124 protein-coding genes, 3 tRNA genes, 1 pseudogene and 1 other annotated feature (2 of these 129 running past the window's edge) are annotated in these 115,343 nt (G+C 36.6%); of the genes and pseudogenes, 108 read left to right on the forward strand and 20 right to left on the reverse strand.

Going from position 1 to position 115,343, the window contains the following annotated elements; all coding sequences use genetic code 11:
• The 34 genes from lysA to thmT form a co-directional block, all read left to right on the forward strand.
• Positions 1-572 carry the 3' portion of a diaminopimelate decarboxylase gene (lysA, locus tag K5Q13_RS01060; protein ID WP_220738963.1) on the forward strand. The gene continues 724 nt to the left of window position 1, outside the view, so only the last 572 of its 1,296 coding nucleotides appear in the window; its start codon lies off the left edge, out of view; its stop codon occupies positions 570-572.
• Positions 573-639: 67 nt separating this feature from the next.
• Positions 640-1,347: a 2,3,4,5-tetrahydropyridine-2,6-dicarboxylate N-acetyltransferase gene (dapD, locus tag K5Q13_RS01065; protein ID WP_220738966.1), complete on the forward strand. Its 708-nt coding sequence runs from the start codon at positions 640-642 to the stop codon at positions 1,345-1,347.
• The gene (locus K5Q13_RS01070) at positions 1,347-2,498 is read left to right on the forward strand and encodes an N-acetyldiaminopimelate deacetylase (protein WP_220738969.1); all 1,152 of its coding nucleotides are present in this window, start codon (positions 1,347-1,349) and stop codon (positions 2,496-2,498) included. The genes dapD and K5Q13_RS01070 overlap by 1 nt, the downstream gene beginning before the upstream one ends.
• A gap of 54 nt (positions 2,499-2,552) precedes the next feature.
• Complete coding sequence (gene dapA / locus K5Q13_RS01075; protein ID WP_220738972.1) at positions 2,553-3,431, forward strand: 4-hydroxy-tetrahydrodipicolinate synthase; 879 nt, start codon at positions 2,553-2,555, stop codon at positions 3,429-3,431.
• The gene (dapB, locus tag K5Q13_RS01080; protein ID WP_220738974.1) at positions 3,428-4,153 is read left to right on the forward strand and encodes a 4-hydroxy-tetrahydrodipicolinate reductase; all 726 of its coding nucleotides are present in this window, start codon (positions 3,428-3,430) and stop codon (positions 4,151-4,153) included. Before dapA ends, dapB begins: the two co-directional genes overlap by 4 nt.
• A 119-nt stretch (positions 4,154-4,272) precedes the next feature.
• The gene (gene recX, locus K5Q13_RS01085; RefSeq protein ID WP_220738976.1) at positions 4,273-5,073 is read left to right on the forward strand and encodes a recombination regulator RecX; all 801 of its coding nucleotides are present in this window, start codon (positions 4,273-4,275) and stop codon (positions 5,071-5,073) included.
• Between the two features lie 155 nt (positions 5,074-5,228).
• The gene (gene ntdP, locus K5Q13_RS01090) at positions 5,229-5,798 is read left to right on the forward strand and encodes a nucleoside tri-diphosphate phosphatase (RefSeq protein WP_220738978.1); all 570 of its coding nucleotides are present in this window, start codon (positions 5,229-5,231) and stop codon (positions 5,796-5,798) included.
• A gap of 112 nt (positions 5,799-5,910) precedes the next feature.
• Positions 5,911-9,447, forward strand: a complete 3,537-nt coding sequence (locus K5Q13_RS01095) for a PD-(D/E)XK nuclease family protein (RefSeq protein ID WP_220738980.1) — start codon at positions 5,911-5,913, stop codon at positions 9,445-9,447.
• Complete coding sequence (addA, locus tag K5Q13_RS01100; protein ID WP_220738983.1) at positions 9,425-13,153, forward strand: helicase-exonuclease AddAB subunit AddA; 3,729 nt, start codon at positions 9,425-9,427, stop codon at positions 13,151-13,153. Before K5Q13_RS01095 ends, addA begins: the two co-directional genes overlap by 23 nt.
• Before the next feature lie 61 nt (positions 13,154-13,214).
• Positions 13,215-13,904, forward strand: a complete 690-nt coding sequence (locus tag K5Q13_RS01105; protein ID WP_220738985.1) for a rhomboid family intramembrane serine protease — start codon at positions 13,215-13,217, stop codon at positions 13,902-13,904.
• A complete protein-coding gene (locus K5Q13_RS01110; protein WP_220738987.1) occupies positions 13,901-14,107 on the forward strand; it encodes a YqgQ family protein in 207 nt (68 codons plus the stop codon). Before K5Q13_RS01105 ends, K5Q13_RS01110 begins: the two co-directional genes overlap by 4 nt.
• 165 nt (positions 14,108-14,272) lie before the next feature.
• Entirely contained in the window at positions 14,273-15,247 is a 975-nt protein-coding gene (locus tag K5Q13_RS01115) for an ROK family glucokinase (RefSeq protein ID WP_220738989.1), read from the forward strand.
• A gap of 148 nt (positions 15,248-15,395) precedes the next feature.
• Entirely contained in the window at positions 15,396-16,184 is a 789-nt protein-coding gene (map, locus tag K5Q13_RS01120; RefSeq protein ID WP_220738991.1) for a type I methionyl aminopeptidase, read from the forward strand.
• A gap of 15 nt (positions 16,185-16,199) precedes the next feature.
• Positions 16,200-16,835 carry a sugar transferase gene (locus K5Q13_RS01125; protein WP_220738993.1) on the forward strand — a complete coding sequence of 212 codons (636 nt, stop codon included), beginning with the start codon at positions 16,200-16,202 and terminating at the stop codon, positions 16,833-16,835.
• A 21-nt stretch (positions 16,836-16,856) separates the two neighbouring features.
• The gene (locus K5Q13_RS01130) at positions 16,857-17,633 is read left to right on the forward strand and encodes a DUF4422 domain-containing protein (protein ID WP_220738995.1); all 777 of its coding nucleotides are present in this window, start codon (positions 16,857-16,859) and stop codon (positions 17,631-17,633) included.
• A 23-nt stretch (positions 17,634-17,656) separates the two neighbouring features.
• Positions 17,657-18,622 carry a glycosyltransferase family 2 protein gene (locus K5Q13_RS01135; RefSeq protein ID WP_220738996.1) on the forward strand — a complete coding sequence of 322 codons (966 nt, stop codon included), beginning with the start codon at positions 17,657-17,659 and terminating at the stop codon, positions 18,620-18,622.
• Positions 18,609-20,177, forward strand: a complete 1,569-nt coding sequence (locus K5Q13_RS01140) for a teichoic acid glycosyl transferase (RefSeq protein WP_220738998.1) — start codon at positions 18,609-18,611, stop codon at positions 20,175-20,177. The genes K5Q13_RS01135 and K5Q13_RS01140 overlap by 14 nt, the downstream gene beginning before the upstream one ends.
• A 185-nt stretch (positions 20,178-20,362) precedes the next feature.
• On the forward strand, positions 20,363-21,553 hold the full coding sequence (gene glf, locus K5Q13_RS01145; RefSeq protein WP_220739000.1) for a UDP-galactopyranose mutase: 1,191 nt from the start codon (positions 20,363-20,365) through the stop codon (positions 21,551-21,553).
• A 41-nt stretch (positions 21,554-21,594) separates the two neighbouring features.
• Positions 21,595-22,554 (forward strand): glycosyltransferase family 2 protein, encoded by a 960-nt coding sequence (locus K5Q13_RS01150; protein WP_220739002.1) that lies wholly within the window; start codon positions 21,595-21,597, stop codon positions 22,552-22,554.
• Positions 22,555-22,573: 19 nt separating this feature from the next.
• A complete protein-coding gene (tagD, locus tag K5Q13_RS01155) occupies positions 22,574-23,005 on the forward strand; it encodes a glycerol-3-phosphate cytidylyltransferase (RefSeq protein WP_220739519.1) in 432 nt (143 codons plus the stop codon).
• A 107-nt stretch (positions 23,006-23,112) separates the two neighbouring features.
• A complete protein-coding gene (locus tag K5Q13_RS01160; protein ID WP_220739004.1) occupies positions 23,113-24,021 on the forward strand; it encodes a glycosyltransferase family 2 protein in 909 nt (302 codons plus the stop codon).
• 69 nt (positions 24,022-24,090) lie between these two features.
• A complete protein-coding gene (locus K5Q13_RS01165) occupies positions 24,091-24,315 on the forward strand; it encodes a cold-shock protein (protein WP_220739006.1) in 225 nt (74 codons plus the stop codon).
• On the forward strand, positions 24,315-24,866 hold the full coding sequence (locus K5Q13_RS01170) for an NUDIX hydrolase (protein ID WP_220739008.1): 552 nt from the start codon (positions 24,315-24,317) through the stop codon (positions 24,864-24,866). Before K5Q13_RS01165 ends, K5Q13_RS01170 begins: the two co-directional genes overlap by 1 nt.
• A gap of 1 nt (position 24,867) precedes the next feature.
• A complete protein-coding gene (locus K5Q13_RS01175; protein ID WP_220739010.1) occupies positions 24,868-25,164 on the forward strand; it encodes a hypothetical protein in 297 nt (98 codons plus the stop codon).
• A gap of 147 nt (positions 25,165-25,311) precedes the next feature.
• Complete coding sequence (locus K5Q13_RS01180) at positions 25,312-25,986, forward strand: 5'-methylthioadenosine/adenosylhomocysteine nucleosidase (protein WP_220739012.1); 675 nt, start codon at positions 25,312-25,314, stop codon at positions 25,984-25,986.
• 73 nt (positions 25,987-26,059) lie between these two features.
• On the forward strand, positions 26,060-26,716 hold the full coding sequence (gene ytpR, locus K5Q13_RS01185; RefSeq protein ID WP_220739014.1) for a YtpR family tRNA-binding protein: 657 nt from the start codon (positions 26,060-26,062) through the stop codon (positions 26,714-26,716).
• Position 26,717: 1 nt separating this feature from the next.
• Positions 26,718-26,858, forward strand: a complete 141-nt coding sequence (locus tag K5Q13_RS09515; RefSeq protein ID WP_246574098.1) for a UDP-N-acetylmuramate--alanine ligase — start codon at positions 26,718-26,720, stop codon at positions 26,856-26,858.
• Complete coding sequence (murC, locus tag K5Q13_RS01190; protein ID WP_220739016.1) at positions 26,858-28,192, forward strand: UDP-N-acetylmuramate--L-alanine ligase; 1,335 nt, start codon at positions 26,858-26,860, stop codon at positions 28,190-28,192. The genes K5Q13_RS09515 and murC overlap by 1 nt, the downstream gene beginning before the upstream one ends.
• A gap of 156 nt (positions 28,193-28,348) precedes the next feature.
• Positions 28,349-29,068 carry a Bax inhibitor-1/YccA family protein gene (locus K5Q13_RS01195; RefSeq protein WP_220739018.1) on the forward strand — a complete coding sequence of 240 codons (720 nt, stop codon included), beginning with the start codon at positions 28,349-28,351 and terminating at the stop codon, positions 29,066-29,068.
• A gap of 76 nt (positions 29,069-29,144) precedes the next feature.
• The gene (gene polA / locus K5Q13_RS01200; protein ID WP_220739020.1) at positions 29,145-31,826 is read left to right on the forward strand and encodes a DNA polymerase I; all 2,682 of its coding nucleotides are present in this window, start codon (positions 29,145-29,147) and stop codon (positions 31,824-31,826) included.
• A gap of 115 nt (positions 31,827-31,941) precedes the next feature.
• Complete coding sequence (locus K5Q13_RS01205; RefSeq protein ID WP_220739022.1) at positions 31,942-32,277, forward strand: MerR family transcriptional regulator; 336 nt, start codon at positions 31,942-31,944, stop codon at positions 32,275-32,277.
• A gap of 47 nt (positions 32,278-32,324) precedes the next feature.
• On the forward strand, positions 32,325-33,671 hold the full coding sequence (gene glnA / locus K5Q13_RS01210) for a type I glutamate--ammonia ligase (protein ID WP_220739025.1): 1,347 nt from the start codon (positions 32,325-32,327) through the stop codon (positions 33,669-33,671).
• Positions 33,672-33,789: 118 nt separating this feature from the next.
• Positions 33,790-34,794, forward strand: a complete 1,005-nt coding sequence (locus tag K5Q13_RS01215) for a YitT family protein (protein ID WP_220739026.1) — start codon at positions 33,790-33,792, stop codon at positions 34,792-34,794.
• A gap of 2 nt (positions 34,795-34,796) precedes the next feature.
• Positions 34,797-34,982: a 2-hydroxymuconate tautomerase gene (thmT, locus tag K5Q13_RS01220; protein ID WP_220739028.1), complete on the forward strand. Its 186-nt coding sequence runs from the start codon at positions 34,797-34,799 to the stop codon at positions 34,980-34,982.
• Positions 34,983-35,047: 65 nt separating this feature from the next.
• Here thmT and K5Q13_RS01225 read toward each other — a convergent pair whose 3' ends face one another.
• Positions 35,048-36,016: a LacI family DNA-binding transcriptional regulator gene (locus K5Q13_RS01225; RefSeq protein WP_220739030.1), complete on the reverse strand. Its 969-nt coding sequence runs from the start codon at positions 36,014-36,016 to the stop codon at positions 35,048-35,050.
• Between the two features lie 180 nt (positions 36,017-36,196).
• On the opposite strand from K5Q13_RS01225, the gene K5Q13_RS01230 reads away from it, so the two are divergent.
• Both K5Q13_RS01230 and K5Q13_RS01235 read left to right on the forward strand, forming a co-directional pair.
• A complete protein-coding gene (locus K5Q13_RS01230) occupies positions 36,197-38,173 on the forward strand; it encodes a sucrose-specific PTS transporter subunit IIBC (RefSeq protein WP_220739032.1) in 1,977 nt (658 codons plus the stop codon).
• A 9-nt stretch (positions 38,174-38,182) separates the two neighbouring features.
• A complete protein-coding gene (locus K5Q13_RS01235; RefSeq protein ID WP_220739034.1) occupies positions 38,183-39,448 on the forward strand; it encodes a glycoside hydrolase family 32 protein in 1,266 nt (421 codons plus the stop codon).
• Between the two features lie 87 nt (positions 39,449-39,535).
• On the opposite strand, the gene K5Q13_RS01240 is transcribed toward K5Q13_RS01235, so the two are convergent.
• Entirely contained in the window at positions 39,536-39,937 is a 402-nt protein-coding gene (locus tag K5Q13_RS01240) for a ribonuclease HI family protein (protein ID WP_220739037.1), read from the reverse strand.
• Positions 39,938-40,131: 194 nt separating this feature from the next.
• Here K5Q13_RS01240 and K5Q13_RS01245 point away from each other — a divergent pair, with 194 nt between their 5' ends.
• The 6 genes from K5Q13_RS01245 to K5Q13_RS01270 all read left to right on the forward strand — a co-directional run bounded on the left by K5Q13_RS01245 (position 40,132) and on the right by K5Q13_RS01270 (position 45,940).
• Positions 40,132-40,533, forward strand: a complete 402-nt coding sequence (locus tag K5Q13_RS01245; RefSeq protein WP_220739038.1) for an EbsA family protein — start codon at positions 40,132-40,134, stop codon at positions 40,531-40,533.
• On the forward strand, positions 40,511-41,437 hold the full coding sequence (locus K5Q13_RS01250) for an RluA family pseudouridine synthase (RefSeq protein ID WP_220739040.1): 927 nt from the start codon (positions 40,511-40,513) through the stop codon (positions 41,435-41,437). Before K5Q13_RS01245 ends, K5Q13_RS01250 begins: the two co-directional genes overlap by 23 nt.
• A 49-nt stretch (positions 41,438-41,486) precedes the next feature.
• Positions 41,487-42,014 carry a bifunctional pyr operon transcriptional regulator/uracil phosphoribosyltransferase PyrR gene (gene pyrR / locus K5Q13_RS01255; protein WP_220739042.1) on the forward strand — a complete coding sequence of 176 codons (528 nt, stop codon included), beginning with the start codon at positions 41,487-41,489 and terminating at the stop codon, positions 42,012-42,014.
• 66 nt (positions 42,015-42,080) lie between these two features.
• Positions 42,081-43,163, forward strand: a complete 1,083-nt coding sequence (locus tag K5Q13_RS01260; protein ID WP_220739521.1) for a carbamoyl phosphate synthase small subunit — start codon at positions 42,081-42,083, stop codon at positions 43,161-43,163.
• On the forward strand, positions 43,141-45,657 hold the full coding sequence (locus tag K5Q13_RS01265) for a carbamoyl phosphate synthase preATP-grasp domain-containing protein (RefSeq protein ID WP_220739045.1): 2,517 nt from the start codon (positions 43,141-43,143) through the stop codon (positions 45,655-45,657). The genes K5Q13_RS01260 and K5Q13_RS01265 overlap by 23 nt, the downstream gene beginning before the upstream one ends.
• Positions 45,647-45,940 (forward strand): DUF7671 family protein, encoded by a 294-nt coding sequence (locus K5Q13_RS01270; protein ID WP_220739047.1) that lies wholly within the window; start codon positions 45,647-45,649, stop codon positions 45,938-45,940. Before K5Q13_RS01265 ends, K5Q13_RS01270 begins: the two co-directional genes overlap by 11 nt.
• Positions 45,941-46,014: 74 nt before the next feature.
• On the opposite strand, the gene K5Q13_RS01275 is transcribed toward K5Q13_RS01270, so the two are convergent.
• Entirely contained in the window at positions 46,015-47,250 is a 1,236-nt protein-coding gene (locus K5Q13_RS01275; protein ID WP_246574099.1) for an MFS transporter, read from the reverse strand.
• Between the two features lie 238 nt (positions 47,251-47,488).
• Here K5Q13_RS01275 and K5Q13_RS01280 point away from each other — a divergent pair, with 238 nt between their 5' ends.
• Together K5Q13_RS01280 and dtd are read left to right on the forward strand one after the other, a co-directional pair.
• Positions 47,489-49,726 carry a RelA/SpoT family protein gene (locus tag K5Q13_RS01280; RefSeq protein ID WP_220739052.1) on the forward strand — a complete coding sequence of 746 codons (2,238 nt, stop codon included), beginning with the start codon at positions 47,489-47,491 and terminating at the stop codon, positions 49,724-49,726.
• A gap of 35 nt (positions 49,727-49,761) precedes the next feature.
• Complete coding sequence (dtd, locus tag K5Q13_RS01285) at positions 49,762-50,211, forward strand: D-aminoacyl-tRNA deacylase (protein WP_220739054.1); 450 nt, start codon at positions 49,762-49,764, stop codon at positions 50,209-50,211.
• Between the two features lie 28 nt (positions 50,212-50,239).
• Here the strand turns inward: dtd and plsY are convergent, their stop codons facing one another.
• Positions 50,240-50,857, reverse strand: coding sequence for a glycerol-3-phosphate 1-O-acyltransferase PlsY (gene plsY, locus K5Q13_RS01290; protein ID WP_220739056.1), 618 nt, complete (start codon positions 50,855-50,857; stop codon positions 50,240-50,242).
• 204 nt (positions 50,858-51,061) lie between these two features.
• On the opposite strand from plsY, the gene parE reads away from it, so the two are divergent.
• The 19 genes from parE to K5Q13_RS01385 all read left to right on the forward strand — a co-directional run bounded on the left by parE (position 51,062) and on the right by K5Q13_RS01385 (position 71,129).
• Positions 51,062-53,128 (forward strand): DNA topoisomerase IV subunit B, encoded by a 2,067-nt coding sequence (gene parE, locus K5Q13_RS01295; RefSeq protein ID WP_220739058.1) that lies wholly within the window; start codon positions 51,062-51,064, stop codon positions 53,126-53,128.
• Positions 53,129-53,261: 133 nt separating this feature from the next.
• On the forward strand, positions 53,262-55,700 hold the full coding sequence (gene parC / locus K5Q13_RS01300; protein WP_220739060.1) for a DNA topoisomerase IV subunit A: 2,439 nt from the start codon (positions 53,262-53,264) through the stop codon (positions 55,698-55,700).
• Positions 55,701-55,748: 48 nt separating this feature from the next.
• Positions 55,749-56,654: a manganese-dependent inorganic pyrophosphatase gene (locus K5Q13_RS01305; protein ID WP_220739062.1), complete on the forward strand. Its 906-nt coding sequence runs from the start codon at positions 55,749-55,751 to the stop codon at positions 56,652-56,654.
• Between the two features lie 169 nt (positions 56,655-56,823).
• Positions 56,824-56,973 carry a 50S ribosomal protein L33 gene (rpmG, locus tag K5Q13_RS01310; RefSeq protein ID WP_002815032.1) on the forward strand — a complete coding sequence of 50 codons (150 nt, stop codon included), beginning with the start codon at positions 56,824-56,826 and terminating at the stop codon, positions 56,971-56,973.
• 1 nt (position 56,974) lies between these two features.
• The gene (gene rpsN / locus K5Q13_RS01315; protein ID WP_220739064.1) at positions 56,975-57,244 is read left to right on the forward strand and encodes a 30S ribosomal protein S14; all 270 of its coding nucleotides are present in this window, start codon (positions 56,975-56,977) and stop codon (positions 57,242-57,244) included.
• A gap of 341 nt (positions 57,245-57,585) precedes the next feature.
• A complete protein-coding gene (gene rimP, locus K5Q13_RS01320; RefSeq protein WP_220739067.1) occupies positions 57,586-58,062 on the forward strand; it encodes a ribosome maturation factor RimP in 477 nt (158 codons plus the stop codon).
• Positions 58,063-58,164: 102 nt separating this feature from the next.
• On the forward strand, positions 58,165-59,259 hold the full coding sequence (gene nusA / locus K5Q13_RS01325) for a transcription termination factor NusA (protein ID WP_220739069.1): 1,095 nt from the start codon (positions 58,165-58,167) through the stop codon (positions 59,257-59,259).
• Between the two features lie 56 nt (positions 59,260-59,315).
• Positions 59,316-59,612, forward strand: coding sequence for an RNase P modulator RnpM (gene rnpM, locus K5Q13_RS01330; RefSeq protein ID WP_220739071.1), 297 nt, complete (start codon positions 59,316-59,318; stop codon positions 59,610-59,612).
• Complete coding sequence (locus K5Q13_RS01335) at positions 59,602-59,922, forward strand: L7Ae/L30e/S12e/Gadd45 family ribosomal protein (protein ID WP_220739073.1); 321 nt, start codon at positions 59,602-59,604, stop codon at positions 59,920-59,922. The genes rnpM and K5Q13_RS01335 overlap by 11 nt, the downstream gene beginning before the upstream one ends.
• Complete coding sequence (gene infB / locus K5Q13_RS01340) at positions 59,923-62,394, forward strand: translation initiation factor IF-2 (protein ID WP_220739075.1); 2,472 nt, start codon at positions 59,923-59,925, stop codon at positions 62,392-62,394.
• Positions 62,395-62,443: 49 nt separating this feature from the next.
• Positions 62,444-62,797: a 30S ribosome-binding factor RbfA gene (rbfA, locus tag K5Q13_RS01345; protein ID WP_220739077.1), complete on the forward strand. Its 354-nt coding sequence runs from the start codon at positions 62,444-62,446 to the stop codon at positions 62,795-62,797.
• Between the two features lie 93 nt (positions 62,798-62,890).
• Positions 62,891-64,069: an aminotransferase class I/II-fold pyridoxal phosphate-dependent enzyme gene (locus K5Q13_RS01350; RefSeq protein ID WP_220739079.1), complete on the forward strand. Its 1,179-nt coding sequence runs from the start codon at positions 62,891-62,893 to the stop codon at positions 64,067-64,069.
• A gap of 18 nt (positions 64,070-64,087) precedes the next feature.
• Positions 64,088-64,609, forward strand: coding sequence for a PTS sugar transporter subunit IIA (locus K5Q13_RS01355; RefSeq protein WP_220739081.1), 522 nt, complete (start codon positions 64,088-64,090; stop codon positions 64,607-64,609).
• Complete coding sequence (gene truB / locus K5Q13_RS01360) at positions 64,596-65,504, forward strand: tRNA pseudouridine(55) synthase TruB (protein WP_220739083.1); 909 nt, start codon at positions 64,596-64,598, stop codon at positions 65,502-65,504. Before K5Q13_RS01355 ends, truB begins: the two co-directional genes overlap by 14 nt.
• A gap of 2 nt (positions 65,505-65,506) precedes the next feature.
• The gene (gene ribF, locus K5Q13_RS01365; RefSeq protein WP_220739085.1) at positions 65,507-66,451 is read left to right on the forward strand and encodes a riboflavin biosynthesis protein RibF; all 945 of its coding nucleotides are present in this window, start codon (positions 65,507-65,509) and stop codon (positions 66,449-66,451) included.
• Positions 66,452-66,579: 128 nt separating this feature from the next.
• The gene (hrcA, locus tag K5Q13_RS01370) at positions 66,580-67,608 is read left to right on the forward strand and encodes a heat-inducible transcriptional repressor HrcA (protein WP_220739087.1); all 1,029 of its coding nucleotides are present in this window, start codon (positions 66,580-66,582) and stop codon (positions 67,606-67,608) included.
• Positions 67,609-67,624: 16 nt separating this feature from the next.
• The gene (gene grpE / locus K5Q13_RS01375) at positions 67,625-68,197 is read left to right on the forward strand and encodes a nucleotide exchange factor GrpE (protein ID WP_220739092.1); all 573 of its coding nucleotides are present in this window, start codon (positions 67,625-67,627) and stop codon (positions 68,195-68,197) included.
• A gap of 97 nt (positions 68,198-68,294) precedes the next feature.
• Positions 68,295-70,139 (forward strand): molecular chaperone DnaK, encoded by a 1,845-nt coding sequence (dnaK, locus tag K5Q13_RS01380; RefSeq protein ID WP_220739094.1) that lies wholly within the window; start codon positions 68,295-68,297, stop codon positions 70,137-70,139.
• An 87-nt stretch (positions 70,140-70,226) separates the two neighbouring features.
• Positions 70,227-71,129 carry a DnaJ C-terminal domain-containing protein gene (locus K5Q13_RS01385; protein WP_220739097.1) on the forward strand — a complete coding sequence of 301 codons (903 nt, stop codon included), beginning with the start codon at positions 70,227-70,229 and terminating at the stop codon, positions 71,127-71,129.
• 92 nt (positions 71,130-71,221) lie between these two features.
• On the opposite strand, the gene def is transcribed toward K5Q13_RS01385, so the two are convergent.
• On the reverse strand, positions 71,222-71,800 hold the full coding sequence (def, locus tag K5Q13_RS01390) for a peptide deformylase (protein WP_220739099.1): 579 nt from the start codon (positions 71,798-71,800) through the stop codon (positions 71,222-71,224).
• 56 nt (positions 71,801-71,856) lie between these two features.
• On the opposite strand from def, the gene K5Q13_RS01395 reads away from it, so the two are divergent.
• The 4 genes from K5Q13_RS01395 (at position 71,857) to K5Q13_RS01410 (ending at position 74,942) form a co-directional block, all read left to right on the forward strand.
• Positions 71,857-72,129 (forward strand): UPF0223 family protein, encoded by a 273-nt coding sequence (locus K5Q13_RS01395; protein WP_220739111.1) that lies wholly within the window; start codon positions 71,857-71,859, stop codon positions 72,127-72,129.
• Positions 72,126-72,911: an inositol monophosphatase family protein gene (locus tag K5Q13_RS01400; RefSeq protein WP_220739114.1), complete on the forward strand. Its 786-nt coding sequence runs from the start codon at positions 72,126-72,128 to the stop codon at positions 72,909-72,911. Before K5Q13_RS01395 ends, K5Q13_RS01400 begins: the two co-directional genes overlap by 4 nt.
• A 64-nt stretch (positions 72,912-72,975) precedes the next feature.
• Positions 72,976-74,817: a translational GTPase TypA gene (gene typA / locus K5Q13_RS01405; protein ID WP_220739116.1), complete on the forward strand. Its 1,842-nt coding sequence runs from the start codon at positions 72,976-72,978 to the stop codon at positions 74,815-74,817.
• A 36-nt stretch (positions 74,818-74,853) separates the two neighbouring features.
• Positions 74,854-74,942: transfer RNA gene (locus K5Q13_RS01410), tRNA-Ser, on the forward strand.
• Positions 74,943-75,090: 148 nt separating this feature from the next.
• On the opposite strand, the gene K5Q13_RS01415 is transcribed toward K5Q13_RS01410, so the two are convergent.
• The 5 genes from K5Q13_RS01415 to K5Q13_RS01435 all read right to left on the reverse strand — a co-directional run bounded on the left by K5Q13_RS01415 (position 75,091) and on the right by K5Q13_RS01435 (position 78,459).
• Positions 75,091-76,269, reverse strand: coding sequence for a tyrosine-type recombinase/integrase (locus tag K5Q13_RS01415; protein ID WP_220739118.1), 1,179 nt, complete (start codon positions 76,267-76,269; stop codon positions 75,091-75,093).
• Between the two features lie 540 nt (positions 76,270-76,809).
• On the reverse strand, positions 76,810-77,262 hold the full coding sequence (locus tag K5Q13_RS01420) for a hypothetical protein (RefSeq protein WP_220739121.1): 453 nt from the start codon (positions 77,260-77,262) through the stop codon (positions 76,810-76,812).
• Positions 77,263-77,322: 60 nt separating this feature from the next.
• Complete coding sequence (locus K5Q13_RS01425) at positions 77,323-77,808, reverse strand: hypothetical protein (RefSeq protein WP_220739123.1); 486 nt, start codon at positions 77,806-77,808, stop codon at positions 77,323-77,325.
• A gap of 21 nt (positions 77,809-77,829) precedes the next feature.
• Positions 77,830-78,108, reverse strand: a complete 279-nt coding sequence (locus tag K5Q13_RS01430; RefSeq protein ID WP_220739126.1) for an ImmA/IrrE family metallo-endopeptidase — start codon at positions 78,106-78,108, stop codon at positions 77,830-77,832.
• 12 nt (positions 78,109-78,120) lie between these two features.
• Entirely contained in the window at positions 78,121-78,459 is a 339-nt protein-coding gene (locus K5Q13_RS01435) for a helix-turn-helix domain-containing protein (protein ID WP_220739128.1), read from the reverse strand.
• A 308-nt stretch (positions 78,460-78,767) separates the two neighbouring features.
• Between K5Q13_RS01435 and K5Q13_RS01440 the strand changes: the two genes are divergently transcribed.
• Entirely contained in the window at positions 78,768-78,962 is a 195-nt protein-coding gene (locus K5Q13_RS01440; RefSeq protein WP_220739130.1) for a hypothetical protein, read from the forward strand.
• A gap of 15 nt (positions 78,963-78,977) precedes the next feature.
• The gene (locus K5Q13_RS01445) at positions 78,978-79,172 is read left to right on the forward strand and encodes a hypothetical protein (RefSeq protein WP_220739133.1); all 195 of its coding nucleotides are present in this window, start codon (positions 78,978-78,980) and stop codon (positions 79,170-79,172) included.
• Here K5Q13_RS01445 and K5Q13_RS01450 read toward each other — a convergent pair.
• Positions 79,169-79,558: a DUF2513 domain-containing protein gene (locus K5Q13_RS01450; RefSeq protein ID WP_220739135.1), complete on the reverse strand. Its 390-nt coding sequence runs from the start codon at positions 79,556-79,558 to the stop codon at positions 79,169-79,171. The genes K5Q13_RS01445 and K5Q13_RS01450 overlap by 4 nt on opposite strands.
• A 92-nt stretch (positions 79,559-79,650) precedes the next feature.
• Here K5Q13_RS01450 and K5Q13_RS01455 point away from each other — a divergent pair, with 92 nt between their 5' ends.
• The 19 genes and pseudogenes from K5Q13_RS01455 to K5Q13_RS01540 all read left to right on the forward strand — a co-directional run bounded on the left by K5Q13_RS01455 (position 79,651) and on the right by K5Q13_RS01540 (position 92,344).
• Positions 79,651-79,848 carry a hypothetical protein gene (locus K5Q13_RS01455; protein WP_220739137.1) on the forward strand — a complete coding sequence of 66 codons (198 nt, stop codon included), beginning with the start codon at positions 79,651-79,653 and terminating at the stop codon, positions 79,846-79,848.
• Positions 79,849-79,851: 3 nt separating this feature from the next.
• A complete protein-coding gene (locus K5Q13_RS01460; RefSeq protein ID WP_220739139.1) occupies positions 79,852-80,061 on the forward strand; it encodes a hypothetical protein in 210 nt (69 codons plus the stop codon).
• Between the two features lie 107 nt (positions 80,062-80,168).
• Positions 80,169-81,134 (forward strand): DUF1351 domain-containing protein, encoded by a 966-nt coding sequence (locus K5Q13_RS01465; protein ID WP_220739141.1) that lies wholly within the window; start codon positions 80,169-80,171, stop codon positions 81,132-81,134.
• Entirely contained in the window at positions 81,131-81,793 is a 663-nt protein-coding gene (locus tag K5Q13_RS01470; protein ID WP_220739143.1) for an AAA family ATPase, read from the forward strand. Before K5Q13_RS01465 ends, K5Q13_RS01470 begins: the two co-directional genes overlap by 4 nt.
• On the forward strand, positions 81,794-82,516 hold the full coding sequence (locus K5Q13_RS01475) for a DUF669 domain-containing protein (RefSeq protein ID WP_220739145.1): 723 nt from the start codon (positions 81,794-81,796) through the stop codon (positions 82,514-82,516). It abuts the gene before it with no gap.
• Between the two features lie 62 nt (positions 82,517-82,578).
• Positions 82,579-83,646 (forward strand): helix-turn-helix domain-containing protein, encoded by a 1,068-nt coding sequence (locus tag K5Q13_RS01480; RefSeq protein WP_220739147.1) that lies wholly within the window; start codon positions 82,579-82,581, stop codon positions 83,644-83,646.
• A 5-nt stretch (positions 83,647-83,651) separates the two neighbouring features.
• Positions 83,652-84,980: a replicative DNA helicase gene (gene dnaB, locus K5Q13_RS01485; protein WP_220739149.1), complete on the forward strand. Its 1,329-nt coding sequence runs from the start codon at positions 83,652-83,654 to the stop codon at positions 84,978-84,980.
• A 5-nt stretch (positions 84,981-84,985) separates the two neighbouring features.
• Entirely contained in the window at positions 84,986-85,156 is a 171-nt protein-coding gene (locus K5Q13_RS01490; protein ID WP_220739151.1) for a hypothetical protein, read from the forward strand.
• A gap of 2 nt (positions 85,157-85,158) precedes the next feature.
• Positions 85,159-85,845, forward strand: a complete 687-nt coding sequence (locus tag K5Q13_RS01495; RefSeq protein ID WP_220739153.1) for a putative HNHc nuclease — start codon at positions 85,159-85,161, stop codon at positions 85,843-85,845.
• 244 nt (positions 85,846-86,089) lie between these two features.
• Positions 86,090-86,533, forward strand: coding sequence for an ArpU family phage packaging/lysis transcriptional regulator (locus K5Q13_RS01500; RefSeq protein ID WP_220739155.1), 444 nt, complete (start codon positions 86,090-86,092; stop codon positions 86,531-86,533).
• 366 nt (positions 86,534-86,899) lie between these two features.
• Entirely contained in the window at positions 86,900-87,436 is a 537-nt protein-coding gene (locus K5Q13_RS01505; protein ID WP_220739157.1) for a DUF308 domain-containing protein, read from the forward strand.
• A 59-nt stretch (positions 87,437-87,495) separates the two neighbouring features.
• The gene (locus K5Q13_RS01510; RefSeq protein WP_220739159.1) at positions 87,496-87,693 is read left to right on the forward strand and encodes a hypothetical protein; all 198 of its coding nucleotides are present in this window, start codon (positions 87,496-87,498) and stop codon (positions 87,691-87,693) included.
• A 64-nt stretch (positions 87,694-87,757) separates the two neighbouring features.
• Positions 87,758-87,916, forward strand: coding sequence for a hypothetical protein (locus tag K5Q13_RS01515; protein WP_220739161.1), 159 nt, complete (start codon positions 87,758-87,760; stop codon positions 87,914-87,916).
• 61 nt (positions 87,917-87,977) lie between these two features.
• Positions 87,978-88,232, forward strand: coding sequence for a helix-turn-helix domain-containing protein (locus K5Q13_RS09520; RefSeq protein WP_246574101.1), 255 nt, complete (start codon positions 87,978-87,980; stop codon positions 88,230-88,232).
• Positions 88,233-88,241: 9 nt separating this feature from the next.
• Positions 88,242-88,784 carry a terminase small subunit gene (locus K5Q13_RS09525; RefSeq protein ID WP_281420472.1) on the forward strand — a complete coding sequence of 181 codons (543 nt, stop codon included), beginning with the start codon at positions 88,242-88,244 and terminating at the stop codon, positions 88,782-88,784.
• A pseudogene (locus K5Q13_RS09530) lies at positions 88,768-89,004 on the forward strand (PBSX family phage terminase large subunit); the annotation flags it as partial. The gene K5Q13_RS09525 and the pseudogene K5Q13_RS09530, both read left to right, overlap by 17 nt.
• Positions 89,005-90,599: 1,595 nt before the next feature.
• Positions 90,600-90,878, forward strand: a complete 279-nt coding sequence (locus K5Q13_RS01530; RefSeq protein WP_220739165.1) for a hypothetical protein — start codon at positions 90,600-90,602, stop codon at positions 90,876-90,878.
• Positions 90,879-90,885: 7 nt separating this feature from the next.
• Complete coding sequence (locus tag K5Q13_RS01535) at positions 90,886-91,365, forward strand: hypothetical protein (RefSeq protein ID WP_246574104.1); 480 nt, start codon at positions 90,886-90,888, stop codon at positions 91,363-91,365.
• A 1-nt stretch (position 91,366) separates the two neighbouring features.
• Positions 91,367-92,344, forward strand: a complete 978-nt coding sequence (locus tag K5Q13_RS01540; protein WP_220739167.1) for a peptidoglycan recognition protein family protein — start codon at positions 91,367-91,369, stop codon at positions 92,342-92,344.
• 62 nt (positions 92,345-92,406) lie between these two features.
• On the opposite strand, the gene K5Q13_RS01545 is transcribed toward K5Q13_RS01540, so the two are convergent.
• Positions 92,407-92,796: a DUF805 domain-containing protein gene (locus K5Q13_RS01545; protein WP_220739169.1), complete on the reverse strand. Its 390-nt coding sequence runs from the start codon at positions 92,794-92,796 to the stop codon at positions 92,407-92,409.
• A gap of 137 nt (positions 92,797-92,933) precedes the next feature.
• On the opposite strand from K5Q13_RS01545, the gene K5Q13_RS01550 reads away from it, so the two are divergent.
• From K5Q13_RS01550 to K5Q13_RS01560, 3 genes are all read left to right on the forward strand, one after another.
• Entirely contained in the window at positions 92,934-93,152 is a 219-nt protein-coding gene (locus K5Q13_RS01550; protein WP_220739171.1) for a CsbD family protein, read from the forward strand.
• Positions 93,153-93,620: 468 nt separating this feature from the next.
• Entirely contained in the window at positions 93,621-94,409 is a 789-nt protein-coding gene (locus K5Q13_RS01555) for a HipA family kinase (RefSeq protein WP_220739173.1), read from the forward strand.
• A 13-nt stretch (positions 94,410-94,422) separates the two neighbouring features.
• On the forward strand, positions 94,423-95,244 hold the full coding sequence (locus tag K5Q13_RS01560; protein WP_220739175.1) for a DUF3037 domain-containing protein: 822 nt from the start codon (positions 94,423-94,425) through the stop codon (positions 95,242-95,244).
• 493 nt (positions 95,245-95,737) lie between these two features.
• Here the strand turns inward: K5Q13_RS01560 and K5Q13_RS01565 are convergent, their stop codons facing one another.
• Together K5Q13_RS01565 and K5Q13_RS01570 are read right to left on the reverse strand one after the other, a co-directional pair.
• Positions 95,738-96,130: a hypothetical protein gene (locus tag K5Q13_RS01565; protein ID WP_220739177.1), complete on the reverse strand. Its 393-nt coding sequence runs from the start codon at positions 96,128-96,130 to the stop codon at positions 95,738-95,740.
• Between the two features lie 390 nt (positions 96,131-96,520).
• Positions 96,521-97,552 carry a lactonase family protein gene (locus K5Q13_RS01570; RefSeq protein WP_220739179.1) on the reverse strand — a complete coding sequence of 344 codons (1,032 nt, stop codon included), beginning with the start codon at positions 97,550-97,552 and terminating at the stop codon, positions 96,521-96,523.
• A gap of 121 nt (positions 97,553-97,673) precedes the next feature.
• Between K5Q13_RS01570 and K5Q13_RS01575 the strand changes: the two genes are divergently transcribed.
• The 3 genes from K5Q13_RS01575 to K5Q13_RS01585 are packed head-to-tail and all read left to right on the forward strand — an operon-like array spanning position 97,674 to position 102,169.
• Positions 97,674-98,837, forward strand: coding sequence for a metallophosphoesterase family protein (locus K5Q13_RS01575; RefSeq protein ID WP_220739180.1), 1,164 nt, complete (start codon positions 97,674-97,676; stop codon positions 98,835-98,837).
• Positions 98,838-98,844: 7 nt separating this feature from the next.
• On the forward strand, positions 98,845-101,211 hold the full coding sequence (locus tag K5Q13_RS01580) for an ATP-binding protein (RefSeq protein ID WP_220739182.1): 2,367 nt from the start codon (positions 98,845-98,847) through the stop codon (positions 101,209-101,211).
• Positions 101,212-101,224: 13 nt separating this feature from the next.
• Positions 101,225-102,169 carry a 3'-5' exoribonuclease YhaM family protein gene (locus tag K5Q13_RS01585; protein ID WP_220739184.1) on the forward strand — a complete coding sequence of 315 codons (945 nt, stop codon included), beginning with the start codon at positions 101,225-101,227 and terminating at the stop codon, positions 102,167-102,169.
• A gap of 60 nt (positions 102,170-102,229) precedes the next feature.
• Here K5Q13_RS01585 and K5Q13_RS01590 read toward each other — a convergent pair whose 3' ends face one another.
• The 3 genes from K5Q13_RS01590 to K5Q13_RS01600 are packed head-to-tail and all read right to left on the reverse strand — an operon-like array spanning position 102,230 to position 103,853.
• Positions 102,230-103,126: a peptidyl-prolyl cis-trans isomerase gene (locus tag K5Q13_RS01590; RefSeq protein WP_220739187.1), complete on the reverse strand. Its 897-nt coding sequence runs from the start codon at positions 103,124-103,126 to the stop codon at positions 102,230-102,232.
• Between the two features lie 54 nt (positions 103,127-103,180).
• Positions 103,181-103,420 carry a hypothetical protein gene (locus tag K5Q13_RS01595; protein WP_220739189.1) on the reverse strand — a complete coding sequence of 80 codons (240 nt, stop codon included), beginning with the start codon at positions 103,418-103,420 and terminating at the stop codon, positions 103,181-103,183.
• 1 nt (position 103,421) lies between these two features.
• The gene (locus K5Q13_RS01600) at positions 103,422-103,853 is read right to left on the reverse strand and encodes an HIT family protein (protein ID WP_220739191.1); all 432 of its coding nucleotides are present in this window, start codon (positions 103,851-103,853) and stop codon (positions 103,422-103,424) included.
• A gap of 72 nt (positions 103,854-103,925) precedes the next feature.
• On the opposite strand from K5Q13_RS01600, the gene K5Q13_RS01605 reads away from it, so the two are divergent.
• The 6 genes from K5Q13_RS01605 to K5Q13_RS01630 all read left to right on the forward strand — a co-directional run bounded on the left by K5Q13_RS01605 (position 103,926) and on the right by K5Q13_RS01630 (position 108,172).
• Positions 103,926-104,666, forward strand: a complete 741-nt coding sequence (locus tag K5Q13_RS01605) for an ABC transporter ATP-binding protein (RefSeq protein ID WP_220739193.1) — start codon at positions 103,926-103,928, stop codon at positions 104,664-104,666.
• A complete protein-coding gene (locus K5Q13_RS01610; protein WP_246574106.1) occupies positions 104,653-105,915 on the forward strand; it encodes an ABC transporter permease in 1,263 nt (420 codons plus the stop codon). Before K5Q13_RS01605 ends, K5Q13_RS01610 begins: the two co-directional genes overlap by 14 nt.
• 62 nt (positions 105,916-105,977) lie before the next feature.
• Entirely contained in the window at positions 105,978-106,637 is a 660-nt protein-coding gene (gene trmB, locus K5Q13_RS01615; RefSeq protein WP_220739194.1) for a tRNA (guanosine(46)-N7)-methyltransferase TrmB, read from the forward strand.
• 222 nt (positions 106,638-106,859) lie between these two features.
• Entirely contained in the window at positions 106,860-107,066 is a 207-nt protein-coding gene (locus K5Q13_RS01620; protein WP_220739196.1) for a CsbD family protein, read from the forward strand.
• Between the two features lie 604 nt (positions 107,067-107,670).
• Positions 107,671-107,991: a DMT family transporter gene (locus tag K5Q13_RS01625; protein WP_220739198.1), complete on the forward strand. Its 321-nt coding sequence runs from the start codon at positions 107,671-107,673 to the stop codon at positions 107,989-107,991.
• A 34-nt stretch (positions 107,992-108,025) separates the two neighbouring features.
• Positions 108,026-108,172, forward strand: coding sequence for a hypothetical protein (locus tag K5Q13_RS01630; protein WP_220739200.1), 147 nt, complete (start codon positions 108,026-108,028; stop codon positions 108,170-108,172).
• 354 nt (positions 108,173-108,526) lie between these two features.
• Here the strand turns inward: K5Q13_RS01630 and K5Q13_RS01635 are convergent.
• Positions 108,527-108,600, reverse strand: a tRNA-Arg gene (locus K5Q13_RS01635).
• Between the two features lie 116 nt (positions 108,601-108,716).
• On the opposite strand from K5Q13_RS01635, the gene K5Q13_RS01640 reads away from it, so the two are divergent.
• The 8 genes from K5Q13_RS01640 to K5Q13_RS01675 all read left to right on the forward strand — a co-directional run bounded on the left by K5Q13_RS01640 (position 108,717) and on the right by K5Q13_RS01675 (position 114,345).
• Positions 108,717-109,235, forward strand: a complete 519-nt coding sequence (locus tag K5Q13_RS01640) for a molecular chaperone (protein ID WP_220739202.1) — start codon at positions 108,717-108,719, stop codon at positions 109,233-109,235.
• Positions 109,236-109,267: 32 nt separating this feature from the next.
• Positions 109,268-109,843 carry a TetR/AcrR family transcriptional regulator gene (locus K5Q13_RS01645; protein ID WP_220739204.1) on the forward strand — a complete coding sequence of 192 codons (576 nt, stop codon included), beginning with the start codon at positions 109,268-109,270 and terminating at the stop codon, positions 109,841-109,843.
• Between the two features lie 58 nt (positions 109,844-109,901).
• Positions 109,902-109,985 (forward strand) — a sequence feature (ribosomal protein L21 leader region).
• A gap of 11 nt (positions 109,986-109,996) precedes the next feature.
• Entirely contained in the window at positions 109,997-110,296 is a 300-nt protein-coding gene (rplU, locus tag K5Q13_RS01650) for a 50S ribosomal protein L21 (protein WP_220739206.1), read from the forward strand.
• A 28-nt stretch (positions 110,297-110,324) separates the two neighbouring features.
• Complete coding sequence (gene rpmA / locus K5Q13_RS01655) at positions 110,325-110,642, forward strand: 50S ribosomal protein L27 (RefSeq protein WP_281420464.1); 318 nt, start codon at positions 110,325-110,327, stop codon at positions 110,640-110,642.
• A 160-nt stretch (positions 110,643-110,802) separates the two neighbouring features.
• Positions 110,803-111,897: a M24 family metallopeptidase gene (locus K5Q13_RS01660; protein ID WP_220739208.1), complete on the forward strand. Its 1,095-nt coding sequence runs from the start codon at positions 110,803-110,805 to the stop codon at positions 111,895-111,897.
• Between the two features lies 1 nt (position 111,898).
• Positions 111,899-112,348: a hypothetical protein gene (locus K5Q13_RS01665; RefSeq protein WP_220739211.1), complete on the forward strand. Its 450-nt coding sequence runs from the start codon at positions 111,899-111,901 to the stop codon at positions 112,346-112,348.
• Between the two features lie 98 nt (positions 112,349-112,446).
• The gene (locus K5Q13_RS01670) at positions 112,447-113,796 is read left to right on the forward strand and encodes a bifunctional metallophosphatase/5'-nucleotidase (protein WP_220739213.1); all 1,350 of its coding nucleotides are present in this window, start codon (positions 112,447-112,449) and stop codon (positions 113,794-113,796) included.
• Positions 113,797-113,811: 15 nt separating this feature from the next.
• Positions 113,812-114,345 (forward strand): YutD family protein, encoded by a 534-nt coding sequence (locus tag K5Q13_RS01675; RefSeq protein ID WP_220739215.1) that lies wholly within the window; start codon positions 113,812-113,814, stop codon positions 114,343-114,345.
• A 70-nt stretch (positions 114,346-114,415) separates the two neighbouring features.
• Here the strand turns inward: K5Q13_RS01675 and K5Q13_RS01680 are convergent.
• A tRNA-Glu gene (locus tag K5Q13_RS01680) sits at positions 114,416-114,487 on the reverse strand.
• A gap of 101 nt (positions 114,488-114,588) precedes the next feature.
• Positions 114,589-115,343: the 3' portion of a branched-chain amino acid aminotransferase gene (locus K5Q13_RS01685; RefSeq protein WP_220739217.1), read on the reverse strand. The gene runs 286 nt beyond the window's last position; the window shows 755 of its 1,041 coding nt (coding positions 287-1,041); the start codon falls outside the window, past its right edge — the gene reads right to left on this strand; it ends in the stop codon at positions 114,589-114,591.

Below are 115,343 nucleotides of genomic sequence, written 5' to 3' on the forward strand. Positions count from 1 at the left end.
GTATCCAATACACTTCAGAAGATGAACCTTTGCCTGAAAGTGAATATGCGAACGCTATTATTCGTACTTTGAAAGGGAAGGCTGCTGAATTTGATTGGAAAATGCCAGAAATTTGGATTGAACCTGGTCGCTCTATCGTTGGACCAGCAGGTCAAACACTTTATACAATTGGTTCAAGAAAAGACATTCCGGATTTGCGTCACTATTTAGCAGTTGATGGTGGCATGGGAGACAATATTCGACCTGCACTTTACGAGGCGAATTATTCAGCAGTTTTGGCAAATAATCCCAATGCACCAACTGAAGAGGTTGTGCGCGTGGCTGGTAAGTATTGCGAATCGGGGGATGTTTTGGTGTGGCAACAAGCATTACCGAAAACACAACCAGGAGATATTTTGTCTGTTTTAGCTACAGGTGCTTATGGTTATGCGATGGCTTCAAATTATAATCGTAACCCCAGACCAGCAGTCGTCTTTGTTGAAGAAGGCAAGCATCAACTTGTAGTTGCGCGTGAAACGTATGCGAATTTAACAGCACTTGACAAAGACTATACGCTTGAAACAACGTCATAAAAAATACGTTAATTATAGTGTTTTAGTTACAAAGAAAAAATATAATATTAAAGGAAATTAAACCATCATGACAGAAACACAAAATGAGGCACAACATCTGATTGATTTTATCGCTAATGCTAAAAAGGTAACACCAGTAAAAGTAACTTATAAAGGCGTTTTAAACGGTGAAATTCCAGATACAGTTCAACAGTTTGGTGGTGTATCATTTGGTCAGTTGATCGGTGACTGGTCTGAAATTCAACCACTTATTGTTAATTTACCTACTGAAAGTGTCTATATTGAAAATGATGCTCGCAATTCTGCTGTACCATTACTTGATAAAAAAGCAATTAACGCGCGTATTGAACCAGGTGCAATTATTCGTGAGCAAGTAGAGATTGGTGATAATGCTGTCATCATGCTTGGTGCAGTAATTAATATTGGTGCAGAAATTGGTGCTGGAACAATGATTGACATGGGTGCCGTTCTTGGTGGCCGAGCAATTGTTGGTGATAATTCACACATTGGCGCAGGGGCTGTTTTGGCTGGTGTCATTGAACCGGCATCTGCACAACCAGTTCGTATTGGCAATAATGTTTTGGTTGGCGCTAATGCAGTTGTGATAGAAGGTGTTCAAGTTGGAGACGGGGCTGTTGTTGCTGCTGGTGCAATTGTCACAAAAGATGTGCCTGAAAATACAGTTGTAGCAGGTGTACCAGCCAAAATAATTAAGAAAATCGATTCACAAACACAACAAAAGACAGCTTTAATTGATGCCTTACGGGAGCTATAATGACTGAAATAACTTTTGAAAACTTACAACAATATCGTCGGGATTTACATTTGATTCCTGAGTTAGCGTTAGCAGAATTTAAGACGCATGCGTATTTACTGCAAAAAATAAAAAGTTGGCAAAATGAGACAATGACTGTTCGAACAGTTGATGCCTTACCAACCGCTATTCTAGTTCGTTTTCAAGGGCGTAATCCGAAACGTACGATTGGGTATCGTTCAGATATTGATGCGCTCCCAATTGTAGAACAAACAGGTTTATCTTTTCAGTCAACACATGCTGGCGTCATGCATGCCTGTGGACATGATGTGCACATGACGTTGGCGTTGGGATTAATTCAATATTATAGTCAACATCAACCAATGGATAACTTGGTTATCTTTTTTCAACCTGCTGAAGAGTCAAAAAGTGGGGGTAAATTAGCCTATGATTTAGGACTATTTGAAGGTGAATGGCGACCAGATGAGTTTTACGGCATCCATGATCAACCAGATTTGCCGGCAGGTACATTAAGTACACTGGCAGGCACATTATTTGCTGGCACTGCTGAGTTAGTTGTTGACGTGCATGGTCAAGGTGGACATGCTGCTTATCCACATTTGGTAAAAGATCCAATCGTAGCTGCTTCTGAATTAATTGTGCAATTGCAAACGGTCGTGTCACGATCAGTTGATCCTATTGCCGGTGGTGTTGTTAGTATCGGCGTTATTAATGGTGGCCAAGCAAATAATGTGATTCCAGACAATGTGCATTTTGAAGGTACAGTTCGTAGCATGACGCGTATCGGTTTAGAAAATATGATTAAGCGTATTCGCCAAATTGCGGCTGGTATCGCATTAGCTAACGACATAGTGATCGATGTTTCGTTGGAAACTGGCAGCTATCTACCCGTTGAAAACAATCCAGAATTAGCAAATCAGGTTATTGATTTCATGCAGTCTCGCGATGATATTTCATTTCAAATTGCAAGACCAGCAATGACAGGAGAAGACTTTGGTTACTTATTACAACAGATTCCAGGTGTCATGTTGTGGTTGGGTGTTAATGATGATCACGCGTTACACAGTCCAAAGTTGAGTATAGATGAAAGTGCGTTGTTGCCAGGATTCACAGCGTTAAAAGATTTTATTGAATGGCGTATGAATAATTAAGTATGATGAGTTATTAAATGTAGTGACTACTGTGTGTGGTTCAGGGGAAGAACAATGTATGAAAATATTAATTTAATTACGGCAATTATCACGCCCTTTAATGAGGTAAATGAAATTGACTATCCAGCCTTAACAAGGGTTATTGACCATTTATTGGCACATGGCACGCAAGGCCTTGTTATTGCCGGAACGACAGGTGAATCACCGACATTAAGTCATAAAGAGAAAATAGCATTAACACGTTATATTGCCGATTATGTGGGCGATAAGGCATTACTAATTGCTAATGCTGGGACGAACAATACAGCTGAATCTATTGTCAATGCGCGTGAGTTGAGTGCGATTAAACATATTGATGGCATTTTAGCTGTAACACCTTATTATAATAAGCCAAGTCAATCAGGTATGATTGCTCATTTTACTGCAATCGCTGAAGCAGCCACAAAACCAGTCATGATATATAATATTCCTGGTCGTTCGGCAGTTGGATTAACAGTTGCTAGTGTTGTTGCGTTAGCACAACATCCAAATATCAATGCGGTGAAAGAAACGACCTCAGCAGAATTTATTGGTGCCGAAGTTGAACAAACGCAAAATGTGAATTTTCATGTATATACTGGTGAGGATGCTCAAACATTGGCAGCATATGCGCAAGGTGGCGCAGGCACGATTTCTGTTGCTGCGCACTTATTTGGTGACGAAATGACAGCGTTATTTGCAGCAATGAATGCTGATAATTGGCGTGAGGCTGGTCGATTACAACGTTTTCTAACACCGCGTATGAATGCTTTGTTTGCTTTTCCATCACCAGCACCTGTTAAAGCAAAGTTAAGTCAAATAAATATGGTTGAAAATATTGCGAGATTACCAATATTACCATTGACAGCTAGTGAGCAAAAAGAGCTTGATATCTTATTGGGGATTAAATCATGACAAAAATAATTATTGCTGGTGGTTTTGGTAAATTAGGATTGGCTATTCAGCAAGGCCTAGTAGGGACAAACTTTGAAATTGCTGGTATTTTAAGTGGACATTCACACGAAAGTGAGTATCTCGTTTGGACAACACTTGACGAAATTGATCAAGAAGCTGATATTTTCTTAGATGTTAGTACACCAGCTACTGTTTTTGATAATACGATGTGGGCAATAAAACATGACATGGCAGTTATCATTGGCGCCACTGGATTGACTGATGAACAAATTGCCATTTTGCGTGATCGAGCGAATCATGGTATCTTAATTGTGCCAAATTTCAGTTTGTCAGCAGTACTGTTAATGCAATTTTCTCAGTTGGCTGCTCGATATTTCCCTGATGTTGAAATCATTGAAGCGCACAATCCTAAAAAGGTTGATTCACCATCTGGTACTGCTGTGCAAACTGCCAAATTGGTTGCAGAAGCACGTCTAGATACAGCACAGAAAACTAATGATGGACCGGCACGAGGACAGCGTGTAGCAGACATACCGGTCCATGCCGTACGTTTACCAGGTTATATTGCACAACAAAGCGTTTATTTTGGTGGTGTCGATGAACAACTAACGTTGACACAAAGTACAACGAGCCGTGCAGCTTTTGTACCGGGCGTATTGCGTGCTTTAGAAGGCGTTCAAAAAATAAATAAACTTGAAATTGGTCTTGATAGTATTTTGTAAACATACAAACTAGATTACATTGATTTTTTAAAATAACTAGACATATGTATCATATGTCTAGTTATTTTGATTGTAACAATCATTTAGCACTTTCATATTTTTTTGCGTACAATAGAAGTATGAAAAAAATCACGAAAATTTCAACACAAAAACAAGCTGGACGTTACAGCGTTGATTTGGATAATAAATTTGCTTTTGGTGTAGCTGAAAGTGTACTGATTAAATATGGTCTCGCTAAGGGCCGAGAATTAGATGAGACACTCATTGATCAGATAAAACGAGATGATCAAGTTGCAAAAGCGTTTAACACGGCGATAAATTACTTGGGTCATGCTTTACGAACAATCAAACAGGTAAAACAAAAATTAGTTGAAAAAGATATAGCAGAGGATATACAGGAGCAAGCAATTGCACAATTAAAATCTTTAGGCTATTTAGATGACGCTAACTATGCCAGACATTATGTGGCAACAAAAAAGCTGATTAACCCAAAAGGCCCTCAGGTTATTCGAATGGATTTAAAACAAGCTGGGGTGCTAGATACAGATATTAATGCGGCTCTAGAAACTTTTACATACGATGAACAACTTGACATTGCAAAGAAAATGGCTACTAAATTTGCTAATACGTATAAACGAGAATCAACACGTGTTAAGCAACAAAAGATCATTCAAGCATTGGCAAATAAAGGATTTTCATTTGAGATTGGGCAAACTATTATTACTGAATTAGATCTGAGTAATGATCAGGAAGTTGAGTTAGAAAACGTCAAGCGTCAAGCGGAAAAACTTTGGCACCGTCATCGTAATATGGCGCTTAGTCAGCGGCAATATAAAACTAAAACGCAATTATATGGAAAAGGTTTTAGTAGTGAAATGATTGATCGTGTGATGTTGATGATTGCTGATGAGCCTGAGTGATTTATTTGGCAGATTAGAAGCCTTATTGGAGACGGTTATTTTTATATAAAATAATAACCATCACTTTTAGAGCGTAATAACGTGAAGTCTATCATTTATTCGTGAAATTTGGTACAATAATATAGAAATTCGGTGTCAGAAGAGTAGGTGCGATCATGAGTTTTGATAAGTCGAATCGTGGACCACGCGAGGGTGATTTCATCACGATCAAAAGTTACAAGCATGACGGCTCGTTGCATCGAACTTGGCGTGATACCATGGTTTTGAAAACCAGTGAAAACGCTATTATTGGATTAAATGATCATACTTTAGTCATTGAAGACGATGGACGTCGCTGGGTAACCAGAGAACCGGCAATTGTCTATTTTCATAAGAAGTACTGGTTTAATATTATTGCAATGATACGTGATAATGGTGTATCGTATTACTGTAATTTAGCATCACCATATGTCTTAGACAAAGAGGCGCTAAAATATATAGATTACGATTTGGATGTTAAAGTTTTTCCAGATGGCGAAAAGCATTTACTTGATGCGGATGAATATGCTGCTCACAGTAAGAAGTGGCATTATCCACCAGAAATCGATAAGATTTTGAAAGCACATGTCAAAATTCTAGTGAGTTGGATTAATGAAAACAAAGGGCCTTTTTCACAGGGGTATATTGATGTTTGGTATCCAAGATACCAATATTTGATGCAACAGCGTCTTAAAGATCGTCGGTGATAAAGAAAGCGCACAAGTATTTGTGTGCTTTTTTGTATGCTAAAATTAAGTAGAGCATGACTGAAAAATTATATTTTTTAGTCAATCAGTAACAAAATATGAAGGAGATCAAATGGCACTGACAATTTATATGAATCGCGCACACATTGATTTGCGTCATGCTTTATTGCAAGACATTAAACGACAATTACAAAAAGACCGTCAGTTAACAGTTTATTATATCGTACCCAACCACGTAAAGTTTGACAGTGAAGTGGATGTTTTAAAGCAATTTGCAATATTAAATGGTCAAAATCCAAAAGAACAACTGTATGCACAGAGTCGATTGCAAGTCTATTCATTATCACGTTTAGCTTGGGCTTTGATGAAAGATATGCCAGAAACACAACCAAATGTGATACAAAGTACGGGTTTGTTTATTATGGTGTCAAATATATTACGTGATTATGCAGCACAATTACCAGTTTTTGCACGTATGCAGTCTAAAAGTGGTTTTGTTTCGGCTTTGGTAACTCAACTGGAAGAATTACGTGAAAGTCATATTACACCACAAGATTTATTACAAATATTAAATGATGATACTGATGATGAAACTTTTTTGAAACAAACATTAGCCAGTAAATTACGTGATTTAGCGATAGTAGCCGATGCGTTAGAACGTAAAATTGGGTATGAGTACATAACATCACGAGAAATATTACCTTTTTTTGCAACACAATTGGCGTCATCATCTTTAAATCATGTTTTATTTTATTTTGATGGCTTTAATGGCTTTACGAGTGCTGAAATGCAGGTAATCACGCAATTGATTGCTAATTATTCTGTTTCAATAGCATTTTTAGGTGATGCAACGCAATTAGGTAAGCAACAAGACGGTGATGTATTTAATAAACCAATGAATACCGCGCAGCAGCTTATTAGTACGGCTAAGCAATATAATCAACAAGTAGAAATTAAATCACCACAAAATGTTAGAAATTTGAGCCAAACAACCAAACAAGTATTATTGGCTTGGGAAAGTTTAGGCGAGTATCGACAGTTTAATGGAGACAAAAATAACGTTGGGTTACAAGCCTTTACTGCAGAAAATACAATTGTTGAAATGCAAGAGATTGCACGTCGTATTCGGCGTTTGTTAGTGGATGATCCAGAGTTGCGTTTACGTGACTTTTTGATTTTAGCACGTGACTTAACGCCATATACGGCTCATATCCCAGAAGTCATGTCACAATTTGAGTTGCCTTATTTTTTGGATACGGATCAAAAAATGGCGAACCATCCATTGATTGAGTTTATTTTGAATTTGTTAGTACCCAAAAAAGATAAGTTTCAGTATCAAAATGTGATGACAATTTTGAAGACGAATTTATTACGTCCTTATATTAATGAGCATTTGGTACCAGAAAAAGATTTTTTTGATATTGTAAGCTATTTTGATAATTATCTATATGCTAATCGGCCTTATGAAACAACTTGGCGTAACTTAGATAAGCCGTTTGAACTATTTACAGTTGTGAACCAAATTGATGACGATGATGCTACTTTGGGTGTAGATGACGCTGTTGTTAATCAACGTATTGAGACTTTACGTCGATTTGTATTAACAGCATTTGATGATTTACAATTACAACTCGATCAAACAAAAACCATGCGAGAAGCGGCAACAAGCTTAGTCACATGGTTGCGTAGATATCATGTTGTCGATGCTATTTTAGAACAACGAGATAATTTATTAGCTGCTGGTGAACTAACACGCTCACGCCAAGGAGAAGAAGTTTGGCAATTATTTATTCAAACGTTAGATGATATTGTAGCTATTGATGGTGAATCACAATTTGATTTAGCAGTGTTTAAAGAGGTATTGTCTGCCGGATTTTCAGGGGCAAAATTTTCAGGTATTCCCAATAATTTAGATCAATTAACGATATCTGAAGCCGGAATTGTTCAAAACAATCATTATAAATATCTTTTCTTTATTGGTGGTACACGAACAAACTTACCGGCACAGGCTAAAACAACTGCACTCATTAACGATGCTGAGCGACTGATTGTGCAACCAGCGTTACATGAATCTGGCACAACAAAATACCTACAAAATACAGCGCAACAACAGATGGCAGAAGAAAACTTATTATTTTATGGTGCTTTGGCTACTGCATCAGACGGTATAACATTTTCATATCCAGCGCTGGATGCAAGTGGAAAAATATCTGAAATATCACCTTTTTTTAAGCGACTAACAAACGCTTTTACAGTGCCTGTGTTAAAGGTTGCAAACGTACCTCGAAATAGTGTTGATTTATTAAAAAACTATATTGGTACGCCAAGAACAACACTTTCCGAATTAGTAAAAATTTTATCCACGCAACACACGACAAGTGCTTTCAAAGCAATTCAAAATGTTATTAGTCAACAACAAAAATCACGTCTTGAGCACGTTTTAAACGCGCCAAATTATCGGAACACGACACAAGTATTAAAACCCGAATTTGTACGTGCTTTGTTTGGAGAAAAATTAAATGTTTCTATCTCACAATTAGAAAGTTACTATAATAACCCACTGGGATACTTTCTACAATATGGTTTAAAATTGAAAGAACGTGCAACTAATGAATTAAACGTCGCTCAAACTGGTACATTGTATCATGCCGTATTAGAAGGCGTTTTACAAAATTTAATTCAACAAAACAAAAGTTTTAGAGATGTAACATGGGATGAACTATCGGAAATTTTAAATCAAAAAATGGCAGAGCAGTTATTATTACCGGCGTATAATTTGTTACAAGAAACTGGTAAAATGCGTGCCATACGTGATTATTTACAGCAGGTGAGCTTAACGCTGTTAGGTAATTTGCAACATGCTGCTAGAGTTAATGTTGCGCAACCCAGAGCAGTTGAGAAACTTTTTGGATTTCCTGACAAAACAGCCTTACCACCGTTGGAATTTTCACAAGGTAAAATCAACATTCAAGTTCGAGGTAAAATTGACCGATTTGATATTCAAGATAGTGAACAAGTGTTTGGAACAATCATTGATTATAAATCAAACGGCAAACAATTTAATTGGGAACAAGCATTTGATGGTCTACAAATGCAGTTGTTAACCTATTGGCAAGCAGCGCAAATGAGTGCGGAAGTACTGGGAGTTGAATCAATTGGTGGCGCATTCTTTGCACAAATTAGCCCAAAAAAAACAAAGATTGTCGACTTTAAAGGCAACGTCGCTGATTTATTATCTGGTCAATTGACACCAGACACATTTAAATACCGCGGACTATTCATTTCTGAAGCCGATTATGTGAATAGTTTAGATGACTTGGATGATAATAATGCTTCACAATTTTATCAACTAAAAAAGAAAAATAATGGGGATCTTTATGCCAACAGTGATTATATAGATGCACAGGATTTTGAATTACTTTTAAATCGTAATATCACTAATATTGAACATGCTGGGGTGAATATTTTAGCGGGCTTGTTTCCTTTAGAGCCTACGATAGGTAGTTTACGCTATACACCATATATCGATATTTTGAGATTTGATCGTTCGCTGGGTGATAATTATCGTCCTGAGGCACCAAAAGGGAAAGCTAATATTTTAAAAATATTAAAAGAAGGAGACAATGATGGCAACACAATTTACAAGTAATCAACAACGTGCAATCGAAGAAACTGGACATAATATTTTAGTTGCCGCATCAGCTGGTTCTGGTAAAACAACTGTTCTAATTGAACGGCTAATTCAAAAAATATTGGCTGGAACAAGTGTTGAAAATTTTCTAATCGTTACTTTTACTAATGCAGCGGCTCAAGAAATGAGAGAACGTTTGGAAACTGCCATTGAAAAACGTATGGTATCAGCAGATTCAAAAATGAAACGTTTTTTGCAAGAACAATTATTACTATTGCCTGCTGCTAATATTTCAACAATTGATGCCTATGCGCTACGTTTGATCGAAAGCTATTATCATATAATTGGTTTAGATCCACAATTTCGTTTGCTTTCCGACACTGCAGAAAGAGATATGTTACGACAAGATATTTTAAGTGATGTGTTTGCGTCCTTTTACGACGAATCTCATGATATGCATGATAATTTTTTATCCTTGGTTAATAATTTTGGCAACCCAAATGATGATTCAGAGTTGCAAAATATTGTTTTGAAATTGGCTGATTTTGCCGAGGCGCGACCAGATGGCGATGAGTGGTTGCAACAATTAAGTGATGAGGATATTTCATCTCATACAAATATTGCGCAATCGGTTATGTATCGTACCCAAATCTTTCCAATAGTGTCTGACATGGTTAAACAATTAATGGATTCAGCTGGTGTCATTCAATCCTTAGTTGAAGGTGTGCCAGAATTCAAAAAAACACAAGTTGGATTTGCTAGTATAATTGATTATTTACAAGAAGTAACATCGCTGTTAGTCGCCGAGGATTGGGATTTACTGAGAGAAAAGTTACTTAACATGCCAAAGGTGAGTTTGGAGACTAAGGCTAGTAAAGTTATAAAAGATGAACCAGAATTGTTGGCAATTTTAACCCAAGCAACTACCGTTAAAAATAAAATTGTGGGTTCGAAATCTGATTTTAAGCAGATCATAGCATCATTTTTTAGGTTTGACCAAACAGACTGGCAAAAAATACAACATGCTAGTGAAAGCTTAGTTAGCACGCTCATCGAACTCACGCAAACTTTTCGTCAAGCTTTTACGCAAGCGAAACGTGATGCAAAATTAGTTGATTTTCCAGATTTAGGGGCATTAGCACTTCAAATTTTGGCTGATGAAGCAACGCAAAAAACAGTGAGTAGCCAATTTTTTGAAATATTAGTTGATGAATATCAAGATATAAATCAATTACAAGAAACACTGCTCACTCAAGTATCCAACGGACATAACATGTATATGGTCGGTGACGTAAAACAAAGTATCTATGGTTTCCGACAAGCAGAACCGACATTATTTACCAATAAATATAAACGCTTTGCAACTGCAGAAAACAACGACAGCCGGATTGAGCTTGCTGATAACTTTCGCTCACAAAACAACGTTACTCGCACAACTAATTTGATATTTACACAAATAATGGATGAAAAATTGGGAGATATTGCTTACTTAGGTGAGGCAAAATTGGTACCAAAGGCAACTTATCCCGTCGATGTTCCAGCAGTTTTTGACATTGATATTATTACAAAAACGACTGTAGATCAAACAGAGGATGCAGATGACAGCGAACAAATTTTTGAAAAAAGACAGGCACAATATGCAAGACTAGCTGATAAAATATTAAAACTACGTGAGACATCAATATTCGATCGGAAAATGCAACCAGCAGGCATGCGGCCTGTTGAATATGCTGATATTGCTATTTTAACGCGTTCCAAAGCAGGCTATATTGATCTTGTCACCATATTGCGTCAGGCAGGTATTCCAGTTCAAGTCGACTCTGTTGGTAACTATTTTCAAACAATGGAAATTTACCTCATGTTGGATGTCTTAAGTGTCGTTGATAACCCACATCAAGATGTGCCGTTAGTTGCAGTACTACGTTCACCCATGTTTAATTTGACAGAGAATGATTTAGCTGAGGTGCGCTTAGCAGACCAGGTACATGATTATTGGACAGCCTTCCAAAAATTTTCTGAAAATAATGCACGTGGTAAAAAAATCAGGGCATTATTTGAAAAATGGCATCAGTTAGCAACTCAAAATGATCTGGTGAGTCTGATTTGGACAATATTTGAAGATACAGATTGGCTGGATTATGTTACTGGTATGCCTGGTGGAATGCAACGGCAGGCTAACTTACACGCTTTGTATGAATATGCTAGAACATATCAAAATAATACCAATGCCGGATTATTTCGATTTGTGCGCTATATCAAGCAGCTACAAGAAAATGACGGTCAACTAGGTGAGGCACCACAAGAATCAGATGTTCAGGCTGTGCGTGTCATGACAATTCACGCTTCAAAGGGATTAGAATTTCCAATTGTATTTCTACCAGAATTTGATAAGGCGTTTAACACTAAAGACTTGACTGGTAAGGTTTTAATTCAAAAAGATGTGGGAATCGGTATAGAATATGTACAACCAGATGCTTTAGTTGCAATACCAACACTACAGAAATTAACTGTTCAGCAAGCAATTAAACGTCAAAGCTGGTCAGAAGAAATGCGTCTTTTGTATGTCGCATTGACGCGTGCGGAGCAACAAATTTATATTATAGGATCAGCTAAAGTGGATGAAGCTGGTCAAAATGTGCACTTGTCTGAATTGTGGCAGCGTGCAAAAGATACATCTGGACAATTTTTAGCAGAAGATTTACGATTATCCGCAAAGTCATACTTAGATTGGTTAATTATTAGCTTAGCACGTGCCAATAATAATTTATTGGAGCAATGGCTTGGTGATGGCACAATGCCACGTTTAGTTGGCTCAGAAACATTGTTAGATGCCCAGCTAAATGTTCATATAACACCTGAAAATAATATTAATATTATGCAAAAAGAAGATTTGAAAGCAAGTCATGCAGACACGACACAGGATGTATATGATGAAATAGATTTTCAAAAAATGAAACATATATTAGCATATGATTATCCCAATAAGGTGGCTAGTAATACTGCTGCTTATCAGTCCGTTAGCGAAATGAAACGACTTTTTGAAGATCCTGATCGCGGGAGCTTAAAAGCATTAGACATTACTGAATCTGGTGAATTCCAACCGGCTAATGAGCTCGTGAGCAAAGAGTTGGTCCTGCCAGAATTTATGACTGATGGATCAAAAAGACCTTCTAGTGCTGCAGTAGGTACTGCAACGCATTTATTATTACAACTTATTGATTTTCATCAAACACCAACGCGACAAATGTTGGAAACACTACGTGATCAATTGGTGGAAAAAAAGCGGTTATTACCGGTGGTTGCAGATTTGATTAATATTGATCAATTAATGACTTTCTTGACAACACCATTTGCACAGCGACTGATGCAGCATGCCGATACCTTAAAAAAAGAAGCCACATTTGCCATGATTATGCCAGCTAGTCATATTTACCAAACAGTGACTGATGATGAACCAGTATTGGTTCATGGTATTATTGATGGCTACTTTGTAGATGAAGCTACGCAATCCATTACTATTTTTGATTACAAAACCGATTTTATTAGACATAATCATATGGCAGAGGATCTACAAAAAATAGTTAAGCGTTATCAAGGACAATTAAGTTTGTATCAACAAGCTTTACAACAGGAATTTCCAACGTATACCTTTTATGATCCACAGATTGTCGCGTTAAGTGTTGGTCAAGTGATTAGTATCAAAACAACGAATATCAGCCAATAATCTGAATAAATCTCTCTTGTGTGTTTATCTTTCTTAGTCACAATAGTGTAAAATAGGAACCATGGTAGAAACACTTAAACAACAATTTAAAAAAGCGCCAGTTACGACTAGCATTTTACTCCTAACAATAGCTGCCTTTATTGCTGAATTCCTTATTGGTGGTGGGCGTACAGATAACGGTAGTTTATTAGTTGCACTTGGTGCTAAATGGGGACCATACATTAAAACACATGATCAATATTGGCGATTACTAACGCCAATATTTTTGCATGCTGGATTTATGCATATTTTAACAAACATGTTGACGTTATGGTTTCTTGGACCCATTGCTGAGAATGCTTTTGGCAGTCGTAAATTCCTAGGTCTTTACCTGTTTGGTGGTATTGTAGGGAATATCATGTCCTATCTTTTTGCACCTTTAACAGTTTCTGTTGGTGCATCTTCTGCACTTTTTGGTATGTTTGGTGGCTTAATTCTTTATGGGATACAATTCAAACAAGATCCTCAAATTCGTTCTCAAGGTACTATGATGATTTTGTTTGTAATCTTAAACCTAGTATCAGGCTTTTCTAGTACAGGAATTGATATGTGGGGGCATATTGGGGGCTTAATTGGTGGTATGATTTTTACGGTTATGTTTGGGTTTTATGGTCGTTCAGGAAGATATCCATTACCAGTACGGCTAACAATGGTTGTTTTAACTGCGCTTATTATCATTTTGACGTTAAATGCTAGTGGAGGTTTATTGTGAAAAATTTTTATGATATATTAACATATTTAAAAGCATTTGGCATTTATATTCATCTTGGAAAACGTTTGTGGGATATTGAAATGGCAGCATTAGAGGTAGATAACTTACAAAAAGCTGGTATTATTGACAATAAAAAATATGCAACGATGAAAGTAATATTAGCACATGAACATCGTTTGGAAGAAGAAAATCCAAGTGATTGATTCTGTTATAAAATTGTTTACTGAAAACTATGAAAACGCTTGCAAATTGCAGGCGTTTTCTGTTAGAATGAGTGAGTAATAAATTACTCAGGAGGATACGTGTGTTGCACGGCGTGATTGACTTTAAATTTGTTAATTGCTCTCAATGCTTGACACTTTAATATAATGGATAAAGATAAATTAATCGGGGTTGACCTTGGTGGGACAACAATTAAGTTTGCTATTTTAACTGAAACAGGTGAAATTCAACAAAAGTGGTCAATTAAAACGAATGTTTTTGATGAAGGAACACATATTGTACCTGATATTATTGCCTCAATTAATCATCATCTTGACTTGTATCAATTGGATCCAGCACGTGTGATCGGCATTGGCATGGGTACACCGGGTACCGTAGATCGTACTGCTGGAACTGTGGCTGGTGCATTTAACTTAAATTGGAAAACAGAACAAAATGTCAAGGCTGATATTGAAGCGGGAACTGGATTCCCTCTGACACTTGATAATGATGCTAACGCTGCTGCGTTAGGTGAAGCTTGGAAGGGTGCGGGAAACAACGATGGTGAAGTTTCCTTTATTACACTTGGCACAGGTGTTGGTGGTGGCTTAGTATCAAATGGTCAGTTGATTCATGGTACAGCTGGTGCTGGTGGCGAAGTTGGACATGTTATTGTCGAACCAAATGGTTACTTATGCACATGTGGTAATAGAGGTTGCTTGGAGCAATATACTTCTGCCACAGGTGTTGTACACTTGGCGCAAGATTTTTCTGAAGAATATGTTGGAAGATCTAAGTTAAAGCAAATGATATCAAATGGTGACGAAGTGACGTCTAAAATTGTTTTTGATTTAGCAAAAGATGGTGACTTTTTGGCAAACAAGGTGATTGATAAGGTTGCCTACTATTTGGGTTATGCAACTGCAGCAATGTCAAATATTTTAAATCCGTCAGCCATAGTTATTGGTGGTGGTGTTGCAGCTGCTGGCGAATTTCTCCGCGCACGTGTAGAAAAGAATTGGCTTACATTTGCATTTCCAACTGTAAGAGAATCAACGCGTGTAAAATTAGCTGAATTAGGTAATGATGCTGGTGTTATTGGCGCAGCATCATTGGCTCGCATTGAAACATTAAATAAGTAAAATATATATTAAAAACAACCTAGTGGTTGTTTTTTTTACATACTTTTTAACAAATAACACTTTGTATACCAAAAAAAGGTATAATGTATAGTAATTGCTATTTAAAATATATAATGAAATCCACCTTTTTACGGAAAGAAGAAACAAAATGATTACTTTAAAATCACCAAGAGAAATTGAAGCAATGCGCCAGTCTGGTGCAATTATTGCTGGTATGCATCACATGTTACGTGATTTGATTAAGCCAGGGATTGATACCTGGGAAATTGAAACAAAGTCACGTGAATATATTGAAAGTCACGGCGGTGTACCTTTACAAGTTGGCTTTGAAGGATTCAAATATGCTACGACTATTAGTGTTAACAGCGAAGTGGCACATGGTTTGCCACGTAAAGGATTACACTTAAAGAATGGTGATTTGGTTAAAGTGGACACAGTAGTTGGCCTTAAAGGTGCTGTGTCTGATTCTGCTTGGTCATATGCGGTTGGTGAAGTGACACCGGAAATTCAAAAATTGATGGATGTCACTAAGAAGTCAATGTATTTAGGGATTGATCAAGCAATTATCGGAAATCGTATCGGTGATATTGGCCATGCGATCCAAGAATACACAGAAGTCGAACACAATTATGGTGATGTGCGACAATATATCGGTCATGGCGTGGGTCCAACAATGCATGAAGAACCACAAGTACCTCATTATGGGAAACCAAATCATGGTATTCGCCTACGTGAAGGTATGGTCATTACGATTGAACCGATGATTAACATTGGTGGTTGGGAAGTTGACACAGACGACACAGATGAGGACGGTTGGACGGTTCGAACAAGTGACGGATCATGGTCAGCGCAATATGAACATACACTGGCCATTACAAAAGATGGACCAAAAATATTAACAAGTCAAGATCCAGAATTTGACGCAAAATATTTGTAAAAGTGGGTTAGGAATTTGAAAATTAAGCCAAAACACAAATCATATTTAATTACTAAACGACTCATTGATGTGGTTTTTGCGTTACTTGGATTAATTGTACTATCACCAATATTTTTGATTGTATTTGTGATCTTAAAAATAGATAGTCCAAAATCACCGGCATTTTTTGAGCAACAACGGATTGGTAGAAACGGTGTACCGTTCAATATATATAAATTTCGATCAATGGTACCAAATGCTGAAGAAATGCTAAAGTCAAATACGGCATTGTATGAAAAATATGTTGCTAGTGGTTATAAATTACCAACTCAAGAAGATCCGCGTATTACAAAATTAGGTGTATTTTTACGTCGATCAACAATTGATGAATTACCTCAGTTTTGGAATATGTTAATTGGAGATATGAGTTTAGTAGGGCCACGACCAATTGTCGCTGAAGAGTTAAAAGAGTATGGTGATCAAAAAGATATTTTCTTGTCAGTACGACCAGGTGCCTTAGGTCTTTGGCAAGCTAGTGGTAGATCACTGATTGAATATCCAGAACGTACGCAAATAGAGTTAGAATATGTTGCAAATGCTGGATTTTTTTATGATATTAGTATTGTTTTTAGAAATGTTATCGCCATTTTTAAATCTAAAGGAGCTTATTAATTATGGTCTTTGGTATAAGTTATGGTTGATAAAATTAAAATTTTAGTTGCTGCTCATAAAGCGGCACCAATGCCAGAAATGAGAAATATTTATTTACCTGTACAGGTAGGCGCGACATTGTCAGAAAAAAAAATCGATAATTTTACACCTGATGATACTGGTAAAAATATTTCTGTCAAAAATCCGTACTTCAATGAATTAACAGCTTTATATTGGGCAAGATATAATCTTAATTCAGATGTTATCGGCTTGGTACATTATCGTCGATTTTTTTCATTTAATAAGAAGAAAAACTTAGATACAATTTTGACTGAATCTCAAATTCACCAATTGTTAACCAAGGCAGATGTCATTGTACCAAAAAAGAGACGATATTGGATTGAAAGTAGTCAATCCCATTATCGACATGCACATCACGGTAAGTCACTTGATGTATTACGAGAAGTGATTGCAACACGGCAGCCAGCGTATTTAGAGATTTATGACCAAAATATGGCACGTACTTGGGCACATATGTTTAATATGTTTATCATGAAACGTGCAGAATACGATGCGTATATTGATTGGCTATTTGATATTTTATTCGCAGTTGAAAAGCAATTGCAAAATGAAGTTGAGCATTGGGACATCTATGAAAAAAGAGTCTATGGTTTTTTGAGTGAACGTCTGCTAGACGTGTGGTTAGAAAAAAATCATGTGAAATATACTGAAGTACCGATTGTATTTATGGAAAATCAGCATTGGGTACGTAAAGGCACGAAGTTTTTGGCACGTAAAATTGGGTTTGGTCGTGTATAGTTTTTTGTTAATGGGGGGAATTGATGAAACGTTTAATAATTATTGTTCCGGCGTATAATGAAGAGGAGACATTATCCAAATCTTTGATGACGTTACAAAATGCTTTAAAAAGAATGATTGAACAGCAACGTATTTCAAAAGAAAGCCAAATAGTTGTTGTTAATGATGGGTCAAATGATGCTACATGGCCTATTGTAGAAAAATTTGCAAGCAACACACCATATATTTCAGGTATTAATTTTAGCCGTAATTTTGGCCACCAAAATGCTATTCTTGGGGGATTGACGGCAGCCCAAAATTATGGGGATATTTTTATCACAATTGATGCTGACCTACAAGATGATGTCGATGTTATGGTTAAGATGGTGGACGCCTATGATAAAGGTTATGATGTTGTATACGGTGCCAGGAATGACAGGGAAACAGATACGCGATTTAAAAGATGGACTGCGGAGACATTTTATCGTGTGATGGAAAAGATTGGTGTGGAAATGATACCAAATTCTGCGGATTATCGTTTAACATCACGACGTGTAGTAGATCACCTACTAACGTTTAAGGAACAAAATTTGTTTTTACGTGGTATTGTTCCAAAGATAGGATTTCCGAGCACCGTTGTCTATTACGCCCGCAAAGAAAGAGAATCAGGAAAGACAAAATACCCTTTTAGAAAGATGATCAGTTTTGCTTGGGATGGTATTACTTCATTTTCGATCGCGCCAATGCATGCTGTGTTGGCGATGGGTGTTATAACCACATTTATATCATTATGTATACTATTGTATACAGGATGGCAGTATTTAGCTGGACAAACTATTCAAGGATGGTCTTCATTGATGGTATCCATTTGGTTTCTTGGTGGCGTACAACTAATTGGAATATCAGTCATTGGAGAGTATATCGGGAAAATATTTAGTGAAACGAAATCACGACCACGGTTTATTATTCAAGACAATTTGTTGTCAGGTGATCAACATGAAGCGCAATAGTTTATGGTTAAAAATACCTTCGTTGCCTGTATTAATATTATGCATTGTCTGTGTACTGACAATTAGTTCATCACCCTTGTTTGTAACTAACCCCTGGGATGATAGTAACGCAATGTTGACAATGGGAAGATCAGTTCTACATGGTATGGTCCCTTATCAAGATATTATTGACCAGAGAGGTCCATTTTTATACGCAATATTTACGATTGGGGCGTTCATTAATCAAACAAGTTTCACTGGTGTATTTGTTCTACAGGTCATCAATGTGTTAATTATTTATCATTTATCATATAAAATTGTAAAGGATTTAACAGGTATTGTTGCAGTTACACGATGGTTAGCATTATTTGGACCTTTTGCACTGCTGGCTACAAGTTCATTTAGTTTAAGCGGTTCACCTGAAGAATTTGCTTTTACCTCAGTACTTTACTTACTATATGTTGTTAATCACAATCATCACAATATAGTGATAATTGATTTAAAAACTTTCTTTTTTTTGGGATTAAATCTTAGTTTGATTTTTTGGAACAAATATTCAATGGTTGGTGCTTTCTGCTTTTTTTTTATTTGGGTAGCGGGCACGTTTATTTACCAAAAGAAATTTATTAGGTTGCTAAAAGTCACACTTATTTCTTTAGTTGGCTTTTTCAGTTTTTCATGTTTAGTATTAGGGTATTTTTTCTATCATCATGCTATTCAAGAGATGATCCAGGTCTACTTTGTGCAAAACATGACATCATATGGTAAGACTGATCAATCCACTTTGATGCAAATATGGAAAATATTTGCATTGGTTGCTAAGGAGATACGTGGACACTATCTTGTAGTACTAGTCATAGTGGTTGGATGGTTCAAATCACTTTATGATAAAAAAGAAAACATCGTTCTAGAAATATTTATTTTTTTAGGAACAATCATTTTTGTTGCTTTACAACATTGGGTAATTAATTATTACAATTTGATTTGGATGCCTTTTTTTGCTATTGCGCTGATACGTATTCTGTCGTTTGAAAGCTCTCGATTAATTGATGATGGCAGAAGTGACATAGCAGTTAGTTTTATTATAACAACGGCCATTATAGTACTCCCTTTTGTCAATAATCAAGACTTGAATCGGTTAATTATTAATGGTGAGTCACAAGCGATTAGTGGAGAGCAATATCGAGCGCAGCCATTATTTGCCAAAATTATGAGGGAAAAATCGAATGGAAAGGGAAAACCCTCGATATTGATGATTAACAGTTTAGATAAGGGATTTTTCTTAGCATCACAAACACTGCCAAAAACAATTTATTGGCATAGGTTAAATATGTCCTATCAACAACTTCCTCAAATGTATCAATCATTTGAGAATGATATGCGTGGTAAAAAAGTTGATTATGTTATTGTAAAATTAAATTACAAACCAGCAAACAAACAAAAGTTAGCATATCAACAAATTAGTGATGCAGTTGATCAACATTTAAGGCAGCCATTACTTGAAAACTACAAAATTAAAGCGATTACGAAAAATAGTAATAGTGAATTTTTTATTTTATTGCATAAAAACAATTAACCTACCATTTTATAATCCACTCCAAAATCTCGGGTTGAAAAATGAAAAAGTAGATATGATATAATAGATTGGGTACTTTAATTAGTGCCCTTTTATTCGGTAGAATAACATCTCAATAGCAACAAAACATTAATTTGATACTTGTGCACGTAAAATTAAAATATGTTAGATATAATGGAGACATCATGGTAAATAAATTTAACACCAAAAATTATGATTACTTAGTGGTTGGTGCAGGACCTTTCGGTATGATTTTTGCTCATGAGGCAGCAAAACGCGGTAAAAAATCATTAATTGTTGAAAAAAGACCATACATCGCTGGTAATACACACACGCACGTAGAACATGGTATTACAGTGCATGATTTTGGGGCGCATATTTTTCATACTGATAATAAAGAAGTCTGGGATTATATTCGCCAATTTGCTAATTTTAATGGTTATCAGAATCAAGTTGTGGCGAACTATAAGGGCACATTATACAATTTACCATTTAATATGAACACGTTTTACCAGATGTGGGGTACCAAAACACCCGATGAGGCGCAAGCAAAAATTGATGAGCAAAAGAAATTAGCTCTGAAAGATTTGGGTGATCGTCAACCACGTAACTTAGAGGAACAAGCTATTTCTCTAATTGGTACGGATATCTATGAAAAACTAATCAAAGGTTACACGGAAAAGCAATGGGGCCGTAAGGCAACAGAACTACCTGCTTTTATAATAAAGCGCTTACCCGTGCGTTTTATTTATGACAATAATTATTTCAATCATCGTTATCAAGGTATTCCGGTTGGTGGTTATACACAAATATTTGAGCGTATGTTGGCTGAATCAAACGGTTTAGTTGATGTGTTAACAGATACAGACTTTTTTGATCACAAAGAAGACTTGTTAGCCGAATTCCCACGCATTTTGTATACAGGTATGATTGATCAGTTCTTTGATTACAAGTTTGGTGAATTAGAATATCGGTCATTACGTTTTGAGCACGAAGTGATAGCGTCAAATAACTATCAAGGTAATGCTGTTATCAATTATACGGATGCTGAAACACCATATACGCGTGTAATGGAGTGGAAACATTTAGATGGTTTGGCGGATGAAGGTAAGACGATTATTACAAAAGAATACCCACAAGAATGGGATCGTTCAAAAGAAGCCTACTATCCTGTCAATGACGATAAAAATACCAAAATTTACAAACAATATGCCCAAGAGGCGCGTCAAAAGCAAACGAATATTATTTTTGGTGGTCGACTAGGTAAGTATCGTTACTTTGATATGGATCAAGTATTCAATGATGCGTTTAATACAGTTCGTCAAGAATTTGATATTGATGCGAATTTTAATTTTGCACACGACAATATTCAATAATAATGCCCATTTGGGCGTACATAAAAGATTAGGATCTGAATATGATAAAAAAAACATCAAATAATCAACTGCAACAATCAAATATATTGTCAATTGTTGTACCTGTGCATAATGAAGAAGAAACAATTCAGATTTTTTATGATGCACTCTCAAATATAAAAAAGCAATTGACTGCTACCATTCATTATCACTTCATAGATGATGGTTCCACAGATAATACATTGAGTATATTGCGCCGTCTGTCTGAAAGTGACGAGAATGTTCACTATGTTAGTTTTTCTCGTAACTTTGGTAAGGAATCAGGACTTTATGCGGGTTTACAACAAGCTGATGGTCAGTATGTTGCTGTGATGGATGTTGATTTGCAAGATCCGCCTGAATTATTACCACAAATGTTACAAGATGTTCAGAGTGGTGAATATGACGCCGTCGGCACAAGACGTGCGAATCGCAAAGGTGAGGCTAAATTACGTTCGTGGTTTTCAGAGCAGTTCTATGTTTGGATAAATAAAATTAGTGATACACAATTAGTTGACGGTGCACGTGATTATCGTGTGATGACACGACAAATGGTAGATGCGATTTTATCCATGACTGAGAATCAAAGATTTAGTAAAGGAATTTTTAGTTGGGTTGGTTTTAAAACTAAGTATATTCCATTTGAAAATCGTGAACGTGTCGCTGGAAATACATCTTGGTCATTTTGGTCATTGTTGAAATATGCCGTTGAAGGGGTCGTTTCTTTTTCAACTGTACCACTTACGGTTATAACAGGCCTCGGTTTTACATCCTTTGGTTTATCATTGCTCAGTGCGGCTTTTATTATTATTAGGGCTATGGTAAATAATAATAGTGTTGCTGGTTGGCCATCGATGGTAACGATTATCTTATTTATTGGTGGTATACAGCTTCTTAGTTTGGGTGTCATTGGTCGCTACATTGCGGCAATTTTTTTAGAAACGAAACATCGACCTATTTATATTACGAGAGAAGAAAAATAATTTTAAAGGATGATTAATGATGAAACGAGTGATTACGTACGGCACGTTTGATATGCTACATTATGGCCATATCAATTTATTAAAGCGAGCAAAAGAAATGGGTGATTATCTCATTGTTGCGCTATCAACAGATGAGTTTAATTGGCATTCAAAACAAAAAAAGACTTATTTTTCATATGAAAAGCGAAAACAATTATTAGAAGCGATTCGCTATGTTGATTTAGTTATTCCAGAAGAATCATGGGATCAAAAAAAATCCGATGTAGCGCTATATAAAGTTGATACGTTTGTTATGGGAGATGACTGGGCAGGACAATTTGATTTTGTTCAAGAAGAAACTGATGCAAATGTTATCTATTTGGCACGTACACCTGAAATTTCTACGACACAAATTAAAAAAGATCTGAACACAAAAGATTTAACAACAGATCATCAATCTAAAGGCTATTAATTTATCACGTTAAACATTACAGTGAACAAAAAAGTCTTTTTTTGTTCGAACAAATTAACAAAGACTATCAATATTTAACGTCCTATAGACTCATAAAGAGGAATACAATGAAAAAAGTAACAGTGTCTGCCGTTCTAGTAACTTATAATCGTATTAATTTACTCAAACAATCAATTCAAAAAATTTTGAATCAGAATACTGAAGCCTTGAAACATCTTATCATTGTAGATGGCGCTAGTACTGATGGGACACAGGCATACTTAAAGACGTTGGTGGATGATAGAATAAGTACAGTCTATTTATCAAAAAATCTTGGTGGCGCAGGCGGATTTAATGCAGGAATACGGCAGTTTTATGAGAAAACAACTGATGATTTTGTTTGGGTTATGGATGATGATTCTATGCCTGAAGAAGATGCGTTAGAGAAATTGTTAGAGCCAATCTTTGCGGATCCTATGATTGGTTGGTGTGCGAGTAAGGTTGTGTGGACTGACAAACAATGGGCAAAAATGAATGTTCCTGGTCCAATAGATGGTGATAAAAAGCGTATCTTTGATGGTGGAGAAAACATACTTGCAATTAAACATGCCACATTCGTGTCAACTATTTTTAAACGTGAACTAGTCGAAAAAATAGGTTTGCCTCAAAAAGAGTATTTTATTTGGGGAGATGATATTGAATACACTGAACGGGCATCACGTGAGATGTCTGGTTATCTCGTTCGACGCTCAATTGTCGTTCATGCTAGCAAATATAATGCTAATCCCGGTGATATAGTTAGTGAAAAAACACAATCGCGTTTACCGCGATATTTGTATGAGTACCGTAATCGACTATTGACAGCTCGACGGCGGCAGTCGGTCATCAAATACATTAAAACATTAGGGCATACCGTACTTGATTTTTTAAAAACACTGATTTTACCCAGTGTGCAGTATCGACGACAAAAGCTGTCTCTCATTATCAAGGGAACAGTAAATGGGTTTAAGTTTAATCCGCCTATTGAATACCTTTAACACGTGATGTCGAGTAGATGCTCTGATAGAAATCTACATTATCGGCATTTTTTTTGATATAATGGGAATATGAAAATAGGAACAGTAAAAATTTGGCAAAAAGAACGTGGCTATGGCTACATAACTCCTGATGAAGGTGGCGATGATGTATTTGTTCACTTTAATGGCATTGATATGGACGGCTTTAAGTCGCTCAATCAAGGTGAGAAGGTAAACTATGTGCTTGTTCAAGGTTTTAAGAATTATCAAGCCGCGCAAGTACATCCAATTATGAAAAAAGCGGCTGATGTGTAATGGCTGAACGGGAAAAAATTATCAGTTCAAAAATTGTCTACGAAGGACCAATTTTTAGTGTGGAAACACAGGACGTTGTTTTATATAATGGTCGCCAATCCAAGCGCGACGTTGTTAGACATGTTCCAGCGATTGCAATTTTGCCTTTTGTCGATGACAATCACATCATTTTAGAAAAACAATATCGCGCAACCATTGGGGATTTTATTCTGGAAATACCAGCTGGTAAACTCGATGATCGAGATTTTGATCGACCTGAACATGCAGTTGAGCGTGAGCTCAATGAAGAATTACGTATGACTGCTGGGTCAATTAAACGAGTGGTTGGTTTTTTTGAGACAGTTGGGTTTTCTGATGCTTATATGCACATCTTCATTGCGAAAAATCTTAAACCAGTAGAGGTAGAAGAACAGTTACCACGTGATTTGGGTGAATCATTAGATCTCATAACAGTATCATTTGATGAAATGAAGTCTTTATTCGACGAAGGTAAGCTTAACGATCAAAAAACAGTTCTAGCTTTTTTGTATTGGTCATATTTGAGAGGTTAGTATGTCTGAGGAATTATCACGTCGCGCAGCAAAAAAAGCTCAAAAAGAGCGCGAAAAAGAACGTAATCGTGTTGAAAAAAATTATGCGAAGTTACATCCACAACAAGTAACCATCGTGGCACCAGAAACACGTGAAGAAATGCGATTGACACGTAAGGGGCGTTACGAGCTTGGATCGGATGGCAAATTAACAGCAGTAGGTAAGTCAAAGCGGCTTACCCATCGTTATAATTTATTAATTGGGATGCTATTATTACTGATTGTGGCGACTTACGTATTTTTTTTCGTTGTTAATTAGTTTTGCAAACGTGAAGAAATATCAGCAGTGCTAAATTGAAAGGAGATATGTTAGTGAATTTTAGTTATTAGATACGCTAGTTTTGTTCAAATGTGACAGACAATCGTTTTCTAAATAAGATGATAAAAATTTGTTAGCAATTACATTATGAAAATTGGAATTATTACGCCAATGGCGGAAGAAAAAGTTGCTTTAATTGCTGCTTTGGAGAACACAGTTACAAAGCAACATGGCGGCACTGAAATTACAACTGGTCAATACAAGGGGCACGAAGTTATTTTAACTGAATCAGGTATTGGTAAAGTTGCTGCTGCGGCAGCAACAACAGTTATGATTGATAACTTCACACCTGATTTAGTTGTTAATACTGGTTCTGCAGGTGCACTAGATCCTGATTTAAAAATTGGGGATGAGGTAATTGGAACACGTGTTGCTTATTCTGATGTTGACGTTACCGCTTTTGGTTATGAGTTTGGTCAACTACCTAATAGACCCTTATATTATGAAGCTGATAAGCAGGTAATAGAAGATTTTAAACAGCTAACAAAAGTACGAGAAGGATTGATTGTTTCAGGCGATCAATTTGTCCAAGCTGATGCCAAAAAAGCAATCTTATTGCATTTTCCTGATGCATTACTTGCTGAAATGGAAGCAGCGGCAGTTGCGCAAGTAGCGTACCAATTCAATACACCATTCATTGTTTTACGTGGCGTATCAGACTTAGCAGATGGTGATTCTGATGTTGACTTCGATGAGTATGTGGTTGCAGCTGGAAAAGCTTCAGCTAAGTTGCTTCTATCATATCTGGATAGTAAGTCATAATGCGGGCCGCAATTGCGGCTTTTTTGTATCGTTTCAGTTGGCAAAATAACAGAATTTAGTTAAGGATTAAATAATGATCGCAATATATAATTTAAAAGCGTTTGGTGACATTCTGATGATTGTTTTAGCACCTAATGCAGACAAACAAAACGTTACAACAGTCGGCCAAGTAACACGCATTCAAAATGCTGACACAAACGAAACTACAGGATTTAATATTTCTGGCGTTGGTAAAGACCTAGACCTGAGTGCGCAAAATGGACAAGTTTATTTAAATAGTAGCCAGATTAATATAATTAATAATGTTATTAATGCTGCCCAATTTGACGACGTTTTGACTGAACAACCATCAAAATTAGTGGTTGGGCGTGTTAAAAATATGGTTGGGCACCCTGATTCCGACCATTTGTTTGTTACACAAACTGAAGTAAATGATGGTAAACTATTACAAATTGTTTCTGGTTCGCCAAATATGAGAGAAAACATTAAAGTTGTTGTTGCACAACCTGGGACAATGATGCCGTCAGGCGCGATAATTTGGGATGGTGCATTACGCGGTGTTGCTTCGAGTGGCATGATCGTTTCAGGACGTGAATTGGGCTTACCGCAGGCACCTGAAAAACCTGGTGCACTGGTCTTACCAGAAGATTTTGGTGAAATTGGACAGCCATTTGATTTTCAAAAGGCGCAAGATTTATACGTCAAGGGACTAGTAGATATTAATTATTAAAATGTTAGTACAAGATAAATTGAAAAATAAACCACGTATTTATCGTATGTTAAATGATGAGAATACGAAATACAAAAATTTGATTTTTGAGTTACGTAAAGGTGAGTTACAATACTTTACTTTTATAAATGAGGGGAAATAATGTCTAAAACATATTATTTTATTGGTATTAAAGGAACTGGCATGGGGCCATTGGCTCAAATTTTACACGACCAAGGAAATACTGTGCTTGGTTCAGATATTGATAATTATACTTATACGCAGGCGCCACTAGAAGCGGCTGGCATTAAAATACTACCTTTTTCTGAAAAAAATGTTGATGATTATCGCGATGCTATTTTTGTGCGTGGGAATGCATTTTCTGATGATCAAGTTGAGGTTGCTCGTGCGTTAAAGTTGCAGGTTACAATGATTTCTTATCCTGATGCGGTTCAAGAACAAATTATGCAAACAACTTCAATTGCTGTTGCCGGAGCTCATGGTAAAACTTCTACTACAGGACTGCTAGCGCATGTATTAAAAAACATTGCCCCAACTTCTTATTTAATTGGGGATGGTACAGGCCGTGGCGTACCTAACTCGCAGTTTTTTGTTGTTGAAGCTGATGAATATCGCCGTCATTTTAAGGATTATGCACCAGATTACGCTATTTTAACCAATATTGATTTTGATCATCCTGATTATTATAAAGGCATTGAAGATGTAACAAATGCATTTTCTGATTTTGCTAATCATGTAAAAAAAGCTATTTTTGCTTGGGGAGACGACGTTCATTTACGTGCCTTAAAACCTCAAGCAGATGTTTATTATTATGGTACTAATCCTGAAAAAGATGATTTTGTTGCAACAAATATTCGCAAGTCAACTCAAGGATCACATTTTAATGTAGTTTTCCGTGGCGAAACGCTAGGAGAATTTTCGGTCCCACTATTTGGACAACATAGTATTTTAAATGCGTTAGCTGTTATTGCAGTGGCTTATATAGAAAAAGTGGATTTAGACTTAATTCGTGAGTATCTAATGACTTATCAGGGCGTTAAACGACGCTTTAGTGAAAAGCAAATTGCTGATATTACAGTAATTGATGATTATGCTCATCATCCAACAGAAATTGATGCGACGCTTGATGCTGCTCGTCAAAAATATCCAAACAAGCAAATCATCGCAATATTCCAACCACATACCTATTCACGTGTTATTGCGTACAAGGATGAATTTGCTAAAAGCTTAGAAGCAGCAGATAAAGTTTATTTAGCAAATATTTTTGGTTCTGCTCGCGAGAAGGCTGGTGCAGTTACTTCTGCCGAAATTGGTGATGAGATTAGTAAATTTGGTGGTATTATCGAAGAAGATAACATGAGTTTGTTAATGCCATATGAAAATGCCGTGATGGTGTTTATGGGAGCCGGTGATATTGAAAAGTATGAATTTGCTTATGAAAAATTGCTGGGACAATTGCGAACTGATTTACAGTAATTATATTTTTTAAGTGTTATATTAACAACATTGTTTTAATATATTTTTAATGTACTCTCTGGTATAATTAACTATAACCAGAGATGGTAACTGGAGTGATGTTGTAACATACTCGAAGAAACAACTGGGGAATAAATGTAATGCGAGGAGACTCAAATGGATAATTTTAATATTAATACGCGTCGTGATGTGACGGGTATGGATGAAGGCATGCGTGCCTTTTTCAAGCAAACATATAGTTTTATGGGAATTGCTGTATTGGTGACGGCAATAACAGGATTTATTGTAAAACAGTTTTTCTTGCCACAAATTGTTAGTTTAATTGCCGGTAATTTTATTGGCGCACTGGCCCTCATTGGTATTCAACTTCTAATTATAACAATGATTAGTCGTGCAACATTTAAAAACCCAGCAAGGGCATTTGGATTGTTGATGGCTTTTGCAGTTGTTGAAGGGTTAACTCTTGGGTTACTCTTAGCAATTTATACTGGTGCTTCAGTCGCAATGGCGTTTGTATCAGCTGCCGCTGTTTTCGGTGCAATGGCAGCATATGGCACATTTACGAAGCGTGATTTGACTGGTTTGGGATCAATACTTTTTGGATTGCTAATTGGTTTGTTGGTTGCAATGATTGTGAATTTGATATTCTATAATGGGATTGTTTCCTTGTTAGTTTCAGTTGCAAGTGTGTTTGTATTCTCATTATATACAGCTTATGATAATCAAAATTTGAAGCTAATGTACAGTCAATTTGCAGGTCAAGCAGATACGACAGGATTAGCAGTAAACGGTGCCTTGCGTTTGTATCTTGATTTCATCAACTTGTTCTTTGCTCTTATCAGAATTTTTGGTGTTACCGGTGGAACAAGAGATTAAGTTTTGAATATAGTTAAATTTAACAGCCTCAGGGCTGTTTTTTTGTTACACTAGAAGATAGATAAAGGACTATAAAATGACAAAAAAACTACTTTTAATTGATGGTAATTCACTTGCGTTTCGGGCTTTTTATGCGATGTATAATCAGCTTGACCGTATGATTTCACATAAAGGATTGCACACAAACGCGTTGGTCGCGTTCAATAATTTTTTGGACAAAATTGTTGAGCCAATGCAACCTGATTTAGCTTTAGTAGCTTGGGATGCAGCCTCTGGAAAAGATACATTTCGTGGTAATTTGTATCCTGAATACAAAGATGGTCGATCAAAAGCACCGGCTGAGTTTGTAGAGCAATTCCCATATTTACGTGAAATGGTGGCGTTACACGGTTTACGAAATTATGAGCAGGCAGGTCTGGAAGCAGATGATATTATTGGCACATTTTCTCGGCTTGGTGAACAAGCGGGATATAACGTCATAATTGTAACAGGGGATCAAGATTTAACACAGTTAGCCACGGAAAATATCACGGTAAATGTTACAAAAAAAGGTGTTACAGAAATCGAACGTTACACGCCAGAGTATATTATGGAAAAGTTTGGGATCACACCTTTGCAAATTATTGAAAAAAAGGCGTTGACTGGGGATACCTCAGACAACTACCCAGGAGTTACTAAAGTTGGTGAAAAAACCGCTTTAAAATTGCTAGCAGAGTATCATGATATTCATAATTTGTATGAAAATATTGCAGATATGAAACAATCGAAAATGAAAGATAATTTGATAAATGACCGTCAATCAGCTTTTCGTGCGAAACAATTAGCGACCATTTTAACTGAGGCTACGTTAGATTTACCACTTGAAGAAATAGAATTTCGTGGTATTGATTTTGATAAACTAGTGACGTTTTATGAAGAATTAGATTTTAAGCAGCAACTTGCTAAAATTAAGGCACTGCAAAAGTCAGGACAAATTGCTGGTAACCAGAATACAGATGAAAAGTCTATTAATGTGGTTACGCTTCAGGAAGAAAATTTGCAGGCAGTCTCTATGTTGAGTGGCAAAATCGCAATTCATATTGAGGTTGCTGGTCCAAATTATCATAATGATGCCATGATCGGTTTTGTTATTGGTAACCAAACAACAGGCTATTATGGCAGTCGTGACTTAACTTTGTTACAAAAACCAGAATTAAAAGCAGTGATTGAGAATGAATCAATTACTAAAAATGTGTTTAACTTAAAGGCTCAAATTATTTTGTTTAAACGTCTTGGGTTAGATTTAAAGGGTACAAAGTTTGATTTTTTGTTAGCTGCCTATTTGCTTGATACAACTGATAATGATAACGAGTTGTCAACATTGGCACAACGTTTTGACTTTTACTTACTACCTGATGAAGAAGTTTACGGTAAAGGTGCAAAGTTTGCAATACCTGAAGATACTGCACGTGTGTTGGTACATTTGGCACACAAGGCTGATCTTTTAATGCAACTTGAAGAACCTGCTTTTGATGCACTACAAGCACATGAACAGACACACTTATATACAGAAATAGAGTTTCCTTTAGCAAAAGTACTCGCTGAAATGGAATTTAGAGGTATCAAAATTAATCAGCAGCGGTTACGTGATATCGGGGATGATTTAGAGGAGAAAATTCATACTCTAGAGGCTGCTATCTACACTGAGGCTGGGGAGCAGTTTAATATTAATTCTCCAAAACAATTGGGTGTCCTTCTTTTTGAAAAAATGGGATTACCAGTGATTAAGCGAACAAAGACAGGTTATTCTACGGCTGTTGATGTTTTAGAGAAACTGGCATCGCAGGCACCAATAGTTGATTATATTTTGCAGTATCGGCAATTAGCTAAATTAAAATCAACCTATATTGAAGGTTTATTAGCAGTGGTTCACGAAAAAGATAGTAAAATTCACACACGTTATTTACAAACTTTAACGCAAACTGGCAGACTATCTTCTGTTGATCCAAATTTACAAAATATTCCAATGCGTACCGAAGCAGGTCGACAAATTCGTACAGCTTTTGTACCAAGTCAACCCAATTGGCAAATATTTGGAGCGGATTATTCGCAAATTGAACTTCGAGTTTTAGCTCACATGACTGGTGACGCAAATATGCAAAGGGCATTTTTGAATGGTGAAGATATTCATGCAGAAACTGCTCGTGCAGTTTTTGGATTGGATAATGATGGTGTCGTTGATCCATTAATGCGTCGTACTGCAAAAGCTGTTAATTTTGGTATTGTCTACGGTATTTCTGACTTTGGATTAGCAAACAATTTAGGTATTTCAAGGGCTGAAGCAAAGCGTTTTATTGAAACATATTTTAAGGAATTTCCTCAAATTCATGAGTGGATGTCAAAAATTAAAGAAACAGCGCACGAAAAAGGATATGTTGAAACAATTGCTAAGCGTCGCCGCTATCTACCAGATATAGGCTCAAAAAATTTTAATTTGCGTAGCTTTGCAGAACGGACTGCAATGAATTCACCAATTCAAGGATCAGCAGCAGATATTATAAAAATAGCCATGATTAAAGTAGCTGATGCTATAAAAAATAACAATATGAAAGCACGTATGTTACTACAAGTTCACGATGAATTAATATTTGAAGCACCAATTGACGAGATTGAGGAACTGACTGAATTAGTGACTACTGTAATGGACTCAGCTGTGGTTTTGGATGTACCTATGCGTGTTGAAAGTCATTACGGTAATACATGGTATGATGCTAAATAAATGTTATTTTTAAAATAATCAAGTGCATATCACCTCCATGTCATAAAACCTAACACATATTCGCAAAACTGTTAAATATCAATTAAAATAAAAGTATGTTAGCGGAGGTTGTGAAATGAGCGAACGTGAACTGAGAAGAAATTTAGCGATCTTACCCATTGGCACAGTTCGTGAGCTTACATTATTAACGGATCGTCAGATTCGTTATTATGAGCAACATCAACTGGTCAATCCTGCGCGTGGTAATGGCGGACAACGCCGCTTTTCATTAAATGATATTGATCGTTTACTTGAAATTAAAGACTTTTTAGATGCAGGGGATTCGATAAAAGATATTCAGGAAATTTTCGCAAAACAACATCGTAAAGCAGTTGGAAAACAGGATTCGGATTCAGCACTACGACGATCATTACAGAAAGAATTTGCTCAAATTGGTCGTTTCAGTCGTTGATCAAAGTAGTGGATGTCTTACAGGTTTTATAAAAAGAAGGGGAACTCATGGCACGAAAGTCATATACTAAAGAAGAAATCAACCAAATTGTTGTGGATGAAAATGTCGAATTTATTCGCGTGACATTCACAGATGTTCTTGGTGCAATTAAGAATGTGGAAGTACCAACGTCACAGTTGGATAAACTACTAAATAATAATTTGATGTTTGACGGCTCATCTATTGAAGGATTTGTTCGTATCAATGAATCAGATATGTATTTGTATCCTGACTTATCAACGTTTATGATTTTCCCATGGGCAACAGATGCGCATGGCGGAAAAGTTGCCCGGTTAATTGCTGACGTATATACATCAGATCGTGAGCCATTTGCTGGTGATCCGCGTCATGCATTACGTCAAGTTTTGGATCAAGCTAAAGAAGCTGGATTTTCAGCATTTAATGTAGGTACAGAACCTGAATTCTTCCTTTTCAAGTTAGATGCCAATGGTAATCCAACAACTGAGTTGAATGACAAGGGTGGCTATTTTGATTTGGCACCTCACGATAAAGGTGAAAACGTTCGTCGTGAAATTGTTCTAACATTAGAAAAAATGGGATTCGAAATTGAAGCCGCTCACCATGAGGTTGCCGAAGGGCAACATGAAGTTGATTTCAAGTATGCATCTGCCTTGGAAGCTGCCGATAATATTCAGACTTTTAAGTTGGTCGTTAAAACGATCGCACGTAAAAATGGTTATTATGCAACGTTTATGCCAAAACCAGTAGCTGGTATTAATGGTTCAGGTATGCATACAAATATGTCTTTGTTCCGTGATTCGGAAAATGCTTTTGAAGATACATCTGATGAAATGGGATTGTCAAAGACAGCTTATAATTTTTTGGGTGGTCTATTGTCACATGCAACAGCATTTACAGCATTAGCAAACCCAACAGTTAATTCGTATAAGCGATTGACTCCTGGATTTGAGGCACCGGTTTATGTTGCATGGTCTGCATCAAATCGCTCACCAATGGTTCGTGTCCCAGCTTCTCGGGGTAAGTCAACACGTTTAGAATTACGATCAGTTGACCCAACAGCTAACCCATATACAACTTTAGCTGCGATTTTGGCCTCTGGCTTGGATGGTATTAAAAATGAGCTTGAGCCGTTAGCATCAGTTGACAAAAACATTTATCTCATGGATGAAACTGAACGCACAAAAGCTGGTATTACTGATTTGCCTGATACGCTACTTGATGCGGTTCGCGAGTTAGCCATTGATGATACAATTACGTCAGCAATTGGGAATCACATTGTTGATAAATTTATTGAAGCCAAAAAAATTGAGTATACATCATATCGTCAGTTTGTTTCAAAATGGGAAACAGATGCATATTTTGAAAACTATTAATCACTAAATCAACAACACTAATTAATCAAATATGATAGTTCACTAAAAGCCACGACATTTTGTAGCTTTTTTGTTATGATAAGGGGAGTATTTTATTTGCTTTAGGAGTATTGTTGATATGAAAAAAATTACAATTAATTGGCGTAAGGTTTTATTAATTGCCGCCGTATTTCTTGCAAGCACTGTGATTCAAGTGTTAGCATTGAATGCATTTTTAATTCCTAATAAAGTTTTTTCCAGTGGCTTTAATGGTATAGCTCAGCTATTATCTATATTGTTTGAAAATGTATTCCACATTGGCTTGCAGCCTGGAATGTTTCTGATGATTTTCAATATTCCTATTGGAATTATTGGTTGGAAACTCATTGGTGGTCGATTTACTATTTTGAGCTTTTTGAATGCCATTACCGTATCAATTGTTCAAATTGTAGCGCCCACACAGGCATTAACGACAGAACCGTTATTAGCATCCTTATTTGGTGGTTTGTTGTTGGGTGTTTCAATCGGCTTAGCGTTACGTTATGGTTTTTCAACCGGTGGTATGGATATTGTTGCTATGGTTGTCCAAAAGCGTACCGGAAGATCAATCGGTGCCCTGATGAATGGTATTAATTTCATAGTTGTAATTATTGCCGGTACATTTATTGGTTGGCAAAATGCGTTATTTACGTTGATTGGTATTTATGCTACGGGTCGTGCGATTGATGCACTTTATACAGGCTATCAAAAGCTTACAGCTTTGATTGTTACATCAAATGGTGATGACGTCGTGGAGGCGTTACATAGAGATTTAATCAGAGGTATTACAATTTTACCGTCAAAGGGTGCGTATACAAAACGCGATTCAAGTACACTAATGATGGTATTATCACGCTATGAATTGGTTGAAATGCAAGAAATTGTTCATCGAACAGATCCAAAAGCATTTATCAACCTATTAAGTACGGTAAGCGTCTCAGGAGAATTTTTCGATGCAGATCGACAATTACAAATGAGACATGCTGTTGCAGTGCCAAAACTTGAAACAATTGAAGCACAAATTGAAGCTGAAAAGCAATTAGAATCACAGCTTGATAAGTTAGAAGATGATGACACACTAAGTAGTCAGGAAGAGAGAAAGTAAAAATGCCTATTGTACAAGTCGAATTATTAGAAGGTCGAACACACGAACAACTTGCTAAACTGGTCAAGGATATCACTGATGTCATTGTGACAGATGCAGGTGCATCACGTGACGCTGTCCACGTAATATTGCGTGAGATGCCAAAGGATCACTACGCAGTTGGTGGTGTTTTAAACAGTGATAAGTAATAGTAATTAATAGACGTATAAAAAAGGCACTAACTTCTGTTATAAAACAGAGGTTGGTGCCTTTTTTAGAGTAATGGTGTTGAATCACGAACGACTAATTTACCATCAATGACGATGCGTTCAACTTTTCCTGTATTTTTCTGGCGAATTTTTTGAAATAAGTGATAAAGTTGTTTGCCAGTTTCAAAATAACTAAATTCAAAGCTAGTCAGGTTTGGTGAAACTGTCTCGCTAAAAAACGATTGTCCAAACCCAATATATCTTGGATGTTGGTGTAAACTGAAAGCAGATTGCATCGCACCAACGACAACGCGATCCGTTGCCCCGATAATCAAGTCAAAATTTTCATTAGTCATAATTTCACGTGTCGCTTGTTTAGCAACGTCCATTTTGAAACCAGTGATAATCTCTTTGTGTGGTATGTTTTTTAAAGCTGAACGAATGCCAACAAAGCGATCATGTCCAACAGCATAATCTAACGTAGAATCAATTGTCAGTAGTAAAACGTTTTTGGGTGTTAATTCGTGAATGTAGTTGCCAACTGTGTAGCCAGCCTCAAGATCATTCATAATGACACGGTTGAATCCTGGTTCATCTTGTCCTTGAATAACAATTGGTAATTTAGAATCAGCGAGTACTGATCGAATTTCATCTGTCAAGTTAGCAGTGAGTATAATAAGGCCGCTGACATTTTGTGATTGTAATTTTTCAATCGCAGCTAATTCACGTTGTGCATCTTGATAGACATTTATAATTAGGAAAGTATCGTCTTGATTTGCTTCATCAAGTCCTCGTAGCATATCAGATTGTGCAATTGAATCAAGTCTTGGCACGATGACACCAATTGTATGATTAGTTTGTTGTTTTAAACTTTGTGCAAATATATTGGGGGTGTAATTGTATTCATCAACAATGGCATCAATTTTTTGACGTGTATGCACGCTAACTGAGCCACCATTAAGGTAACGAGAGACCGTGCTTTTGGCGACATTAGCAATTCTAGCTATGTCATCAATTGTAACTTTTTTATTCATACTTTTAATAATAACAGAAAATGTCAAAAGAAGTTGTTATATGTTTTCAAAAAACGCTTGCAATTAATATTGTAAGCGGTTACAATAAGAGTGTTAATAAAGAACCGGTTCCACAATAACGACAATCTATTGAAAAATTAGATAGTCTCTCTCGTTTATTAGGAAGAGTAGGAAAAGACAATGAAGTATAATGAAGTAGCAAGACGAGTTAATGATGCGGTTGGTAAAGAAAACATTATCGCTGCAGCCCATTGTGCCACGCGCTTACGTTTGGTTGTTAAAGACGTCAAAAAAATTAACCAAGCTGCATTAGATGATGATCCAGATATTAAAGGAACATTTAATGCCAATGGCCAATATCAAATTATTGTTGGGCCTGGTGATGTTGATGGCGTGTATGATGAATTTGTTAAGTTAACAGGCGCAAAACAAGCATCAACAGATGATTTGAAGAAAATCGCAGCGGAATCAGGCAAAAAAAATCCTGTGATGGATTTGATTAAGGTGCTTTCAGATATATTCGTGCCATTAATTCCTGCTTTAGTTGCCGGTGGTCTTTTGATGGCATTGAATAACATTTTGACAGGTGAGGGGATGTTTGGTACAAACTCACAGTCTCTTGTACAAATGTTCCCTCAGATTACTGGCTTGTCACAGATGATTAATCTAATGGCATCTGCACCATTTGCCTTTCTCCCAATCTTGATTGGATTTACAGCAACACGTCGTTTTGGTGGTAGTGAAATTTTGGGTGCTGCCGCTGGTATGATGTTAGTCATGCCAAATTTGATCAATGGTTATGCCGTTTCAGAAGCAGTGGCTACTGGTAAAATGCCAACATGGGATTTGTTCGGACTATCTGTTGCGCAAGCAGGTTATCAAGGTCAAGTTTTGCCAGTTATTGGTGTGGCATTTATCTTGGCAACACTGGAAAAGTTCTTTCATAAGCATTTGAAAGGTGCCATTGATTTCACATTCACACCTATGTTAGCAATGTTGCTCACAGGTTTTGTCACTTTCATCGTCGTTGGACCAGCTCTACGTATTGTTTCAAACGGCATGACTGATGGTTTGACATGGTTAGTTACAACACTAGGTTTTGTTGGTTATGGTGTCTTTGGTTCATTCTATTCAGCAATTGTTATCACTGGATTACATCAGAGTTTCCCCGCTATTGAGACGCAATTGTTAGCCAATATTGCTAAAACAGGCGGTGACTTTATTTTCCCAATCGCTGCCGCTGCAAACGTAGCACAAGGTGCTGCTACTCTTGCAATATACTTTTTGGCAAAAGGCAACACTAAGTTACGTGCATTGGCTTCATCAGCTGGTGCTTCTGCAATGCTTGGTATTACCGAACCAGCGCTATTCGGAGTCAATTTGAAATATAAGTTCCCCTTCTTTATTGCCTTGGGTTCATCAGGTATCGCTAGTTTGGTAATGGGATTGTTCCATGTCATGTCTTCTTCACTTGGACCTGCTGGATTAATTGGTTTCATTGCCATTCCAGCAAATAAGTGGTTTGGATTCTTTGTTGCCATTGCCATTAGTTTTGCCTTAGCATTTATTGGTACACTAGTATATGGTCGTTCACATATGCCAGTAACTGAAAATAATGTTAACGTCGATAACAGCAAAGATGTTGTGACACCACACGCTGACGGATTTGGTATCAGTGCACCAGTTGAAGGGCAGTTAATTGATATTGCAACAGTGAATGACCCTGTATTTTCCGGTGGTATGATGGGGAAAGGCGTTGCTATTGAACCGACTGGGAACCAAATTTTTGCACCAGCAGATGGTGAAATTACGGTTGCCTATGCTACAAAACATGCATATGGTTTGCAAACAAACGATGGTGTGGAAGTATTGATTCATGTCGGTATTGATACAGTTAATTTGGATGGTAAAGGGTTTGAAAGTTTTGTTACCCAAGGCCAACAAGTTAAAAAAGGTGATTTACTAGGAAGTTTTGATAAAAAAGTTATTGCAGAAGCTGGCTATCCTGTAACAACCATGGTGGTTGTTACGAATACAAATAGTTATGAGGATGTTGCTTTAGATGTAGAATATGGGACTACAGTATTGTCAGATGATGTTATTATGACAGCTGTACCTCAAGCAAGTTTTGAAAATGAAACTGTCGCACAAGCGTAAGGAGAATTAATGTTAGTTACAAATGATCAGGTTGCTTTTGAAAAATATCATTTATATCCAACAACAGGATTACTTAATGACCCCAATGGTTTAGTATTCTTTAAAGGGCAATACCATGTATTTTATCAATGGAATCCATATGATTGTAATCACAAGTACAAGGAATGGGGACATTTCGTTTCAGATGATTTAAAAACATGGCAACGTGTTGAAACAGCATTAAAGCCATCTCTTGATAATTTGGATAGTGCGGGTATTTATTCAGGTGCTGCCTTTGTAAGTAATGAGCGACTGTATGTTTTTTATACAGGGAACGTGCGTGATAAAGATGGACATAGTGTTAAGTCATCTCAGATGTGGGCAGTGAGCGATGACGGCATTCATTTTGAAAAACTGGGCGAATTATTTCCACATCCAGAAGGTTTTACAAAAGACGTACGTGATCCGATGGTCTGGCAAGGGAAAAATGGCCATTATTTCTTAATTTTAGGTGCGCAACATACTGATAAAATTGGGGATATTATTGTCTACGAGTCAGTTGACTTTAAGACGTGGGATTACCGCGGTTCGTTACTTGGAGAGCAACTACCGGATGTACGTGGTTATATGTTGGAATGCCCAGGTTTTATTGAAGTGGACGGTAAACAGATTTTGATGTTTTCGCCACAAGGGTTATCAGCGGATCCACTCAAGCATCAATACGAAAATATTCATAACACTGGTTATGTTATTGGTCATTTTGATGAATCAGCCGCACGCTTTATAGTAGAAACAAAGTTTAAAGAAGTTGACCAAGGCTTTGAATTCTACGCACCACAAACAATGATCGCACCAGATGGTCGTCGCATTATGTGGGGGTGGGCTGGTATGATGACACCTGAACGTGAAAAAGCAGTACCAACTATTAAGGAAAAACAATGGGTGCATGTGTTGAGCTTACCACGTGAATTACATGTTAATTCAAGTAATGAACTCATTCAAAAACCAATTACGGAAGTTATCGAAACGACTAATTTAGAAGTTTTTGATGGTGTTGATGTTGGTCAATATCGCATTCCCACTAGTGATGATTGGTTAATTAAATTTGGTGAACATGCAATTTTGAAAAGGCGTGGCAATGTCTTAGTATTTGAACGACGTCAGTGGGATTCTGGTCAAGTCGAGACACGTCAGTTTTCCGGAAACTTGGATAATTTGCTTTTAGTTGTTGATAATGATGTGATTGAGGCTTATACTGATGATGGCTTACATGTCATGACTAATAGATGGTTTTAAAGAATTTTAGGCAGTAGACAAAAATGATACCAAATAATAAAGCGACCTCCAAACATCTAATGTTTGGAGGTCGCTTTATAATGGAAACTATTTGATGTCTTTCTTTTGATGAACTGTTTTTAATGCTTGTAGTGCCAAGTGATGTGCGCCAAGATTTTCTTTTTCAGGTAACCATTGACTCATGACAAGGGGGAAACCATTTAATAATTGCATGATTTCGTCAACGTATTTTTGATAATGTTTAGCGTAATTTTTATGCATAGCATCAATCAATATTTGTGAATCACTGTATAATTGTATGATGTCATGTGAGGGAGGTAATTGCTGTAGTGCCCATATCGTAGCGCGAAATTCGGCTTCATGATTATCTTTGGTGTTTACAATATGTGTTTTGAGTTGTGCTTGTTTTTTATTAATGATAATGACAGCACCAGCAGCACTTTGTCCAGTAATGACATCACGAGCAGCATCAATATATATTGTAATCATAGTAGATTCCTTAATTTTTACAGTTCTCAGTAGGTGTGTAATTTACATTTTAAGTTAAGAGGCTATATTAAAGTATACGTTGTTTTCTGAGAAAAGTTATTAAAATACAATCAAAATACATGGTAAAATAGAAAGTGGTTGACGCACGAGTTGTGTAGCAAGTAAATTTTATTTAAACAGAACAGAGGCAAAAAATGATACCCAAAAGAGGATTTTTCCAACCTTTAGATATTACAGGACAAATTGGTTGGCTATGGTGGCTGATATTGCTTATGGTCGGCGTGATATTATGGAGTGAAGTGGCTTTCAAAATTGAATTGATACCGATCGCTTATATTCTAGTCATATTGGTTCTTGGTGTGTTTATTATATCACGTCGTCGCATTTACGTCGCAGGATCCAAATTATTTTTAGGACGCTTATTTGTATCGGATTATGAAAAAATTTCCCTTATGACGATGGATAATTGGCGTTTGGATGGACATGTGTTATCATTCATGCGTGCTGGACGGTATCGAAAGTATTGGCTGAGTCAAAACGTTGCAAATCAAATTAAGGAATATATGAATACTCATGACGGAACAAATAATTATTAATATAACCGACCAATCTGGTCGCGTAGATGCAATTTTGGCAAAAGAAAAGTTACCATATTCGCGCACCATATTAAGTAATTGGTTACAAACAGGGCATGTTTTAGTCAATGGTAATAAGGTTAAACGAGCTTATAAAGTAACTACTGGTGATCAAATTAGCATTATACCTCCCGAGTTGGTAACCACTGAAATTGTGGCAGAAGATATACCACTTGATATAGTTTATGAAGACAATGATGTTCTGGTCGTCAATAAGCCACAAGGAATGGTTGTTCATCCAGCAGCAGGACATGCTTCAGGAACACTAGTTAATGCTTTAATATTTCATGCACCCTTGTCAACGATTAATGGGGAATTCCGACCGGGAATAGTTCATCGTATTGATCGTGATACCAGTGGACTACTCATGGTAGCTAAAAATGATCAGGCGCATCAAATACTATCCGCACAACTCAAAGAGCATAAAAACGATCGCATTTACTATGCTTTAGTTCGTGGAGAATTTGTTGAAGATTCAGGAACGATTGATGCACCTATTGGACGACACAAGGTCGACAGAAAGAAGCAAGCTGTGCAAGAAGGCGGTCGAAATGCGGTAACTCATTTTGAAGTGATTAAGCGATATGTGGGTTATACATTATTGAAAGTGAGTTTGGAGACAGGACGGACACATCAAATTCGTGTTCATATGACATACATCGGACACCCAATTGTTGGCGATCCGGTTTATGGTTCTGCTCAAAAATTACCTGGTGTTGATTTAGTGGGACAAATGTTACATGCCAAAACATTATCATTAACGCAGCCAACCACTGGAGAAAAATTAGTGTTTGATAGCAATTTACCAGATTATTTTGAAGCAGCTTTGGCGACATTAACACCAATTATTAAAAGTGACAATTAATTAAATTTGAAAGGAGCAGTAAGCTGAAGAATTAGCTTACGCTATAGTTATGCCAAATAAAGAAGTACTTGATAATGCCTCACTACAACGTGCATTAACGCGAATTACTTATGAAATTATTGAACGCAATAAAGGCGGACAAGATTTGGTGCTTGTAGGAATCAAAACGCGGGGTGAATTTCTGGCACATCGAATTGCCAGTCGTTTGGAACAATTAGAAGGCGTTAAAATTCCAGTTATGGCAATTGACATCACCAATTTTCGTGATGATGTCTTGAACCGAGAAGACAGCTTGGGGTTAAATGATGAAGAAAAGACTAACATAGCTAATAAAAACATTGTCTTGATTGACGATGTCTTATTTACGGGTCGTACAATCCGTGCAGCGTTAGACGCTTTAATTCATATTGGTCGACCAAACACTATTGCGTTGGCTGTCCTAGTTGATCGCGGTCACCGTGAGTTACCAATCCGTGCAGATTTTGTTGGAAAAAATATTCCAACAGCACAAAATGAAAAAATCAAAGTCTTTGTACAAGAAATTGACGGCCGCGATGCAGTTGAAATTGTACACTAATTTAGGAGGTATAAGCTTTGTTTAATTTGGTGATTAACTAAGCAGAGCTTATAGGTGCAGAATATGATGCAACGTCACTTAATTCTTGAAGATGGCACAGTGTTTCAGGGCCTTGGCTTTGGTGCACCAGCAACTACTTTTGGAGAGATTATTTTTCATACAGCTATGACTGGTTATCAAGAAATCATTACTGATCCTATTTACGATGGACAAATGATTGTTTTTGCGATGCCTGTAATTGGTGCTGCGGGAATTCACGCAGAAGCTTATGAATCAGTTAAGCCCACAATTAGTGGTATGATTGTTCATGATTTAGCTGAGGTCTCAGTTAATCGTCAACGCCGTATGAATTTAGATCGTTTTTTAAAACAGCATAATATTCCTGGGTTATATCAAGTTGATACGCGTCAACTGATACGTCATTTACGTGAAACTGGACCGCAGAAAGCAAGCATCGTTGATTACGCTGATGAGCATGCCATTGACCAATTAGTTGCAACTGTTTTGACAAATAAACAAGTACAAAATACTGCCACACCAAAACCCTATGCTAATCCAGGGCGTGGACGACATATTGTTGTTATCGATTTTGGTTTAAAACATGGGATTTTACGTATGTTAGGTGACTACGATGCCAATGTATCTGTGTTACCTTATACTACAACGGTTGAAGAAGTCTTAACTTTGGATCCAGATGGTATTATTTTGTCTACTGGTCCTGGTGATCCTAGAACTTTACCAGAAAGTGTCCTCACGCTAATTCGGGTCTTGCAGTCCAAAGTGCCTATGTTAGGAATTGGTTTGGGACATGAGTTGTTTGCTTTAGCAAATGATGCTGAGTTGATGCCGCTTTCTTCGGAACATCATGGTATGAATCATCCTATACAGGAAATTATTTCACGTCAGATATTTTACGCGATGCAGGGACAAGGGTATGCGGTAGATGCTAACTCAATTAACCGCAAAAAATTGTTTGTGACTTACCGTGATTTGGTTGACGGTGCAGTTCAAGGATTGCGTCACCGAGAGTTTCCAGCGTTTAGTGTACAGTTTTTCCCAGATGCTGCACCTGGTCCGTTGGAGGCAACAACTGTATTTGCAGACTTTTTTGAAACGGTAGAAGATTATGTTGAACATTACAACCAATAATAAGATAAAACGCGTCCTATTCATCGGTGCAGGATCAAATGATTTTGGGCGTGAAGCAGAACACGATGCGGCTATCTACCAAGTCATGCCAGAACTCCGCGGACATGGTGTCGAAGTATTTTTGATAGATGAAAACCCATATGCTTTGTCACTCGAAAGTTTGGCAGCAACGGTTTTTTGGCAACCATTAACAGTAGAAAACTTAAAAAAAGTCGTTCATGACAACAATATTGACACTGTTGCACCACTGTTCGGTGGAAAATCATCATTGCGTTTGTGGGCTGAAGTTGTACAAAGTTGGGTACATGGTGATGGTCCGGTACCAAACACACTAGGCTTGACTATTGACATGTTATTAAAAGTAAATAATATTCCAGCATTAACCTCACTTATGTCAGATAATGGCTTGCCTGTGATCAATAATTATGTGCTCAAAGCGCAGGATGAAGCTAACGAATTATTAAGAGAATTACAGTTACCGTTAATGGTGAGGGCATTACATCCTAATCAAACGAATACACGACATGTTGTGGATCGGTTAGATGATTTTGAAGATGCTATTCACTTAGCAAAATTACAATCTATTACCCAAGAAGTCATCATTTCTCGTGCAATTAATGGGTTAAAAGAGGTTAGTTTAGAAGTATTGCGTGATTTTCGTGGTAATAAAATGCAAATTGGCGCAAGTGAAGATATGGATCCTATAGGCATTCATACCGCAGATTCGTTAAGTGTGTCACCAATCTTAACGATTCAGGATCAATTGATTAGTCAAATGCGAGATTACGCCTTTAGAATAGCAGACTTGTTACAATTACAAGGTGTGATGCATGTACAGTTTGCCGTTGATGATGACACGCATAAAATATATATTATCAAAGTATCTCCGTATATTGACCAGATGGCAACACGTATGTCACTCGCCACGGGTTACCCAACGATGCTAGTTGCAATTAATTTAGCGATGGGCGTAGCATTGGAGGACATTGTTTTGCCACATAATTTTGGAAATAATACTGCAATGATGGAACCTATGATGGATCATGTTGTGGTTAAATTACCAGTTTTTCCGTTTGGTGAATTAGCTGAGGCAGGTGTTCAGGTTAATCGACAACTTAACAGTGTTCAAAAATCAATTGGGACAACGCTTGGATTTGGTCGTACATTTATCGAAGCTTTGGAAAAAGCAATTAGATCTGCTCATTTTAATAACGCTAGTTTTTCGCCAACAAACATGGCACATATTAATGATGATGAATTAATTCAACAGTTAATTCACCCACAAGATAATCGTGTATTATTATTAATTGAAGCAATTAAACGAGGATATGAAATAGATGAACTCGCTGAGTTAACGGCTATCGATGAGTTTTATTTTCATCAATTACAGCATTTACATAAACTAGAAGAGGAAATCGAATCAGATATTGATAGTATCCGTTCACTGCGTCGGGGTAAAAAATACGGATTGTCCGATGGTTTGCTTGCACGTTTTTGGCATACTGATTTTAACATCATTCGTACACTAGCCAAAGAAAATGATATTAACGTCACCTATAAAGCAGTCGAGCCCTCAGCCGGTGAGTTTCCTGAAAATGCGCGTCAATATTATGCAACGTATGAATCAGAAAACGAATCAATTCAAATTAATGAGGCTTCAGTACTTGTTATTGGTTCTGGTGCATTTCGAATGGGGGATGCAGCATCTGGATCATATGCAACAGCAATTGCAATGTCTGAGCTGCGTCGATTGCAGTATCCGACGATTATTATGAATAATAATCCAAGTGATGCAACGCTATTACCACATTTGGCTGATAAACAGTATTTGGAGCCACTTGAGATTTCCGATGTTATGCGTGTAGTAGAGTTAGAAAATCCAAAAATCATTGTGATTCCTGGTAATCGGCGTAAATTAATTAAAGCATTAAGAGATTTAGGACAACAAGTGATGGTATTGCCAAAAGAAAAGCATACACCTAATGGACCCAATGAGAATCAGTCTGAATTTGCTTTAAATATATTTTACGATGGTCAGAAAATTTATCCAATCAATTTGACACAACATATGGCTGGTGAAATTCGCATTGTGCCTCAAGTTGCCGAGTTGTTGCATAGCATATCTCAATCTCGTATTGATAATCCTGGGGTTTATCAAATTATTTGGTATCAAGATACAATTCATTGGCTAAAAAATGTTGATTCATCAGATATTGGACATAACTCTTGGTTAAGGCCAATGCCTTTTGGGCAAATTGCTTACATGACAAAAGTCATGCAAATACCATGGATAAGATTAACTGTACGAGCAGCACTAAATGAATTATCCAAGCAAGATATTGAAATGTTAACAACAGTTAATCAATTACCCATTGTACATCAATTAAGTATGGTGGCTGCAGATGTTAATTATCAATTACATCTACAACCTAGTAATGTCATTGATGGTACGCGATTTGAAATTGGTGTTGGTGTAAATTATTATGAGCGATAGTAAAAAATATAATACTTATCTGTACACAGGCATCATGGTTGAACAGGATGCCTCTGGTCATTATCAACCAAAACCGCATGCAAAACCTAATTATTGGCGAACAGGTAAACACACAAAGGGCCAGTTTACAGGAATTGGACAAATATTTTTAACTGAAAAAAATCAACCAATAGCTGCACTTAGTATCGAGAAATTGCCTTTTAGTCAACGTCATAATTATTCGCCCTTGCAACGCTGGACAACTGAAAAAATAAATACTGAATTATTAGAGCTGTGGTTGTAAATCAATTTTACTGATTTAACTAACACACATAAAAAAATGCAAGAAGAAATTTGCAGACTTCTTCTTGCATTTTTTTATAGCGCTGGAGTATTTAAATGGCGTGTTGTCGCGTTAAACAAGGTTGCATTGATTATAATGATTATTGTACTGAAAATAAAAATACCACGATAATCAAAAATACTGGCAATAAGTGCGCCAAACATGGGACCCATAACAGAACCTAGGGATTGAAAACTTTGATTATAGCTAAATATACGGCTTGTCATGTCTGTTGGTGAGCTTTTTGATAATAAAGTTTGAATGGCAGGTAACATCGTTGCGTCGCTAATGCCAACTAAGAAGCGGAAAAACATTAGAAAGCCAATACTGGTTACAAAAGCTGTTGGTAAAAAAGCAATAACAGCAATCATGAAACCAATTTTAATCATCCGATCAGTACCAATATGATCACCGATACGTCCAAATGGCGGTGCCGCAATGACAGTTGCAATACCCGGCATGGCTGCAACAATACCAGCAATGAATGTCGCATTTGAAGCACTATGCATCAATTCACGAACAAATAAACTAATAATTGGATTAATCGACGTATTGACAGTTTGAACTAACATGGTTGTGACAAATAAACCAATAATTAAACGTTTATCAGGTACATTGGCCCACAAGGTTTTAGTTGAAATAGTTGCAGTATGTGTTGTGCTAACTTGTGGTGATTCTTTCACTAAAAATAATGTCAGAAAAAACACAAGTAACAAAATAATACCGGTAATATGAAATGACGTGCGGTAACCAAAAAAAGTGGCTAAAATACCACCGAATAGCGGGCCAATTAAATTACCGGCGGTCATTCCGGTGACTAAAATACCCAATGCTTTACCGGCATGTTGTTTTGGTGTTTGTGTTGCAACAAGGGCATTAGCATTTGATACAAATCCGCCCATAATACCCTGTAATGCGCGAAGAAAGAATAATTCCCAAACATGAGCAACGTTACCCATTAAAAATAACACAACAGACATTCCCAATGCCGAACGTAGCAACATTAATTTACGTCCTTTTATATCAGCTAATTTACCCCAAAAAGGTGATACGATAGCTGTGGCAAGAAATGAGATGGCAAATACAGCACCAGAATAGAAGCTTAGCTGATTTTTACTAAATGTTCCGAGTGTATCAATATATAAAGCCAAAAAAGGCATGACTTCACTTAGTGCAATACCTGTCATGAACACGCCAAACCATAGAACAAAAACATTACGTTGCCAAAGTGTTTCAAGTTTTTGAGGTGTATCTTTTTCATATTCAGACATCGATAGGTACGTTCCTTTCTTAAAAATCATATTATTAGTGTATGCCTGTTTATAAAAATATGCACGTTATAAGACTAGCCTTGTGAAAATATTAAAATTTTATTATAATTAAATAACGTATAAAAACGTCAAAAGGTATATCGCGGTTTTTAAAATAGTGATGTGTCTTCCGGAATATATGAAGGGAAATATACTTAATTGGTACATAGATAGTGTGCTTATTTGTATGCAAAAAATTATGGCAAAAACAAAGAAATATACAGGTGATGAAGTACTTAACCTAGTGGGAAAGTATATGTCAGAGTCGGACACTGAAAAAGTGAGGGAAGCCTATAATTGGGCGTCTGATTTGCATAAAGAGCAATTGCGTAAATCAGGAGAGCCATACATTATTCATCCAATCCAAGTAGCCGGAATACTAGCAGAAATAAAAATGGACACAGCTACGGTGATTTCAGGATATTTACATGATGTTGTTGAGGACACACCTGCGACACTAGAAGATGTCGAAGCGAAATTTGGTAAAACAATTGCTGACATTATTGATGGCGTTACAAAAATAAGTAAAATTAGATATAAAAATTCACAAGAACAGCTTGCAGAAAATCATCGTAAGTTACTCTTAGCTATGTCAAAAGATATTCGAGTAATCATCGTTAAATTAGCAGACCGTTTGCATAATATGCGAACATTAGGTGCTTTACGTGAAGATAAACAACGTCGAATTGCTAGTGAAACTTTGGATATTTATGCACCGTTAGCAGACCGATTAGGAATTAGCACGATTAAGTGGGAGCTTGAAGATTTGTCTTTGAGTTATCTAAACCCAGAAAAATATCATAGTATAGCCTCACGAATGAACATGAAGCGTGAGGAACGTATTCGTTATGTACAAACTGCAGTCTCTGAAATTGAATCTGTTGTTCGTGAACTTGAGCTACAAAATGTTGATGTCTATGGACGACCAAAGCACATTTATTCAATTTATCGGAAAATGGCTGATAAACATAAAGCCTTCGAAGAAATTTATGATTTATCAGCTGTACGTGTACTAACAAATACAATTCCAGATACATATGCAGTGCTCGGTGCTATTCATTCAAAATGGATGCCATTACCTGGCCGGTTTAAAGATTATATTGCTTTACCTAAAGCGAATGGTTATCAAAGTTTACATACTACCGTAATCGGACCAGGTGGTCGGCCACTAGAAGTTCAAATTCGAACGCATACTATGCATGAAGTAGCTGAATTTGGTGTAGCTGCTCATTGGGCCTATAAAAAAAATAAGGGTTCAGGCAAAGAAGTTCGAACAGAGGATCAAACGCAACAAACTTTAAATGTGATCCAAGGTATTTTAGAACTTCAAGAAGATGCTAAAAATGCTGAAGATTTTATGGATGGCGTGCAAGGTGATTTGTTTAGCGATCGTGTGTATGCCTTTACACCGAAAGGGGACGTTTTTGAATTAGCAAAAGGCGCAGGACCACTGGATATGGCTTTTTCAATTCATACAAATGTCGGAATTAAAACAGTTGGTGCAAAGATTAATGGTCGAATTGTACCCCTAGACTATAAAATTAAAACTGGAGATATTATTGAAATTATTACAAGCTCAACTGCCAAACCAAGTCGAGATTGGTTGGATTTGGTGTCGACTCGTCGAGCACGTAATAAAATAAAGCAATACTTTAAACAGTTAGATCGTGATGATAACGTTGAAGCCGGTCGAGAATTACTGATACGTAATTTAAGAGATACTGGTTTTGATTCAACGGAACTGTTATCAACTGAAAACTTAATTAAAACAGCTGAGACATTACATTATCATGCATATGATGATATGTTGGCAGCAATTGGTTATGGTGATGTAGCTGCACCAGGTGTGGCTAATAAATTAACCGAAGGTATTCGTGAAGCGCAACAAGTAGCTGAAACAGATGAGTTACAGCGTGAATTGCTTGAAGAAGGACATGAAATCAAGCGTGATGAAACCGCACTAACTCAACGTCAAAAAGTGACAGCAGATGATATAGTAATTGCTGGTGTGGATAATTTATTGGTACGGCTAGGCAGATGTTGTACGCCAGTTCCTGGTGATGAAGTTAAGGGTTATATTACCAAGGGGCGTGGCATATCTGTTCACCGAATTGGTTGTCCAAATATTCGAGCAGCGCAAATACAAGGGCAACGATTAGTTGATGTGCAGTGGGAAGATGAAAACGGCTTGAAACCCAATTATGATGCTGATTTGACTGTGCACGGTGAAAACCGAAACGGGTTATTAAATGATGTGTTGCGCTCAGTCAATGGCCGAACGAGATTTGTTAATTCAGTCAATGGCCATGTGACCAAAAATGGTACGGCACAAGTATCTTTGTCAATTGGCGTTAAAAATAGTGTGCAATTAAACAGCATCATGGATTCGTTAAACACCTTACCTGCTGTTTATGATGTTGAACGTGCATTTCATTAAAAGTGGTAGACTGAACAACGGAGTTTAAATAAAGTATGAAAATTGTACTACAACGTGTTAAAAGTGCAAGTGTCTCAATTAATGAGCATAAAGTTGGCGAGATAAATCAAGGTTTTGTGTTACTTGTGGGTGTCTCTGATCAAGATACATCAAAAGATATTGATTATCTTGTTCGCAAGATTAGTAACTTACGCGTCTTTGAAGATAACGATGAACGACTGAATTTAAGTATTCAGGATGTTAATGGTAGCATACTTTCGATATCTCAATTTACACTTTTTGCTAACACAAAAAAAGGTAACAGGCCTAGTTTCACAACTGCAGGCAAGCCAGAATTTGCATCGTTACTCTATAATCAATTTAATGATAGTTTACGACTGGTTGGTTTGCCAGTTGTAACCGGTGAATTTGGTGCTAATATGCAAGTTTCTTTAATCAATGATGGACCAGTAACAATCATTTTTGATACACAACAAAACAAGTAAAAAAGCATTTGCTTATGCAAATGCTTTTTTACTTGTTTTGTTTTTTACGTATACTATAATAAATACCAAATGGCACAGTGCTTTCTGTCCCATCTTTAATTCGCTTAATATTTGATCGGTGTCGATAAAATACAAAAATAGTTAAGCAAGTAGCGACAATTGTTAATATGATATCATGATAAAACAATGACGCGATGACTGCAAAACTAAAACTTACCATCGAACTAACTGAAACCATAGATGTTATTAACAATAATACGATAAACACAAAGATAGCTAGAAAGAAAAAATGGGGATTATAGGCTAATAGAACACCAGCTGATGTCGCAACAGCCTTACCACCTTTAAATTTGATCCAAATTGAAAAGGTGTGACCAATGATAGCGGCAATACCAACTATCATTGGATTAATATTGCTATGGAATAATAGGGGTAACATGCCTGCTGCTGTACCTTTTAATAGGTCAAGTGACAACGTGATAATGCCTGCAACTGTACCAAGAACACGGAATGAATTGGTTGTGCCAATATTACCAGATCCTTCGTCACGTATATCCTTATGGTAAAATAGTTTACCAATCCAAAAACCGGGCATTAATGATCCCAGAAGGTAAGACAGGATGAACATTAATATAGTTAAAAACATAGTTTAGACTCCTCATAATTGTGTATTAACACAAATTTAATTTTAGCATAAAAAAAGATAGTAGAGGGGGTAACTTAATCAAAATAAAATATTTATACTTGTCAGAATGCATTTTTTCATCTATGATAATATAGATTGACGCATGATGAGTGAATTAGTCGTTCGTCTATATTAGTATTGAAATTAAGAAAGATATGAGTATTCATGGCAGAAAAAAATCACTATGATTCAGATTCTATAAAAATTTTAGAAGGTCTTGAGGCTGTTCGTAAGCGTCCTGGAATGTATATCGGGTCAACTGATGGTCGTGGTTTGCATCATTTAGTTTATGAAATTGTTGATAATGCAGTTGATGAAGCTTTGGGTGGCTATGGTCACGATATTCGTGTAACTATACATAAAAATAATGCAATAACTGTACAAGACTTTGGTCGCGGTATGCCAGTAGGTATGCACGAATCTGGTAAACCAACACCGGAAGTTATTTTGACTGTGCTTCATGCTGGTGGTAAGTTTGGTCAAGGTGGCTATGCTACGTCGGGTGGTTTACACGGTGTTGGTTCATCAGTTGTTAATGCTTTATCGGAAAGCTTACAAGTAACGATTGTGCGTGATGGTCACAAATGGCAAGAAGATTTTATCAACGGTGGACAACCAGTTGGAACATTGCGTGACCTTGGTGTAACTAAAGAAAGTAGTGGCACTACTGTTACATTTAAACCTGATCCTACAATATTTAGTGCAACGGTTTATAAGTATGAAACTTTGTCTGAGCGGTTGCGGGAATCAGCTTTTTTGATGTCTGGTGTGAAATTTACACTGGCGGATGAACGCGTCGCACCTAAACGTGTTGAAACGTATCATTACGAAAAGGGATTAGAAGCCTTTGTTGGTTTTTTGAATGAAGAGAAAGAAACAATCGGGCCTGTTATGACCTTTGAAGGTCAACAAAACGACATTGCTGTTGAAGTTGCTGCGCAATATAATGATGGCTACTCGGAAACGTTGTTATCTTTTGTTAATAACGTTAGGACACAAGATGGTGGGACACATGAAGTGGGATTCCGCACAGCTTGGACTAAGGCTTTCAATGAATATGCTAGAAAAGTTAACCTATTAAAAGAAAAAGATAAAAATCTTGAAGGTACAGATGTTCGTGAAGGCCTTGCTGCAGTGATCTCTTTACGTGTACCAGAGCAATTTTTACAATTTGAAGGACAAACAAAAGATAAATTAGGTACACCAGAGGCACGTGGTATTGTGGATTCAGTTGTCAATGAAACGTTAGGTCGTTTCTTGATGGAGAATGGTGATTTTGGTCAAAATTTGATTCGAAAAGCCATTCGCGCACGAGAAGCACGAGAAGCTGCACGTAAAGCACGAGATGAGAGCCGAACGGGTAAGACCAAAGGGCAAAGAGATCGTTTACTTTCAGGTAAACTAGCGCCTGCCCAGTCCAAAAATGCTGAACGTAACGAGCTGTTCTTAGTTGAAGGAGATTCAGCTGGTGGTTCCGCTAAACAGGGTCGTGATCGCAAATTTCAGGCTATTTTGCCACTACGTGGTAAGGTTTTAAACACTGAAAAGGCCAAATTGGCAGACATTCTAAAAAATGAAGAAATTTCAACATTGATTTATGCCATAGGCGGCGGTGTGGGCACAGACTTTAAAGTAGCTGACACAGCTTTTAGTAAAGTTATTATTATGACTGATGCCGATGATGATGGCGCTCACATACAGACATTACTGTTAACCTTCTTCTATAAGTACATGCGACCATTAATTGAAGCTGGACGTGTATATATTGCCTTACCACCATTATATCGTGTTAAATATGCATCAAAAAAGATTGATGATAAGTTTGCGTGGACAAATGATGAACTTGAATCAATCACCAACCAAAACGATGCGCGCTATGAGTTAACACGATTTAAGGGACTTGGTGAAATGAATGCACCATTGCTATGGGAAACCACCATGGATCCTGAGTCACGTACGCTTATTCGAGTAAAAATTGATGATGCCATTCTCGCTGAAAAGCGTGTGACAACATTGATGGGTGATAAAGTTGAACCACGTCGTGAATGGATTGAAGCAAATGTTCATTTTACTTTGGATGAAGCTGGTTCAATATTAGATACAGTTGACGGTAATGATTCGACATCAAACGATGTCTTTGAAAAAATACGGAAACATGAATCAGTCAAACATACAGTAACGAGTGAACCAGTGATTACAACATGGCAAAATAGCGATGGTCAATCATCGTAACATAGCCAATCACGTTGATTTAGTGAGAAGATATTTTGACTAAACGTCGAAATACCGTGTACAGTTGTGCACGGTATTTATATAGTAATTTTATTTGAAAGGACATATGCCTATTTGATAGGCAATTTCATATATGGCAGATCGTATAACTGAGCTCTCACTTGAAACGGTGATGGGCGAGCGCTTTGGGCGCTATTCAAAATATATTATTCAAGAACGTGCGTTGCCAGATATCCGTGATGGTTTAAAACCAGTGCAGAGGCGTATTCTGTTTGCAATGGATCAAGATGGAAACTCATTCGACCATCCATATCGTAAATCAGCAAAATCTGTTGGGAATGTGATGGGTAATTTTCATCCTCATGGTGATTCATCAATCTATGAGGCGATGGTTCGTTTATCACAAGATTGGAAAGTACGCGAACCTTTAATTGATATGAACGGAAACAACGGTTCTATTGATAATGATCCAGCAGCGGCGATGCGTTATACAGAGGCGCGATTATCAAAAATTGCTGGTGAAATGATGACAGATCTTGGTCAAGAAACTGTCGATATGGTGTTGAATTTTGATGACACAACTTATGAGCCGACAGTCTTGCCTTCGCGTATACCAAGCTTGTTCATTAATGGCGCAACTGGTATATCCGCTGGATATGCTACGGAAATTCCACCACATAACTTGAAAGAAATAAATGCTGCGCTAGTTTATTTGCTCGATCATCCAGAAGCACCATTGTCTGCGTTAATGCGATATGTCAAAGGACCTGACTTTCCAACTGGTGGCATTATTCAGGGAATAGACGGTATAAAAAAGGCTTATAAAACTGGGCGTGGTAAAATTATTGTACGTGCCAAAACAGCTATTTCAGAGCTTAAAGGTGGCAAGAAAAAAATTGAAATCACGGAATTACCTTATGAGGTTGTGAAGTCAAATTTGGTGTCAAAGATTGACGGTATTCGATTGAATAAAGATGTCGCTGGTATCTCTGAGGTGCGAGACGAATCTGATCGTGAAGGCATGTCGATTGTTATTGAACTAAATAAAGATGTCAATGCAGAAGGTATTTTGACATATTTGTTTAAGAAAACGGATTTGCAAATTTCTTATAACTTCAATATGGTTGCAATTCATGATCAACGACCAGTTCATGTTAGTCTAAAACAAGGTTTGGAAGCTTTTTTAAACTTCAGAAAAGAAGTTGTTTTGAAGCGTTCAGCGTACGAATTATCTAAAGCTCAGGCGCGTCAACATATTGTTGAAGGATTGATTCGGATGTTGTCTATTTTAGATGAAGTTGTGGCAACTATTCGTGCGTCTAAAAACCGCAAAGATGCTACGCAAAATTTGATAGATAGTTTTCAATTTACACAACCACAAGCAGAAGCAATTGTGACTTTGCAATTGTATCGATTGACCAATACAGATGTGACTCAGCTTGAGGAAGAATTTGCGACATTAGCAGAAAAAATTGCCCGCTTGACTTTAATCATTAGTGAAAAAGCTGCATTAAATGATGTACTACGTGACGAGATTACAGAAATAACTAAAACATATCGTTCACCACGCCGATCAGAAATTGAAGCTGAAGTAGAAAACTTAGTGATTGATACCGCTGTCACAATTGCCGAAGAAGATGTACAGGTATTAGTTTCACGTAATGGCTATTATAAGCGTGCATCAATACGTTCTTACAAGGCGTCTGATTCGGAAAACGGGCTTGCTGATGGCGACTTAGCTATATATGAGGGTCAACTTAATACAACCCAACATCTATTTATGTTTACTAATAAAGGTAATATGATTTACCGACCAGTGCATGAATTACCGGATTCCAAATGGAAAGATACGGGTGAACATTTTTCACAACAATTGTCAAACTGGCATGCAGATGAGTTTGTTATTAAAACTATTGCCGTTGATAATTTAGATCAGGGTGGTGCATTTACTGTTGTTACAAATGATGGCTTTATTAAACAAACAACATTAAATGATATGTTACCAAAAGCTTATAAAAAGAAAACAGCGATGGCAATCAAGCTTAAAACAGATGATAGTTATGTCGTTAATGTAGAGTATTTCAAACAAGCCAAAGATCAGGAAACTTTGTTACTTTCTCATAACGGCGTAGGTCTACGTTTTAAACTGACCGACGTACCAGAAATCGGCCCACGTACTGCAGGTGTGAAAGCGATGGATCTCCGCAATGAGGATACTATCATGTCAGCATTGTTTATTAGTGATGAGAACCAGCAAGTTGCTATTGTAGCTGATAACGGTGCTTTCAAGTATATGCCAATTTCAGAGATTAACCGATCAAAACGTGCAAACAAAGGCTTATTAATTTTCACACAAAAGAAAACAGTTGCTTATCATGTTGCTGCAGCGACAATTTTTGATGTTACACAAACAGCATTAGAAATTTTAACAACACGTTGGCAAGTTCAGGATTTGCAGTTGAGTGACTATCATCCATCACAGCGGGTTGGTAATGGACAATATGTAGTAGATGTTAAGAAAAATGGTACACCATGGCTTATTAAGCCGTTGTCAATTATTGCGACAAAATGAGTTTTTTTTGATAGAATAGACGTATAAACTTTTAGGAGATGTGAACTAATGGCTAAGACTTTAGTTTTCGGGCATAAGAACCCAGACACTGACACAATCGCTTCAGCAATTGCTGCGAGCTATTTATTAAATGAAACTGGTAATGATACTGAAGCAGTTGCGCAAGGGACACCAAATGCCGAAACGCAATTTGCATTAGATTACTTTGCGACTGCTGCACCGCGCGTTGTTTCGTCCGCTGATACTGATACTGTTGTATTGGTTGATCATAATGAGGCAGCACAGTCAGTTGATAATTTGGCAGATGTTACTGTTACTGGTATCTATGACCATCATAAGTTTGCGTTTACAAATAGTACACCACTGTACATTACTGCCAAACCATGGGGTTCTGTGGCAACAATTCTATATTATGAGTTTAAGCAAGCTGATGTTGAGATTCCTTCAAAAATTGCTGGTTTAATGGCTTCAGCAATTATTTCAGATACCTTATTGTTAAAAAGTCCTACTACAACAACATATGATAAACCAGCATTAGAAGAGTTAGCCAAGATTGCTGGTATTGAAGATTATGAAAAATATGGTCTAGCACTTTTAAAAGCCGGCACAGATTTGTCATCGCGTACTGATAAAGATTTGATTGATGGGGATGCAAAGTCCTTTGAAATAGGTGGACACCAATTCCGAATTGGACAGGTTAATACAGTTGATATTGATGATGTATTGTCACGTCAATCAGGTATTGAAGCAGCTATGTTATCAGAAGGCTATGAAGATTTCTTGTTTGTAATTACAGATATTTTGAATTCTAACTCAAAAGCAGTATATCTTGGTGATGCAGCTGAAACTATTGAAAGTGCATTTGGTAGTAAATTAGCTAACAATGTACTTGATTTACCAGGTGTTGTTTCACGTAAAAAGCAAGTTGTACCACCTTTGGAAAAGCAATTTTAGACAAAATTTTAAATAAATATTAAATTGTTAACTGAATGTATTGCTTTTGTGCGAACAAATTTTCGTCGATATTTATAAAATTGCTTTACACTGCTTTCATGTTCATGTATAATAATTATTTGTATTGACAAGCAAATAATTTTAACAAACCACACTAAGGAGTAAGGATATGCGTATTCACGTTGTTCTAGGAAATGATGAAACAGGCGAACGTATTTACTTGACGTCTAAAAATCGTCGTAATACACCAGATCGTCTTGAGTTGAAGAAGTACTCACCAAAACTTCGTAAAGTTGTAACATTTAAGGAGATTAAGTAAAATGGCAAAAAAGTCAAAGATTGCTAAGGCGCAAAAGCGCGAAGCATTGGTTGCAAAGTATGCTGACAAGCGCGCTGCGTTGAAGGCAGCAGGTGATTTTATCGGTTTGGCTGCTTTGCCAAAGGATTCATCTCCTGTACGTGTACACAACCGCGATTGGATTGATGGCCGTCCTCATGCTTATATGCGTGAATTTGGTATGTCACGTTTGAACTTCCGCCAATTGGCACACAAGGGTCAAATTCCTGGTGTTCGTAAAGCTTCTTGGTAAAGTTAAGTTTTCGCAAATAGCGTAACTTACACCTTAAGCGTTACGTGGGCACGTTAAAAGTCAATTATTATAGCATCAGCTAAATACAGTGACTGCCTCAATGAGCAAAGCGAATGGGGTCATAAAGGTTCACAAACTAGCAAAAATCACAGTGATGTGATTTTTTTGTTGGAGATTTGGTGATATATTTGCAATTTGCTAAAAAACACGATATAATTAAAATTGTTAATTTACATAGATATTGTAAATGAGCGGGTCACATCTAATGCGGCCGGCTCATTTTTTATGGGATTGGCACTTGCTTGCAATATGCTACAAATTCATCAAGGGAGGGTAAATAAATGGCGAACAAAGTTGAGCAGAAGATTGAAGCGCTCATTGCACCAATTGTTGAACAACGAAATGAATTGTTATGGGATTTAACATACACCAAAGAAGGTGGACAAAAAGTTTTACGAATCTTACTGGATAAACCAGATCATCAATTTATTACAATGGATGAATTGACAGATTTTACTCACGAAGTTAATGAGTTTTTAGATAATTCTGATCCCGACCCCATCCCAGAAGCATATATGTTAGACATTTCATCACCAGGGGCTGATCGGCCATTAAAACAACCTTGGCATTTTCAATGGGCAAAAGATAGTAATGAAAACATTTTAGTATCACTCTTTGTTGCAAAAGAGGGTCAAAAAAAATGGCAAGGGAAAATTCAATCATTACAAGATGATGGTGTAGTTTTATTGACGGACCAAGGAAGTATTACGCTCAAATTTGATGAAATTGCAAAAGCAGTGTTAGATATCCAGTTTTAACATAAACATCTATAGTGATAAATCTAGATAACACTTAATAATTCAAACAATGATTAGATATTATGATTATAGACTCTACTAAAATTGAATGAGGATAGGCGAATGAGTAAAGAACTAGTCGATGCGCTCGATGCCCTTGAAGCCGAGCGCGGTATTGAACGCGCAGTTGTTGTAGAAGCACTTGAAGATGCTTTAAGAGCAGCTTATAAGAAGCAATACAATAGTGCTGAACAGAATGTTGAGGCAATATTTGATACAAAAAAAGGAAACGTTTCAATTAAGCAGGTTAAAAATGTGGTATTGGACGAAGACTTTGAAGATGAAAACACAGAAATCTCTTTACACGACGCATTAGCGATTAATCGGGCGTATGAGCCTGGTGATGAAATTCGTTTTGACGTTACACCAAAGGATTTTGGACGCATGGCGGCCCAAGCTGCAAAACAAGTTATTGTTCAAAAAATGCGTGAAGCCGGTCGTGAAGCAATTTATAATAAATTTGCTGATTACCAAGATGAAATCATCACTGGTGAAGTTGACCGGCAAGATGCACGATTTTTGTATATGACTTTACCTGGTAATCAAGAAGCCGCTATGGCACCTAATGACCAAATGCCAAACGAACACTACCGTATGGGTGATCGAATTAAAGTATTGGTTAACAAGGTTGAAAATAATGCTAAAGGGCCACAAATATTTGTATCACGTACTGCACCAGATTTAGTTAAACGGTTGTTTGAACAAGAAGTACCTGAAGTTTATGATGGTACTGTTGAAATTATGAATATATCACGTGAAGCAGGTGATCGTTCAAAGATTGCAGTGTACACACATGATACAGATTTAGATCCTGTTGGAGCGATGGTTGGTCAGCGTGGGGCACGTGTACAGTCAGTTGTTAACGAGCTTGGCGGTGAAAATATGGATATTGTTGAATGGGTTGAAGATGAGGCACAATACATTGCTAATGCTTTAAATCCATCAGAAGTGACAGATGTTATCTTTGATCCTGAAAATGAACGTGTAGTAACAGTTATTGTACCAGATAATCAATTATCATTAGCAATTGGTAAAAAAGGACAAAATGCACGTTTAGCTGCACGCTTAACAGGTTTTAAAATTGATATTAAATCTGAAAGCGAAGCAGCCAACACATTATCAAATCAATCACCTGCAACAGGTGAGAACGGCGAATAAACTACAGAAAGGAAACGTGTATTAAGTTTTAATAGCTTCTTACACTCTAGATATTGATGAAACCTAGAAAAATACCGATGCGAAAAGATATCGTTACAGGTGAGATGTTTCCTAAAAAAGAACTTGTTCGTGTTGTTCGTGATAAAGAAGGAAATGTGAGCCTAGATCCAACGTCAAAGGCTAACGGTCGTGGTGCATACATTGGCCTAGATCGTGATATTGCAGCTGAAGCTAAGAAAAAACGAATATTTGATAAAGCGTTTGAGATGAAAATACCAGATGAGTTCTATGATGAACTTATTGCATATATTGATCATCAACAAGCACGTCGGGAGCTATTTGGTGATAAGTAGAGACGAACAAATTTTAAACTTATTGGGATTAGCAATGCGTGCTGGTAAGCTCGTGTTGGGTTCAGATTCAACATTAACAGCTATTCGTGGCAATAAAGTTCAAATGGCGTTTTTTCCCAGTGATGGCGGTCAAAGTCAAAGAAAAAAATTTGCTGATAAATCAAATTTTTATAATGTAACACTGATTCAAGATTATACTAAAACACAATTAACTGATGCAATTGGTGTGAACCGCAGTATATTTGCAATTGCTGATCGTGGATTTAGTCGAAAAATTCAACAATTAATTTTAGAAAAGGAGCGGAACTAAATGACAGAAGAAAAGAAATTCTCAGGGTCAAACCGTCCTGCAAGAAAACAGGCAGTTCCAGAACGCAAAGAGTTACCTGCATCACAGCGCCGTCATGCGGCGAAATTAACTGATGGGGCAGCTACACCTGGCAGTAATACAGCACAACGTTCAAGCAAGCCAACACGTTCAGGAAACAGTCAAGGGCAGCAACCAAACCGTAATTCGGGTCAAAATCGTTCAAATAATGGTGGGCAAAATCGCAATGGTCGTCCAGGATCACGTGTTCAAGCTGCAGAAGGTCGTCCAGCTATTCGTGAAAAAAAGAATTGGTCAACAAAGCCTCGTGAAGGGCAAGTGGATTATTCTAAACAAAAAGATAATAGCTTAAAGCAATATGTAAGCGATAATGAAAAGCGAAAGCAAGCTGTAGCTGCTGCTAAAGAACCAAAAAAGGCTGAAACTAAAGCGGCAAAACCAATTGAAACTAAAAAAACAGAAGATAAAGCAGCTAAGCCAGCTACTACAACAACACCTGGTACAGGCAAGTTCGGTGGTGCATTAGCATCAGGAAATAATTCGGCTCGAAATAATTCACGTAAGCGTAATATAACGGGTACGGGTCAACAAACACCGCGCCGTAATGATAAGCCACGCGGATCAAAGAAATCTCGACGTATTGCAGCTAAAAAAGGACCTGTTGCACCAGTAACAGAGCGTAAGAAGCAGCCATTACCTGAAATTCTAGAATATCGCATTGGTATGAATGTTCAGGATTTGTCTAAACTATTACACCGTGATTCAGCTGAAATTATTAAGAAATTGTTCTTACTTGGTATTATGACTAACCAAAACCAATCTCTTGATACTGATACAATTGAAATTTTAGCAGCAGATTACGGTATTGAAGCACAAGTTAAAGAAGAAGAAGACGTTGCTGACATTGATAAGTTCTTTGCTGATGAAAACATTGATGAGAGCAAGTTAGTATCACGCCCACCAGTTGTTACAATTATGGGTCACGTCGATCATGGTAAAACAACTTTGCTAGATTACTTACGTAACTCTCATGTTACTGAGGGTGAAGCAGGTGGAATTACTCAACATATTGGTGCTTATCAAACGCAGTTGAATGGTAAAACAATAACATTCTTGGATACACCTGGACATGCTGCATTTACAGAGATGCGCGCACGTGGTGCTAATGTGACTGATTTGACGATATTGGTAGTAGCAGCAGATGATGGTGTTATGCCACAAACCATTGAGGCTATTAACCATGCCAAAGCTGCCGGAACGCCAATCATTGTTGCAGTTAACAAAATTGACAAGCCTGGTGCAAATCCTGACGACGTGATGAACCAGTTGATGGCTTATGACTTAGTTCCTGAAGAGTATGGTGGTGATACAATATTTGTCAAAATATCAGCTAAATTTGGACAAAATGTTGATGAATTACTTGAAATGATTTTACTACAAGCAGAAGTTCTTGAATTAAAAGCTAATCCGGATATGCCAGCTCGTGGCTCAGTAGTTGAAGCACGTTTGGATAAAGGTCGTGGACCAGTTGCAACTGTACTAGTCCAACAAGGCACGATGCACGTTGGTGATCCAATTGTTGTTGGTAATACCTACGGACGTGTTCGTACCATGACTAATGAACGTGGTGTGGAATTAGAAGAAGCATTACCAGCAACGCCAGTACAGGTTACAGGTTTAAATGATGTACCTCAAGCAGGTGATCGTTTTATTATCATGGCGGACGAAAGAACAGCACGTGCAGCTGGAGAAGAACGTGCCAAGCGTGCACAAGAAGCAATTCGTAATTCAGGCTCAGTTGTCACGTTAGACACGTTGTTTAGTACAATGTCTGAAAAAGCGATGAAGACTGTACCTGTTATTGTTAAAGCTGATGTGCAAGGCTCTGTTGAAGCGTTGTCTGGATCGTTAAAGAAGATAGAAGTAGACGGTGTGCGTGTAGATATTATTCATACAGCCGCTGGTGCCATTAATGAATCGGATGTTACTTTAGCGTCTGCTTCAGGTGCAATTATCATTGGATTCAATGTACGTCCAACCCCTCTTGCAAAATCGCAGGCTGATTCTGATAAAGTAGATATTCGTTTCTATAATGTCATATATAATGCTATCGATGATGTTGAGGCGGCTATGAAGGGTCAGCTTGAACCTGTCTATGAAGAGAAAATTATTGGAACAGTTGCTGTTAAAGAATTATTCAAGTTTTCTAAGGTGGGTATCATTGCTGGTGCAATGGTTGAAGAAGGTAAAATTACTAAGGAATCTAAGGTTCGTATTCTTCGCGACGGTGTTGTTGCATATGATGGTGAAGTTGCTTCACTACAACGTGGAAAAGATGCAGTTAATGAAGTTAAGATGGGCTATGAATTTGGATTTACCGTTGCCAAATATAATGATGTCCGTGTTGGTGATGTTGTAGAAGCTTATGTAATGGCAGAAGTTAAACCAAAATAATTTAAGTGTGATTAACATCATTCTTTATTTAGAAAAGGGGCACAAAGTTATGGCTAATCCACAACGTGCAGGCCGTCTGGCACAAGAAGTTCAGCGTGATGTGACGGATTTATTGCTTAAGCGTATTAACGATCCACGTGTGCAAGATGTTACAGTAACCAGTGTTGAATTATCAGGGGATTTGCAAATTGCAACCATCTATTATTCAATTTTATCTGATTTAGCAAGCGCTGGGCAGAAAGCACAATCTGGATTAGAGGCTGCCAGTGGTTTGATTCGTAAAGAATTAGGTGCAAGATTGACAGTTTACAAGACACCAGAACTACGTTTTGTTCGTGATCAATCAGTTCAGTATGGTAATCATATTGAAGATTTAATTCGCAAGTTGAATTCTGAAAATTAATTAATTGTGAACAAAAAAACGTTACTTTTTAAGAGTAACGTTTTTTTGTGTTAAAATAGAATTACGACAATTTGATAAATAAGGAATCTTAAAATGACTAACTTCATACAACCTTTGAATCCATTAATTACTGAAATGGCGCCTGATAAATTATTGGCATTTCAAAAAACTGTTCGAGATATACCAGATATTTTAAAACTGACATTGGGCGAGCCTGGGTTTTCAGTTGACGAACGTATCAAAACTGCAGCTACTGAAGCACTTAACAATAATCGCTCACATTATGCTGAAAGTCAGGGTGAACGAGAACTACGTGTTGAAGCAGTTAAATATTTTAATGCGAAGTATCATCTAAATTATCGTGATGAAGACAATGTGATTGTAACACTTGGTGTAAGTGAAGCAATTAACGTTGTCTTGAACACATTGCTTGGTAAAAATGAAGGTCTTTTAATGCCGGAACCAACGTATGGTCCCTATTTTACATCATTAGATTTGGCTCATGGTACAAAAATCACAATTGATACGACACCTAATCGTTTTAAACTAACACCACAAATGATTGATGAAGCAGTAAGCAGTGCAACAGTTCCGGTACGAGCTATTTTGATGAACTATCCAGCAAATCCAACGGGGGTTACATATTCACGTGATGAGATTATTGAATTGGCAGAAATGTGTAAGAAACATAAGTTATGGATAATTTCAGATGAGATCTACTCATTGCTAACTTATGACCAAGAACATGTTTCTTTTTCAGAGATCATTCCTGAGCAAACAATTTATATTAATGGTTTATCAAAATCTCATGCTATGACTGGTTATCGTGTGGGATTCATCTTGGCAGCAGCTGATGTGATAGCTGAAATGCAAAAAGTACATGGCGCGTTAACATTTGCTGTTCCAACGTTTATCCAAGACGCAGCATTAGTGGCTTTACGTGATGTTAATGATACACCTATTGTTATGCGCGATGCTTATAAGGCACGACGTGACCGCATTTTGCCACAGTTACAAAATTTGGGATTTGATGTTGTCTCACCCGAAGGTGCTTTTTACTTGTTTGCAAAGTTACCCGTAGATTTAGGTGAAGATGGCGATGCTTTCGCTCTAAAGTTGGCGCAAGAAGGTAAAGTAGCCGTTATTCCCGGATCAGGTTTTAGTGACGCAGCAAGGGCATATATCCGAATTTCGTATGCAGCATCGGATGCTGATTTGGATGAGGGGATGCGAAGACTAGTAGCATATGTTAATCAATTACGCGGAAAATAATTAAAAGGCAGGCAACTTATGAGTTGGTGGCAAAATCTATTTAATCAAAAAAGTAGACATCATAGAATTAAAACAACAGGCCAAATTAACGCGGTTAATGTTGCACGCAATTCTGAATTCCCAGTTGTTGTTGCACCTGTAACTGGTCAATTGCGGAAAATTGATGATGAGATTGAACAACTTAATAGTGGCAATGGTTTTATGATTTTACCAGATGGTAATAGTATTATGTCACCAGTCTCTGGCATTGTTGTGGCGTCTGATACCCATAAGGTTACAATCCAGAGTATTCATCATGAAAAAGTAACAGTACACTTACAAGGCCATGGTAACGAACCTATCGATGCTCATCTAGCAACATATGGTGTTGGACAGCAATTACATGCTGGTGATCTGATTGGAACAACACATGACACAGATCATAATATAGGTGTCTATGTGACCTTTGAGGACAATGTAAATCCACACATCAGTTATGGTGCAGTATATGCTGGGCAAAATATTTGGCATTACCACGAGGGAACAAATGCAACAGAATAAAAATATTGACGGTATCATTGTTGTTAATAAGCCACGGGGTATGACTTCCTTTGATGTTGTTGCTAAAGTGCGTCGTGCAGTTGGGCAGAAAAGAGTAGGGCATGCTGGTACACTAGATCCAAATGTTGATGGTGTTCTCGTTGTGGCACTAGGTAAGGCAACTAAATTGATTGATGAATTGCAAAAACGTCGCAAGCAATATGTTGGCACGATTACACTTGGATTTGCAACTGAAACAGAAGATCTGGATGGTACTGTAATTTCGGAAATTCCTATTCAAAAGCCATTTTCCGATAGTGATATTGATCAAGCAATCTTGCATTTAAATGGTGAAATCAAGCAAGTACCACCAATGTTTTCTGCTGTTAAAGTTAATGGTAAGCGCCTTTACGAGTATGCACGAGCTGGAGAAGTAGTCGAGCGGCCAGTTCGAGATGCGATGATTTATGATTTTAAGCGCACATCCGATGTTATCTACCAAAATCAACAACAGAAGTTTGATTTTGAAGCTACGGTATCAAAGGGAACTTATATTCGTACATTAGCTATTGATACAGGTACACATTTAGGTATTCCAGCGACAATGACTAGTTTAACGCGAACGATAGGTAGTGGCATGACACTCGATCAAGCTAGCGAACTAAGTGATATCATGACATTAGAGAGAACTGCGTTACTTGAATTAATTATACCTATAAAAAATTTATTGACATGGCCAAGCAAAATACTTACAGATGACGAATGGTTTGCTGTCAAAAATGGTCAAAAAATAACAACTTGGCCAGCGAGTGATAAATACCTACAATTGATATATCGTGACGAAATTAAGGCAGTATATGCTTATAACAAAGAGGATGGCATATGGCAATCACGTTACGTGTTTGCTAATGAATGATCATGGTTGAAATAATTAGATTACATTATCCTATTTTAAAAACAATCAATTCAGCTCAGCAAGTTGTTGCAATGGGCTTTTTTGATGGTGTGCATCTTGGTCATCAAAAAGTTATTAAGCGAGCTAAGATAGAAGCAGAGCGGCGGAATGTACCTCTAGCAGTATTAACTTATGACCCACATCCAATTGTTGTTTTTAAAGCACTTACAGAACCTTTGCGTTATATCACGCCAATTGGTAAAAAATCAGAATTATTAGCTGATCTGGGTGTTGATATTGTATATGTCATGCAATTTACGTCTTTGCTATCGACATTACCACCACAAAAATTTGTAGATGATGTTGTTATGCAGTTAAATCCTGTGACCGTAGTTGGTGGATTTGACCATGTATATGGTGGTGACCCGAAAATAGCTGACATGATACATTTACCAAAGTATGCACAAAAACGATTTGATGTTATATCCGTATCAGAACTTGATGATGGTGAACATAAAATTGGGTCTTCTTCAATTCGACTGGCATTAGACAATGGAGAGATGGCAATTGTTAATCGACAACTTGGTCATATTCATCAAACAACAGGTCTTGTTGTTCATGGAGAAGCGCGTGGCAGGGAACTTGGTTTCCCAACGATTAATATTAAAACACCGGAGTTGGAACACTTGCCTGCTATTGGTATCTATATTGTCGAGGTAATGATTGGTAGTGATTGGCACTTAGGTATGGCAAGTATTGGCAGAAATGTTACATTTGGTGATGCACGTCCGATTACCGTTGAAATTAATTTATTAGACTTTAATCAAGAAGTCTATGGCGAAAATGTTACAATAAATTGGCACAGTTACCTCCGTGGTGAGATAAAGTTTGCAAATGTAATTGACTTAATATCACAGTTAAAGCAAGATGAAATCGCGACACGACAGTATTTTAATACACTTGGCTAAGGTTGAGTGTATTTTTATTTTAGCACTCCTTAAAAAGAGTGCTAAAAAGGTTGCAATTTTTTTTGAATAGTGTATTATTATAGTTGTTAGCAGTTAGTATTGTTGAGTGCTAAAACGGAGGTGATGGAATGCTGACTGAGCGACAAAAACTAATTTTAAATGCCATCATTTACGAATATACGCAAACAGCGCACGCGGTAGGTTCGAAGAGTTTACAAGAACAGCTTGATATTAAAGTTAGTTCTGCGACAATTCGCAATGAAATGGCTGCCTTAGAGGCAGCGGCATTGATTAAAAAATTACATACGTCTGCTGGACGAATTCCATCACGTGCTGGTTATAGATATTATCTTGATAACTTAATGGTAGCACGAGCAGCAACGCAACAAGACATTGCTTTGGTTATACAATCTTTTCGTGGTAATTTTCATGAAATGGATGATTTGTTGGATGAGTCAGCTCATACTTTGTCACAGTTAACAGGTGCAACTGCGCTAATCTTAAAACCAAAACGAGTGAACATTACTGTTTCCGGTTTTCGGCTAGTACCGTTAGAAAATCAGCAATTAATTGCTGTGTTAGTGACTAATGATGGCAAGGTAACGAGTCAGACATTTAAATTACCACGAGAGTTAGCTGTTTCTTCGTTAGATAGTATGATTAAATACATTAATGAACAGATGAATGGCCGACCAGTGCTAGAAGTCTTGAAAATGATGCAGTCTGATGAATTGCCTACGCAAATGAGTCGCATAATCAAAACACCCGCTGCCTTTTTACAATTATTTGGGGATGTGTTGGCACGGTCAATTGGTGATACGGTCCATATTGGTGGGCGGTTGAATGTGTTAGACTTTAGTGAAGACGATATCGATACTAGGGAAGTTAAACAATTGTTAGAATTTTTAACATCAGCATCTGATATTCGTCGTGTAGCTACGACAGAAGGCTACCATGTTACAGTTAAAATTGCTAAGGAAATAGATGAACCACTGCTGAGACCATTTAGCTTAATTACAAGAGCTTTTACGGTACCGGGTCAAGGTGAAGGTGTGATTGCCTTGTTAGGTCCGATTCGTATGGCGTATTCACGTAACGTATTGTTAATGGATGCTTTTGGTGAAGCATTAAGTCAGAAAATGATTGAGTATACATAAACAGGAGGTCACAAGCGTGGCAGATGAAGCTAAAGAAGAAATAAAAAATGAAAAAGTAGCAGAAGAGACTGATGATAACGTAGCAACTGACGTTATAGAAAAAGCAGACGAGCCAGAACAAAATGAAGTGGATCCACAACAAGTTAAACTTGATGAGGCGCTTGAGAAGATATCAAATCTGGAAGATCAACTGTTGCGTGCACAAGCTGAGATTCAAAATATCCAGCAACGTCATGCACGTGAAGTACAAAATGTACGTAAATATGATGGGCAAAAGTTAGCAAGTGCTGTACTACCGGCCGTTGATAACTTAGAACGAGCGTTGCTTGTTGAAACAGATGATGCTGTTGCACAGCAAATTAAGACAGGTGTTGAAATGACACTAAAGACTTTATCACAAGCATTGACAGACAATGGTATCTCTGCCACTGGTGAAGTTGGTGAAGTATTTGACCCAACAAAACATCAAGCTATTCAAAGTGTTGATTCTGATGAAGTAGAATCAGATCAAATTGCAACTGTTCTACAAAAAGGATACATTTTGCAAGACCGAGTGTTACGTCCAGCAATGGTTGCCGTAGCAAAATAATTTTTATTAACTTAATTGTTATGTATGGTGATTCAGCATATAGCACTACACCTTAAAAAGACAAAAACGAATTCAAAAGTAAAGGAAGAATATATTCATGTCTAAAATAATCGGTATTGATTTAGGAACAACAAATTCTGCAGTTGCTGTCCTTGAGGGTGGCGAACCAAAGATCATCACAAATCCTGATGGTGGTCGTACAACACCATCAGTTGTGTCATTTAAAAATGGTGAAAGCCAAGTTGGTGACGTTGCTAAGCGCCAAGCGATTACAAATCCTGACACAATTATTTCAATTAAGTCACATATGGGTGAAGCTGGATATAAAGTTACTGCTGATGGTAAGGACTATACACCACAAGAAATTTCAGCAATGGTTTTGCAATATATCAAAGGTTATGCGGAAGACTATTTAGGTGAAAAGGTTGATAAAGCTGTTATCACAGTTCCTGCATATTTCAACGATGCACAACGTCAAGCTACCAAAGATGCAGGTAAAATTGCTGGTTTGGAAGTTGAACGTATCATCAACGAACCAACAGCCGCAGCCCTAGCTTATGGTTTGGATAAGTTGGATAAAAACGAAAAAATCTTGGTTTATGATTTGGGTGGTGGTACATTTGATGTGTCTATTCTTGAATTAGGTGATGGTGTCTTTGAAGTGTTGTCAACTAATGGTGACACACATCTTGGTGGTGATGATTTTGATAATGCGGTGATCGATTATCTAGCAGCACAATTCAAGACTGATAATGGTGTTGATTTGAAAGCAGATAAGCTTGCATTACAACGTTTAAAGGATGCTGCTGAATCAGCTAAGAAGACACTATCTTCAGCAACTGAAGCACAAATTGATTTGCCATTTATCGCCTCAGGTGATCAAGGTCCTTTGCATTTGCAAACATCATTGTCTCGTGCAAAGTTTAATGAGATTACTGCTAACTTAATCAAGAAGGCAGAACAACCCGTTTTGAATGCTTTGAAGGATGCTGGTTTGTCATTTTCAGATATCGATGAAGTTATCTTGAATGGTGGATCAACACGTATTCCAGCTGTGCAAGATTCTGTTAAGAAGTTGACTGGTAAAGAACCAAACCATTCAATCAATCCAGATGAAGCTGTTGCTTTGGGTGCTGCCGTTCAAGGTGGTGTTATTAGTGGTGATGTTAAGGATGTTGTTTTGTTGGATGTCACACCATTATCACTTGGTATCGAAACTATGGGTGGTGTGTTCACAAAGCTGATTGATCGCAACACAACTATTCCAACATCAAAGTCACAAGTGTTCTCAACAGCTGCTGATAACCAACCAGCCGTAGATATTCATGTTTTGCAAGGTGAACGTTCAATGGCTGCAGATAACAAGACGTTGGGTCGTTTCCAATTATCAGATATTCCTGCAGCACAACGTGGTGTACCACAAATTGAAGTGACATTCGATATTGATCGTAACGGTATTGTATCAGTTTCTGCTAAAGATTTAGGTACACAAAAAGAGCAGAAGATTACAATTCAGGCTGCTGGTGGTTTGTCAGATGATGAAATTGAGCAAATGATGAACGATGCAAAGGCCAATGAAGAGGCTGATGCAAAAAAGAAAGAAGCTGTTGACACGCGTAACGAAGCTGATCAATTAATTTTCTCAACAGAAAAGACTTTAGAAGAAGTCGGAGACAAGTTGGGGGATGACGATAAGAAAGCAACGCAAGAAGCTTTGGAGGCTTTGAAAAAGGCCAAAGAAGACGCAGTTGCAGATGATGCTGATTTGACAGATTTGAAGACTAAATCTGAAGATTTGGCTAAAGCTGCGCAAGAGTTGGCCATGAAACTTTATCAACAAGCAGCACCACAAGAAGGTGCTGAAGGTGAAGCTAATTCAGCAGATGATAACACTGTAGATGGTGATTTTGAAGAAGTTGACCCTGACAAGAAGAAAGATTAATATCATTGTTTTTAACAAATAATTCTTAAAGCGAACCGCATTCTCTTGAATGCGGTTTGTGTACATAATACCAAAAGGAGCGGGTAAGTGAATAATACAGAATACTACGACCGTCTTGGTGTAGACAAAAATGCTAGCCAAGACGATATAAAAAAAGCGTACCGTAAATTAGCAAAAAAATACCATCCAGATTTAAATCATGAGGCTGGTGCTGAAGAAAAGTATAAAGAAGTTCAAGAGGCCTTTGAAACACTAGGTGATGAACAAAAACGCGCACAATATGATCAATTTGGTCCAGCGGGCGCAAATGGTGGCTTTGGTGGTCAAGGTGGTTTCAATGGTTACCAACAACAAGGTGGATTTGGCGACTTTTCCGATTTAGGGGATATTTTTAGTCAAATGTTTGGTGGTGGGTTTGATCCTAATCGTCCGCGAAAAGGTCAAGATTTACAATATCGTATGCGATTGAGTTTTGAAGAGGCCATTTTTGGTAAAGAAGAAACCATAAAGTTTAATCGTGGTGATGGTTCTCATGAAATTAAAGTAACTGTTCCTGCTGGTGTTGAGACTGGGCAACAGATGCGTTTGGCAGAGCAGGGTGAAGAGGGTGCTAACGGCGGACCAAGAGGTGATCTCTTTGTTGTATTCCAAGTTGCTCCTTCAAAAGATGGTTTTGAACGAGATGGTGCAGATATTTATCTTGAGCAAAAGATTAACTTTGTTAATGCTGCTTTGGGCGCTGAGTTACAAGTGAAATCTGTTCATGGTGACGTTAATTTGAAGATTCCAGCTGGAACACAAACTGGTACACGATTCCGCTTGCGTGGAAAAGGTGCACCACGTTTACGTGGAACAGGTAATGGTGATCAGTATGTTATTGTCAAAGTAGATGTACCAACAAAGCTGAATAGAGATCAAAAAAAGGCACTAGAAGCGTTCCAAGAGGCATCTGATGGTACAAAGAAAAAAAGTTTCTTTGATAAATTATAATGAATCGTCATTATAATTAAGTGGTAAAAATAATTTTTATTAGAAAAAGCACATAAAGCTAATCTTTATGTGCTTTTTCTTGATATGTATTATTAATCAATGTATTTGGTTTCATTATCAACTTGCCAAGGGGCTTTTAAATCAATATGATCATAGTATAGGTGACCATGTAAGTGATCAATTTCATGTTGAAAAACTATCGCGGGGTAGTCACGTAATTTAATCACCTTTTTATCGCCATTTTCATCTTGATAGCGGACTGTGATACGATTAGCACGTGGTACAAAACCAGGGACATCTTCGTCAACCGATAAGCAACCTTCTCCAACGTCTAAAGCACCGCGTTTCACTGACTCAGAAATAATAATAGGATTAAATATTGTGCCTTTGAAAAATGGCTTATCCTCTGATTCATGTGGATCAATTGAAGGGACAAGAATTGCAGCCATGCTAAGAGAATAGCCAACTTGTGGTGCTGCTAAGCCAACACCTGGGCGTAGGCCATACTGTTCATTTTTTGTTTCGTCTTGTGAAATTACAAGATAGGTCATCATATCTTTGGCCAGTTGTGCATGTTCATCACTTAAGGGGAAAGGAACATTTTTAGCAGTTTGGCGCAAAACAGGATCACCATCTCGTGTAATTTTGTCCATTGTAAATCGAATTGTCATGTTTTTTTTACCTCTTTATTAGTATATCAAACTGTACAACATGTTAAAATAGGTGTATGAGTGAAAATTATATATTACCAATTGATGGCAATTGGACAGTAAAAGATATTGTTAAAGTATCAAATTTTGTTGATAGTGTTTTAAACGTTTATGAAACTGGTGTTTCTAAATCAGAATTATTGCTGCGTTACAACGAATTCCGTGAAGTTTTGCCTGCTTTGAGCGAACAAAAGCGTTTTGATAAGGATCTTGAACGGCAAACTGGACATAGCATTTATAAAACGATAAAACTGGCACAAAGAATAACAGGAGATAGGGTACGAGAATGACGTTAAGTCAGTTTGAAATTCAAGATATTGATCAGACTGTTTTATTATGGCTAGAGGAAGTCAGAAAACAGACTTTAATTGCAATGCAACAGCAACTAGATGTTGATACAAAACATGATGTTCGAGATTTAGTAACAAATGTTGATAGAGGCAATGAACAGTTTATTAATACTAAAATTCGTAATTTTGATTCAAACGCTACTATTGTTAGTGAAGAAGGCTTCGGTGATCATCAGCGTGATATGCAGGGAAATGTATGGTTTGTGGATCCTATTGATGGCACAATGAATTTTGTTAAGGAAAAAGATAACTTTGCAGTCATGATTGCTTTGTATATTGATGACCAACCAATTTTGGGTTGGATTTTAGATGTTGTTAATAACGTTGTTTATCATGGTGGACCACAAATCGGTGTTTTGTCGAATCAATTACGTTTGGATCCACCAAGTGATGACGCATTAAGTGATGGCATAGTACTATTAAGTGGTGCAAGATTACTGTATGGTATGTTTGGGTATGATAAAATTGCTAAAGCCGCGTTAGGTTATCGCGTTATTGGCGCAGCGGGACCATCATTTTTGCGCGTGATCTCAGGACATGCAGTTGGTTATTCGTCAAAAATGATGCCATGGGATTTTGCAGCTGGGCAAGTTTTGGCAAAAACATTAGGTTTATCTGTTTCAGACATTGACGGACGGCCGTTAGATATGTTATCATCTAACATAGTATTAGTGGCTACAAATCGCGCGCATCGTGATATTTTAACGTTGCATAAAAGCTAGGGCACAACAGACCCTAGCTTTTACTATGAGATAAGTGGCATTAAATTAAAGGAGCACTAGGAAATTGGCAAATCGCGAAGATATTCGTAACATCGCTATCATCGCCCACGTCGATCACGGAAAGACGACGTTGGTTAATGAACTTTTGAAACAATCAGATACATTGGACTCACGCAAGGAATTGGGTGATCGTGCAATGGATACAAACGATATTGAAAAAGAACGTGGTATCACTATCTTATCAAAGAACACAGCCGTTAAGGTTGGTGACAAGCAAATTAACATCTTGGATACACCTGGACACGCGGACTTCGGTGGTGAAGTTGAACGTATCATGGGCATGGTTGATGGTGTGTTATTGGTTGTTGATGCCTTTGAAGGTACAATGCCTCAAACACGTTTCGTATTAAAAAAGGCCTTCGAACAACATTTGACACCAATTGTTATTGTTAACAAGGTTGATCGTCCAGGTGCACGCCCTGAAGAAGTTGTTGATGAAGTTTTGGATTTGTTCATTGAATTAGGTGCTGATGATGAAGGTCTTGATTTCCCAGTTATTTTTGCTTCAGCAATGAATGGTACATCTTCATTATCTCCTGTTGTTGCAGATCAAGAACACACAATGAAACCAATATTTGATGCCGTTTTTGATACAATACCATCACCAATTGATAATTCAGATGAACCATTGCAATTCCAAGTTGCAATGCTAGATTATAATGATTTCGTTGGACGAATTGGTATTGGACGAGTTAAGCGTGGAACAATCAAAATTGGTGACAATGTTGAGGTGTTGAAGCTTGATGGTACAACACAAAGCTTCCGTGTGACAAAACTAGCAGGATTTATTGGCTTGGATCAAGTTGATATAACAGAAGCTAAGGCCGGTGATTTGATCGCTGTTTCAGGTATGGAAGATATTTCTGTTGGTGAAACAGTTGCTGACCCAGCCCATCCAGAAGCATTACCAATTTTGCGTATTGATGAACCAACTTTGCAAATGACTTTCCGTCAAAATGATAGCCCATTTGCCGGTAAAGAAGGTAAGTTTGTTACTGCACGTCAGATAGAAGACCGTTTACGTCGTGAATTGCATACAGACGTATCTTTGCGTGTTGAAGATATCGGACAAGCGGGTGCTTGGTTAGTATCAGGTCGTGGTGAATTGCATCTATCAATTTTGATAGAAACAATGCGTCGTGAAGGATTTGAAATACAAGCGTCTCGTCCACAAGTTATCTATCGTGAAATAGATGGTGTGCAATCAGAACCTTATGAATCTGTTCAAATTGATACACCTGATGAATATTCATCAACTGTTATTGATTCTTTGAATCAACGTAAGGGTGAAATGGTTAACATGGAAGCTGTTGGAAACGGTCAAACTCGTTTGACTTATATGGCACCTTCTCGTGGTTTGATTGGTTATTCAACTGAATTTATGTCTGCAACTCGCGGTTATGGTATCTTTAACCATACCTATGCAGAATACCGTCCAGTCGTCCGTAACTGGGAACCAGGACGACGTAACGGTGCTTTGGTTTCAATCAACCAAGGAACAACAACTAACTATGCAATCATGGGTGTTGAAGATCGTGGACAAATGTTCGTTGGCGCTGGTGTTGATGTCTATGAAGGTATGATTGTTGGAATGAATGCGCGTGACAATGACATTTCTGTCAATGTTACAAAATTGAAGCCACAATCAAACGTTCGTTCATCAAACAAAGACCAAACTTCATCTATTAAGACACCTCGTCTTATGAATTTGGAAGCATCTTTGGAATTCTTGAATGATGATGAATATGTTGAAGTTACTCCTGAAAACGTTCGTATCCGTAAAGCTATCTTGAACACAGCAGAACGTGAAAAAGCAGCTAAACGTCGTAAGGCATCAACAAATTAATATATAAGTAGAAAATCTTGTTAGGTTTTCTATTATGGAGATATGGCACAATCCGGTACTGCAACGGACTCGAAATCCGTCGAGCCGCTTATAGCGGTGTGCGGGTTCAAATCCCGCTATCTCCTTTCGAACATATGTTCGCATGTAGACATATGTACAAAAACGTTGTTAAATCAACGTTTTTTTGTTTTACTAAACGTAAATCAACGTGAGAAAACATCTCTTGTGGAGCCAAATTGGAGCCATGCTTGATTTTTCTTAACCTAATCGCTGCTAGTCCCATATTCCCTTAACTTTATCCGCTTCTGTATTAGAAACTTCATCAAGCAGGGCATGATAGTGTTTGTGAATTATTTCTATCGTGTGCCCCGATATTCTCGCAATGTAATCAAGCGAAATACCTTTTTGGATTAGGATAGTATCGTGGGTAGCTCTCAAAGTTTTTGGTGTTATGCTCAAACCATCATGAGTTTTTAAAGAAATATCAAGTTTTGACAGAACGTGACGAAGAACTTTACTAGTGTTAGATGCAGAAGATAACAGTCTATCACCTCTAGAGGTTGGCGGATAATCATTTCTAAACATTAAATTATGCTCGTTGCTTATATTATAAGTGGCGAGCCTTTTTTGTTTGTCTTCACTAAATGAAATGATCAATTCCTCTAATTGTGGAGAGACTGGCACATTACGTTCAGAACGAGTTTTAGTATACGGTTTGATAGTATTGTCTTGCTCAACGTAAGTATTGTGAACATGCAATAGGTGCTTTGAAACATTCAAATCATCAAACTGCAACGCCTTAGCTTCACTAGGTCGTAACCCACATTCCAACATTATCAAAAGTGTTAAATACTCTTGATGAATCAAATTAGTGTGTTCATAGAAATAGTGGCGCAGTATACTAGCGTCTTCCATACTTAAACTCGCAACTGGTTTAAATATTCCTTTATCCACACCAGTAGTTTTGATGCGATTTTCTGATGGCATTGGTGTTTTCCTGATTAAACCGTCATATTCAGCGTCAGAAAATGCCTTAGAAAGAAACGAACGATACTTATTGACGGTACTGGTAGCATATCGTTTTCCCAATGAATTGAAATATAGTTGAATAGCTGTTTTGTTACCATCGAAAAATTTTAGTGGTTTTCCCGGTAAATCAATTCGTAATCTCTTGATTAACGTATTGTAGTTATTCTTACTGTTTGTTTCAAGATAAGGTTCAACGTTAGATAGATACCATTGTTCAAAATATCGCCACAAAACCATAGAACCGTTGGCTGCTATATAACCACTTGCAAATGCAATTCTATCTTCGCTTTCTATCTCTTTTGCTTCTTGATAGGAATCAACATATTTTCTAGGCGAAAAATGGCGTTTTCCTAATTGGTCACGAGTTGATGTTCTTACAACATATTTTCCGGCAAATCTGCCAGTAGTAACTTTTTTTATCATACTGAATTATCCTTTCGTTTGTGAAGGTATAATAGGCATACAGATATGATAAATAGGGCAGTTTAGAGTCATGACTTTATGGACGAAATAAAAAGCCTCCTTTAAAAAAGGGGCTTACATCTGATATAATATAAGTGAACGCCCCGTGCGTTTTAGTCTTTAGCACACCTGCTGTCTGCCCGACAAGGTGTGCTTTTTTATTTGTGATGCAGGTACAAAAAAAATAGTAATGCGGCTGCGATTATGATACCCGAAACTGCGTAGAGCACGATATATAAATACTTCAAATGAAATAGGGTGTAATTCAAAAAGTGTGCCATTATATTACTCCTTTGTATGTCCGAGAGGGCCTGTGTTATTGAATTAATCCTAGTTGTCCTTTAATAGTTGTATATTTTTTAGTCATATGTTCTCCAACGCAAAAGTCCGTACCCAATTGAGTACGGACTTTGTGCAACGCTGTGCGTTGATTAGATGTAATCAATATATCATGCTAGGTTTATCTTGTAAATAGTTTTAATTATAATTTATCAATATACATTATTTAACAACGTCACCAGTAATTAACCATGAACCCAAAGTTGACTTTGATTCGCTAACCTTGAATTTAATATGATCACCATTTTTTAAACCATATTGCTGTGTCGCTGGATAAAAATTTAAGTGCTCGCCAGCCTGCAAGTTTTGTCCTAATTCTGTTGCGTTTTCAACATTGAAGACATCGACATCAACAATTTTTCCGTCAATACTTTGACCGCTATTTAATTGAGATTCAGCATCAGATGTTGATATTATAACTTCAGTTGAAGATGAACTAGATGCTGAGGGTGCCGATGATGATGAAGAAACTTCTTTCTTAGATTCACTACTGGAAGACTTTGTCTGTGCTGTTTTGACCTGATTATTCTGTGATTTAGTTCCAATAATGTAACCACCCATAGCGAAAATCAGTAAGCCCAGAACGCTGATTACGGCTAGTAATTTTTTATTCATTCTCAATCTCTCCCAAAACCTTTTAATGTGGGTGCTCAGCACATAGTTTTAATTGATTAGTTAATAATCATCTTCTTCTATTTTTCTTAGATACGTAATCCATTTTTTTGAAATATTAATATATTCTTCTAGTGACTTATCCTGATACCATTCAACACTGTCACCAGTTAAAACTTGGATTTTTGTTTTTCTTCCATTGAGTTTTATTCTTCCAATTTGATAGCTTACATATCTTACATTTAAAGTTTTATCACTTAATCTGTTTAACCGTAATAAACTGGTGTTTATTCCTGCATCTGAAAACATGCTCAATACTTTTTTAAAAAATATCGTTTCTATGTCATTTAGTTCGTTATCAGAAAAAATATTATGGCGCCCTTGAACGAATTCATCTGTTTCAGATTTTATTTTTTGGTATTGTAATTCATTATAAATTTCAAAGTCTGCACTTGTCCATGAGCCATCTGGAATTGATTCAGATGTAATTTTGACATATTGATCAGTATTTTTTCCAAACCAATCCATTAGTGTAGAAATAATGTTCATATAAAAACTCCGTTCATATTCTCAAATAACAAAATGTTTTGCAACATATTCAGCTTGCTTTTCAGCAAGCATGGTGTTGATTGACCAACGATTGTCATCACCGTACATATTAAATTCAGCGTGACCTGCCTCATGAACAATAGTATTTAATTGTCGCCATTCAGGTTGTAAAGTGTTGACATATATGATTACTTTTCCGTTGATTTTGTTAACTTCTCCATAATATAAAGGGTGCTCGACTTCAACACCGTAGAATTTATATTCAGGAAATTTATTAATATACATCTCGATTTCTGTCATACATGGCAAACCTCACAATCGGCGTTTTGATAGCTTAGCAATCTCAACGAGTTGCTTAATTTGTTCAATATCTTCTTTTGTAGCAGAAGGGTCTATGAAGTAAGCAATTTCTTTTTGTGCAGCAGTTAGATCATTTGAGGAAGTAGGGTTCATTTCATCTGTTCGTCCTAATAGGTAATCAGTTGATACATTTAGAACGTCTGCTACTTTTTGCAAGTTATCAGCTTTAGGAGTTGATTTTTTCCATCCGTAAATTGCTTTATTACTAAGCCCAGCTGTGTCATTGATGTAATCAATAGACATTTTTCTCTTTTCAGATACTTCTTTAATTCTTTCGTAAATTGTTGTCATTTCAAATGTCCTTTATTTTGAATAAAATAAAAGTTGAATAAAACCAACAAAACTATTGACTTGTTGGTAATAACCAACTATACTTATTCTTGTAAGTTAATTACACAGACAAAAAACAGTTAAAACATTATCAATCTTGGCGGAGGGATAGGTTATAACGATAGTTATTTGGTTGTGTTTACTATGTCATTATAGTTGAATATATCCAACTTGTAAATAGGAACTTACAAATGAAATACAAAAATCATGCCGTGAGGCAGTATTTTTTTTAAATCAAAACCCAGAAGTTAGGTAGAAAGGAGAAAGCGATGAACAATAAAATTGCGGAAGATATTCGAGCTGATGCGGCACGTTTAAATTTTAAAAAGTCAGATGTGGCAAAAGGAATTAGACGTGACCAATCTGATGTAGGCAAGGCAATGAATGGTCATTCTGGTACGTATTTTATTACTTTACGAGCAAAGATTCGTAAGTATCTTGATGAACAACTAGCGGATAGGTAAGTATAGGAGGAAAACATGAAAGAAAAGGTAGGGATATATTTCTACAAGAATTTGTTCGGACAAAACAAATATATTTGCATCGCCTCTGCGAACGGTGCCCTAGCAGTTGATTCGCTGTTTGGAACAGATTCCCTGAGCATAAAGAAAAAAGTTCCTAAGCTGAATTTAGGAACCTACTTGATGGTTGATGAGTTAGTTTTCAAAATTTAAAAACCCATTTGTTTTTCTATCAGTGACGTTAACACCTTAGATGCGATATCAGAGACCATATTTAGAGGAACCGAAGCAAATTTACTAGTGATATTTTTAGTTTCTGACCAAACTTTACTATCTCTAACAGTGTCTAAGAATTTATGTCCGTCCCAAGTTATTGCGTAACAATCAATCAATACCAAGGTGTCGTTAACATATATAAATTTAATATTAATATATCCCGCTTCATCTAATTTTTGCAAAGTATATATGATGTCATCAGGATTATAACTGACTAGTTCTTTACCGTTCATAAAATCGTTCTTCGTTAAATTTTCATTGATAGTGGATTTGTCTTCAATGAACAGTAGTGTCGAACGAACACAATCGTTATTTAATTTCATGGTTATTTTTTCCTTTCTCTTACTAGGCAAATGAGCTAGTAACTTAAGGATATCACTAGCACCACATTAAAACATTAGAAAAGGAGGCACCTATGCCAATGTTTGAAAGCAGGAGTTACCTGCAAAAAGAAATTGTGGATAAAAATCATCTCGACATGCACTTGATGACATTTTACAAATATATCAAGCGCGAAAAAAATTTTCCAAAGCCGTTCTTTGTAAGCGGTAATCGAAAAAAATGGGATGGTACAGCGCTTCAGTATTTTATTGACAAGAAGTCAGGGAGGTAGCGCATGATAATAGGCACAGTAGCAATCATCATTGGTGTCGTCTACTTCATGTATGCGGAAGACAAGATGAATCGTGAAGACGCAGAGAGTGATTATAAGAGCCGTGTTGCAATGGGCGAAGACCCAGCATATGTTGCATGGTCGATTAATCAGGCGGTAGATGATACAAGATCAATTGACAAAGCAAATCGTGTGTACAAGCAAGGTCGATAAAAATAAAAAACGCCCAACTGTTAAGAACTGTTAGACGTAGATATGAAATGTTGTTTTGACACGACATTTATGCTTTCAATTCTAACAAGAAAGAGAGAGGCAGTCAAATGAACGAACTCACTAAACCTAGTATTGGTATTGACAATGGTCAAATTCATTTTAAAAATGTTGATGAATTTAAAACAGATTTTGAACAAGTTATCCAGCGAAATAGTCACTTTATAGTCACTGAAGAAACACTCAAAGGTTCAGCCAACGCTCGAGCAGAGTTGCGTAATGCGGCTAAAGAGTCAGCATCATGGCGAAGCAAAGTTAAAACTGAATTATTGAAACCATTTGATGATGTTTCTGAAATAGCTATAGCCTATGAGAAACAAGTGAAAGCCGCTGCTGACGATATTGATAAAGATATTAAAGTGTTTGAAGAAGTGGAAAGGCAGAAGCGTCGTGACGGATTAACCAAGTGGATTGCTGAACGGGCAGCAGAGTTGGATGTTAATCCGGATATTACAATTAATGAAAAATGGTTCATTAAAGGGAACTTTAATGGCACAGTTCCAAAGCAGGCGTTTGTTGATGATCATATTGAACCAGAACTTGAACGTTTAGTACAAGCCAAGGCACAGCGTGCAGCGGACACTATCGCTATTCGAAACTATGCGGAAAGCAAGTCGTTTGACCCTGAAGGTTATATTCACAGCTTAGATTTTAAAAGTCTTGCTGAAATTATGGGTGACATTGACGGTGATGTGATTAAACGAGAGAAACGTGAAGAAGCTGCAGCAGCGGTTGCTGAGATGGAAGCAAACCAAGCGCGTGAACAGCACGTTGATGAAGTGACAGTAGCTAATAAGATTATTGACAAAAGCACTGGCGAGATTGTTAGTGAGACCCAACAAGAACCTGTTGATTTTAACCAACCAGTAATACAACCGACAGCTACACAAGAAACTATTTCTCCGGAAAATCAAATATTTACAAGATTGTTGTATGTTACTGGAACTATTAAAGATATGCAGTCAGTGGCGACCTTTCTAAATGCTAACGGCATTGCGTTCAGAGGTGAGTCATGAGAGTGTATGAGCCAGGTCAAATTAAACCAATGGGTAATATGTATTTTATTTACGGTGAAGGTGGGACAGGTAAAACCACTTTGGCCAAACAATTAGTAGGCAACAAATTATTATTGAGTTTTGATGGTTCAACAAATGCATTAGTTGGGACCAATGATATTCGAGTCTTTGCATATGATCATACGGATGCAGCAACATTGCAGAATCAAGTGAGTAGTCATCTTAATGAGGCGGTTATGAGCGGTATATATCGAGTGATTATCCTAGACAACATGACAGCATTACAAAACTGGGTACTTGAAAATATTGATAATGCGAGCAAGGATAATCGTCAAAATTATCAAAAATTGCAGCTATGGTTCAGGGACTTAGGTATGTATCTGAGAGCATCAGGATTAACAGTCATGGCCACAGCACATCAAATAGATAATGGGTCAACTGGTTTGGTGGGTGGCCGTCGCTATGGGGCGGATATGAACGCTAAGACCTTCAACGCATTTAGTGCACCGTTTGATGTTGTTGGACGCATATACAAAGAAAATGGCCAACGTCTGATTGATTTAGATACAGAAAAAGGCAATCACGCCAAGAACAGAATTGATGATCGTCTGTTGATTAAGGCAGATGAACTCATTGAAATTAAGAAAGAGGAAAAGTAAATGGCATTTGGATTCGTAGTAGATAGTAACAATGTTTTGGGGCAAATGGTAGAAGAGAGTGGTAAGTACAATGTACGTGTTTCAGACACGTCAGCAGTGACAATGTCTAAGACAAATAAGCAAATGGCTGTGCTAGATTTTGAAGTTATTGATGGCGACTACGCAGGGGGCAAAATTCGATACGATAACGTGGTTTGGGATGAAACATCATCTGAAGCTATTGAACGTTCAAAGAAAAGTTTCAACACGATATTAGTCGCTATTGGCGTACCAGATGGCACACAGTTAACTGATATGATTCAATTTGTGAATGGCTTAGTTGGCAAGCAACTGAATGTGTCAACTGAGTGGGAAATGAATAACAAAGGGCAATACAACTTGGTCGTTAAATCTCATAACAAATTTGACACAACAGGAAGCAAGCCGAGTGGCGTTAAACGACCAGAAGGTGCTATGTTACCAAACACGAGTACAGGTACATCATTTGGCAACTCACAGGCAAATACATCAACCTTTGGCACACCAGGCACACAAGCATCCCCAGCTGCTAAACAAAATACAGGCTTTGCAGGTTTTGGATCGGGAGCACCGACGCCTCAACCACAACAAGGTGAATTTGAACCTAACCAAATGTTTGGCCAAGGGTCTAAAGCGCCACAGGCAGCACCAGATCCATTTGCAGGGCAAATTGTGAATGTTGATCTTAATAATCTACCATTCTAAAAATACTGACAAGTGATGTGGCGTAACCACACGAGAGGGTGAGAGGCCCAATGGAGGAACGCATGGCAGACATTAAATATTTCACACAGATACCAGCATGGGTTGATGAACTTGAAGACGTGTCCGACTTTCAAGTGCGTTTACTTGGTTTTATTTATACATTGGAAAATACAGTTGGCTCGGCATTTCCATCGAACGGTTTTCTTGCCAAGAAATATCGTAAGAAAGAAAATTCAGTTCAAAAAGCGCTGAGTGATCTTTACAAAAAAGGTTATGTCACAAGTAAAGTCAAATATAAAAATGGTACAAGTGAGGTTGAAAAAAGGTATTTAACTTTAAATCAACCACGTGATTTAAATCATAAAGGTGGTGGATTAAAATCCACTACCCTAGTGGAAACAAATCACAGGGGTAGTGGATTAAAGTCCACAGATAGTAAATCATTTAGTAAATCAATGAGTATATCAATACCCCCTACCCCCAAAGGGGATGAAATGGGTGAGAATGATTTTTCAAATCAAAACCAAATCGATTCAGAATTGCACAACGAAACAAAGGGGAGCGAAGCGACACTTTTAGCAACCCGCGAAGCGAAAGAAGAAAGCATTGATTTGAATTTGAAGATGTTGCGTTATGCTCGTCTTGCTTTTGGTAAATCAGAAATTGAAGTACCAGATACAACCAAGGGCATGTTCTCTGGCATTGTGAATCGTAATATTGATTTTCAGAGCTTTATCGATGTGACAAACTATTTAGCAACCAAGTGGACACCAGAATTTATAGCCACCAAGCCCGTTATTGCTTATCTGGTAAATATGTCAAAATGGGATGCGCGAGAAAATGAAGCACGGTCAGCTGGATTCATTAACTCAAAATCAGTCGTTGATAAACAAGCAGCAGTTGAGAATGAACAGGGCAAGCGAGCACGTGAACATGACTTGCAAAGTTTGGCCAATGAACGGTATCCAATTATTAAACGTTTGTATATTGAAAAATATGGCCGTGAAAAAATGCCATTGCCGTCATTGCATATGCCAGCATTTGATAACTTGTCAGCTTGGGAAAAATTAGTTAGTGGCGATGAAAAAACTTTGGCGCATCTCCACGAAATTGTTGAAGCAGAGGATTAAATTTTATGTATGAAATACAGATGGAACATCAGTTATTAGGTGCTTTGATGGTATCAAGTGATATTAGTGGCACGGTGGCTGATATAAATGGACACGTTGTACCGGAAGACTTTTATGATCAACCGGCAAAAGAAATGTTCAGTCGTATTTTAGAACTGGTGGATGATGGCCACGAAATCAATCCAATTACTTTGGCCACCAAAAATGTGCCACTAGATTTTATTGCTGATATTTCAGTATTGGGTGTCTCATCACACATTGCGGTTAGTTTAGCTGATAAAGTGGCCAAGCAATCAGAGACACGTAATTTATACATGACAGCGCAACAAGTTATGAGCTATTTAGCAAATGGGGAAGATGTTGATTTGGTTAAGATGAATCTGATTGAGTATTTATCAGATGGTCGACATGACAAGTTAGAGACAACAAAACATATTAGTGAGGCAGTGGCACCGACACTTGAAAGTATTGCAGAACAACGTGAGCAGGAAGGCGTGCCAGGTATCACAACAGGATTTAAGATGATTGACAAAGAGATTGGTGGCTTGTTACCGTCTTCACTGACAATTATTGGTGCAAGACCGGCCATGGGAAAAACAGCATTCGCATTGAACATGGCCGAGGGTGCTGCACGTTTGGCCAATAAACCTGTCTTAGTTATTTCACTTGAAATGAGTAACGACATGTTGGTGAAACGCATGTTGTCAACACGTAGTTTAGTAGATGCTGAAAAAATACGTGATAGCAAACTAACTGATCAAGAATTCAATGACTTGAGCTACAATGCGGAAAAACTAAGTCAATTACCTATCTGGTTTGACGACACACCAATTCAAAGTTTCACAGATATTCGTAGTCGTGTGCTTAAATTAAAACGTCAACAAGGTGAAATAGGCATGGTGCTGATTGATTATCTTGGCTTGGTTGAAACTGGTAATAAAAAAAATAGTAGCAGAGTTAACGAAGTAGCAAAAATTAGTCGTGGTTTGAAAGTATTGAGTAAAGAAATTAAAGCGCCTGTGGTTGCTTTAGCACAGCTTAATCGTGGTGTTGAACAGCGAACAGATAAACGACCATTGCTGTCTGATTTGCGAGATAGCGGCTCTATTGAACAGGATGCCGACAATGTGGCGTTCTTGTATCGTGACGATTATTATCGCAATGAAGGTGAAGAAGAAAAGAGTGATGATGAAATTTCACAAGTAGAATTCATTGTGGCCAAGAATAGAAATGGTAAACGCGGAACTGTGCCATTGTCATTTGATAAAAAGCACAACCTCATGACTGATTGGCGACCAAGTCATCAGTCAACTAATACAGATCAAGGGTGGTAGAAAGCGTGTATACAGGAGATGAAAGTTTTGAAGAAGCAGATGCGAGCTACACCATCAATTTAATTAATGGTGTCACGCGTGATTATTGGACAGGTTCTCAAACTGCAGAAATGACGGTTAAGAAAATACTTGAAAAAATTAACATGCATAAGGATCGTGTCAGAATGGAAGGGTAAGTATGCCACGTGAATATTCTGGTAAGGCAGTTTCATATGACGGTGAGAACTTAGTAATTAATGTTGGCCACATTGAAATTGATTGGCAAAAGTTATTACGATACAACAAAGGCGATGCCCCAAAAGTTGAATTAGTATTTGATGATCAGCAACGACGCTCATTATTACAGAATAAACACATGCATGCCATTATCAGTGATATTGCGAACTGGCAAGGAGAGGATCCAGAGGAAATTAAAATGTGGTTTAAATGGGCCTTTGCAAATGCATTTGAATTAGACGAAATCAAAACAAGCAGAATGTCAATGGAGCAAGCTAGTGCATTTATTAGTATGCTGATTACTTTTGCATTAAAACATGGTGTGGCATTAGTAAACTACGCACCACTAGAAATGCTTGCGCCAGATGATGTTGCTGCATTTGAATACCAATGTCTTATTCACAAACGTTGTGTGATTTGTGGTAAACATCCAAGTGATTTACACCATCTAGATACAGTTGGCGCAAATGGCGGTAATCGTGGCCAGATGAATCATCTCAGATTACGTGCAGTGCAATTATGTCGAGAGCATCATCAAATGGCTGGACAAATTGGCGTTGATACATTTTTAGCACGATATCATCTCACAGGCATCAAGATAGATGAAGACATTGCGAAGATACACAAATTGAATATGAGGTCGCTATGATTAAATATATCGTCAGTGAGGACAAGGTGCCACATAAAGAGACACTTGGGAGGATGTCATATCATCTTGCTGTGGCAGTTCAACAATTGATTGGCGGTGAAATTTATGCGATTGATGATGTCGCGCACACGATAAGGAAGATAGAACAATAACACAACAAGCTCTATCTAATATGACTATTCATAAATTTTAGTCAAGATGGCAGGTGTGCCTGCTGTACATACAGTTAAGGAGAGATAGTAATTTGGCTTATGATCGCGATAAAACAATAAAAAGAGTATCTGAATTTTTTGGTGATCCAAATGCTGTGAATAAGCCATCTGATTTTAAAGATTTGCTTGATTTGGCCCACATCACTAACGTTGATTCATTATATCGTTCTCCAACTATATCCGACATGCCTATGAATAGCTCATTTGGTAATCATATGGAAGAGTCAACAATTAACTATCTGTTTGGTGGAGATGTTGCAAAGTCAGAAGTCAACAAAATCGCAATGGCTTTGCGCAACATGGAGCACAGATTTAGCCACGTGATATTCTTGCGCCACTTTAAGGGGATGAACATTGAAAGTATAGCTGAGGCGATTGGCTATTCACCTAGCAACGTCCGTAAATTGTTGGATACGGCATATTACAAGTTTGCCCTTTGGACGGAAGAAAATCTCAAACTTACAGTTTTAGTGTAGATTCGGTGTATATTGAGTGGCGGCAGAGTGTGATGAAATCGTGTATATTAGTATTATTGAAAGATTCGTAAATCAGCATTACAGTTAATGTGTTTGTTTAATTAAAAATATTGAACAACGTTTAACATTTAGACAAAAAAGGTGTACTATGTAACTGTGGATGGAAACATCCATAATCTTCATGATATCTCCCTATAAGGGAACAACTCCACAAAATACATCAATTGGAATATTGATGATGAAATAAGAACCCTAACCGGTTCTTATTTTGTTTACGGTATATTTTGTTGAAAACAAACGTATTTTTGCAAATTATTCAACAGAAGGTGTAAAATAGTTTGTATAAAAATTAGAGGGAGATATTAGATGTCAGATGAGTTTTTTAACAAGTTACGTCGTACAATAGGGTTTGATGGGCTGATTTCAACTGTAATAGGCGCTTTGATAGTGTTTTTACCCAATCGTAGCGCTCGAGCAGCAGCTGGAATGATAGGAGCTGCTTTAATCGCTGTTGGATTATTCAAATTACTATCAGTATTTAAACGTGATTTGGAAAATGGAATGGCTAGATTAGGAAACTTGATTGTTTCAATCATATATCTTGTTGCCGGTATTTTCATTTTTATCGATATGCAATCAGCAGCTATTTCACTAATTCTGGTTGTAGGTATATTAACAGGTATGACATGGTTGATTGAAGGTTTAGTTCAATTTACGATTGTTAATCGAATTAGCACGAATAAGACTTGGTCGATTGTTTCTGCGTTAGTTAGTATATTGGGAGGATTAAGCCTTCTGCTCAGTCCGGTATTTGGCGGACTGATTGTCTGGACATTTTTTGGAGCGTCATTATTAATTGTTGGTATTTTCAAGTTGATTCAATATTTTACTTTGAAAAATTAATCAGTATATGAAACCGCTAGTTAGTTAAATCTAACGGCGGTTTTTGTTTGGAGAAAATTATGGAAGAAACGTTAAAAACAATACGCAGACGTGCAAAGCACATTAAAATAGCCACACAAGTGAATAAGCAACATGCTGATAATTTGAAACGCGCGACGTTTGAACGGCATAAACGTTCCAAGCAACAAATTAAGACAGAAGTTGTGGACAATCGTGTGATAGATTATCGTAGGCACATGAAGTGGTTGAGGCGATGATAATAAAATCTTAAATAACGGTTCGGCCATCTGATGGTATGATTGTTGCTATTGGAGGTTGGATATGAAACGAAAACGTATAATTGCTATCTACACAGGGATAATAGCAGCCGTAGCTTTTTTGGTAACAGAACATTTAGGATTGGATTTAGGTAAGTCCATATTCATATCAGTTGTCGCTGTCGTTGTTGGAAGTGTATTACTGGAAAAGTTTATAAAGTGATTAAGCGCATAAGCGCTTTTTATTTTGAGCTAAATCATTGAAAGGAGGTACTTTAAATGACATGAAAAAGTATGAAGAAGCCGAGCAAGATTATTTAGCAGGCTCTAAGTATCAAGATATTGCCGATAAATACGATGTATCTCTTTCAACTGTTAAACAGTGGAAACGTAGATATTGGAAATCTGATAATGTAACCACAGATAAAAAGGTTACAAAAAAAGTTACAAAGGTTACACAGAAAAAACCAACTAAAAAAGCTATTGAAGAGTTAAGTAACAGCGAGCTAACAGACAAGCAAAAAGCCTTCGTACTGTAGTATATTCGTATTTCTAATGCCATACAAGCGTACATAAATATTTACGATGTGCCATACAGAACTGCTAGGGTTAGTGGTTCTCGTATGTTGACAAATGATAACATTCAAAACGAAATAAAGCGTCTACACCAAGCTAAATTACAAGAGCTTAGTGTGGGCGTTTTTGATTTAATGGAAGACATAGTGGTTGAAGCACGGGCTGATATTGGCGACTATGTTAAATTTGGTGCGTATGATGAAACGTTGTATGAATATAAAGATGGTAAGCCTGATAAAAATAAACCAGTGTTGGATGATGAAGGCAATCCCATTAAGTTACACAAATCCTGGGCACAATTCAAAAATCAGGAATTTGTTGATAGTAAAGCAATTAAGTCTATACGAATGGGTAAAGATGGTCCAGTAATTGAGTTGCACGATCGCAATAGAGCACGTGACAAATTACTGGAAATGATGGGTGATTATGTTAAGAATGATGAGGCAGAAGATGGCTTAATCAACGCAATTAAGCAGAGTCAAGTATTTGGAGAAAACGATGGCATCGAAACGTAAAATTAATGCCAAATTTGATTTCAAACCTTTCTCAACAAGGCAAATGCAAGTAATGGCATGGTGGACAAATCCACTTTATCGGGATAAAGAAGCCATTATTGCTGATGGTTCGGTTCGTGCTGGTAAAACTGTTGTCATGTCATTGGGTTATATTGTGTGGTCCATGGCGGAGTTTAACGGTCACAACTTTGGAATGGCTGGTAAAACGATTGGCTCATATAGTGAGGAACATAAAAATGAAATTTATGTTGGATTAGCACCGGCAATACTACAATCTGCTGGCAGATACGGCACTAGTATTGTAACTAAATCAAGTTACTCCAAGAGGGTTGAAAAAGATGATACGGTTCAGCAGGCTCAAACTAATATTACAATTAGAATCAACTTTTATTTTACTGGAGATCCGTTAGTCCAATTACAAGTTTCAGAACAAGAATTATCTCAATCACAAAATGTAATGCAAAAAATATGGAATGCTGCTGTGTGGTCAGAAGCAGAGGTTGCTCAAATGTTAATGTCTACTGTTGGAATGATTCAAAATGGTGTAGAATCTCTGCAAGTTAGTGATGGAAATATTTCTGGAACCACTGCAGTGTTATCAGCTTCCACTGTGTTGTTGATTGTTTCAGTGTTTGTTGTTACCATTATCGTATAGATAAATAATTATTTTATGAAATGAGAAATGAATGTTGACTCATACACTAGCGTCATTGTTTCTAGAAGGTATAATTTTATACAGTGCAATAACGTTTTCTTTGTTAGTAGTTAAGCTTAGGAAAAATAAAATTATTCCAAGAAAAGTAATGCAGCAGGTTTATCAAAAAAACATATATAAATGGCTTTTTACGTCAATATATAGTTCACAATTTATTTTTATTTTTTTAATATACTTCAGTAATATTCATATAGATAAAGGTAATATATATTTACTTCAGCTTTTTACGATATTGATTTTGTTTTTACTTGAATTAGTAGCTTATGTTAGAGTAGTGAGAAATAGTATATTTTTCAAACAATCACTTGAAAGAAAATTTGTAAAAAAAGTTTTTCAAATATTTTATATAGTGCAGTTTGTTTTTCTGTTAATGCCAATATTAAATTAATAGGCAATGTTGAAAAAAGATTATTTAAAATGAATTATAACTATACTTGAAAAAGTAAAAAATACACGGTCCAATTTGCGAATCTGAAACCGATACGCAGATTGGATCTTTTGTTTGGAGAAAATTAGGGCAGGAACACTAAAAACAATACGTAGACATGTGACTCATATTACAATCACATGCAAGTGAACAGAAGACAGGTTGATAGCTTGGAACGCCTGATGACACTTTGTTTTGGGAGTTTAAAAATAACCGTTCATTAAGAACACCAACTAATAATCTTTTAACTGAAAACGGTGGTAAGTAGAATTTTAAAACAGATAATGGTGTAAAAATGATTATAGGTGCTGATTTAGATGGAATCGCATTAGGAGCCTCATCGCCTAAATCTAATGGCATACCAGTAAATACTAACCTTAACAATATAAAGACTGATGGATTTTACACGTTTCAATCTGGAAGCATAACTAATAGTCCAGTGTTATAATATTTTTCTCTAACCGTAGTAACAATCGGACAAAATAACGGGACACAAACTTTAATTGACAGCGATACTGGCGTTACATGGACTAGAGGTTGGAAAGTCAACGGTGTTTTCAGTGAGTGGACAAGCAATGTTCCAAAGTCTGCTAGTGTTTTAGTATACGGATTAGGTACATTATTTGATGCATCAACATATTTAACTTTCGTTAAATATGGGAATGTTGTTACAGTGTACGGTACTTTAGATGCTGCAAAAGATATAACGGGACTAGCTAGTTACAACGGAGAAAATCTAACACCAGTTGGATATCGGCCATTGCGAGAAGTTAAGTCACAAATTTCACATAATTCTTCTAATGGAGGAAACAAGGTAAGAGGAGACGTATCATATGGAGCTAGTGGTAACATCTCAATAGATGATGTTACCATTGGTGGTTCTGATGTCATGAATGGCACAATACTAAAGGGAATAACGTTGACATTCTCAGCTACTTGGGTCACGTCATGATAAAAAAATGGAAGGTACAAAAGTAAACATGGATCAACTACTACAATATTTATTTGCCAACCTGAATGGGGCTACCGAAACGGCAGTCCTTTTTATTTTGGTTTTTTTTGACACGTTTTTAGGATCGCTGTGGCGAAAACGTCAAGGTGTTGCCAGAACTTCAGGAGGTGGGTTGGGCGGGTTAATTACATCAATACCATTGGCATTGATGCCTGTTGTTATATGGGCGTTTACAATTTTGATTTCTTACGTACCAACCCATTTAGGTGGACGTGATTTTACGTTTCAACCACTCATTTTTGATGTTATTTCATTCGCGGTAACGTTAATAATTGGCAACTACATGCTGAAATCAGTTTACGCCAATATGCAACTAGCTGGCATGGATATTCCAAAATGGGCCATTAAATGGGTGGAAGACGAGTATCACGTTAAATTACGAAAAATTGAAACAGAGCCAGGAGCGGTTAGTAAAAAGGAGAATTAGTATGGGATATATAATTGAACGCAATATCGTAGTGCCAGGTCGTCCAGCATTGGACAACGGCCTTGCTGTTGGACCGTTTGGACAAACCCATTTACACTCCACAGCTAATGAAAATGCAACAATGGACGGTGAAGTTTCTTATTTAAGCCGGAATTGGCCAAACGGATATTATACACATTTAGTTGGTGGTGGCGGTCGTATTATTCAAGTCGCTGAAACAAACGGTGGTGCATTTGACGTTGGAGGCGATTGGAACTGGGAAACATATGCTGCAATCGAATTCTCGGAGAACATTAAAAATCAAGCGGATTTCAATAAGTCATATCGCGCTTACATCTGGTTGGCTCGGAAATTGGCAGATGAATGTGGTGCAAACTATGATCTAGATGACAATGATTTAGTTGGTATCAAGACCCATAACTTTGCCAGTCGAACTGGACACGGTTCAGATCATACTGACCCTATTGCATTTCTTGCTAAATGGGGAATTTCTTATCAACAACTCAAGAATGATTTGATTAATGGCTTTGACGAAGCGCCAGTTCCGGCTGCTAAGTTTAAGGTTGGCGACCAAATTGTGCTTACTAAAGAAGCTTATGCAACGCGTTGGGGAACTAAGTTTAACAATGCTGTTAAAACATCTTGGGGTACGGTTAGAAAGGTTGATAGAGCTGCACAATCTAAGTCACAATACTCATACGGTATCGACTTTAGTGGTCGTATATGGAACGTGTTAGAACAAGATTTGATTAAGCGACCATCTCAACCGGCTAAGAAAGTTGGAGGTTTCAAGGTTGGCCAAGTTGTGACTTTGAAGTCATCAGCAAGTCATTGGCAGACTGGACAGCCAATCAAGAATTTTGCTAAAAACAAACAATACAAAATTAAGAGTGTTAAGGCAGTTAATCAGTCAAATAGTAATCAAGCGGTATTACTTGAAGGTGTGATTAGTTGGGCATTGGCTCAAGATGTGAAATAATTGAATAAACTTAAAAAGGCACTAACTTGCATTTATGCGAGCTAGTGCCTTTTTTGTATTTATTAATGATTAAAATTGCTCTGATTCAATGTCCAGCGTGATTCAGAAGTTGTAGGAAGTATCATCAAAATGAAGAACCAGATATTACCAATTAATGGAATTGCAGAAATAAGTATCCAACCAGCACTACGGTTTGTATCATGCAAACGTCTTGCTTTCACAGTCAATGTCGCAATCCATACGAGTAAAGCGATTAATTTAGCCACTGTGTTTGTTGATAAATCGCTAAAATTGTAAATATCCTCAAGTGAATGTCCTTGTATTTTTTCAATAACATTTATTAAAATACCACCAATTAAATAGTTGACGATAATAGGAATCCAGTATTGCGCTCTTGTTGCAGTTGCGTTCCACACAAACATCTTTGTCCAAAATTCTTTATAAGCATTCATAGTTAATTTCCCCCTATATAATAAGACTATGTATATTATGATACATAAGACCTATTTAAAACGCAAATTTACTACTAATAAAATACTATGTTATAATACATTTGTAACATCAAATAAGAATCAAGGAGAACATCATTATGTCAATTGAAGAAAAGTTTGATAGCGCCAAGGACAAAGTTGCGGGTAAGGCAAAAGAGGTAGAAGGCAAAGTTACCGGTGACAAGAGTCGCGAAGCAGAAGGTAAAGCACAAGGTGTTCTAGGTAAAGTGAAAGATACGGTCACAGACGTAAAAGACGCTGTTAAGGATGCTGTAGATGATACTGTAAAAGATTTTAAAGACGACAGTAAAAAATAAATAGAAAAGTAAGTTCTTGGAAGTACATTATTATTTTGACTAGATATTATTCTAGTTTTTTTATTTGCAAATAAAAACATTTGTTCGATTAATGTCATAGAGTTGATATTATGAACACGACGACAAATTAATCGAAGAAATCAAGAAGCGATTCACGAAAAAGAAAAACACATTGTATTGGGTGCGTATCGTGTACCAAAGATATTCCAAGCAGTTGAACGTGTTCTTTGAATATGCCAAAATAGGTATGGCCACACATTCTGAACAAATAGGCAGGTATGTTGAATCAGAAAAGGATCATATGCTAGAATTAGCGAAACGTATCAAAACAGAAACAAACGTAAGTGTGGAACTAGGTGATTTCGAGTAAAACACCCAACCAGTGATTCGGTTGGGTGTTTTTGTGTTGTTTTGTGTTGTTTTATGCTATAATCGAATAAGTTTTTTATCAAAATAAAAGGTAAGTTGATGTTAAAAGTAAAAACAGTAGTTGAACAAATGAAAGTTGGCACGAGCAAACCATTTTTAGTAGTTTGTGATGATGATCAGCAATATGTCATGAAATATAGTGTACGACAAGCTGAAAATTCAAAGGCATTGTTCAATGAACTTTTAGGATACCACATTATTGACTTTTTAAAACTAAATCATCCAGAATTTCAATGTGCAAAGTTAAGTCAAGATACGGTAAGTGAAAATGTTGATCTGTTTGATGCTGAACCAAAAGTTGGAACGGTTTTTGTTACAAAGTATCATAATTATACACCAGCTGCTGTTCCAAATATATTAAAAAGCGCTACTAACATAGACACATTTTTAGGAATCATTTTTTATGACCAATTTATTGTTAATATTGATAGAGGATTGAATAGAGGTAACTGGTTAATTGATAGGAAGGATATGAAATTAAATGTTGTTGATAATGACAGAATCTTAAAGCAACAACAATTTTGGACACCTGCTACGCTTAAAGAAATTAGTAAAATACCTCCTTTTGAAATTGAAGCATTAGAGGATGTAGAATATGAGTATCTACTAGAAGCGTATGGCGACACTCATGGTAAACATAGCTTTGATCATATTGTGCGAAAAGTAAAAAGCATTAGTCCTGATATTGTGGACGAATGGTTATCAGATATTCCCGTTGATTGGTTAATAACAGAAACCGATAAATTAGCAATTAAAGAGTTTATTTTATTTCAAGTGAGACATGTAGAAGAAATAGTTGATTATTTAGTTGTTAAATTCAGCATTTAGAAAGGAGAGAATTATGGCAGAAGTAGAATTACTATATAGCGTCTTGGGCTATAGGCCAAGTTCAATAAGGCGTGAGTCTATGAATATCGGAATAGTTTTTCACATACCCCAAAAAGGATATTCAAAATTCATATCTTTAAAATCTAGAAAAAGACTAGAAACATTTGATGATGAGTATGATAAAAATTTCTTTAATATAGTAATGGAGTCTTTAAGATATCAGTTTGATTATCCCAGGGAAAACATAGCTGGAGAATATAGTAGGTTTGAGGACAAAGAATTTTCAAAAATCCGTGATAAAGATTTTTTGATTAGCAAGACGAAGTACTATGCTAATGAGTTTTATTTTTTCAATGTGCAAGGAATATCAGTTGAAGACAATCAAGAAGCACTCCAAAAAGAAATGCATGGGCTAGAAAGAATATATTTATATTATGATCGCCCAAAAAATGAGCGTGTCACAAAAAGCGAAGTGAAAAAACTGCTATCTAAGCAGATAAAATATAATAAAATTACTGGTATAAAACGGCTTCCAAAAGAATTTATTGGTAATTTTGATAAATCTCCAATATTTGATTATCAAATTGGGGACTCGGTTATCAAAATTATTACATTTGACTATGCCAAAAAAGGTAATCTTTCAAAAGAATTAAAAAGTGTGCTCTATGACATTGAACATATAGATAATATGAATAAGACCTTATCATTTATTATAAATGATGAGGCTGTTGATGAAAAAAATCAAGATTTAAAAGAATTTGAAGGACAACTTAAAAATATAACCAATAATTTTTCGATAATTGGCGTTTCTCGGTTCATGACGCAAAAGTTCTAAAAATTATATTAATGATATTCATTTTCCTATCAATCTGCATAATTAAACACATAAAAACTCGACTAGATTCATCTCTAGTCGAGTTTTTATGTGTGCGCCTATTATACAAATATTTTATATGGAGCCGGATATGGAGCCAGCAATTATTTTATGGTAAGTAAATACATGTGTATCAACTATTTTATTAAAAAGGTTCACGGTACGCTATCTCCTTATTTGCTATTGTATCGCGAAAGCTGATATAATAGCATTTTTGTTTGTAAACGTTTATGTACTGCTGTTTTATTGATATATTTTAACTTAATTCAAACAAATAAAAAAATGTAGCACCTAGTGCTACATTTTGTCAAGGATAGCTAAAGTTTTTAAAATAGATATGAATATTATTAAATCAGTTTTTATTTTTTTATAACTTAAAAAATCGAAATGATTAATGTATTATGATTTTTCATCAATACCTAAATGCTGTTTATTATCTATTTTTTGAATTACTCTATTGTGTGGTTGATAATGTTTTATGAAGGCGTACAGCATTGCTTATGGTATAGTTTTTAATTAACCGTAAATTTGTACGTTTGGGTAATTTTGATTTATTGAACCAATAAACTTTTGCTAATCCGCTGCCCGTAACATAAACAGTTTGGTTTGAGCGAGCAAAACCAATAAATTTTTTATTGGTTTTAATAACTTTAACGCTATAAGTTTTTGACTGTTTATTTGAGAGAGTGACATTATTATAACGGAAAGTCGTCACAACAGGTGCGGCAACTTTGCGGACAGTTGGTTTGGCATTGTTTTTTGATGCAAAAACGTTCGACGTATTTACCAAACTAGTAACTGCCAATGCAATGATAACTGGAATACTAATAACCTTTGTTTTATTCATAATGACTCCCGTGTTATTATGCTTTTTAACGTGGACGCTTGGCACGTATAGTGTAGTACATTTGGTGTGTTCATTTTGTGAAATTTCAATATATATATATTATAATAAACTAAGTTAATTAGCTTCTAAATCAATTTTAATGTTTACCTTGTAATTATAGTATGAAACTGCCATATTGCAAAGTAAATATTTAAAGCAAAACTATTTAGAAATAATAAATTAGTGTTTTGAATATTACAAAATGTAATTAGGTTAATAGATTAATCAGAAATATGGAATTACAGATGATAAACTATATAAAATTTGAAAGGAGTCAGTAAAAAACTCAGCCTATTGAATAGACAAACTGTCTAAATAATAAGCCGAGCTCAAGTACATAATAATATTTAATTAATATTCAAATACAACACGAACACCTTCTGGAATTGCAAAATCTTTCTGTAGAAGAGATAATTCACCGGAATCACTGTCACGTGCGTATAATGATACATTGTCCGTATCTTGATTGGCAACAACTAGAAATTCCTGTTTATTATCCCAATTCATATCACGAGGGAAGGCACCTTCTGTACTAATGAGTTGAATACGTTCAATCTCTGATCCTTCATTGCCAATTTTGAAAACGGCAATTGAATTATGACCACGATTTGAAGCGTAAATAAATCGACCATCAGCACTTAAACGCAGAGCAGCAGAACCATTATGTTCAGTCCAATCACTTGGAATAGTTGATGCTGTCATGACATGTTCAAATGACCCATCTTCGGCATGATATTTTAAAACACTGAGTAAACTAGACAATTCACCCAGAAGATAAGCATAGTGACCATCTGGAGAAAAACGGATATGTCGTGGTCCAAATCCTTCTTCTGTATGGAACCGTGAAACTTCACTTAAACCACCTTGAGCATCTACGTCAAACGTAATAACTTCATCTGCACCCAAATCAACAGCGACGAGTCTTTGATCAGGTGTAAGGTTAGAAAAATGGACGTGTGAAGATGTTTGTTCTGGGCGAGGACCAGAACCAGTATTTTGCCAAGTATCAGCGAGTACTAAATTACCGTCTGCTTGAATACTATATGATTCAACTGTGCCACGATGATAGTAACCAGCAAAGACAAGTTGTCGTTCTTCATCAACACCAATATAAGCTGGAGCTGATCCTTCACTTAATTGTGCATCTATTTCAGCAATTGGTCGTACTGAGTTGTCTAAGGTTACAACGCCACCTTGACCATCACGGTTTTCTACAGCATAGACTTTATTAGCTTTAGAAATAGCAAGGTAAGTAGGATTCTTTAATTCACCAATGAATGTTGGATTTTTGAGTTGTTTAGAATCTGTATCTAGTTCTGCTTCGTACAAGCCTTTTGAAATACGCTTAGTATATGTACCAAATAAAATTTTATATATTGCCATAATTGTCTCCTTATTGACCTTATTATATCATAGCATAAATGTAAGGGTTTTCACAAGTTGAGAAATGAGTAAAATTTCAGTATAATAAAATAAGCGAACATTTGTTCAAGAAGAGGATAATATGAAATTTATTCATGCAGCGGATATTCATCTCGGAAATCCATTTATTGGTTTAGATCAAACATTACCAGCACACTTAAAAAAAGTTGTTCAAGAGTCAACGCTTACAGCTTTTATAGCACTCATTAACGCAGCGATATCTGAAAAAGTCGATTTTTTAATTATCGCGGGGGATTTATATAACGCAACTAAAACTAGCCCAAAAATTCAAGAAGTTGTGCACCATGAGTTTTTTAGACTAGATGAAGTAGATATACCTGTATATCTCAGCTTTGGGAATCATGATTTTGAAGCCGATAAACAGAATCATTTACCCTGGACCACTAATGTTCATATTTTTAATCAAAATGTGGAGACACAATATTTAACACTTACCAGTGGTGAAAAGATTGCCTTAACAGGATTCAGCTATCAAACACAAAGACAAACGAAGAAAGTTATTGATGAATTTCCTATAAAAAATCAAGAGGTAGACTATCATATCGGTGTCTATCATGGTGCAGTTGGCAATAATGGGGATCCATATGCACCATTTAATGTGACTGATATGAATATGAAAAATTATGATTATTGGGCTTTAGGGCATATTCATAATCGACAAGTATTAAATACAGTACCATTTATTGGTTACTCAGGTGATTTACAGGGACTCAATCGAAAAGAAACTGGGGAAAAAGGTTATTATCTTGTGAATAGTGTTAATCATGTATTAGTGCCGGACTTTCATGATGTTTCAATTATTGTTTGGCAAAATATATCTTTATCTGATGTCAATGATGAGCGAGACTTAATGGCACAAATCATGCGATTTGAAACAAAAAAAACAACTTTTTTGTCTGTTAATCTTTCATCAGAAATTAATGAAGCGCTTTATCAGCGCATTGCTAATGGTATAACACTAGATAAAATTCGTGAGCAATTACCACCAAACCTATGGATAGTTAGATTAACAGTAAGCCGTGATGGTGCCACAATACTTGCAGAAGATAATATTGATCAAAGATACTGGCAAGAAGCATTAGAACAGGTATTTTCTGATTTTAATATATCTGATTATCTATCAAATCAAGCACCGCTATTTGTGCGTGAGTATTTTACCAGCGACGAGGGGAAACAGTTATTGCGAGAAAACATGCAACGATTGATACAAGACAGAAAGGTGTAAAAATGTAATGAAAATTAAGCGTGTGGAGATCATTGGTTTTGGTCGTTGGTCGCAAAAAAAATTTGACTTTGTTGATGATTTACAAGTCATTGTTGGTCAAAATGAAGCTGGAAAATCGACACTGCGCGCGTTTATTGTGGGTATGCTATTTGGATTTCCCTCGAAAAAGGGTAATAACATTAATGTTTATGATCCTAAAGCTGGTGGTAGCTATGGCGGTAGCCTGATTGTATTATTTAATAATGAGGAAGTCAAAATCACACGACTTGGTCGAACTAAATCGGAATTAACTATCACATATTTAGACAATAAAACAGTAATCACAAATCCCGAAAAATGGTTAGCAGAAAAATTAGCACCGCTTAATCGTGAGATGTTTGATAGCATTTTTAATTTTAGCCAGCAAGATTTGGCAAGGATCACACAGTTGAAAGCTGTTGATTTACAAAAGTTGTTACTAAATATTGGTGCAGTTGGCAGTACAGAATGGCTTGAGGTCAATAATGATATCGAAAAAAATGCGGATAAAAAATTTGCAAAACGGGCGACAGCAAAGAGACCGTTGAACACAGCAACTAAGCAATATACTGATCATGAGCAAAAATTAGAAGCTAGCAACATTCAGGTTGATGAGTACGTACTAGAAGAGAAAAATATTAAAAAACTCAAACAAACTTTGTCAAAACACCATGAGCATGTTCAGTTGTTATTGCGTGAAGTCCAAGATCTTCAAAAATTGATTGAACAGTATCAACTTTATCAGGATGCACAACAGGTTAAAGTCCAAGACAATACTTCAGTTCTCGTAATTTCAGATGATGATATTTTGAATTTACAACGCTTAAAAGTTAGTATTGACATGCAACAAGAAAATATTAATAAACTTAATACACAATTTGAAGAGAATAAATTGCAGGTTAAACCGTTTGAAGTATATAATCCTGCAGTAGAGTTGGCAAACCTAGAAGTTGCATATCGTAATTTAAATGAATTAATTTCGCAACAAAAAGTGTTACGAAATAATCAAGCACACTTAGATAGGCAGTTTTCTGAAGAAAAAATACCTGAACCTTTAAGTAAATCAGAACATGAAACAATAAATAATAAAAACAAAAGTTTGCTTTTACTGGTCATTTCTATTGTTGTAGGTATTGTATCATTTTATACAGTCAAACCCTTTGTTCTATTTGCGATAGGAATTGCTGTTTTGGCTGCTTATTTCTTTCAATCCAACTATAAGCAAATCGACCTGATTAAAAAGCGTTATGGGATGATGCCAGTTTCAGAAATTAAATCTCTTCAAGCAGATATTAAAAAAGCATTTGATTGGACACAACAATTAATTGAAATTGACGAAATGATTATTGATAAAAAATCTCAAATTGTAGAAAATCTTGATCCCATTGCGCAGTATTTTCAATTACAGGTTAATTCGGATGATTTGGAACTTTTAATTGTACAGCTCACACAACTTAATAACCAACATCAATTACAAGTACAAAATGAGTTATTGATGTCGACACAAAAACAACAACAAATTTTAGCTGATATTAAACAAAATCGAGAATATCTTGCGCAAAATCTGTCTGAACAAGATGAAATTATGAAAAGGTACCATGTAACAAGTGAGGATGAATTGTTATATTGTAAACGCGAACAAGATAATCAAATTCGTAAGGCACAACGCTATCAAGACATTATGCAGCAAATCAGACCTGAAGCAATTAAGCGTTTGCAAAAGATAAATAATATTGTAGAATTAGATAATCAATTAGTTATTAGCCAAAAAGCATTGGAACAGGAGCAACAAAATGTTTTAAGAACTCAGGCCAAATTATCTGATTTACAAGCAGATCAACATCGTAGAACAAATGATGATCAATTTTTAGACTTACAGCAAAATTTGGCTGATGAACAAACAGTGTTATTAGATCAATTTACGGCGTATATGACAGAAAAGATGGTGGCTCAATGGATTAGTAAAGCCTTACAGTTGGCTTCACAAAATCGTTTTCCAAAGATGCAGAAGATAGCCATAAAATATTTCGAACGTTTAACAAATGGAAAGTATGTAGCTATTAAAATTGTAGAAGATAATTTAATTGTAATTAACCAAGATACTGAAACTTTCAAAATTCATGAACTATCAACGGGTACGCAAGAACAGCTGTATGTTGCTTTAAGATTGGCTCTGAGTCGTGTTGTCTCAGATATTGTCTCTGTTCCAATGTTAATTGATGATGGTTTTATTAATTTTGATGTCAATCGTTATCAAACGATGGTGAATATTTTGCAAGAAGTTGCTAATCAACAAATTTTTTATTTTACGACATCTGTTTCATCTATATCGAAAGCGAATGTGATAAATTTGTAAAAAGGGGTAGAAAATGGTTAAGTTATTAACGGAGTACCAAGATACGGAACATATTGATTCATTCTCTTTGATAAAAAGTGCTGATATTCGGCTTACAAAGACTGGAAAAACATATTTGAATTTAACTTTTTCCGATCGTTCTGGTGATTTGCCAGGTAATTTATGGGATGCAACGGATGAACAAATAAAATCATTTATCCCAGGAAAAATTGTGCGATTACAAGGTGTACGTGGTTCATACCAAGACAAGCCGCAAGTTCAAATTACGAGTGTGCGTTTATCAGGTCCCGGAGAACCTGATAATTCAGCTGATTTCATGATTCATGCACCAATTAAAGAAGAAACAATGAATGAAGAGTTAAATGACTATATTTTAATGATTACAAATCCAACTTGGAATCGTTTAATTCGCAAGTTGTTCTCTTTATACCATGATCAATTTTTGCGTTACCCTGCCGCTAAGTCAAATCACCATGCTTTTTCTGGTGGTTTGGCTTTCCATTCATTATCAATTGCTAAATTGGCAAAAAATACTGCTGAGCAGTATCCGCAATTAAACTCAGAATTATTAATTGCAGGGGCATTATTGCACGATTTAGGGAAAGTAATTGAACTTTCTGGACCAATCGCAACGCAATACACGCTTGCTGGTAATCTGATAGGACATATCACGTTAATTGATGAACAAATTATTTTAGTGGCAAGTGAACTACATTTTGATCTTCAATCTGAAGATATGTTGTTAATTAGACATGTTGTTTTGGCGCATCATGGTATTTTGGAGTTTGGTTCCCCAGTTCGACCAGCAATTATGGAAGCAGAAGTGTTACATCATTTAGATGAACTGGACGCTGGGATACAAATGATGACTGCTGCTTTAGATAAGACGGATTCAAATTCGTTTTCAGACCGCATATTTGGACTAGATAATCGCCGATTTTACAAATCTTCCAAATAAAAAATCCTCACTTTAGGTTCATTTGAACCGAGGGTGAGGATTTTTTATTTATTTGGATGTTTAGACACCAGCGGTCATGTATGCGTTCAAAGCATTTTTTAAGTCTGTGTCTTTAACGTTTACATTTTCCTTACGCAATATTTTACCAATAATAGCTTGGATTTTTGCTGTATTTTTTTGATCATTTAAAAATGTTGTGACAATTTGGTCTGAGAGCTTATTACGTAAGCTATTCAAACTTGGCTTTTTCGTGATTTTGTTTAATTGTATAACATAGAAACCGCCATTTGAACCAGTGATAGGAGAGGTAGAATAATCACCTGTTTTATTTAATTTAAAAGCGGCAGCTTTAACTGCTTGATCTACATCAGTGTTTGTAGAGTCAAAAGCAGGTAATTGACCATTTTGTTTAGTATATGTTTTTTCAGTTGTATACTTTTTGTAGACTGTATTCCAATCATCGCCTGAACGTAATGCATCAATTGCTTGTTTAGCTGCATTTTCGTCTTTAGCAGTAATCATGGATACCGTTGTATCTTGGTGATAATTTTTATAAGCTTGGTTAATTTGGCTATCAGTTACTTTGTAATTATCTTTAACAGCGGCAGTCATTAACAAATTATTTTTAATGTTAACTTTTAATTGATCTTCTGTTGTATTATTTGAAGCTAATACTTGCTTAAAAGAGTCGCCATATTGTGCTTTTTGTGTATCAAAGGCTGATTGGACATCTGATTTAGTAGCACTACTACCGTATTTGTTAGCAAGAACCTTGTTAATTGTCATATTAGCAAATTCTTGCTGTCCAGCTGGTGATTTTTTGATATCGTTGAGGAATTGCTTTTCTGTAATTTTTCCTGAGTTTGAAGTCATCAAGGTTTTTGATGAATTGAGACTAAGAAAGACGATACCACCGATAAAAATAACGGTCAGTAATCCCCAAATAAATTTACGCATGTTGTGTTTCCCTTTTCTAATTAGTATCTGAATATTTTACCACAAAAATAATTATTAGGCTTTAAACTTTGATAGTTCAGTGAGAAGATGTTGTTTAGTAACTTCAATGTTTTCCAAATGAGGTTTGTTTTTTAAATTCATATTGTCAATGTCCACTTGGATATCATCAGCAATTTTTTGAGCGTCAGACAATTGCGTAGATAAGTTTTTTTGTTGTGTTTGTAATTTCTGAGTTAATTGCGCTAATGTTTTAATTTGTGTGATGAAGTGCTTGAAATTTTCAAAAATTTTCATATTATTCCTTTCCGAATTGTGCCTTGATGGCATCAGCTATTTTTTGATAGCGCTCAGGCGAGAATTCAGCACTATTATCTATAGTAGGTGCCAGTGTGCCTGTTAAACCGTCGTTGTCAAAACGAGGAATGAGGTGCCAGTGAGAGTATAAAACACTTTGTCCAGCTGAAGGGCCATTGTTAGATTGGATATTAATACCAGTGATGTCTGAATTACTGGCTTTAATTGCACGCGCAATAATGGGTAACTGTAATAGGACCTTTTGTGCTGTGTCAGTATCGTAACCAAAAATGTCATCAACGTGTTTTTTTGGTACGACAAGCGTATGACCTGGTGTAACTTGTGAAATATCCAAAAATGCTAAAACATCTTGATTTTCATATACTTTGTAACTTGGAATATCGCCATTAATAATTTTGTCAAAGATTGTCATATTGTTAACCTCATTTTCGTTTATTACCTCTATTATAGCAAATAAACCATTTTGCCTGTTATAATAGTTGATATGGGATTAAAAATAGAAAATTTAACAGGCGGATATGCTGGTAATATTGTACTAAAAGATGTCTCATTTAATGTAGACAATGGGAAAATTGTGGCATTAATTGGTTTAAATGGTGCTGGAAAATCAACAACTATTAATCATATTATTGGTGAATTACAGCCAAAACAGGGATCAATCAGTTTAAATGGTACTTTGTTAAGCAGTCAACCAACGGCTTTTAAATCACAAATTGCCTATATTCCAGAACAACCAATTTTGTACGATGAGTTAACTCTCTCTGAACATTTACATTTAATGCTGGCCACACATGGCAAAGATGATGTGACTTCGTGGACGTACACAATGGAATTACTGAAAATGTTTCGGTTACAAGATAAATTAAAGTGGTTACCAATTCATTTTTCGAAAGGTATGCGTCAAAAGGTCATGTTGGTGGCGGCGTTTATGTTAAGATCACCATTGTTAATCATTGATGAACCTTTTTTAGGATTGGATACACTCGCGCAAAAAAATGTCATTGGTTTAATTCGTGAGCAGGCAAATAATGGTAGTAGCGTTTTGATGACTACGCACTTGTTAGCTAGTTCTGCGCAGTTTGTCGATGAGTTCATTGTATTAGATCAGGGTAGTAAGTATTTTTCAGGAACGCCACAAAATTTGGCAGATAAACATGGTTTAACATTATCAACTTTGGATAACTTTTTTGATTTAATACCAGAGGTAGCCAATGATAAATCCTGACAATATATTTATGAAACGTTTTGTTCGTGCACAAGGCACCAACATTAAATATTTGAGATTGCTTTTCAATGATCATTTTATTATCTTTTTGTTGATTGCTTTTGGTGGCGCTATATTGGGATATCGACAGTTGCTTGTTTCACCGCAGTTTGAAGTGATGTGGCATTCGCAATGGTGGCAATTGGTTGATGTTTTATGGCTAGTTTTAGGTTTACAAATGGGCACCTTGGTGACTTATTTTAAACCAGCTGATCGCTTTTATTTTATGGCCATTGATCAGAAAATTGCACAAAAATATTTGTCTAAAAGTATCATTGTGAGTACTGTGTATGGATTTCTTTGGCAAGTAGCGTTTGCTGCTCTTTTGATACCAATTTTGTGGCAAACACAAATATTTTCTGTCTGGCGATTCATAATATTGATGAGTTTTATGATAAGTTATAAATGGTTATTATTGTTGTTAACCCGTGAGCAACTATTTTTAGTACCACGTTTCAGATTTTTAGCGGGACAGACTCGAGTTGAGCGATTATTTTTTAATTTTGTCATCCCGGCAATCATCATAATATTGCTATTTCATTTGCCGGAACTCTTTACGTGGGTGATTATTGCTGTCTGGTCTGTTTTTGCTCTTTTAGTTGGTTATTTTTTCCGTATTAATCGTGTAAATTCGCAAATGTTAGCAATTGATTGGTTACGAGCCATACCTCAGTCTTTGGCTCACGAACAACATATTTTACATTTCTATGCTACTTTTGCAGAAGTACCTAAACAATCTAGAACAATTAAAAGACGCCGTTATTTTGATTTTATTATTACAGGTTTGACAAAACATCAACCTGTCCTGTATCGTTTATATTTGATACGCTTAGTACGTGACACAGAAATATTGCCATTACTTGTACGGCTAATATTGGTCGGGTCTGTCGTGATACATGCTTTACAGGGCATACCGATATACATGCTAGCCATTATTGCTGCGTTAATCATATACCTTATTATATTTCAGATGCTACCAATCTATAGTACTACACGTCAAGTCTTATGGACTCGTATTGTCCCCCAAGATGAAAAAGTCAAACAACTAGCATTTAGAAAACTTATCAAGCAAGTCATTTTAGTAACAATACTCATGCTAACAATTTCTAGTATAGTACATGGATGGCTTGCGGTGATTAGTGTTTTGGCTATGACAGTAGTTGTTGGCATTGTTTTAGATAGCGTATATGTTCCCCAAAAATTAAAATAAAATATAGAAAGTAAATGTGATTGTATATATTTAATCTTATGTCAATCGCGTAGAGTAGTGGAATGCATCTTCGAACAAAACCCTGGGCATCTGAATGGTTGGCAAAACATGATGATATCGTTATTAGTCAGGAACGTGCCACATCACAAATAGGTCAGTGGCAAAAATTATTTGATCAAAATAATCCTATTCATATTGAAATTGGTTCTGGTAAAGGCCAATTTATTCTCGGTATGGCATTAGCTCATCCAGAAATTAATTACATAGGGATGGAAATTCAAGAAACAGCAGTAGCGATTGCTGCACGTAAAAGTTTTGATCAGGTTGGTAAATTACCCAATTTGCGTTATATTTATGGAAATGGAAATGGTGTAGAAACTTATTTTGAAAAAGCTGAAGTTTCTAAACTATATTTGAATTTTTCGGATCCTTGGCCTAAAAAGCGTCATGAGTCAAGGCGCTTAACATATAAGTCATTCTTACAATCATATGAAGCGATTTTACCCGATTATGGTGAAATAGAATTTAAAACGGACAATCGCCATTTGTTTGAATATTCTATGGTTAGTTTTATGGATTACGGCATGCGCTGGTCACCAGAAGATTATACGCTAGACCTGCATGACGATGAAGAAAAACTAATTGGGAATATAGAAACTGAGTACGAACAGAAATTCATGGCCAAAGGTCAGCCAATCTACAAAATCAAAGCGCATTTTTAGAGACACAATAGTTACGTGGGTTCATAAAAGTAAAAAACGCCTCAATCAGGCGTTTTTTGTTTTTAATGCTGTTTTTAGTGTTTAGATAATTAATATGTTGTTACAAGTCAGAATTTTGAGATATAAATTTCTTAGATTCTTAATTTACAGGCATAGAATAGTGACCTTAAATATGTTAAAATTTTCTTGTAACATCAAATAAGAATCAAGGAGGACAGTAATATGTCAATTGAAGAAAAGTTTGATAGTGCCAAGGACAAGGTTGTCGGTAAGGCCAAAGAAGTTGAAGGTAAAATTACCGGTGATAAGTCACGTGAAGCAGAAGGTAAGGCGCAAGGTGTACTTGGAAAAGCAAAGGATGCCTTCACTGACGTTAAGGACGCTGTAAAAGATGCAGTTGAAGATTATAAAGAAGATAGCAAAAAATAATTTTACGAGTATAAAAAAAGCACCAACAATCGGAGATTGTTGGTGCTTTTTTTATTGATGATTAGGACTTGTATGTATTGAAACTGACACTTTTTAAAAATTAGTGACTTATAATTGTCAAAGATCAGTATATTTTAATTTTAAAAATATAGTGTAAGCGCTTGCATTATACGCATACGCATGTTATACTATAGACATAGATTAGGAAGAGGTCCTAATAACGAGTTAGGTTATCGAAGTCACTTCGACAATGTCGAACAAGGATTTCTTTCAATCCAGGAACAGTTTGCTTGATGATTAAACTACGAGTACGATGAATGCGTTTAGCAGTCATCTCACGAACAGTTTGAACGACATGGTAGTATTTATAGGGTTTAGGTCTTGTAGGTACAATCTGAGAGTAAGCTGTTTTTTGCATGCAATATAATATTAAGAGATTAAATAATATTATATTGCATAATAACTATGTAGCGGTTTATTTCAACCAAAATTTGCAGGGTAAGAAAAGCCATGTTAACCTTGTAAGTGAGTATTCAAAGCACTAGTGAGATTTGTAAGTAGTGTAGAAAATTTGATACTTTAAATTATTAGGAGATTTTATGACATGGCGTGGATTTATTTGTTACTTGCAGGTTTATCAGAAGTATTGTGGGCAACTACTATGAAGTTAAGCGTTGGCTTTACAAAAATCGGTTGGGTGATTGTGACTATTATTGGACTCATTACGAGTATGGTATTTTTGTTACAAGCTGTAAAGACCTTACCGTTTAGTCTTGCGTACCCAATTTGGACTGGGATTGGTGCAGTTGGATCGGTCATTATTGGCGTGATCTTATTTCATGATCAATTTTCACTGCTAACTTGGTTCTTTGTTACTTTATTGATTGTAGCAATTGTTGGTATTAAGATGACGGCTGGAGAATAAGGTGAATTATTAATAATAAAATTATGTTAGAAGTATGAAAAAGGTAAATGATTATTTAACTGAAGATGATGTCATTAGACTAAGTCATGATTTTGGCATCGTGTTTGACGCTGAGATTGAGGTGAAGGATTCGCAAAAAATAAAAAACTTACTGAAATATCAGACTTTATTACAAAAATAATAGCCTCTGAAAATTGGTGAATACGTAGACAGTCACAAAAGTGATTGTTTTTTATTCTCGTAAAAATAGTTTAGAGTTTTTATATCTACAATAATTTTTGGGTATGTATTGTCGTGAATCTAGCAATGATTCTTAGTGATAAAAAATAGGAGTTAATGCAACTTTGAATAATATGGAATCTATTGAAAGGGTTTCTGATTTAGTTGGATTTTGTAGCAAATTGTAGCAAAAAAGTTAATTAGAGTTACTTTTAATAACATTGAGTTACATTAAAAAGCAGTTGTAAACCCAGTAATACCAAGGTTTACAAACAAAAAGACCGCTCTACCAACAATGTTGATAAAACGGTTAAAATGCGTTGAGGGGGAGTCGAACCCTCGACCTGCCGGGTAGAAACCGGCTGCTCTATCCAGCTGAGCTACCAACGCAGTACATTATATATAGTAGCATAAAAAACTAAAATAGCAAATACGCAAATCACCTATTTTTAAAAGTTGTTATTAATAGTATACTATTAATAATGACAACATAAGGAAATTAGCATATGAGAAAAGCATTCATCGCCTTAGGCGTAATAATCATTGCATTATTAGTAGCCTTTGCAACATTTAATCAACAGCCGAAATATGCGGGAGTTTCAATGCCGAAAACGGATTATCGCCATTTAGAACAGTCACGTAAAAGCATTAAGTCGTTTATTAAGTCACTAGATAATTTTGACTATAAAAAACCGTCAACAATGACTGCTATTGAAAAATCTGGTAACCAAATTATCAAACAAAACAGTAATAATCTAAGTAATAGCGATGCGCAAGCTCTGCGTAATGCATTTTATGGAAAAGATGGTATTATTACAATTGTTCAAGTAGCAAAAAAAGGCAACTATAATATAGATAGTAGCGTTGCATCAAGATTTCATGAAAAATTCGATACAATAATTATCATGGTTGTGAATGCAATGAATAAAAGCTCTGCGCAGCGGGCTGAAATTGTAGATCAAATGAAGGTTGACTTAAATATTGAGGCAGCAATTTATAAAATCGGGGAAAAAAATGAAGAATAATAGATGAAATTATAGATATTTGTAGGAGTATTATGGTAAAAAAAGAAGATGCACGTGTTGTACGAACCAAAAAAAATATTGAAGAAACAGCAATTGTTTTATTAACTGCTCAGTCTGATTTTTCAATTAATGTTTTACTTGAACGTGCTGATGTGACACGAGGAACTTTTTACAAGTACTACCAAAATAAAGAACATCTTATTTCTGAAGTGAACCATAAGTTAGTATTAGAATTTGTGAAGCATACTCAAGATAGCTTTCATATCGCAGGTATGATTCAGGCGGTGAGTGACCGTGCAGCGTTTTATAATGCAGTACTTAATTTGCATAAGGACACAACTTTCTTTTTAACACTCATGTCACATATGCGCACGCAGATGCAATCACAGTTGGGTATCATTGAAGATGAGGATTTGTATCGTCGGCAAACGTTTCAATGGGAGATTATTACAGGTGGATTTTGGGCGCTGATTGCAAAATGGTTACTGGATAATATGAATATAGAACAAACACGATTGTTACAAGAATTTGTAGAGGTAATACGTGTTAATACGGTAGGTTTGTCTCAAACGGGCTTGAATCTATTTGATTTCAGCTCGATACAATAAATAGTAGTAAGTAATATTGACGTTCCTCACAAGATTTGTTATAATTATTAGGTTGTTAGCAAAGCTACAACCACTCGGAACAGGTTGAAGTACGCGTCGGACTAGAGCCGACCCGCCTGGGATGGTGAGTCTAAGTATAAGGAGAATTCAATAATGGCATATGCAATTATTGTAACAGGCGGCAAACAATACAAAGTCGCTGAAGGCGACACAATCTTTGTCGAAAAATTAGATGCAGCAGTAGGTGAAACAGTTACGTTTGATCAAGTTGTTTTGATTGATGGCAAAGTTGGTACGCCTTTTGTTGAGGGTGCTAAAGTTGCTGGAACTATTGAAAAGCAAGGTAAGCAAAAGAAAGTAATTACTTTCAAATATAAGGCCAAGAAGAATATGCATTCTAAGCAAGGCCACCGCCAACCATATACACGCGTGAAGATTGATTCAATCGCGTAATCATTACTTGTAAAGGAGAAATAGACTTATGTTGATGAATCAAGAAAACTTACAAATGTTCGCCCACCACAAAGGTGGCGGATCTTCAGCCAACGGTCGTGACTCAGCTGGTCGTCGTCTAGGAACTAAAGTTGCTGATGGACAAGCTTTGACAGCAGGATCAATCATCTATCGCCAACGTGGCACACATATTTATCCAGGTGTTAACGTTAAAAAGGGTGGAGATGATACACTATTTGCACTAGCAGACGGTGTTGTTAAGTTTGAACGTAAAGGTCGTGAAAAGCGACAAGTTTCTGTTTATTCACGTGAACAGTACAATGAAATTTTAGCTGCTGCAAAGTAAGCAAAAAAGAAGAACAGTACACTGTTCTTCTTTTTTTATTGCTCTGAAAACGGGTTAACTCCAATTTTTTGTACTAAATAGTATTTTAATCGAAGCTGAAATCATAGCCAGTAGGTTATGATATAATAAGAGTATTGATGAAATTAAGGACGTGTATGATATGACTAAACATCTAGAATTAAGAATATCTAAATTACAAAAATTACTTAAAAAGCTCAACCTTGATGGTCTGATTGTGTATCAAGGCGCAAATATGAAATATTTAACAGAATTTAATGGTGGTACAGGTGATGGCGTTGTAGTGGTCGGTGTTGATTCTGTCAGACTAATAACTGATGCACGGTATGAAGAAGATTATAAAACACGGTTACCAGAAGGTGTTGATTTAAAAATAACACGTGCATATTATGAAGAGGCAGTTGCTACAGTAGTCGCCTTTCAAATTAAAAAGTTAGCCTTTGAATCTGATTTGCCATACAATGTTTACGATTATATTGATGAGCTATTGCCCGCTGATATCTCATTTGATGCTTTACCTGCAGCAATTGAAGTGCTTCGTGAAGTAAAAGATGACAGTGAATTGACTGCATTGCGTAAGGCAGCGAATGCATCAGTCAAGGCTTTTAACGATTTGCTACCATATATCAAAGCTGGAATAACTGAGCGACAAGTTGCAAACGAATTAGATCGTCTTCAAAAGCATTATGGTGCTGAGAAGGCGTCATTTGACACAATAGTGGCTTCGGGTTATCGCTCAGCATTGCCACATGGTGAGGCAACAGACAAAGTAATAGAAGACGGGGATGTTGTTACAATAGACTTTGGTTACTATGTTGATGGTTATACATCAGACATCACACGTACAATTGCTGTGGGAAATATAAGCGATGAGTTAAAAGAAGTGTATGCCATTGTTCATCAAGCTAATAAAAATGCCATTGAAGTCGTGAAGCCTGGCATATCTGGTAGTGAAGTTGACCGTGTTGCGCGTGATTACATTACAGAACATGGGTACGGAACGGCGTATAATCATTCAACAGGGCACGGTGTCGGTTTAGACATTCATGAAGGTCCGGCATTAAGTGCACGTTCAAGTGATGAACTACAAGAGGGACATCTTTTGACCATAGAACCTGGTGTGTATCTATCAGGATTAGGTGGTGTTCGCATTGAAGATGATATTATTGTGACAAAAGATGGCTACGAAAATCTAACGGATGGCATTACCAAAGATTTAATTATCATTGAGGCGTAGTATGGGACAAGACCGATTAGATTTTTTAGTATTCTATCGTGGAAATCTAGTAACTGGTTTTGACTATGTTTATGTCAAACGATATGAAGGTCACGCGTTTTGGCAACACGTTGGAAAAAACCAGGAACCCAAAGATATATTGGATGTTGATTTTGACTTTTATAACCCTCACTTCAATGAAAATGGTGAATCATTTAATTGGCGTTATCGCGAAAATTGGGTGAATATGACAGCCGTTTGGGACGAGTTTGCAAAAACATCAATGAGTTATATTAACACATGGATGCCCGAATATCCTGGTCCGTCTCAATCTGATTCAAAGTTAAATGATGAATGGGGCGTTCGGTATAAGTCCCCAGGTGATAGTCATGAACGTATAATTTGGGGTCTAAATGCTTTCCCGGCTAATTTACAAGATTTTATAACATTTTTGTATCAGTTTGGTAAGTGAGGCGCTGCACATGTAGCGTCTTTTGTGTAGTTAATATCACATTCTTTTAAATATATATGATGGTGTATTAAATCGTGACAAGTTTAGAAAGGGTTTAAATGACAACTGAGACTATACATTTGATGCATACAAATGATATGCATTCGCATTTTGAAAACTGGCCACGAATTCAGCGATTTTTATTAGAAAAACAACGAAATTATACGCAAAGTTATACGTTTGATATTGGGGATGCAATTGACCGTTTAAACCCACTGACAGACGCTACCATGGGTCAAGGTAATATTCATTTCATGAATGCTGTGCATTATGATGCAGTAACAATTGGAAATAATGAAGGTTTGGTGCTGCCGCATGATGATATGAACCGATTATACGATCATGCTAATTTCGATGTTTTGTTAAGTAATCTGAAAGAATATCCAGATAAAAAGGATCCCAAATGGTCTAAAAACTATAAAATTATAACTACCGATTTAGGAACTAAAATTGGGATTTTTGGTTTGACAGCACCATATGACTTAACATATCCTTCTCTGGGTTGGCAGCCAGTGGGTGTGGATGATACGATTGATAAATTGTTGCCATTTCTGCGAGAGAAATCTGATATAGTAATTTTGTTATCTCATTTGGGGCTTCCCACTGATGAACATATTGGTGAAATGTATGATATTGATGTTATTATTGGCGCACATACACATCATTTGTTAGAGCATGGTAAAATGGTTAAAGGAACATTATTAGCTGCTGCAGGGCGCTACGGTGATCATGTCGGTGATATTGAGTTGGACGTGTCAGATCATATTCTTGTCAACAAAACAGCCATCACGACACCAACATATGAGATGTCAGAAAATGATCGTGACTATGATATCATTCGTGGCTCACTAAAAAAAGGGCAGCAACTACTTGAAGCGCAACACGTTGCGTTACTACCTCGCGATATTGGTGTTGATGAACAAAGCTATGATGCCTTGCGTGCATTAAAAAACTATTTTGATGTACCCGCTGCAATGTTATCGACTGGCATGTTTGTTGAGGATTTACTACAAGGGCAATTAACTCGTTATGAATTATTAGAAAGTATGCCACATGCAATTAATCCGATGTTGATGACACTGACAGGAGCAGAACTTTCATCATTATTTGAGGAAATAGGCAAACAGCAGGCATGGTTAGCAACGCTGGCAATGAAGGGAAGTGGCTTTCGTGGTAAAGTATTTGGTTATATGCGTTTTGATGGTATCACTAAACAACATGATGGCCAAATATTTTATCAAGGTAAAGCAATAGAAGCACAGCAAACTTATCAAATTGCAACGCTTGATCATTATAAGTGGATACCTTTTTTCCCTGTTATACAAGATGCATCAGTAAAAATTCAGTTGCATATTTTACTAAGAGAATTAATGGCAGATTATTATCATGAAAAATATGGTATGACTTAAAAGAGAGGTGAATGAATGGATCGTGAAACATTAAAAGCACAAACATTGTTACAACAAGAAGAACGTAAAACGGCGTATCAAATTACGCGGCATGGCGATGAAATAGAAATTGATAAACTGACGCTTGAATTGGTTGAAAACTTTAAAAATGCATTTGATACGGAGAAATTAGCTGTACGATATACACCACTGTTGGCGCAATATGATTATATTGTGGGTGATATTTCAGCAGAACAGCTAAGAATGAAGGGCTTTTACCGTAATGAAAAAAATGTTGCTGGGCAAAATAAGATAGAAGCACTACAGGACTATTTGTATGAATATGTTAACTTTGGTGCACCTTACTTTGTTCTAGAAAATGTTAATCCGCGAAAGTTGGAGCGAGAAGAACGCCCAAAAAATAATAACAAGCGTCCACGTAAAAATGTTCGTAAACATTCTGAAAAGGACAAAAACAACAGTAAATCAAAAACAACGGTACAACCTAAAAAAGAGCAAGTAAATACTAAAAAGCCAAGTAAGCGGCCATTTGTTATTAAACAAAAATAGCAATCAAACTTTATAGTTGATTGCTATTTTTGTGAACATAAAAAGCCGCAACCGAAGTTGCGACTTGATATAGCTCGTGAGAGAATCGAACTCTCGATTCCGCCGTGAAAGGGCAGCGTCTTAGCCACTTGACCAACGAGCCATGGTCAGTGATGTCTGATAAGTACCAGACAACTATATTAGTATAACAAAAACTAGTATAGGCGTCAACGCTTAAATCGTTTTAGAAAGAAGAATTATGAATTAATCAAGTGGTACGTCGACTGCCCAACCTTCAGGTCCTTTTTCGTCCCCGTATTGAATAGCAGTTAAACGATCATATAATTTTTGTGTCCATGGGCCAACTTCAGTTTCTGAATAAAAGACATGTTTATTACCATTGTGTGTGATTGAACCAACTGGAGAAATCACAGCTGCTGTCCCCATAGCGCCAGCTTCAGAGAATTGATCAAGATCATTTATTGAAATAGTTGTTTCTTCGGCTTTAAGTCCCAATTCTTCAGCAACTTGAAGAAGAGAATATTTGGTAACTGAAGGCAAAATAGATGGTGATTTTGGTGTAAGGAAACGACCATCTTTTGTAATACCAAAGAAATTGGCTGAGCCTAGCTCTTCAATGTTTTCATGCAAACGTGGATCTAAATACACAACATCAGAATATCCTGCCGCATGTGCTTCATCACCAGCAAGCATAGATGCACCATAATTACCACCGGCTTTAGCTGCGCCAGTACCGCCATGAGCTGCACGATCATATTGATTTGTTACATAAGCAGTTGGTGTTAAGCCACCCTTATAATATGCACCGACAGGCGTTGCATAAACCTCAAAAACATAGTTATCAGCTGGATGTACACCAACAACTGGTCCGCCACCAAACTCAAATGGTCGAAGATAAAGTGTAGCACCTGTGCCATATGGTGGGATGAAATCTTTGTTTGCCTTTGTTACTTCTCTCAAGCCACGAAGAAATAGTTCTTCAGGTACTGGAGCCAACA

The organism is Leuconostoc miyukkimchii (assembly GCF_019656055.1).
Classification (GTDB): Bacteria; Bacillota; Bacilli; order Lactobacillales; family Lactobacillaceae; genus Leuconostoc; species Leuconostoc miyukkimchii.

Excerpts from the sequence above, each read along its gene's own strand:
- K5Q13_RS01095 (WP_220738980.1), top strand. The coding sequence starts at position 5,911 with ATGGCACTGACAATTTATATGAATCGCGCACACATTGATTTGCGTCAT.
- rimP (WP_220739067.1), top strand. The coding sequence starts at position 57,586 with ATGGCGAACAAAGTTGAGCAGAAGATTGAAGCGCTCATTGCACCAATT.
- K5Q13_RS01460 (WP_220739139.1), top strand. The coding sequence starts at position 79,852 with ATGATAATAGGCACAGTAGCAATCATCATTGGTGTCGTCTACTTCATG.
- K5Q13_RS01270 (WP_220739047.1), top strand. The coding sequence starts at position 45,647 with ATGAGCGATAGTAAAAAATATAATACTTATCTGTACACAGGCATCATG.
- K5Q13_RS09515 (WP_246574098.1), top strand. The coding sequence starts at position 26,718 with ATGTTAGTACAAGATAAATTGAAAAATAAACCACGTATTTATCGTATG.
- K5Q13_RS01550 (WP_220739171.1), top strand. The coding sequence starts at position 92,934 with ATGTCAATTGAAGAAAAGTTTGATAGCGCCAAGGACAAAGTTGCGGGT.
- K5Q13_RS01430 (WP_220739126.1), bottom strand. The coding sequence starts at position 78,108 with ATGACAGAAATCGAGATGTATATTAATAAATTTCCTGAATATAAATTC.
- K5Q13_RS01600 (WP_220739191.1), bottom strand. The coding sequence starts at position 103,853 with ATGACAATCTTTGACAAAATTATTAATGGCGATATTCCAAGTTACAAA.
- K5Q13_RS01305 (WP_220739062.1), top strand. The coding sequence starts at position 55,749 with ATGGCTAAGACTTTAGTTTTCGGGCATAAGAACCCAGACACTGACACA.
- rplU (WP_220739206.1), top strand. The coding sequence starts at position 109,997 with ATGGCATATGCAATTATTGTAACAGGCGGCAAACAATACAAAGTCGCT.
- K5Q13_RS01470 (WP_220739143.1), top strand. The coding sequence starts at position 81,131 with ATGAGAGTGTATGAGCCAGGTCAAATTAAACCAATGGGTAATATGTAT.
- K5Q13_RS01250 (WP_220739040.1), top strand. The coding sequence starts at position 40,511 with ATGACGGAACAAATAATTATTAATATAACCGACCAATCTGGTCGCGTA.
- dnaB (WP_220739149.1), top strand. The coding sequence starts at position 83,652 with ATGTATGAAATACAGATGGAACATCAGTTATTAGGTGCTTTGATGGTA.
- K5Q13_RS01540 (WP_220739167.1), top strand. The coding sequence starts at position 91,367 with ATGGGATATATAATTGAACGCAATATCGTAGTGCCAGGTCGTCCAGCA.
- def (WP_220739099.1), bottom strand. The coding sequence starts at position 71,800 with ATGACAATTCGATTTACAATGGACAAAATTACACGAGATGGTGATCCT.
- K5Q13_RS01555 (WP_220739173.1), top strand. The coding sequence starts at position 93,621 with ATGTTAAAAGTAAAAACAGTAGTTGAACAAATGAAAGTTGGCACGAGC.
- K5Q13_RS01575 (WP_220739180.1), top strand. The coding sequence starts at position 97,674 with ATGAAATTTATTCATGCAGCGGATATTCATCTCGGAAATCCATTTATT.
- K5Q13_RS01515 (WP_220739161.1), top strand. The coding sequence starts at position 87,758 with ATGAAACGAAAACGTATAATTGCTATCTACACAGGGATAATAGCAGCC.
- K5Q13_RS01420 (WP_220739121.1), bottom strand. The coding sequence starts at position 77,262 with ATGAATAAAAAATTACTAGCCGTAATCAGCGTTCTGGGCTTACTGATT.
- K5Q13_RS01165 (WP_220739006.1), top strand. The coding sequence starts at position 24,091 with ATGAAAATAGGAACAGTAAAAATTTGGCAAAAAGAACGTGGCTATGGC.
- K5Q13_RS01675 (WP_220739215.1), top strand. The coding sequence starts at position 113,812 with ATGGATCGTGAAACATTAAAAGCACAAACATTGTTACAACAAGAAGAA.
- K5Q13_RS01560 (WP_220739175.1), top strand. The coding sequence starts at position 94,423 with ATGGCAGAAGTAGAATTACTATATAGCGTCTTGGGCTATAGGCCAAGT.
- K5Q13_RS01545 (WP_220739169.1), bottom strand. The coding sequence starts at position 92,796 with ATGAATGCTTATAAAGAATTTTGGACAAAGATGTTTGTGTGGAACGCA.
- ntdP (WP_220738978.1), top strand. The coding sequence starts at position 5,229 with ATGAGTTTTGATAAGTCGAATCGTGGACCACGCGAGGGTGATTTCATC.
- K5Q13_RS01475 (WP_220739145.1), top strand. The coding sequence starts at position 81,794 with ATGGCATTTGGATTCGTAGTAGATAGTAACAATGTTTTGGGGCAAATG.
- K5Q13_RS01645 (WP_220739204.1), top strand. The coding sequence starts at position 109,268 with ATGGTAAAAAAAGAAGATGCACGTGTTGTACGAACCAAAAAAAATATT.
- K5Q13_RS01130 (WP_220738995.1), top strand. The coding sequence starts at position 16,857 with ATGGTTGATAAAATTAAAATTTTAGTTGCTGCTCATAAAGCGGCACCA.
- K5Q13_RS01605 (WP_220739193.1), top strand. The coding sequence starts at position 103,926 with ATGGGATTAAAAATAGAAAATTTAACAGGCGGATATGCTGGTAATATT.
- map (WP_220738991.1), top strand. The coding sequence starts at position 15,396 with ATGATTACTTTAAAATCACCAAGAGAAATTGAAGCAATGCGCCAGTCT.
- tagD (WP_220739519.1), top strand. The coding sequence starts at position 22,574 with ATGAAACGAGTGATTACGTACGGCACGTTTGATATGCTACATTATGGC.
- K5Q13_RS01595 (WP_220739189.1), bottom strand. The coding sequence starts at position 103,420 with ATGAAAATTTTTGAAAATTTCAAGCACTTCATCACACAAATTAAAACA.
- K5Q13_RS01280 (WP_220739052.1), top strand. The coding sequence starts at position 47,489 with ATGGCAAAAACAAAGAAATATACAGGTGATGAAGTACTTAACCTAGTG.
- rpsN (WP_220739064.1), top strand. The coding sequence starts at position 56,975 with ATGGCAAAAAAGTCAAAGATTGCTAAGGCGCAAAAGCGCGAAGCATTG.
- dapB (WP_220738974.1), top strand. The coding sequence starts at position 3,428 with ATGACAAAAATAATTATTGCTGGTGGTTTTGGTAAATTAGGATTGGCT.
- K5Q13_RS01215 (WP_220739026.1), top strand. The coding sequence starts at position 33,790 with ATGAAAAAAATTACAATTAATTGGCGTAAGGTTTTATTAATTGCCGCC.
- K5Q13_RS01400 (WP_220739114.1), top strand. The coding sequence starts at position 72,126 with ATGACGTTAAGTCAGTTTGAAATTCAAGATATTGATCAGACTGTTTTA.
- dapA (WP_220738972.1), top strand. The coding sequence starts at position 2,553 with ATGTATGAAAATATTAATTTAATTACGGCAATTATCACGCCCTTTAAT.
- K5Q13_RS01445 (WP_220739133.1), top strand. The coding sequence starts at position 78,978 with ATGAAAGAAAAGGTAGGGATATATTTCTACAAGAATTTGTTCGGACAA.
- K5Q13_RS09520 (WP_246574101.1), top strand. The coding sequence starts at position 87,978 with ATGAAAAAGTATGAAGAAGCCGAGCAAGATTATTTAGCAGGCTCTAAG.
- K5Q13_RS01570 (WP_220739179.1), bottom strand. The coding sequence starts at position 97,552 with ATGGCAATATATAAAATTTTATTTGGTACATATACTAAGCGTATTTCA.
- K5Q13_RS01260 (WP_220739521.1), top strand. The coding sequence starts at position 42,081 with ATGCAACGTCACTTAATTCTTGAAGATGGCACAGTGTTTCAGGGCCTT.
- rpmA (WP_281420464.1), top strand. The coding sequence starts at position 110,325 with ATGTTGATGAATCAAGAAAACTTACAAATGTTCGCCCACCACAAAGGT.
- glnA (WP_220739025.1), top strand. The coding sequence starts at position 32,325 with ATGGCACGAAAGTCATATACTAAAGAAGAAATCAACCAAATTGTTGTG.
- K5Q13_RS01115 (WP_220738989.1), top strand. The coding sequence starts at position 14,273 with ATGGATAAAGATAAATTAATCGGGGTTGACCTTGGTGGGACAACAATT.
- trmB (WP_220739194.1), top strand. The coding sequence starts at position 105,978 with ATGCATCTTCGAACAAAACCCTGGGCATCTGAATGGTTGGCAAAACAT.
- K5Q13_RS01480 (WP_220739147.1), top strand. The coding sequence starts at position 82,579 with ATGGCAGACATTAAATATTTCACACAGATACCAGCATGGGTTGATGAA.
- K5Q13_RS01245 (WP_220739038.1), top strand. The coding sequence starts at position 40,132 with ATGATACCCAAAAGAGGATTTTTCCAACCTTTAGATATTACAGGACAA.
- ytpR (WP_220739014.1), top strand. The coding sequence starts at position 26,060 with ATGATCGCAATATATAATTTAAAAGCGTTTGGTGACATTCTGATGATT.
- recX (WP_220738976.1), top strand. The coding sequence starts at position 4,273 with ATGAAAAAAATCACGAAAATTTCAACACAAAAACAAGCTGGACGTTAC.
- parC (WP_220739060.1), top strand. The coding sequence starts at position 53,262 with ATGGCAGATCGTATAACTGAGCTCTCACTTGAAACGGTGATGGGCGAG.
- K5Q13_RS01175 (WP_220739010.1), top strand. The coding sequence starts at position 24,868 with ATGTCTGAGGAATTATCACGTCGCGCAGCAAAAAAAGCTCAAAAAGAG.
- K5Q13_RS01505 (WP_220739157.1), top strand. The coding sequence starts at position 86,900 with ATGTCAGATGAGTTTTTTAACAAGTTACGTCGTACAATAGGGTTTGAT.
- K5Q13_RS01590 (WP_220739187.1), bottom strand. The coding sequence starts at position 103,126 with ATGCGTAAATTTATTTGGGGATTACTGACCGTTATTTTTATCGGTGGT.
- glf (WP_220739000.1), top strand. The coding sequence starts at position 20,363 with ATGGTAAATAAATTTAACACCAAAAATTATGATTACTTAGTGGTTGGT.
- dnaK (WP_220739094.1), top strand. The coding sequence starts at position 68,295 with ATGTCTAAAATAATCGGTATTGATTTAGGAACAACAAATTCTGCAGTT.
- dtd (WP_220739054.1), top strand. The coding sequence starts at position 49,762 with ATGAAAATTGTACTACAACGTGTTAAAAGTGCAAGTGTCTCAATTAAT.
- hrcA (WP_220739087.1), top strand. The coding sequence starts at position 66,580 with ATGCTGACTGAGCGACAAAAACTAATTTTAAATGCCATCATTTACGAA.
- K5Q13_RS01275 (WP_246574099.1), bottom strand. The coding sequence starts at position 47,250 with ATGTCTGAATATGAAAAAGATACACCTCAAAAACTTGAAACACTTTGG.
- K5Q13_RS01440 (WP_220739130.1), top strand. The coding sequence starts at position 78,768 with ATGAACAATAAAATTGCGGAAGATATTCGAGCTGATGCGGCACGTTTA.
- truB (WP_220739083.1), top strand. The coding sequence starts at position 64,596 with ATGCAACAGAATAAAAATATTGACGGTATCATTGTTGTTAATAAGCCA.
- K5Q13_RS01435 (WP_220739128.1), bottom strand. The coding sequence starts at position 78,459 with ATGACAACAATTTACGAAAGAATTAAAGAAGTATCTGAAAAGAGAAAA.
- K5Q13_RS01170 (WP_220739008.1), top strand. The coding sequence starts at position 24,315 with ATGGCTGAACGGGAAAAAATTATCAGTTCAAAAATTGTCTACGAAGGA.
- K5Q13_RS01425 (WP_220739123.1), bottom strand. The coding sequence starts at position 77,808 with ATGAACATTATTTCTACACTAATGGATTGGTTTGGAAAAAATACTGAT.
- K5Q13_RS01240 (WP_220739037.1), bottom strand. The coding sequence starts at position 39,937 with ATGATTACAATATATATTGATGCTGCTCGTGATGTCATTACTGGACAA.
- K5Q13_RS01625 (WP_220739198.1), top strand. The coding sequence starts at position 107,671 with ATGGCGTGGATTTATTTGTTACTTGCAGGTTTATCAGAAGTATTGTGG.
- K5Q13_RS01350 (WP_220739079.1), top strand. The coding sequence starts at position 62,891 with ATGACTAACTTCATACAACCTTTGAATCCATTAATTACTGAAATGGCG.
- K5Q13_RS01660 (WP_220739208.1), top strand. The coding sequence starts at position 110,803 with ATGACTAAACATCTAGAATTAAGAATATCTAAATTACAAAAATTACTT.
- K5Q13_RS01510 (WP_220739159.1), top strand. The coding sequence starts at position 87,496 with ATGGAAGAAACGTTAAAAACAATACGCAGACGTGCAAAGCACATTAAA.
- K5Q13_RS01070 (WP_220738969.1), top strand. The coding sequence starts at position 1,347 with ATGACTGAAATAACTTTTGAAAACTTACAACAATATCGTCGGGATTTA.
- K5Q13_RS01630 (WP_220739200.1), top strand. The coding sequence starts at position 108,026 with ATGAAAAAGGTAAATGATTATTTAACTGAAGATGATGTCATTAGACTA.
- K5Q13_RS01195 (WP_220739018.1), top strand. The coding sequence starts at position 28,349 with ATGGATAATTTTAATATTAATACGCGTCGTGATGTGACGGGTATGGAT.
- polA (WP_220739020.1), top strand. The coding sequence starts at position 29,145 with ATGACAAAAAAACTACTTTTAATTGATGGTAATTCACTTGCGTTTCGG.
- K5Q13_RS01670 (WP_220739213.1), top strand. The coding sequence starts at position 112,447 with ATGACAACTGAGACTATACATTTGATGCATACAAATGATATGCATTCG.
- infB (WP_220739075.1), top strand. The coding sequence starts at position 59,923 with ATGACAGAAGAAAAGAAATTCTCAGGGTCAAACCGTCCTGCAAGAAAA.
- K5Q13_RS01225 (WP_220739030.1), bottom strand. The coding sequence starts at position 36,016 with ATGAATAAAAAAGTTACAATTGATGACATAGCTAGAATTGCTAATGTC.
- K5Q13_RS01495 (WP_220739153.1), top strand. The coding sequence starts at position 85,159 with ATGCCACGTGAATATTCTGGTAAGGCAGTTTCATATGACGGTGAGAAC.
- dapD (WP_220738966.1), top strand. The coding sequence starts at position 640 with ATGACAGAAACACAAAATGAGGCACAACATCTGATTGATTTTATCGCT.
- K5Q13_RS01455 (WP_220739137.1), top strand. The coding sequence starts at position 79,651 with ATGCCAATGTTTGAAAGCAGGAGTTACCTGCAAAAAGAAATTGTGGAT.
- K5Q13_RS01160 (WP_220739004.1), top strand. The coding sequence starts at position 23,113 with ATGAAAAAAGTAACAGTGTCTGCCGTTCTAGTAACTTATAATCGTATT.
- K5Q13_RS01135 (WP_220738996.1), top strand. The coding sequence starts at position 17,657 with ATGAAACGTTTAATAATTATTGTTCCGGCGTATAATGAAGAGGAGACA.
- K5Q13_RS01610 (WP_246574106.1), top strand. The coding sequence starts at position 104,653 with ATGATAAATCCTGACAATATATTTATGAAACGTTTTGTTCGTGCACAA.
- K5Q13_RS01205 (WP_220739022.1), top strand. The coding sequence starts at position 31,942 with ATGAGCGAACGTGAACTGAGAAGAAATTTAGCGATCTTACCCATTGGC.
- nusA (WP_220739069.1), top strand. The coding sequence starts at position 58,165 with ATGAGTAAAGAACTAGTCGATGCGCTCGATGCCCTTGAAGCCGAGCGC.
- K5Q13_RS01580 (WP_220739182.1), top strand. The coding sequence starts at position 98,845 with ATGAAAATTAAGCGTGTGGAGATCATTGGTTTTGGTCGTTGGTCGCAA.
- K5Q13_RS01450 (WP_220739135.1), bottom strand. The coding sequence starts at position 79,558 with ATGAAATTAAATAACGATTGTGTTCGTTCGACACTACTGTTCATTGAA.
- K5Q13_RS01140 (WP_220738998.1), top strand. The coding sequence starts at position 18,609 with ATGAAGCGCAATAGTTTATGGTTAAAAATACCTTCGTTGCCTGTATTA.
- plsY (WP_220739056.1), bottom strand. The coding sequence starts at position 50,857 with ATGTTTTTAACTATATTAATGTTCATCCTGTCTTACCTTCTGGGATCA.
- K5Q13_RS01150 (WP_220739002.1), top strand. The coding sequence starts at position 21,595 with ATGATAAAAAAAACATCAAATAATCAACTGCAACAATCAAATATATTG.
- K5Q13_RS01265 (WP_220739045.1), top strand. The coding sequence starts at position 43,141 with ATGTTGAACATTACAACCAATAATAAGATAAAACGCGTCCTATTCATC.
- K5Q13_RS01230 (WP_220739032.1), top strand. The coding sequence starts at position 36,197 with ATGAAGTATAATGAAGTAGCAAGACGAGTTAATGATGCGGTTGGTAAA.
- addA (WP_220738983.1), top strand. The coding sequence starts at position 9,425 with ATGGCAACACAATTTACAAGTAATCAACAACGTGCAATCGAAGAAACT.
- K5Q13_RS01585 (WP_220739184.1), top strand. The coding sequence starts at position 101,225 with ATGGTTAAGTTATTAACGGAGTACCAAGATACGGAACATATTGATTCA.
- ribF (WP_220739085.1), top strand. The coding sequence starts at position 65,507 with ATGGTTGAAATAATTAGATTACATTATCCTATTTTAAAAACAATCAAT.
- K5Q13_RS01665 (WP_220739211.1), top strand. The coding sequence starts at position 111,899 with ATGGGACAAGACCGATTAGATTTTTTAGTATTCTATCGTGGAAATCTA.
- pyrR (WP_220739042.1), top strand. The coding sequence starts at position 41,487 with ATGCCAAATAAAGAAGTACTTGATAATGCCTCACTACAACGTGCATTA.
- K5Q13_RS01620 (WP_220739196.1), top strand. The coding sequence starts at position 106,860 with ATGTCAATTGAAGAAAAGTTTGATAGTGCCAAGGACAAGGTTGTCGGT.
- K5Q13_RS01235 (WP_220739034.1), top strand. The coding sequence starts at position 38,183 with ATGTTAGTTACAAATGATCAGGTTGCTTTTGAAAAATATCATTTATAT.
- K5Q13_RS01415 (WP_220739118.1), bottom strand. The coding sequence starts at position 76,269 with ATGATAAAAAAAGTTACTACTGGCAGATTTGCCGGAAAATATGTTGTA.
- K5Q13_RS01565 (WP_220739177.1), bottom strand. The coding sequence starts at position 96,130 with ATGAATAAAACAAAGGTTATTAGTATTCCAGTTATCATTGCATTGGCA.
- K5Q13_RS01535 (WP_246574104.1), top strand. The coding sequence starts at position 90,886 with ATGGAAGGTACAAAAGTAAACATGGATCAACTACTACAATATTTATTT.
- rpmG (WP_002815032.1), top strand. The coding sequence starts at position 56,824 with ATGCGTATTCACGTTGTTCTAGGAAATGATGAAACAGGCGAACGTATT.
- rbfA (WP_220739077.1), top strand. The coding sequence starts at position 62,444 with ATGGCTAATCCACAACGTGCAGGCCGTCTGGCACAAGAAGTTCAGCGT.
- murC (WP_220739016.1), top strand. The coding sequence starts at position 26,858 with ATGTCTAAAACATATTATTTTATTGGTATTAAAGGAACTGGCATGGGG.
- K5Q13_RS01180 (WP_220739012.1), top strand. The coding sequence starts at position 25,312 with ATGAAAATTGGAATTATTACGCCAATGGCGGAAGAAAAAGTTGCTTTA.
- K5Q13_RS01640 (WP_220739202.1), top strand. The coding sequence starts at position 108,717 with ATGAGAAAAGCATTCATCGCCTTAGGCGTAATAATCATTGCATTATTA.
- K5Q13_RS01395 (WP_220739111.1), top strand. The coding sequence starts at position 71,857 with ATGAGTGAAAATTATATATTACCAATTGATGGCAATTGGACAGTAAAA.
- K5Q13_RS01105 (WP_220738985.1), top strand. The coding sequence starts at position 13,215 with ATGGTAGAAACACTTAAACAACAATTTAAAAAAGCGCCAGTTACGACT.
- K5Q13_RS01465 (WP_220739141.1), top strand. The coding sequence starts at position 80,169 with ATGAACGAACTCACTAAACCTAGTATTGGTATTGACAATGGTCAAATT.
- rnpM (WP_220739071.1), top strand. The coding sequence starts at position 59,316 with ATGAAACCTAGAAAAATACCGATGCGAAAAGATATCGTTACAGGTGAG.
- parE (WP_220739058.1), top strand. The coding sequence starts at position 51,062 with ATGGCAGAAAAAAATCACTATGATTCAGATTCTATAAAAATTTTAGAA.
- thmT (WP_220739028.1), top strand. The coding sequence starts at position 34,797 with ATGCCTATTGTACAAGTCGAATTATTAGAAGGTCGAACACACGAACAA.
- K5Q13_RS01355 (WP_220739081.1), top strand. The coding sequence starts at position 64,088 with ATGAGTTGGTGGCAAAATCTATTTAATCAAAAAAGTAGACATCATAGA.